At 51.2% G+C, this 115,343-nt stretch carries 98 protein-coding genes, 1 pseudogene and 1 riboswitch (1 of these 100 running past the window's edge); of the genes and pseudogenes, 26 read left to right on the plus strand and 73 right to left on the minus strand.

From position 1 onward, the window contains the following. Nucleotides 1–2,057: 2,057 nt before the first annotated feature. The 7 genes from QQK89_RS22595 to QQK89_RS22625 all read right to left on the minus strand — a co-directional run bounded on the left by QQK89_RS22595 (nucleotide 2,058) and on the right by QQK89_RS22625 (nucleotide 9,082). Nucleotides 2,058–3,554, minus strand: coding sequence for a DUF58 domain-containing protein (locus tag QQK89_RS22595; protein ID WP_284240948.1), 1,497 nt, complete (start codon nucleotides 3,552–3,554; stop codon nucleotides 2,058–2,060). Continuing rightward, the gene (locus tag QQK89_RS22600; RefSeq protein ID WP_284240949.1) at nucleotides 3,551–4,573 is read right to left on the minus strand and encodes an AAA family ATPase; all 1,023 of its coding nucleotides are present in this window, start codon (nucleotides 4,571–4,573) and stop codon (nucleotides 3,551–3,553) included. The genes QQK89_RS22595 and QQK89_RS22600 overlap by 4 nt, the downstream gene beginning before the upstream one ends. Nucleotides 4,574–4,661: 88 nt before the next feature. Next, entirely contained in the window at nucleotides 4,662–5,807 is a 1,146-nt protein-coding gene (locus QQK89_RS22605) for a polysaccharide deacetylase family protein (RefSeq protein ID WP_284240950.1), read from the minus strand. Between the two features lie 112 nt (nucleotides 5,808–5,919). Next, nucleotides 5,920–6,378 (minus strand): thioredoxin-dependent thiol peroxidase, encoded by a 459-nt coding sequence (gene bcp / locus QQK89_RS22610; RefSeq protein WP_284240951.1) that lies wholly within the window; start codon nucleotides 6,376–6,378, stop codon nucleotides 5,920–5,922. 20 nt (nucleotides 6,379–6,398) lie between these two features. Further along, nucleotides 6,399–7,190 (minus strand): ABC transporter permease, encoded by a 792-nt coding sequence (locus tag QQK89_RS22615; protein WP_284240952.1) that lies wholly within the window; start codon nucleotides 7,188–7,190, stop codon nucleotides 6,399–6,401. 6 nt (nucleotides 7,191–7,196) lie between these two features. Beyond that, complete coding sequence (locus QQK89_RS22620) at nucleotides 7,197–7,991, minus strand: ABC transporter permease (RefSeq protein ID WP_284240953.1); 795 nt, start codon at nucleotides 7,989–7,991, stop codon at nucleotides 7,197–7,199. Continuing rightward, complete coding sequence (locus QQK89_RS22625) at nucleotides 7,988–9,082, minus strand: ABC transporter ATP-binding protein (RefSeq protein WP_284240954.1); 1,095 nt, start codon at nucleotides 9,080–9,082, stop codon at nucleotides 7,988–7,990. The genes QQK89_RS22620 and QQK89_RS22625 overlap by 4 nt, the downstream gene beginning before the upstream one ends. A 255-nt stretch (nucleotides 9,083–9,337) precedes the next feature. On the opposite strand from QQK89_RS22625, the gene QQK89_RS22630 reads away from it, so the two are divergent. Both QQK89_RS22630 and QQK89_RS22635 read left to right on the plus strand, forming a co-directional pair. Then, nucleotides 9,338–10,387, plus strand: a complete 1,050-nt coding sequence (locus QQK89_RS22630) for an LCP family protein (protein WP_284240955.1) — start codon at nucleotides 9,338–9,340, stop codon at nucleotides 10,385–10,387. Nucleotides 10,388–10,895: 508 nt separating this feature from the next. Next, entirely contained in the window at nucleotides 10,896–12,200 is a 1,305-nt protein-coding gene (locus tag QQK89_RS22635) for a glutamate-1-semialdehyde 2,1-aminomutase (protein WP_284240956.1), read from the plus strand. 174 nt (nucleotides 12,201–12,374) lie between these two features. Here the strand turns inward: QQK89_RS22635 and QQK89_RS22640 are convergent, their stop codons facing one another. The 4 genes from QQK89_RS22640 to QQK89_RS22655 form a co-directional block, all read right to left on the minus strand. Beyond that, nucleotides 12,375–21,005, minus strand: a complete 8,631-nt coding sequence (locus QQK89_RS22640; protein WP_284240957.1) for a hemoblobin-interacting domain-containing protein — start codon at nucleotides 21,003–21,005, stop codon at nucleotides 12,375–12,377. A 159-nt stretch (nucleotides 21,006–21,164) separates the two neighbouring features. Beyond that, entirely contained in the window at nucleotides 21,165–22,946 is a 1,782-nt protein-coding gene (locus tag QQK89_RS22645) for an extracellular solute-binding protein (protein ID WP_284240958.1), read from the minus strand. Nucleotides 22,947–23,081: 135 nt separating this feature from the next. Further along, entirely contained in the window at nucleotides 23,082–23,960 is an 879-nt protein-coding gene (locus QQK89_RS22650) for a carbohydrate ABC transporter permease (RefSeq protein ID WP_284240959.1), read from the minus strand. An 18-nt stretch (nucleotides 23,961–23,978) separates the two neighbouring features. Next, a complete protein-coding gene (locus QQK89_RS22655) occupies nucleotides 23,979–24,944 on the minus strand; it encodes an ABC transporter permease (protein ID WP_434481745.1) in 966 nt (321 codons plus the stop codon). 161 nt (nucleotides 24,945–25,105) lie between these two features. Here QQK89_RS22655 and QQK89_RS22660 point away from each other — a divergent pair, with 161 nt between their 5' ends. Together QQK89_RS22660 and QQK89_RS22665 are read left to right on the plus strand one after the other, a co-directional pair. Then, nucleotides 25,106–26,830, plus strand: a complete 1,725-nt coding sequence (locus tag QQK89_RS22660) for a sensor histidine kinase (protein ID WP_284240960.1) — start codon at nucleotides 25,106–25,108, stop codon at nucleotides 26,828–26,830. Between the two features lie 12 nt (nucleotides 26,831–26,842). Next, complete coding sequence (locus QQK89_RS22665; RefSeq protein WP_284240961.1) at nucleotides 26,843–28,468, plus strand: response regulator transcription factor; 1,626 nt, start codon at nucleotides 26,843–26,845, stop codon at nucleotides 28,466–28,468. 64 nt (nucleotides 28,469–28,532) lie between these two features. Here QQK89_RS22665 and QQK89_RS22670 read toward each other — a convergent pair whose 3' ends face one another. After that, on the minus strand, nucleotides 28,533–29,339 hold the full coding sequence (locus QQK89_RS22670) for a phytanoyl-CoA dioxygenase family protein (RefSeq protein WP_284240962.1): 807 nt from the start codon (nucleotides 29,337–29,339) through the stop codon (nucleotides 28,533–28,535). A 120-nt stretch (nucleotides 29,340–29,459) separates the two neighbouring features. Between QQK89_RS22670 and QQK89_RS22675 the strand changes: the two genes are divergently transcribed. Beyond that, on the plus strand, nucleotides 29,460–30,257 hold the full coding sequence (locus QQK89_RS22675; RefSeq protein WP_284240963.1) for a helix-turn-helix transcriptional regulator: 798 nt from the start codon (nucleotides 29,460–29,462) through the stop codon (nucleotides 30,255–30,257). Between the two features lie 86 nt (nucleotides 30,258–30,343). On the opposite strand, the gene QQK89_RS22680 is transcribed toward QQK89_RS22675, so the two are convergent. From QQK89_RS22680 to QQK89_RS22705, 6 genes are all read right to left on the minus strand, one after another. Continuing rightward, a complete protein-coding gene (locus QQK89_RS22680) occupies nucleotides 30,344–31,201 on the minus strand; it encodes an inositol monophosphatase family protein (RefSeq protein ID WP_284240964.1) in 858 nt (285 codons plus the stop codon). A gap of 149 nt (nucleotides 31,202–31,350) precedes the next feature. Further along, nucleotides 31,351–32,172 carry a sulfite exporter TauE/SafE family protein gene (locus QQK89_RS22685; RefSeq protein ID WP_284241199.1) on the minus strand — a complete coding sequence of 274 codons (822 nt, stop codon included), beginning with the start codon at nucleotides 32,170–32,172 and terminating at the stop codon, nucleotides 31,351–31,353. Nucleotides 32,173–32,255: 83 nt separating this feature from the next. Then, nucleotides 32,256–33,272 carry a UV DNA damage repair endonuclease UvsE gene (gene uvsE / locus QQK89_RS22690; RefSeq protein ID WP_284240965.1) on the minus strand — a complete coding sequence of 339 codons (1,017 nt, stop codon included), beginning with the start codon at nucleotides 33,270–33,272 and terminating at the stop codon, nucleotides 32,256–32,258. A 6-nt stretch (nucleotides 33,273–33,278) separates the two neighbouring features. Continuing rightward, complete coding sequence (locus tag QQK89_RS22695; protein WP_167278765.1) at nucleotides 33,279–33,596, minus strand: hypothetical protein; 318 nt, start codon at nucleotides 33,594–33,596, stop codon at nucleotides 33,279–33,281. Nucleotides 33,597–33,638: 42 nt separating this feature from the next. After that, nucleotides 33,639–34,763, minus strand: coding sequence for a D-alanine--D-alanine ligase (locus QQK89_RS22700; protein WP_284240966.1), 1,125 nt, complete (start codon nucleotides 34,761–34,763; stop codon nucleotides 33,639–33,641). Between the two features lie 24 nt (nucleotides 34,764–34,787). Further along, nucleotides 34,788–36,158 carry an amidase domain-containing protein gene (locus QQK89_RS22705; protein ID WP_349816740.1) on the minus strand — a complete coding sequence of 457 codons (1,371 nt, stop codon included), beginning with the start codon at nucleotides 36,156–36,158 and terminating at the stop codon, nucleotides 34,788–34,790. Nucleotides 36,159–36,326: 168 nt separating this feature from the next. Here QQK89_RS22705 and acnA point away from each other — a divergent pair, with 168 nt between their 5' ends. Further along, complete coding sequence (acnA, locus tag QQK89_RS22710) at nucleotides 36,327–39,026, plus strand: aconitate hydratase AcnA (protein WP_284240967.1); 2,700 nt, start codon at nucleotides 36,327–36,329, stop codon at nucleotides 39,024–39,026. Nucleotides 39,027–39,419: 393 nt separating this feature from the next. On the opposite strand, the gene QQK89_RS22715 is transcribed toward acnA, so the two are convergent. Next, nucleotides 39,420–40,160 (minus strand): IclR family transcriptional regulator, encoded by a 741-nt coding sequence (locus QQK89_RS22715; protein WP_284240968.1) that lies wholly within the window; start codon nucleotides 40,158–40,160, stop codon nucleotides 39,420–39,422. A 230-nt stretch (nucleotides 40,161–40,390) separates the two neighbouring features. Here QQK89_RS22715 and QQK89_RS22720 point away from each other — a divergent pair, with 230 nt between their 5' ends. Beyond that, entirely contained in the window at nucleotides 40,391–41,485 is a 1,095-nt protein-coding gene (locus QQK89_RS22720; RefSeq protein ID WP_284240969.1) for an alpha/beta hydrolase, read from the plus strand. Between the two features lie 71 nt (nucleotides 41,486–41,556). On the opposite strand, the gene folE is transcribed toward QQK89_RS22720, so the two are convergent. The 7 genes from folE to QQK89_RS22755 form a co-directional block, all read right to left on the minus strand. Beyond that, nucleotides 41,557–42,147, minus strand: a complete 591-nt coding sequence (gene folE, locus QQK89_RS22725; protein ID WP_284240970.1) for a GTP cyclohydrolase I FolE — start codon at nucleotides 42,145–42,147, stop codon at nucleotides 41,557–41,559. A 38-nt stretch (nucleotides 42,148–42,185) separates the two neighbouring features. Beyond that, nucleotides 42,186–42,401 (minus strand): YneF family protein, encoded by a 216-nt coding sequence (locus QQK89_RS22730; RefSeq protein ID WP_284240971.1) that lies wholly within the window; start codon nucleotides 42,399–42,401, stop codon nucleotides 42,186–42,188. A gap of 104 nt (nucleotides 42,402–42,505) precedes the next feature. Next, on the minus strand, nucleotides 42,506–43,690 hold the full coding sequence (gene queG, locus QQK89_RS22735; RefSeq protein WP_434481746.1) for a tRNA epoxyqueuosine(34) reductase QueG: 1,185 nt from the start codon (nucleotides 43,688–43,690) through the stop codon (nucleotides 42,506–42,508). A gap of 35 nt (nucleotides 43,691–43,725) precedes the next feature. Beyond that, nucleotides 43,726–44,160 carry a ribonuclease HI gene (gene rnhA, locus QQK89_RS22740; RefSeq protein ID WP_284240973.1) on the minus strand — a complete coding sequence of 145 codons (435 nt, stop codon included), beginning with the start codon at nucleotides 44,158–44,160 and terminating at the stop codon, nucleotides 43,726–43,728. A 63-nt stretch (nucleotides 44,161–44,223) separates the two neighbouring features. After that, a complete protein-coding gene (gene lepB / locus QQK89_RS22745; protein WP_284240974.1) occupies nucleotides 44,224–44,808 on the minus strand; it encodes a signal peptidase I in 585 nt (194 codons plus the stop codon). Nucleotides 44,809–44,814: 6 nt separating this feature from the next. Then, nucleotides 44,815–45,372: a DUF402 domain-containing protein gene (locus QQK89_RS22750; RefSeq protein WP_284240975.1), complete on the minus strand. Its 558-nt coding sequence runs from the start codon at nucleotides 45,370–45,372 to the stop codon at nucleotides 44,815–44,817. A 159-nt stretch (nucleotides 45,373–45,531) separates the two neighbouring features. Next, entirely contained in the window at nucleotides 45,532–45,954 is a 423-nt protein-coding gene (locus tag QQK89_RS22755) for a GNAT family N-acetyltransferase (RefSeq protein ID WP_284240976.1), read from the minus strand. A 356-nt stretch (nucleotides 45,955–46,310) separates the two neighbouring features. Between QQK89_RS22755 and QQK89_RS22760 the strand changes: the two genes are divergently transcribed. Both QQK89_RS22760 and QQK89_RS22765 read left to right on the plus strand, forming a co-directional pair. Further along, nucleotides 46,311–46,922, plus strand: coding sequence for a superoxide dismutase (locus QQK89_RS22760; RefSeq protein ID WP_284240977.1), 612 nt, complete (start codon nucleotides 46,311–46,313; stop codon nucleotides 46,920–46,922). Between the two features lie 168 nt (nucleotides 46,923–47,090). Beyond that, on the plus strand, nucleotides 47,091–48,002 hold the full coding sequence (locus tag QQK89_RS22765) for a hypothetical protein (protein ID WP_284240978.1): 912 nt from the start codon (nucleotides 47,091–47,093) through the stop codon (nucleotides 48,000–48,002). Nucleotides 48,003–48,568: 566 nt separating this feature from the next. On the opposite strand, the gene QQK89_RS22770 is transcribed toward QQK89_RS22765, so the two are convergent. The 7 genes from QQK89_RS22770 to isdC form a co-directional block, all read right to left on the minus strand. Beyond that, nucleotides 48,569–49,717, minus strand: coding sequence for a S1C family serine protease (locus QQK89_RS22770; protein WP_284240979.1), 1,149 nt, complete (start codon nucleotides 49,715–49,717; stop codon nucleotides 48,569–48,571). 11 nt (nucleotides 49,718–49,728) lie between these two features. Beyond that, nucleotides 49,729–50,973, minus strand: coding sequence for an FxLYD domain-containing protein (locus QQK89_RS22775; protein ID WP_284240980.1), 1,245 nt, complete (start codon nucleotides 50,971–50,973; stop codon nucleotides 49,729–49,731). 165 nt (nucleotides 50,974–51,138) lie between these two features. Next, nucleotides 51,139–51,912: an ABC transporter ATP-binding protein gene (locus tag QQK89_RS22780; protein ID WP_284240981.1), complete on the minus strand. Its 774-nt coding sequence runs from the start codon at nucleotides 51,910–51,912 to the stop codon at nucleotides 51,139–51,141. Beyond that, entirely contained in the window at nucleotides 51,902–52,882 is a 981-nt protein-coding gene (locus tag QQK89_RS22785) for a FecCD family ABC transporter permease (RefSeq protein WP_284240982.1), read from the minus strand. Before QQK89_RS22785 ends, QQK89_RS22780 begins: the two co-directional genes overlap by 11 nt. A gap of 4 nt (nucleotides 52,883–52,886) precedes the next feature. Beyond that, nucleotides 52,887–53,825 carry a heme ABC transporter substrate-binding protein IsdE gene (gene isdE, locus QQK89_RS22790; RefSeq protein ID WP_284240983.1) on the minus strand — a complete coding sequence of 313 codons (939 nt, stop codon included), beginning with the start codon at nucleotides 53,823–53,825 and terminating at the stop codon, nucleotides 52,887–52,889. Between the two features lie 80 nt (nucleotides 53,826–53,905). Continuing rightward, nucleotides 53,906–56,635, minus strand: a complete 2,730-nt coding sequence (locus QQK89_RS22795; protein WP_284240984.1) for an S-layer homology domain-containing protein — start codon at nucleotides 56,633–56,635, stop codon at nucleotides 53,906–53,908. 30 nt (nucleotides 56,636–56,665) lie between these two features. Further along, on the minus strand, nucleotides 56,666–57,688 hold the full coding sequence (gene isdC / locus QQK89_RS22800; RefSeq protein WP_284240985.1) for a heme uptake protein IsdC: 1,023 nt from the start codon (nucleotides 57,686–57,688) through the stop codon (nucleotides 56,666–56,668). A gap of 508 nt (nucleotides 57,689–58,196) precedes the next feature. On the opposite strand from isdC, the gene QQK89_RS22805 reads away from it, so the two are divergent. Genes QQK89_RS22805 through isdG form a run of 3 tightly spaced genes read left to right on the plus strand, consistent with a single transcriptional unit; the run spans nucleotide 58,197 to nucleotide 61,284 of the window. After that, nucleotides 58,197–59,132, plus strand: a complete 936-nt coding sequence (locus QQK89_RS22805; RefSeq protein WP_284240986.1) for an ABC transporter substrate-binding protein — start codon at nucleotides 58,197–58,199, stop codon at nucleotides 59,130–59,132. An 11-nt stretch (nucleotides 59,133–59,143) separates the two neighbouring features. After that, nucleotides 59,144–60,142 carry a FecCD family ABC transporter permease gene (locus QQK89_RS22810; RefSeq protein ID WP_284240987.1) on the plus strand — a complete coding sequence of 333 codons (999 nt, stop codon included), beginning with the start codon at nucleotides 59,144–59,146 and terminating at the stop codon, nucleotides 60,140–60,142. Next, nucleotides 60,139–61,284, plus strand: coding sequence for a heme oxygenase (gene isdG / locus QQK89_RS22815; protein WP_284240988.1), 1,146 nt, complete (start codon nucleotides 60,139–60,141; stop codon nucleotides 61,282–61,284). Before QQK89_RS22810 ends, isdG begins: the two co-directional genes overlap by 4 nt. A gap of 119 nt (nucleotides 61,285–61,403) precedes the next feature. Here the strand turns inward: isdG and galU are convergent, their stop codons facing one another. From galU to QQK89_RS22830, 3 genes are read right to left on the minus strand one after another with little or no spacing between them, the layout of a single operon-like run. After that, nucleotides 61,404–62,285 carry a UTP--glucose-1-phosphate uridylyltransferase GalU gene (galU, locus tag QQK89_RS22820; protein ID WP_284240989.1) on the minus strand — a complete coding sequence of 294 codons (882 nt, stop codon included), beginning with the start codon at nucleotides 62,283–62,285 and terminating at the stop codon, nucleotides 61,404–61,406. Between the two features lie 5 nt (nucleotides 62,286–62,290). Then, a complete protein-coding gene (locus QQK89_RS22825) occupies nucleotides 62,291–63,682 on the minus strand; it encodes a sensor histidine kinase (RefSeq protein WP_284240990.1) in 1,392 nt (463 codons plus the stop codon). Beyond that, nucleotides 63,679–64,353 (minus strand): response regulator transcription factor, encoded by a 675-nt coding sequence (locus QQK89_RS22830; RefSeq protein WP_284240991.1) that lies wholly within the window; start codon nucleotides 64,351–64,353, stop codon nucleotides 63,679–63,681. Before QQK89_RS22830 ends, QQK89_RS22825 begins: the two co-directional genes overlap by 4 nt. Nucleotides 64,354–64,506: 153 nt before the next feature. Here QQK89_RS22830 and trxB point away from each other — a divergent pair, with 153 nt between their 5' ends. Then, nucleotides 64,507–65,448: a thioredoxin-disulfide reductase gene (gene trxB / locus QQK89_RS22835; protein ID WP_284240992.1), complete on the plus strand. Its 942-nt coding sequence runs from the start codon at nucleotides 64,507–64,509 to the stop codon at nucleotides 65,446–65,448. A gap of 68 nt (nucleotides 65,449–65,516) precedes the next feature. Here the strand turns inward: trxB and dgoD are convergent, their stop codons facing one another. The 5 genes from dgoD to QQK89_RS22860 all read right to left on the minus strand — a co-directional run bounded on the left by dgoD (nucleotide 65,517) and on the right by QQK89_RS22860 (nucleotide 71,283). Next, nucleotides 65,517–66,650, minus strand: coding sequence for a galactonate dehydratase (gene dgoD / locus QQK89_RS22840; protein WP_284240993.1), 1,134 nt, complete (start codon nucleotides 66,648–66,650; stop codon nucleotides 65,517–65,519). Nucleotides 66,651–66,671: 21 nt separating this feature from the next. Continuing rightward, the gene (locus QQK89_RS22845) at nucleotides 66,672–67,442 is read right to left on the minus strand and encodes an SDR family NAD(P)-dependent oxidoreductase (RefSeq protein ID WP_284240994.1); all 771 of its coding nucleotides are present in this window, start codon (nucleotides 67,440–67,442) and stop codon (nucleotides 66,672–66,674) included. A 9-nt stretch (nucleotides 67,443–67,451) separates the two neighbouring features. Continuing rightward, entirely contained in the window at nucleotides 67,452–68,783 is a 1,332-nt protein-coding gene (locus tag QQK89_RS22850; protein WP_284240995.1) for a carbohydrate ABC transporter permease, read from the minus strand. 42 nt (nucleotides 68,784–68,825) lie between these two features. Continuing rightward, on the minus strand, nucleotides 68,826–69,734 hold the full coding sequence (locus QQK89_RS22855) for a carbohydrate ABC transporter permease (protein WP_284240996.1): 909 nt from the start codon (nucleotides 69,732–69,734) through the stop codon (nucleotides 68,826–68,828). Nucleotides 69,735–69,822: 88 nt separating this feature from the next. Beyond that, complete coding sequence (locus tag QQK89_RS22860; RefSeq protein WP_284240997.1) at nucleotides 69,823–71,283, minus strand: extracellular solute-binding protein; 1,461 nt, start codon at nucleotides 71,281–71,283, stop codon at nucleotides 69,823–69,825. Between the two features lie 216 nt (nucleotides 71,284–71,499). Here QQK89_RS22860 and QQK89_RS22865 point away from each other — a divergent pair, with 216 nt between their 5' ends. Continuing rightward, complete coding sequence (locus QQK89_RS22865; protein WP_284240998.1) at nucleotides 71,500–73,278, plus strand: cache domain-containing sensor histidine kinase; 1,779 nt, start codon at nucleotides 71,500–71,502, stop codon at nucleotides 73,276–73,278. A gap of 13 nt (nucleotides 73,279–73,291) precedes the next feature. Next, nucleotides 73,292–74,884, plus strand: coding sequence for a response regulator (locus tag QQK89_RS22870; protein WP_284240999.1), 1,593 nt, complete (start codon nucleotides 73,292–73,294; stop codon nucleotides 74,882–74,884). On the opposite strand, the gene QQK89_RS22875 is transcribed toward QQK89_RS22870, so the two are convergent. After that, entirely contained in the window at nucleotides 74,872–75,339 is a 468-nt protein-coding gene (locus tag QQK89_RS22875) for a hypothetical protein (RefSeq protein WP_284241000.1), read from the minus strand. The two genes, QQK89_RS22870 and QQK89_RS22875, sit on opposite strands and share 13 nt — an antisense overlap. 234 nt (nucleotides 75,340–75,573) lie before the next feature. Here QQK89_RS22875 and QQK89_RS22880 point away from each other — a divergent pair, with 234 nt between their 5' ends. Then, entirely contained in the window at nucleotides 75,574–76,008 is a 435-nt protein-coding gene (locus QQK89_RS22880) for a Dps family protein (RefSeq protein ID WP_284241001.1), read from the plus strand. An 81-nt stretch (nucleotides 76,009–76,089) separates the two neighbouring features. Here QQK89_RS22880 and QQK89_RS22885 read toward each other — a convergent pair whose 3' ends face one another. The 5 genes from QQK89_RS22885 to QQK89_RS22905 all read right to left on the minus strand — a co-directional run bounded on the left by QQK89_RS22885 (nucleotide 76,090) and on the right by QQK89_RS22905 (nucleotide 82,837). Beyond that, nucleotides 76,090–77,595: an MDR family MFS transporter gene (locus QQK89_RS22885; protein ID WP_284241002.1), complete on the minus strand. Its 1,506-nt coding sequence runs from the start codon at nucleotides 77,593–77,595 to the stop codon at nucleotides 76,090–76,092. A gap of 129 nt (nucleotides 77,596–77,724) precedes the next feature. Beyond that, nucleotides 77,725–78,354, minus strand: a complete 630-nt coding sequence (locus QQK89_RS22890; RefSeq protein WP_284241003.1) for a fumarylacetoacetate hydrolase family protein — start codon at nucleotides 78,352–78,354, stop codon at nucleotides 77,725–77,727. A 30-nt stretch (nucleotides 78,355–78,384) separates the two neighbouring features. Further along, a complete protein-coding gene (locus tag QQK89_RS22895; protein ID WP_284241004.1) occupies nucleotides 78,385–80,319 on the minus strand; it encodes an ABC-F family ATP-binding cassette domain-containing protein in 1,935 nt (644 codons plus the stop codon). Nucleotides 80,320–80,597: 278 nt separating this feature from the next. Continuing rightward, nucleotides 80,598–81,983, minus strand: a complete 1,386-nt coding sequence (gene fumC, locus QQK89_RS22900; RefSeq protein WP_284241005.1) for a class II fumarate hydratase — start codon at nucleotides 81,981–81,983, stop codon at nucleotides 80,598–80,600. Between the two features lie 185 nt (nucleotides 81,984–82,168). Further along, complete coding sequence (locus tag QQK89_RS22905) at nucleotides 82,169–82,837, minus strand: bifunctional 2-keto-4-hydroxyglutarate aldolase/2-keto-3-deoxy-6-phosphogluconate aldolase (protein ID WP_284241006.1); 669 nt, start codon at nucleotides 82,835–82,837, stop codon at nucleotides 82,169–82,171. A gap of 182 nt (nucleotides 82,838–83,019) precedes the next feature. Here QQK89_RS22905 and QQK89_RS22910 point away from each other — a divergent pair, with 182 nt between their 5' ends. Next, nucleotides 83,020–83,241 carry a DUF2642 domain-containing protein gene (locus tag QQK89_RS22910; RefSeq protein WP_284241007.1) on the plus strand — a complete coding sequence of 74 codons (222 nt, stop codon included), beginning with the start codon at nucleotides 83,020–83,022 and terminating at the stop codon, nucleotides 83,239–83,241. A gap of 67 nt (nucleotides 83,242–83,308) precedes the next feature. Here QQK89_RS22910 and QQK89_RS22915 read toward each other — a convergent pair whose 3' ends face one another. The 4 genes from QQK89_RS22915 to QQK89_RS22930 form a co-directional block, all read right to left on the minus strand. Further along, on the minus strand, nucleotides 83,309–83,617 hold the full coding sequence (locus QQK89_RS22915; protein ID WP_284241008.1) for a Dabb family protein: 309 nt from the start codon (nucleotides 83,615–83,617) through the stop codon (nucleotides 83,309–83,311). A gap of 58 nt (nucleotides 83,618–83,675) precedes the next feature. Beyond that, nucleotides 83,676–84,605 carry a TauD/TfdA dioxygenase family protein gene (locus tag QQK89_RS22920; protein WP_284241201.1) on the minus strand — a complete coding sequence of 310 codons (930 nt, stop codon included), beginning with the start codon at nucleotides 84,603–84,605 and terminating at the stop codon, nucleotides 83,676–83,678. A gap of 28 nt (nucleotides 84,606–84,633) precedes the next feature. Then, the gene (locus tag QQK89_RS22925; RefSeq protein ID WP_284241009.1) at nucleotides 84,634–85,665 is read right to left on the minus strand and encodes an aliphatic sulfonate ABC transporter substrate-binding protein; all 1,032 of its coding nucleotides are present in this window, start codon (nucleotides 85,663–85,665) and stop codon (nucleotides 84,634–84,636) included. A gap of 264 nt (nucleotides 85,666–85,929) precedes the next feature. Beyond that, nucleotides 85,930–86,520, minus strand: a complete 591-nt coding sequence (locus tag QQK89_RS22930; RefSeq protein WP_284241010.1) for a TetR/AcrR family transcriptional regulator — start codon at nucleotides 86,518–86,520, stop codon at nucleotides 85,930–85,932. A 114-nt stretch (nucleotides 86,521–86,634) separates the two neighbouring features. On the opposite strand from QQK89_RS22930, the gene QQK89_RS22935 reads away from it, so the two are divergent. Further along, the gene (locus QQK89_RS22935; RefSeq protein WP_284241011.1) at nucleotides 86,635–87,450 is read left to right on the plus strand and encodes a 3'-5' exonuclease; all 816 of its coding nucleotides are present in this window, start codon (nucleotides 86,635–86,637) and stop codon (nucleotides 87,448–87,450) included. Here QQK89_RS22935 and QQK89_RS22940 read toward each other — a convergent pair. After that, nucleotides 87,438–88,178 (minus strand): ABC transporter permease, encoded by a 741-nt coding sequence (locus QQK89_RS22940; protein ID WP_284241202.1) that lies wholly within the window; start codon nucleotides 88,176–88,178, stop codon nucleotides 87,438–87,440. The genes QQK89_RS22935 and QQK89_RS22940 overlap by 13 nt on opposite strands. A gap of 454 nt (nucleotides 88,179–88,632) precedes the next feature. Beyond that, on the minus strand, nucleotides 88,633–89,409 hold the full coding sequence (locus QQK89_RS22945) for an ABC transporter ATP-binding protein (RefSeq protein ID WP_284241012.1): 777 nt from the start codon (nucleotides 89,407–89,409) through the stop codon (nucleotides 88,633–88,635). A 317-nt stretch (nucleotides 89,410–89,726) separates the two neighbouring features. On the opposite strand from QQK89_RS22945, the gene QQK89_RS22950 reads away from it, so the two are divergent. Continuing rightward, nucleotides 89,727–90,605 (plus strand): DMT family transporter, encoded by an 879-nt coding sequence (locus tag QQK89_RS22950; RefSeq protein ID WP_284241013.1) that lies wholly within the window; start codon nucleotides 89,727–89,729, stop codon nucleotides 90,603–90,605. A gap of 177 nt (nucleotides 90,606–90,782) precedes the next feature. Here the strand turns inward: QQK89_RS22950 and hisA are convergent, their stop codons facing one another. Beyond that, nucleotides 90,783–91,541 (minus strand): phosphoribosylformimino-5-aminoimidazole carboxamide ribotide isomerase, encoded by a 759-nt coding sequence (hisA, locus tag QQK89_RS22955; protein ID WP_284241014.1) that lies wholly within the window; start codon nucleotides 91,539–91,541, stop codon nucleotides 90,783–90,785. Nucleotides 91,542–91,693: 152 nt separating this feature from the next. Here hisA and QQK89_RS22960 point away from each other — a divergent pair, with 152 nt between their 5' ends. Beyond that, a complete protein-coding gene (locus QQK89_RS22960; protein WP_284241015.1) occupies nucleotides 91,694–92,470 on the plus strand; it encodes an exodeoxyribonuclease III in 777 nt (258 codons plus the stop codon). Here the strand turns inward: QQK89_RS22960 and QQK89_RS22965 are convergent. Continuing rightward, on the minus strand, nucleotides 92,467–94,080 hold the full coding sequence (locus QQK89_RS22965; RefSeq protein ID WP_284241016.1) for an ABC transporter substrate-binding protein: 1,614 nt from the start codon (nucleotides 94,078–94,080) through the stop codon (nucleotides 92,467–92,469). The two genes, QQK89_RS22960 and QQK89_RS22965, sit on opposite strands and share 4 nt — an antisense overlap. Nucleotides 94,081–94,131: 51 nt before the next feature. Beyond that, on the minus strand, nucleotides 94,132–95,013 hold the full coding sequence (locus QQK89_RS22970; protein ID WP_284241017.1) for an AraC family transcriptional regulator: 882 nt from the start codon (nucleotides 95,011–95,013) through the stop codon (nucleotides 94,132–94,134). Nucleotides 95,014–95,225: 212 nt separating this feature from the next. Between QQK89_RS22970 and QQK89_RS22975 the strand changes: the two genes are divergently transcribed. Next, nucleotides 95,226–96,833: a glycoside hydrolase family 43 protein gene (locus QQK89_RS22975; RefSeq protein ID WP_284241018.1), complete on the plus strand. Its 1,608-nt coding sequence runs from the start codon at nucleotides 95,226–95,228 to the stop codon at nucleotides 96,831–96,833. A gap of 236 nt (nucleotides 96,834–97,069) precedes the next feature. Here QQK89_RS22975 and QQK89_RS22980 read toward each other — a convergent pair whose 3' ends face one another. After that, nucleotides 97,070–97,879 carry a hypothetical protein gene (locus QQK89_RS22980; RefSeq protein ID WP_284241019.1) on the minus strand — a complete coding sequence of 270 codons (810 nt, stop codon included), beginning with the start codon at nucleotides 97,877–97,879 and terminating at the stop codon, nucleotides 97,070–97,072. 235 nt (nucleotides 97,880–98,114) lie between these two features. Between QQK89_RS22980 and QQK89_RS22985 the strand changes: the two genes are divergently transcribed. Next, nucleotides 98,115–98,744 carry a LysE family translocator gene (locus QQK89_RS22985; protein ID WP_284241020.1) on the plus strand — a complete coding sequence of 210 codons (630 nt, stop codon included), beginning with the start codon at nucleotides 98,115–98,117 and terminating at the stop codon, nucleotides 98,742–98,744. Nucleotides 98,745–98,825: 81 nt separating this feature from the next. Here QQK89_RS22985 and QQK89_RS22990 read toward each other — a convergent pair whose 3' ends face one another. From QQK89_RS22990 to QQK89_RS23000, 3 genes are all read right to left on the minus strand, one after another. Next, nucleotides 98,826–99,248: a VOC family protein gene (locus tag QQK89_RS22990; protein WP_284241021.1), complete on the minus strand. Its 423-nt coding sequence runs from the start codon at nucleotides 99,246–99,248 to the stop codon at nucleotides 98,826–98,828. Between the two features lie 252 nt (nucleotides 99,249–99,500). After that, nucleotides 99,501–99,932, minus strand: a complete 432-nt coding sequence (locus QQK89_RS22995; protein ID WP_284241022.1) for a DUF402 domain-containing protein — start codon at nucleotides 99,930–99,932, stop codon at nucleotides 99,501–99,503. Nucleotides 99,933–99,972: 40 nt separating this feature from the next. Further along, complete coding sequence (locus tag QQK89_RS23000) at nucleotides 99,973–100,362, minus strand: hypothetical protein (protein ID WP_284241023.1); 390 nt, start codon at nucleotides 100,360–100,362, stop codon at nucleotides 99,973–99,975. Between the two features lie 154 nt (nucleotides 100,363–100,516). On the opposite strand from QQK89_RS23000, the pseudogene QQK89_RS23005 reads away from it, so the two are divergent. Next, nucleotides 100,517–100,666 (plus strand): annotated as a pseudogene (locus QQK89_RS23005) (serine/threonine protein kinase); the annotation flags it as partial. A gap of 131 nt (nucleotides 100,667–100,797) precedes the next feature. On the opposite strand, the gene QQK89_RS23010 reads toward QQK89_RS23005, so the two are convergent. The 4 genes from QQK89_RS23010 to QQK89_RS23025 all read right to left on the minus strand — a co-directional run bounded on the left by QQK89_RS23010 (nucleotide 100,798) and on the right by QQK89_RS23025 (nucleotide 103,816). Then, nucleotides 100,798–101,688 carry a hypothetical protein gene (locus tag QQK89_RS23010; protein ID WP_284241024.1) on the minus strand — a complete coding sequence of 297 codons (891 nt, stop codon included), beginning with the start codon at nucleotides 101,686–101,688 and terminating at the stop codon, nucleotides 100,798–100,800. Further along, nucleotides 101,681–102,235, minus strand: coding sequence for a GNAT family N-acetyltransferase (locus QQK89_RS23015; RefSeq protein WP_284241025.1), 555 nt, complete (start codon nucleotides 102,233–102,235; stop codon nucleotides 101,681–101,683). Before QQK89_RS23015 ends, QQK89_RS23010 begins: the two co-directional genes overlap by 8 nt. A 96-nt stretch (nucleotides 102,236–102,331) precedes the next feature. Continuing rightward, a complete protein-coding gene (locus QQK89_RS23020) occupies nucleotides 102,332–103,318 on the minus strand; it encodes an NAD(P)-dependent alcohol dehydrogenase (RefSeq protein ID WP_284241026.1) in 987 nt (328 codons plus the stop codon). Nucleotides 103,319–103,351: 33 nt separating this feature from the next. Continuing rightward, nucleotides 103,352–103,816: a hypothetical protein gene (locus tag QQK89_RS23025; RefSeq protein ID WP_284241027.1), complete on the minus strand. Its 465-nt coding sequence runs from the start codon at nucleotides 103,814–103,816 to the stop codon at nucleotides 103,352–103,354. Between the two features lie 149 nt (nucleotides 103,817–103,965). Beyond that, a riboswitch (TPP riboswitch) is annotated at nucleotides 103,966–104,069 on the plus strand. A 306-nt stretch (nucleotides 104,070–104,375) separates the two neighbouring features. Between QQK89_RS23025 and thiC the strand changes: the two genes are divergently transcribed. Continuing rightward, nucleotides 104,376–106,139, plus strand: a complete 1,764-nt coding sequence (gene thiC / locus QQK89_RS23030; protein WP_284241028.1) for a phosphomethylpyrimidine synthase ThiC — start codon at nucleotides 104,376–104,378, stop codon at nucleotides 106,137–106,139. Between the two features lie 78 nt (nucleotides 106,140–106,217). On the opposite strand, the gene QQK89_RS23035 is transcribed toward thiC, so the two are convergent. From QQK89_RS23035 to QQK89_RS23065, 7 genes are all read right to left on the minus strand, one after another. Continuing rightward, the gene (locus QQK89_RS23035) at nucleotides 106,218–107,096 is read right to left on the minus strand and encodes a carbohydrate ABC transporter permease (protein WP_284241029.1); all 879 of its coding nucleotides are present in this window, start codon (nucleotides 107,094–107,096) and stop codon (nucleotides 106,218–106,220) included. 51 nt (nucleotides 107,097–107,147) lie between these two features. Beyond that, nucleotides 107,148–108,029 (minus strand): carbohydrate ABC transporter permease, encoded by an 882-nt coding sequence (locus QQK89_RS23040; RefSeq protein ID WP_284241030.1) that lies wholly within the window; start codon nucleotides 108,027–108,029, stop codon nucleotides 107,148–107,150. 94 nt (nucleotides 108,030–108,123) lie between these two features. Beyond that, the gene (locus tag QQK89_RS23045; protein WP_434481747.1) at nucleotides 108,124–109,473 is read right to left on the minus strand and encodes an extracellular solute-binding protein; all 1,350 of its coding nucleotides are present in this window, start codon (nucleotides 109,471–109,473) and stop codon (nucleotides 108,124–108,126) included. 102 nt (nucleotides 109,474–109,575) lie between these two features. Continuing rightward, the gene (locus QQK89_RS23050; protein WP_284241031.1) at nucleotides 109,576–110,364 is read right to left on the minus strand and encodes a response regulator transcription factor; all 789 of its coding nucleotides are present in this window, start codon (nucleotides 110,362–110,364) and stop codon (nucleotides 109,576–109,578) included. Beyond that, nucleotides 110,361–112,142: a sensor histidine kinase gene (locus QQK89_RS23055; protein WP_284241032.1), complete on the minus strand. Its 1,782-nt coding sequence runs from the start codon at nucleotides 112,140–112,142 to the stop codon at nucleotides 110,361–110,363. The genes QQK89_RS23050 and QQK89_RS23055 overlap by 4 nt, the downstream gene beginning before the upstream one ends. A gap of 37 nt (nucleotides 112,143–112,179) precedes the next feature. Further along, nucleotides 112,180–112,512 carry a carboxymuconolactone decarboxylase family protein gene (locus QQK89_RS23060; protein ID WP_284241033.1) on the minus strand — a complete coding sequence of 111 codons (333 nt, stop codon included), beginning with the start codon at nucleotides 112,510–112,512 and terminating at the stop codon, nucleotides 112,180–112,182. Then, nucleotides 112,505–112,915: a tautomerase family protein gene (locus tag QQK89_RS23065; protein ID WP_284241035.1), complete on the minus strand. Its 411-nt coding sequence runs from the start codon at nucleotides 112,913–112,915 to the stop codon at nucleotides 112,505–112,507. The genes QQK89_RS23060 and QQK89_RS23065 overlap by 8 nt, the downstream gene beginning before the upstream one ends. 111 nt (nucleotides 112,916–113,026) lie before the next feature. On the opposite strand from QQK89_RS23065, the gene QQK89_RS23070 reads away from it, so the two are divergent. Then, the gene (locus tag QQK89_RS23070; protein WP_284241037.1) at nucleotides 113,027–113,917 is read left to right on the plus strand and encodes a LysR family transcriptional regulator; all 891 of its coding nucleotides are present in this window, start codon (nucleotides 113,027–113,029) and stop codon (nucleotides 113,915–113,917) included. Nucleotides 113,918–113,920: 3 nt separating this feature from the next. Beyond that, on the plus strand, nucleotides 113,921–114,319 hold the full coding sequence (locus QQK89_RS23075) for a GNAT family N-acetyltransferase (RefSeq protein WP_284241038.1): 399 nt from the start codon (nucleotides 113,921–113,923) through the stop codon (nucleotides 114,317–114,319). A gap of 72 nt (nucleotides 114,320–114,391) precedes the next feature. Here QQK89_RS23075 and QQK89_RS23080 read toward each other — a convergent pair whose 3' ends face one another. Both QQK89_RS23080 and QQK89_RS23085 read right to left on the minus strand, forming a co-directional pair. Beyond that, nucleotides 114,392–114,994: a response regulator transcription factor gene (locus QQK89_RS23080; protein WP_284241039.1), complete on the minus strand. Its 603-nt coding sequence runs from the start codon at nucleotides 114,992–114,994 to the stop codon at nucleotides 114,392–114,394. Between the two features lies 1 nt (nucleotide 114,995). Beyond that, on the minus strand, nucleotides 114,996–115,343 hold the end of the coding sequence (locus QQK89_RS23085) for a sensor histidine kinase (protein ID WP_284241040.1). 816 nt of this gene lie beyond the right edge of the window; only the last 348 of its 1,164 coding nucleotides appear in the window; its start codon lies beyond the right edge, outside the window; its stop codon occupies nucleotides 114,996–114,998.

Below are 115,343 nucleotides of genomic sequence, written 5' to 3' on the forward strand. Positions count from 1 at the left end.
CCGCCAACCGAGATCGGAGTCCGTCTCGTGGGCTCGGAGATGTGTATAAGAGACAGCCATCGGCGGCGCTTCGCGCCGCCTGGGCGAGGGCTTCCGCCCCTCGCCGCACATCCGAGGCGGCGCGCTCCGCTGCCGCCTCAAACCGCACCAGCATGCCGCCCGTTCCGGCGGCGGCCTGCGCTGGCGCAGAACCATCGGCGATTTCCCCCGCCGATGAATCCCCTCCAGCCGCCGCTATGCCGGCGTCTGCATCCAAAGGCCCCAAGCCGCCGGAGAACCCCGGCGTCGGATCAAACGGCACCCAGCCTACGCCGGTGAAATACACCTCTACCCATGCATGCGCATCTTTTGCGCGCACGTTGTAGAGGGTCCCGGCTCCGCTTGCTTCCGCCTCACCCGCCGTTGATACCGGCGAGCCGGAGACAAACCCTTTCACCCATCGCGCCGGAATGCCTTCCTCGCGGAGAAGCACAACCATCGCGCTCGAGAAATGCACGCAATAACCGCGCATCTGCTCAAACAGGAAGTCGTCGACAAAGTCGGCGCCTTTTGGCGGGACCGAACTGTCCAGCGAATAGGCATAGCTGTTTTTCAAATATTGCTCAACGGCTTTCACCTGGTCGTACCGGGTAGTAAGGCCAGCTCCAGCAATCTTGTCCGCCAGCGTCTTCACCCTATCCGGCACGGAGTCCGGAAGCTGCAAATAGTCCGAGAGATCCGGCTCGTCCGCAGCTTGATTAAACGCCGCCGTCTCTCCGTCAACCGCCACACGATCAGATGCCCGAAGGACCGAAGCATCCGTAACCGGCAGCGTGCTCTCGATCGTATACCGCTCCACCTTGGCATCCTTATCCGCCGCATACAGCGAATCCGCCAGTTCATCCTCAATGTAGGTGCTTAACTGCCGGTTAGGATCAATCGCCGACAAGCTGAACACATGACCCGCATTCCCGGCGAAAAACAGCGGCAGTCCTTGCGAAGAGGAAGGCTTCTTCATCACAACGGTCTGTTTGATCGCCTGGCTCTGCGTTCCCGTGCTGGCCGTCACTTCGGACGTCATCTTATCATCGTGTTCTACCGGATGAAGCACTTTGCCGCTCCAGCCGCTGTTCCAGCCCCGCCCGTCATAGACGGATTTGGACTCCCCCCGCCAATAAGTCTGAACCGGCGAAAAACCGTTAAACACGACCGTATCGTCCGGCGTAAGCGAAGCCCCCAGCTCGTTGTCGTTAAATCCGTAGCCTGTAAAAGAACGGCCTTGCGAAGCAGCGCCAACGGCCGCCTGCATCGCTGCCGAATAATCGGCCTTGTTCAGCTCCACCATCGCCTGCTCGATCCGGTTTGCGGCATTTACCGTCCAGGCAGAAGGTTCCGTTTGCCTTGGTTGTCCGCTGGACAACAGCATGCCGATCCCCACGCAGAGAAGGACAAGAAACTCGCCAGCCGCCAGCCATTTCGGATGAAGCTGACGGCCCGATTCACTTGTACCGCCATGTAACCGTCTTACCCTTGCAATCGTTACGACGGAAGCCAGCAGTAAACCTTCCGCTGTTGTGCGCAGCAGTCCGTTAAACACGTCAATGCCTACCCATGTGTGAAGGATCAGCAGATAAGAGACGGTAATAGCCGTTAGTCCCAACGCTACCTGCCTGAGCCACACAAGCGCCTGCAGCGCGGGAGCCAACATCGCCCATCCGACGAACAGTAGCAGCGTCCGCAGCTCGCTCGTCATCGTCCACAGGCCATAGACGAATAAATCCTTAATATCTCCGGCGAGTTCGCCAGGATAATGGACCAGCCATTGCAACGCGCTCTCGTCATCCCCTTTAAATAGAAGCATGATGGTTATGAGGCATAACAGGCCATTCATCAACAGCGACATATACCAGGCCGGACGAAAAAGCCCCGTCAACATTACGCAGCCTACAACCGTAAGCAAAGGACCGATCTGGTAAATATCCGCCCATTCTTTATAATGGAGCCACGGCAGCATCCATTCCGCCAATAACCCAAACAACAGCGCGGTGGTCAGAGCGCGGAACCCTACAGTGCCCGTCTCAAGATTGGACATTCGCATGCTGGCCGCCTCCTTCCACCGTTTCTGGCAGACGGTTCATCCGTTCCGGATAAGCAAGCCAGTGTACAAGCAGGCCCGTTTCCTCCAGCAGCCTCTGCTGCTCCCGCATGGCATACGTCAGAACGGCTTGTCTCGTTACGATATGCAGAGAAACCCGGCAATTCTGATCTTTCGCGTAAGCCGCAAGCTGAATCCAGCTTTGGCCGCTTTTCCAATCCGCCGTATAGACATGAACGGTTCCGCCGGCTTTCAGACCGCCCAGTTCCGTCCGAAGATGGTCGATCGCCACGGCCGTCTTCCGAAGCTGCAGCTTTGCAAGTTGTTCCAACAACGTTGCCTGCCGGGTTAAGCCGTCTCGCTTACGCTCTTCTTGGTTACCCTTGCGTACCTTTCCTTCCCGCTTCCCGCCAGTTGTTCCCGTAATAAGCCGGACATCGCAGCCCTCCGCTGCCGCAAGCTCCATCCCTCTCGCCATCCAGGCAAGCGTAGCGTCAAACAACCTTCCGTCCCGGTTGTAAGCGGTAGCGTGCGTATCGGCAATCATGATCACTTCTGCCGGCTGCTCCAGCAAATGTTGCTTCGTGAACATGCCGCGCCCTTTGGCCGCAGCCCGCCATTCCAGATGCCGCATCGAGTCTCCGTCCCGGTACGGTCTGCTCTCCGGTCCAAGACCGGACTGCCGCAGCCTTCCTGCCGATCTGTCGCTGATTTCTCCTTGGTCACTGATATAAGCGGCCGAAGAATCGCCGGACACTTGCTCCGCCACCGCGCCATATAATTGGCCAGCTTCGCGCCTCATCTCTTCGGGAAGGGCGGGAACCGCAAGCAGCGTGCCCGGGCAAGACAATTTTTTCCGGAATGCCGTGAGCCCAAGCCAATCGCCAACGGTCACGGTGACGTGATCAAATTGATGTTCTCCGCGTCTTACCGCAAGAACGGAATAATGGAGCTCTACCTCCCTCTTGATTAAAGGCATGGCAATATAACGATAATCGATTCCCTTTTTCTCAGCCGAACTCGTATTGGTCATAGCGTCTTGTACAGCCAGCCATACAAACGGCACGCCGATCGTACGCCTCACCGTCAGGCGTACAACCGCCTCATCGCCGTCTTTGACTTTGAGCTTGGGAATGATTCTGTCCGCCGTAAGACCAGCCGCCCCAAGCAGCGGCATCCCAATCGATAACACCGGCAGCAAGCTGAGCACAATGAGCATAAAAGTCTCAACGGCCCCGCCTCGCGTAATCACGCCGGCAAGACTCATTCCCCAGCCGAGCGTAATGATGATCCATGCTCCCCATCGCGTGCCGTAACCCAATGGCCGGGCAGACTGCTCCGGTAAATCCGCCTTTTGCCCGTCCGTCTTCGTTTTGCTTGGTTTCGTTGTTGTCGCACCGCCATCTGCCGAGAGTTGCGGCAAATTCCCTTTCGCCGCTTCCGTCACGACAACGTTCGAATCATTCCGCTGCGCCGTCATTTGTGCCTCCCCGCTCCTTGCTGAGGAGCAATCGAGACAGGCATAGGAGTATTTCTAAGAATGCGGTGGAGCGCTTCAAACGCTTGTCTCCCCCCGGCGCTTACACCGTTCAACCGATGAGCCAGCACAACCTCCCCGGTCGCAAACAGATCATCCGGCAGCACATAACGCCTGCCCTCCACATAGGCACGGGCTTGCGAAGCTCTCAGCCAATCGCGTCCCGCCCGCGGGCTTAACCCAAGCTCAAGCTCGGGCGCGCGCCTTGTCGCATCCGTTACTTTCGCCATGTATTCCAGCAGTCCGGGATGAACATGCGCCTGACGTACTTCGCGCTGCATCCGCAGCCATTCCTCCAGCATGAGGACCGGACGCAGCTGATGCGGCTCCAGCCTCGACCCGGACGCATATTGCTCGAGCATTTTGGCTTCATTCTCGACGGACGGATACCCGATCGACAACCTCATCATGAACCGGTCCATTTGCGCTTCCGGCAATATATTGGTTCCTTCGTAACTTAGCGGGTTTTGCGTCGCAATAAGGACAAACGGCTCCGGTAGCTTGCGGGTCTCCCCTTCCACGCTGATCCGCCGTTCCTCCATCGCCTCCAGCAAAGCAGACTGCGTGCGGGGAGAAGTCCGGTTAATCTCGTCCGCAAGGACAATATTGGCCATAATCGGCCCCGGACGGTAGACGAATTCGCTGATCCGGCTATCCCAGACCGCACCCCCGATGACATCCGCGGGAAGCATGTCCGAAGTGAACTGGATTCGTTTGAACTCCCCGCCAAGCACGCGCGCAAAAGCGCCGGCGAGCATCGTTTTCCCCACGCCCGGCACGTCCTCCAGCAGCACATGGCCGCCAGCCAGCATTGCCGTCAGCAGCTGGACAACCGTTTCTCTTTTCCCTAGCAGAACGTGATCTATTCTATGAATAAGCCGTTGCAGCAGCACCTGCGGCGTTTCCGGCCAAGCTTGCGCTTCCGCTTTTTCCTGCATTCCGTCAAATTTAGGCACGAGCATTCTCTCATCGACCTCCTGAAAAATAGCATCTCTATCTTTCAGTATCGCCACGCGCCTCTCTATTTAGACCTGCTAGATGGAAGAGAACTCAAGAGAGTTCAATCCAAATCTCCCTCTTATCTTTCGTTGCCGTCATCTTCTGAATGGCATAATGAAACCTCTGAAGCGTATCTCTCACCGGTACCATAATCCGACTTGGGAGAGAGGTTCCGCTGCCGCCAACCTCGGAAGCCGTCCAGCTTATGCTCTCGTTATTCACCATCGCTTCGACGATGCCTCCTGCCATGTCGAGACGGATGATCCCATGAAGCCCCATGATCAATTGCCGCAGCGGAACGACCGTTGTGCCGGCTTCCATCTTATATTCCAGCGGTTCAAACTTAATCTCTTCCCCGGCCGCATGAACAATTAGACTTTGCGTATTAGGGGGAGGAATTGCCGCGCTAGTCCTCGTGCGGTTCATATATTGGACGACCGTCTGCGTTTCAGCTGCCGTCACCTTGGGACGTTTCCATTTCATTGACGGAGCAAGCCTGAACTGGATCGGCTCCACTTGATCGGTCAACACGGCGAATTGATACCCTTTCTTTTTGAAAAAAGCAATCACCTCCGGCAGCGCCTTCACGGACTCGCCATGAATAGAGCTGTCATGCATCAGCACCACCGTTTTGTTAAATAACGTAGAGTGTTCAACAGTGTTTATAATCTCTTTCTCGGGAACGCCAACCCGCGTCGAATCGCCGCTATCCACATTCCAATCGTTTATGATATAACCGGCCTTGGCCATCGCGTCGAAATAGCCTTGATCGAAGTTGCCAAACGTCCCTCCCGGCGCGCGTAGCAGATTCGTCCTTACGCCCGTTGCCTGATAGATAGCCTCGTCGGTGTCCATGACCTGCTTGGCAAAATTCGCGAAACTCCCGTACAGCTCCGCGTACACATGATTATAGGTATGATTGCCGATTGCATGGCCTTCCTGCACCACTTGTTTGGCTATGCCCGGATACTGCTTCACTTCCTTGCCCAGCATAAAAAAGGTCGCCTTTACGCCTTCCTTCTTCAGAATCGCCAGCACCTCTTTGGTCTTCTCGCTTGGCCCGTCATCAAACGTCAAATAGACGACAGGCTTGCTAGAAGCCGTCGCCGCTTTCACATGCTTATTCTCTTGATTAACCCCTAGCAACAAGCACGATAGCATAATGAAGCATAATCCCGTCTGCACCAGCAAGCGCATCCCATCTGCCACCCTTCTCTACTCTCGTAATGAATCTTGATAGAGTATATGAGCGGCGAATCTAGCAAATGCCAAAAAAAGCGGGTCCCGTCAATCGGGACCCGCTCCTCTATTAAAGTTTGGCAGCCTCTTCCGCGACTTGCTGGACATGGCCTTTGATCTTTATGCCGCGCCACTCGCGGACCAGCTTGCCTTTTTCATCGATGAGAAAGGTCGAGCGGACAACGCCCATGTATTCGCGGCCGTATAATTTCTTGAGTTGCCAGACGCCGTACTTCTCGCATACCTTATGCTTCTCATCCGACAGGAGCAGGAACGGCAGGTTTTGCTTGCCGATAAACTTCTCATGCGCAAGAACCGGGTCCGGGCTAATGCCCAGCACAACCGTATTGCTGTCCACCATCGCCGGATAAGCATCGCGGAAATCGCATGCCTGCTGCGTGCAGGTTGGCGTATTGTCCTTCGGATAAAAGTACAAAACAACCTTTTTCCCCCGGTAATCGCTCAGCTTAACGGTCTCGCCGCTTGATGCCGGCAGCTTGAAATCCGGCGCTTTTTTGCCTACTTCCATAACGCTTTACCCTCCTACCGCTACGAACCCGCGCCGCGGTACCGCTTTACGCCATAATTCCAGAGCATAAGGCCAAGCGTAAACACGACAATGCCCATAACCGGCGTGAACCAAGCCAGCTGGGAAATGTCATCGGCCTTTTTCTCCAAGAAATAAGAAGCCGGAATTACGCCGACAAAAGCAAACGGCAGCAGCCAGGTTAAGATGAAACGTATCGTTTTATTATAAATGTTGACCGGATAACGGCCATAGTTCTGAACGTTATAAATAAGCGGCACGATGCCCGTTGGCGCATCCGAGAAGAAGGAAATCGCCGACAGCGCCGTGTAGATGCCGCCGTAGACAAGAACAGCGCCTAACACGAACACCAGCATGATCAGCACATAATACCAATGGAAAGCCATGCCTAGATCATTCCAGCAAACGGCCATAATGATCGCCCCAACGACCGAACCGATGAGCGAAGGAGGATCCACGTTCTCAAGCAGTACTTGGAACAAATTATGAGCTGGCCGAGTCAGTATCCGGTCCATCTCGCCTTTGACAATATAACGCTCGCTGAAGTTCCACATCCCGAAGAAGGTCGTGAAGATCCCGTACGGAATCATGAAGAAGCCGTATACGAATATCACTTCCGATTCCGACCAGCCGCCAAGCGAAGGCGTATGCTGGAACACCACGAGAATAAAGATCAGGTTGGTAGCCTGGAACATCAAGTCCGACAGCACCTCGACCCAGAAGTCCGCACGGTAGGTCAGACGGGTTTTCGCATAGTTTTTAATATATTCCCAGAATAACGTTGCATATAACATGACCAATCAACCTCCTTGCACGAACAGCCGCTTGCGGGCCGCACGCCAAGTAAACAAAATAGGCACAAGCAAAATAACGAACCACAACACCTGCAGACCAAGAACGCCCCATGCCTGGTCCAACGGTGTCCGTCCGGTAAATACGGCGCTAGGCAAATACGTAATGGCCTGGAAGGGCAGCCACTCCATAATCCCCTTCAGCCAGCCCGGGAAAAAGGCGATCGGAATAAGCACGCCGGAGAACAAGTCCACCAGCACGCGTTTCATCCGCATCATGCCTTCGTTATTTTCGACGAAAAAGGCCGCAAGCCCCGTCAGGATGTTCAACTGTGAATTAATAAACAAGCTGAACAGCAGCATGATGAAATAAATGACCCACACGACCGGGTCTTTGGGCAGCTTCACCGGAAACAGCAGGCAGACGATGACAAGGCCAGGTCCCATAAAGAGAATAAGGCGGAACAAGCCTTCGCCAAGTCCTTGCATCATTTTGACAAGCAGATACGAATACGGCCGGATCAATTGCATCGCGATGCTGCCGTCCCGGATATCATTGGCGATCTCGCGGTCCAGGTTATTGAAATAAAACGCGCGGGCCATCCAGGATACCGCAATATAAGTCGTCATCTGCGCGAGCGTAAAGCCCTGAAGCGTCTCGGCCGAGCCAAAGATCGCTTTCCACAGGAAATAATAAGCGCCAATGTTAATGGCATAAATGACGATGCCGCTGTAATAGTTGACGCGGTAAGCGAGCATCGTCAGAAACCGGATTCGGATAAAATCTACATACGCGCTTTTCATCGGAGAGAAGTCTCCTTCTCCTTCTCGGGCTCTGGCTGTGCTTCGGCTTCCTGCTTCGGTGATTCAACATCCATCAATGACGCTGCGGCGGAGACCGATGCCGAACCTGAACGGTAAATTTCGCGGACGATATCGTCCGTGTTCGTCTCGAGAATTTTGATATCTTGAATATCCGCTCCACTAACTACCTTGCCTAAGGCATCAGAGACGTTAATCGTATGAGGCAGCCACATCGAAGCGCCTTGCTCGTTCATCGTCCAAGTTACGGCGAGACCCGAAGTCAGTCCCTGAAGTTTCTCAAGCGGCGTCTGAGAACCGAATTGGAACTGAATCTCGCGTCCTTTGCTCCAGCGGTTTTTCAGTTCTTCCAATCCTCCGTCATAAATAATCCGGCCGTCGTCCAGCATGATAACGCGCGAACACAACGCTTCAATATCTTGCAGGTCATGCGTGGTGAGCAGGATGGTTGTACCTTCCTCGCGGTTCAGGTCTTTCAGAAACTCGCGGATTTCCGTTTTGACCACGATGTCCAGACCAATCGTTGGCTCGTCCAGGAACAGGATCGACGGATTATGCAGCAGCGAAGCAACAAGCTCGCAGCGCATCCGTTGGCCGAGACTAAGCTTGCGGACCGGACGGTTCAGGAGTTCGCCAAGATCAAGGCGTTCCACCAGGTTGTCCAATCTTTTGCGAAAATCTTGCTCGGACACGCGATATACTTTGCGCAGCAACTGGAAAGACTCAATAACACCGATATCCCACCACAGTTGGGAACGTTGGCCAAATACGACTCCAATCTCGCCGACAAATTTCTCGCGGTCTTTATATGGCACATAGCCATTGACCTTCAGTTGTCCCGATGTTGGAACCAGAATGCCCGTAAGCATCTTGATAGTTGTTGATTTACCGGCACCGTTCTCGCCGATATAACCGCAAATCTCGCCTTGCGGAATTTGGAACGAAATATCTTTTACCGCTGTGACCTCGTTGTATTCTCTTTTAAACAGGTCTTTCAGCGCGCCGGATAAGCCTTCTCTGTTCTTTTGTACTTTGAACTGCTTTCGCAGATCTTTGACATCAATCGCCAGCATTAGGTCGAATATGCTCCTCTCTGTTACAAACGGTCGACATTTCCCGGGGAATTATGAGTTTTTTCCAAGGAAAACGATAAAACTTGCGTCTATCTAGCGTTCCGATTTATAATTTTATGATATGTAATATTACAATAGTTAAGGATTTGCGTAAATGGCAGGCATCATCGGCTCGGGAACGATGAATCGCCTGTCTGATTTGGTTTTACACCATTTCTACAAGGAACAGTTGCTGAAAGGAGCACTATTACAGTTATGGCTACACCTAAAAAGAAAAGAAAACCATGGAAATGGGTACTCAGCGGTTTTCTCGTGGTTATAGTTCTTGCCATCGGCGCCTTAGCTTATTGGGGCACAGGCGTATATAATTCGTTAGATAAGTTTAGTAAAGACAAAGAGGATTCTCGGTTTGGCCAATTCGATGATAACACTACAGTAGAGGCTCCGCCGGAATGGCAAGGCAAAGAACGCGTTAATATTTTGCTCCTTGGCGGCGACGCCCGCGGTCTGGAGGAGAACCAGGTACCGCGTTCCGACTCCATAATGATCGCGTCATTTGACCCGGTTACGAAAAAAGCCCATCTGTTCTCCGTATTGCGCGACACCTACATTGATATTGAAGGCCATGGCAGAGGCCGGATCAACACCGCTATTACGCTTGGCGGACCGCAGCTGGCCATGAAGACCGTCGGCGACCTGCTTGGTCTCGACATTCAATATTATGTGTATACGGATTTCGAAGGATTCAAAGCATTGGTTGATTCGATCGGCGGCGTGTACTTCGATGTCGAGAAGGACATGCATTACACCGATAATGCCGATAAGAACAAATACGATATCGATCTGAAAAAAGGCTACCAGCTGCTCGACGGCGACAAAGCGCTGCAATATGTCCGCTTCCGCCACGATGCAATGAGCGACTTCACCCGTACGGAACGTCAGCGCGATTTCATGAACGCTGTGGCGAGCAAGCTCAAATCCGGATGGAACATCGTACAGATGCAGAAAATTCTGGACAGCGTATCGCCATACATCGAGACAAACCTGCAGGTTACCGATATGCTGAAGCTAGGCCAGCTGGGCGTTAAATCCCACTTGGCGGGCACGCAGCAGGTCCCTCCAATGGATCTGATCGCCGAAGAAAGAGTTGGCGGCGCGTCCGTCCTTGGCGTCAGCGATCTGGATGCTCTGAAAGCTTCCGTCCAGGAGGCTTTGTCGAAGGACGATACCGAAGCTACGCCGTCCCCTTCGCCAGGTACCGAAGGAAGCACGGATACAACGACAAATAATAGCAGTACACAATAGGGATATATATAGATAGAGAAATTAAGAATACGCAGACCAAAAGGACCTCCTCTTTCGCCACTTGGCGGAATTGGAGGTCTTTTTTACGCCGCCGGACAGTAGAGTCTGTATGCCTGTGCGGACGGTGTATTCGTCTTATTGTTGCTTTCCGCTTACGTTGCGCAGAATACATCATAAACGAGCATTCGAGCCTCTTTTCTCGTATATCCTGCACGGATTACAGCATATTGTTACTAAAATGTTCATTTCGATTCGTTGTGCAGGAATAAGCTGCATTTTGTGCAAGGCATCACCTCAACCTCGCCCAATTGGGGCTTTTATGCTGCATTCCTTGCAACGAGGCTTATAGCTGCTTTTGTATGGACGTCCGCTCCAGGCGTCATGCCCGGCATACGACTTTGCTTTTTGCTCGGACTGCGCGATAATGGAGAGGTCTATTTCTCTTCATTCAGGCCGCGTGCGGATGTATTCGGCTTACATAACACAATGAAATACGGAGGATTTATCTATGCAACGCAAACGTTCAGAGGCGCTTTACGAGGAAGCGCTGCAGCATATTGTCGGGGGCGTCAACAGCCCTTCCCGCTCTTACAAAGCGGTAGGCGGCGGTGCGCCGGTATTTATGAAACGCGCGGAAGGCGCCTACTTCTACGATGTCGACGACAATCGTTACATCGATTACTTGGCGGCTTACGGCCCGATTATTACGGGACATGCCCATCCGCATATTACCGAAGCGATCGTCCGCGCAGCTCAGAATGGCACGCTGTACGGCACGCCTACCGAGCTCGAAATTCAGATGGCCCGCATGCTGAAGGAAGCTATTCCTTCTCTTGATAAAGTCCGCTTCGTTAACTCCGGCACCGAAGCCGTCATGACGACGATCCGCGTAGCCCGCGCATTCACGAAACGAAACAAGATCATCAAATTCGCCGGCTGCTACCACGGCCATTCCGATCTGGTTCTTGTTGCGGCTGGCTCCGGTCCTTCTACGCTTGGCATTCCGGATAGTGCCGGCATTCCGACCAGCATCGCCCAAGAAGTCATCACCGTTCCATTCAACGACCTGGATGCTTTGAAGGAAGCGCTGGAGCGTTGGGGCGACGATTCGGCTGCCGTTATGGTGGAACCGATTGTTGGCAACTTCGGTATGGTTATGCCAAAGCCCGGATTCCTCGAAGGTGTCTGCAAATTGACACGCGAAGCAGGAGCCCTCGTTATTTATGATGAGGTTATTACGGCGTTCCGTTTCCACTATGGCACAACGCAAACGTTTAACGTTTTCCCGGATTTCAAAGCCATTGAGCCGGATCTTACCGCGCTTGGCAAAATCATCGGCGGCGGTCTGCCGATTGGCGCGTACGGCGGCCGCAAAGAAATTATGGAGCAGGTTGCTCCGCTTGGCCCGGCTTATCAGGCGGGTACGATGGCGGGCAATCCCGCTTCCATCTCGGCTGGCATCGCTTGCCTTGAGGTGCTGCAGGAAGCCGGTGTGTATGATCGCATGAACGATCTTGCAACTACATTGGCAGACGGTCTGCGGACATCGGCAGCCAAACATGGCGTTCCGCTTACGATTAACCAAATCCGCGGTTCGTTCTCCACCCATTTCTGCGACCATCCGGTAACGAACTATGATGAAGCGCAGGATACGGACGGCGAAATGTTCGGCCGCTTCTTCAAGCTCATGCTGGAGCAAGGCATTAACCTTGCCCCTTCCAAATATGAAGCGTGGTTCCTGACCATCGCGCATACCAAAGAAGACATCGCCGCTACCCTCGCAGCAGCTGAGCATGCCTTCTCGAAACTATAATATTTAAAGAGCCATCCCATTCTTAGATAATGGGATGGCTCTTTTCGTATTTGCGCTTGCCACACTCCTATGATTCTCATCAATCCCATCTGTACTCTCTCTACCGTGCCGTCTCCTATCCGCAAACAAGCAATAAGCCCCCGCAAATTGCGGGGGCTCATCTCTTGCAACTTATTAGCTGTTATAAATCTCGATTTCGTATAACGAAGGACCATATGGAGCAAAGCCCTTCTCTGTTACATAGATTCGTACATATTGACCTTGCACAGGAGTATCCAGATTAATGATCTGCTTCAATCCGTCTCCGCTAAGCGATTGTCCCGAGACGGTATGGACTGTCGTCCAGTTAGCGTTATCGGTCAGATCAGCACCAGGCTGAGCTACTTGAATTTCGAACGATTTCCCGTAAGCCCCTTCCCAGTTCAGAGCGAGTTTGTTGAAGGTTTCTACGGCACCAAGATCCACATAAATCCACTCCGGATGGTTATCGTTGTTAGTCGTCCAATTTGCTCCCCATCTGGAGCCTTGATCTCCGTCAGTAGCTTCAGCGGCATAAAATACATCTTGCTCCGATGAAGCAACGGCTGTCTTGCCAAGAGCAAGATTCACATCAGCCGCGATCACTTGCGTTACTTCATTGTCCGCATAACCGCTCGCCGATACCGTAACCGCGTAACTGCCTGCTGCTGTAAATACGCCTCCGTTCAGCGTGATCTTACCTGCTGCAACAATGTATTTATCTGCTGCAAGTGCAACATCATTGACTTTCACAGCGGTAACCGCAGCTTCCCAAGCAGCATCGCTAGTAAAGCCCAACTCAATGCTGTTTCCTACTTTATTGCTAGTAGAATCACCTGTTAATGCCGGTCCAAGAGGAAGAATCGGATCAGGACTGGACGGCGTACCGTATACTTCAATCTCCCATAACGAGTAGCCCCATTGCGTGCCTCTGGCTGTAGCGTTAATTCGCACATGGCGTGCTTCTTCGCCATGCAGCGTAATGTTGTCTATGCCGCCATTGCCGGAAGGCTCGGTGAAGACTGTCGTCCAATCGTCATCACCAGGAGAGTCCACTGATGAAACTTGAACCGTATACGTCTTGCCGTAAGCCCCTTCCCAGCTCAGCGTCATGCTCTCCAGCTTGTAAAGCTTCTTCAGATCAAGCGAGATCCACTCCGGATCCGAAGCAGCTGATTCCCATCTTGTATTCGACTTGCCGTCAATCGCGTTAGCGGCAGGCTGATTGTTGGAAGAAGCGGTTGCCGTACTTCCAAGCGCGATGTTCTTCGCGTTGGTCTTCACTTCTTGCGATACTTCCGCTGCCGCATAGCCATTAGCCAGAATGGCGATCGAATACGTCTTGATCGATGGGAACAGAGAGGCGTCAAGCGTAATTTTGCCTGCCGCAACCGTGTATTTGCCCGCATTCACGGCTGCCCCGTCAACCGTAATGCCCGTAATGGCGTTACTCCACGCGGCATTATCCGTAAAGGTCAGTTCAATAGGATTGGTCAGCTTATTATCCGTCGAATCTGCAGTCACCGTTGGCGGTGATACCTTCTCGCGGACGGCTACTTCATCAATATGAATCGTATGCTCGCCGGTTGGGGTCGTGATGTCTCCGCTAATCACGTTGCCAAGCAAGTATTTCACCGTCAGCGTCATATCGGCGGTTGGCTTCAATACTTTCGTGTAGACCGTAGAAGAATCGCCCGTAAGATTGAACAGCACCTGCTGATTGCCGCTATACCCGGTCAGCTCGACCAGAATCGGACGGTTAACGGTCGACCAGGCTTTAAAGCTCAGCTCATACGTTTTGCCGGCTTTCAGCTTGATGCCGGATTGCATGAATTGCGTGGACCATGTATACGGAACGCTCCATTGAGGATCCAAACCGCCGTTATAGTTGATTTGGATTGCAGCCTTCTCGTCCTCTACCGAAATCGAAGAGTAGTCGTCGGCTCCTTTCCATGATTCCCAGTTAGCCGTACCGTTCGTAAAGCTGCCGTTCAATACGAGATTGCCATCGCCTGAGAAAACTTGCTGCGTCAAGACAGCATCGCCATACCCAGTCGCGGCTACCTTCACTGGGTAGTTGCCGTCAACGGAGAAGACATCCGAATGAAGCGTTAATGTCCCTGCTGTGACGGTGTATTGCGTTGCGTTCAGAGCTGCACCATTTACGGACACCGACGTAATAGCGCCTCTCCAGGTTGCGTCATCCGCAAAAGGAATCATGATCTCTTGGCCAGCAAGGTTATCCGTACTGTCCGCTACCATTGTTGGAGGACGCTTCACCGGCGCATTTTCCACCTCAAGCACCACGTTGTCGATCCAGACGGTACCCACTGCTCCACCCGGCGTTTTGCCGAGCATGATCTTCAGCGCAAGCAATTCGTCGGCCGTAGGACGAACCGTAAACTTCATATGCGCCCAATCCGTACCAATCGCCTGCACGCCGGAATCAAATCTGCGGGCGTACGATGCGTTTTCCAAGGTCGCCTGCAGGTCGCGTGCGACGGAAGCTTTTACGTCAAACTCCAGCGTGTAGGTTAAGCCCTTCTTGAAGCTCATGCCGCCTTGAATCAGCATGTTGCTGTACGGCTGATTGCCCAGGCTTGTAATAGTAAGCTTTGCGGCTCCATCTTCCGTGGAGAACTGTGCACCCCCGCCATCTTGCGTATTCTGCTCCCAATTCAGAAGGCCGGCGAAGAAATCGCCGTTCTTCAGCGGGAACAGATCAACGCCCGTGAAGTCGAAGTTGTTATTCGTCGTGCGAATTAGGGAGACGTTGTCGATCGCAACATCCGAGTCATTACCGCCTAGTCCAAAGACAAGCTGGCCTTCCTCATCCGTTACGCCAACCGGCATCGTAAACGCGAACTCCTGACTGCCCATTGCCGTGCCGATTGTAAAATCTTTCGAAGCATAGACCGTATGGCCGTCTTTGCTTACGAATGAAACCTTAATGGAACGTTCCGCTTCCCCGGAAGCCTTGAAGTTCAGCTTATAAGAGTCGTTCTGAAGCAGATTGATGCCCTTCTGCGTAAGCGTAACGTCCGAAGGACTGTCTCCGCCGTTTGCGATAGCTGCTTCAAGCTGTCTTGCATTCGGGTCAACCGAAGCAAAAGCATCTGCGTCGCCCGAAGTTTCAAAGTTCCAGAAAGTCATGCGATCCATCGTTCCAAGATCAAAATTGCCGTTATAGACATGTTGTCCGTTGCCAAGCGGCGCTTTCGCTCCGTCTTGCTCCGATACCGCATCAACTTCTTCGATCTTAATATTGCCGATCCATACCGTGTTGGTATTGAGACCAAGATTAAGCTCCAGACGCGCGGCAAGATCGGTGTCGTTATTCATCAGGAAGCGGTATTCATAATGCTTCAGATTGGTTGTCAGCGCGGCATCAAAGTTATCCGAATATGCGCCCCAGCCGTTATCCGCATCGCCGCCGACCTTCAGACTGATGTTTCTTGCTGCCGCTGCTTTGGCATCAAAGCTGATTTTGTAAGCATGGCCTTTCGTAATGGTTGCATACTGAATCAATTGCAGAGCATAATTCTGGTTGCCCCCGCTAGTAATTGATACTTTGGCGAACTTATCGTCTCCGATCGTATCCACGATCGCGGAACCCGCTCCGCCAAAGTCCGGCGTATGCAGGAAGTTCCAATAGTTCGCGTTAAGCGCCTGCGTGGAATCCGTAATATCGGTCAAGCCATGCTCGAAGCCTTGATCAACAATCGCTTTCGCGTTAGCCGGAATTTCGTCCTTCGAATCCGGCTCTACCGGCGTGCGGTAAGGACGGCCCGTCAGTTCGTAGGCACGAACATAGTCCACTTCCATCTTCGCTGGCAGATCGCTGTCGGCCGGAAGACGATTGCCGTCAAATTGGCCGCCAACGGCTAGGTTCAGAATAATATAGAACGGTTTGTCAAACGGCGCGGGATAAGCGTATTTATCCGGCTGATCGGCGCCCCAGCTGTTCCAGTTGTTAACCGTCTGATAGAGATTGCCGTCCACATACCAGCGGATCTCGCCCGGCTCCCACTCTACCGAGTAGGTATGATAGCCGGAGATGGATTCGCCTTCAGGGAAGGTGTAAGCCGCACCCGTTGCTTTATTGTTCGGAGCGTTCTTGCCGTAATGGATCGTTCCGCCGACTTCATGCGGCAGACGGCCTCTCGCTTCCATAATATCAAGTTCGCCGGATGCAGCCCATCCGCCGTATTCGCTGTCGGCAGGCATCATCCAGAAGGCTGGCCAAATGCCGGATCCTTCGGGAAGCTTCATGCGTGCTTCGAATTTGCCGTAAGCCTTCGTAAACGTATTGCTGGTCCAGAGACGTCCCGAAGTATACGGCTTGCCGTTAAACGTCTCTTTTTTCGCGGTAATAACGAGGTTGCCGGTTGTCGGATCAACGGCAATATTTTGCTTGCGGTAATATTGCTGCTCGTTATTGCCCCAGTCCGCAACGCCGTATTCGGAGCCATTGCCTTCCTGGTAGCCCCACTTCGTCAAATCGACGCCGTTTGTATCCGGATTAACGGCATCGCCGTTAAACTCGTCGGACCAGACCAAGCTCCACAATTGCTGGGTTTCCACCGTTTGCGTCACTTGCCCAAGCTCATAACCGGAAGCTTGAATAACAATGACATGATCGCCAGCTACCGCAAAGACGCCGGACTTGATGGTAACGCTGTTTGCCGTAATCGTATAATCATCCGCAGCAATAGCCGTGCCATCTACGGTAATGGAATGAATCGCATTGCTCCAGCTTGGCTGGGAGGCAAAGGTAAGCATTATATCTTTGCCGAGGCTGTTGTCTGACACATCCGGCGTCAGCACCGGAGCTGCCGGAAGACGAATATCATTCTGAGTGGGTGCGATCTCTCCAATCGCTTCCATCGCGCCTTTTTCTTCAAAGCGGACATTGTCGATGAAAATATCGTGTGCATCCATCGCCGCTCCGTAATAACCAAGCAAATACTTCAAGCCTACTGCATCTTCCCTAGGCATCGTGAATTCAAAGGAATAACTCTTTGTTGTTGTGCCCAGCGTTACTTCCTCAGCCATATACTTCGTGTACGTGCTGTTCTCCGCTATGACTCCAATCTTCTTGGCTACAGTCGCCCTCGCGTCAAACTTCACAATATAGGTTTTGTCCTTCTGCAATTGAAGGGGTTGCTGCAACAGCATGACATCCCAAGGATTCGCGCCTACATTCTCAACGGTAACTTTGGCTCTTCCGTTGTTGAAGTCATAGGAGGCTTTCGAGGTTCCGTCATACACGCCTTGCACATGCTGGGACCAGTTCGCGTTCCCATCCGTGAAATAGCCGTTTTGGAGCAAGAACGCTTTCTCGCGAGCGCCCTTCAGCTCCACGCGCACATTATCCACGTATACGTCATGCGCCCCAGCCGGATTCGTTGCTTGCTTACCGAGCAATACCTTGAAGGAAGCAGCCGTATCAGCGGTAACCGGCAGTTCATAAGTGAATGTCTGGTAATCGCCAGTCAAGTGCACCGTATGCGTGAGCAGACGATCCGTAGCATTATCGATAACAATATCCGCATCGCGATCAACAGAGGATTTGAGATCTACCGATACCAAATAGGTTTTGTCTCTATAGAGATTGAAGTTATTTTGCATCAGCATAACATCCCAGGCATAATTGCCGACGCTGCTTACATTCACCTTCATGCTTCCGGCATCTTCGGTATAACCGGTCACATGATCCCATCCGTCATAAAAACCTTGCACATGCAGATTCCACGATGCCTTGCCGTTGGAGAAATCGCCGTTCTTGAGCGGGAACTGATCGCTTAATGGCAGATCATTGTTCGCGCGCAATAAGGCAACATCGTCGATCGCAACATCCGCATCGCTGCCGCCCAGCATAAAGACAAGAATCGCATTGCTATCCGCTGCTGTGCCCGTATTAAAGTTCACGGTCTGTTCTGCAGAAGCAGTCGTCAGGTTCACCGCGATTGGCTCCACAAGGTTAGTGCCGTCTTGCTTCTGAATCCCTACCTTGATCGTACGATCCGAAGCCGCGCTTGCTTTAAACTTTAGTTGATAATCGTTGTTCGGAACAATCTTGATGCCCTTCTGGAGCAAAGTAATAGAGGATGCATTTGCACCGCCGTTGCTAATATTGGCTGTAAATTCCCGGTCCTCCGGATCAACGGAAGCCGTTGCCGCAGCGCCGTCAGCCGTGTTGAAATGCCAGTAAGTAAGACGGTCGAGTCTGCCAAGATCAAAAGTGCCGTTGTAGACAAAATTTCCGTTAAGCGGCTCTTTTGCGTCATCTTCTTTGTATGGATCTTCCTGCGAGTCCGGCTCCACTTCTTCGAGCTTCACATTGCCGATCCAGACAGGATTCAGGTTGAGGCCGATATTAAACTCTAGCCGTGCCAGAACGTCCGTATCCGCCGGCATCTGGAATGTCATGCTGTAGGATTGAATCTGATCCGTTAAACTTGCGGACAAGACGTCGGAATAAGTCGCCCAGCCGCGGTCGGCGCCGCCGCCGATCTTAGCCGTCATCGTCCGGTTTTCCGTCGATTTGGCGTCAAATGACAGCTTGTAATATCTGCCTTTGCCCACCGTTACGTTCTGAATAAGCTGAACGGAATAGTCTTGCGATCCGCCATTCGTAATGGTTGCTTTCGCATAAGTCGCGCTGCCAATCGTATCGGTACTTATCGAGCCTTGACCGAAATAAGTAGGGACATGCACGAAGTTCCATTTTTCGGGATCTAACGTATCCGTCTCCGTTGCTACTGTCTTGAAGCCATTCGTGTAGTTCACGTCATGCACGTAATTGCCGTTAATAGCCGGTTTGTGATTAGCTGGCAAAGCTTCCTTCTCTACCAGCGGTTCTTTCAAGTCTGCAGTAGAGTATCCGCCTTTCTTGTCATACACGCGGACATAGTCGACTTCCATCTTGCGGTCATTATTGTCAAGCGGCATATTGCCGCCGTCGAAGTTGCCGCCAACCGCTAGATTCAGAATCATGTAGAAAGGCTTGTCAAAAGGCGCCGGATAAGCGTATTTCGCCGGCTGGTCAATTCCCCAGCTGTTCCAGTTGTTTTGCGTTTGATAGACAACTCCGTCTACCAGCCAGCGGATTTCGCCCGGCTCCCATTCAACGGCATAGACATGCTCGCCGCTAAAATCCGTTCCGCTTGGGAAGTTGTATTTGTTACCGGTATAGCGGTTGCCCGGAGCGGTTTTGCCGTAATGGATCGTTCCGGAAACTTCGCCCGGCAGTCTGCCGACCGCTTCCATAATATCAAGCTCACCCGAAGACGCCCATGTTCCGTACTCGCTTGTTGCCGGCATCATCCAGAAGGCTGGCCAGAAGCCTTGGCCTTTAGGCAGCTTCAACTTCGCTTCGAATTTGCCATAAGCTTTGGTGAACGTATTTTGCGTGAAAATACGGCCCGAAGTATAAGGAACATCATTACCGTTTGCTTCTTTTTTCGCCGTAATAACCAGCTTGCCGTCTTCAACCTTCACGTTGTCTGCTTCATAGCTCTGCTGTTCATTGTTGCCCCACTTCGTGAGGCCGTATTGCGAACCCGTCCCAAGCTGATAACTCCACTTATCCAGGTTTACGCCGTTGGTATCCAGATTGTCGCCTGTGCCGTCAAACTCGTCGCTCCATACAAGATCCCATTGATCCGGAGTTGGAGTTGGCGTAGGAGTTGGTGTCGTTCCCCCGCTACCGCTGCTTGTTCCGCCAACTTGCCCTTTGCCTTTATCCAGCTTCTTACCATTTAGAGTAGAACCGTCCGTTTGGTTGTTCAGATGGTCGATATCCGAATTATTCGTCTCCAGTACCGTATCGGAATGGAGCTCCATCGTTCCGACCTCCGAGCCGTCAACAACGACGCGGACCGGACCTTCCTTCTTATCAACTACGATAGTTGGCGTCTGAACATTGTTCAGGTGAATACTATGCACACCGCCGCCGCTGATAAAGATGGTTCCTTTTACTTCCGTATTTTTCAGCGTAAAATCACCTTCGCCAATCCCAGCGGTCAAGTAAAGATTCCCGCCGATTGCCGAATTCTCGATCGTTACGCCGTCAAGGTTCACCAGCCCGTTGCCCGCCAGCTTTTGATCCTTGTACGTCTGCGCTTTCACGTAAACTTCGCCTGCTAGACGGCTTAATAGAACAACCGCTTCCGCACGAGTAATAGATTTAAGCGGCTGAACCGTCCCGTCCGGGAAGCCCTTCAAATAACCACCGCTTACCAATTGGCCCAGCGGCTCTGCCGCAAATGCGCCAACTTGCGCTTTATCATTAAACGCTCCAAGCGGATCAGAGCCTGTTGCTGCCGGCAATCTGAATAGTCCTGCAGCAATTTTGGCCGCCTCTTGTCTTGTAGTTGCCGCATTTGGTTTAAAGGTTCCATCCGGATAACCGTTAATAAAACCAGCTTGCTTACCGATCGCAATCGGTTCAGCATACCAAGCGCCGGACCCAACGTCCGAGAAGCTGTTCTCGCCTTTTGCCGTAAATCCAAACAAACTATTAATTAATTTCGTAAACTCTGCGCGCGTAATGCCTTGCTCCGGCTTAAACGTTCCGTCCGGGTAGCTGTTAACGAGGCCCTTGGATGTCCAATCCGTTACCTGCTGCGAAGCCCAATGCCCCGCAACATCCGGCGCCGTAGCACTTGTGGCTGCCGCTGTCGTACCCGAAGCCGCAAATACGGCTGACGGTACGTAACTTACGGCGATAACGACCGACATCACTAACGACAATAACCTTTTTGTTCTTTTTCTAGCCAACACTGTTTTCCCCTCTCAAGAAAGATGACCAGGGTGACTGTTCTAGTTGTAAACGTTTTCAGAATATTGAAAAAATGATAACCGGCATAAGAAAAGGAACGCCTGGCGTAAATATGGCGTTCCTTTTCCTGTTGCTAGCTAAGGCTTATTACTTAAAGAAGATTATTTCGAAGCCGATGCGTACCAATCGTTAACTTCCTTCGTTACTTGGTCGCCGCCGGATTTCTTCCAGTTCTCAACCATGGTATCAAACGAATCAATCGGTGCTTGACCGTAGATGATTTTGGAATACGATTCGTTAACCAATTTGTTCAGCAATTCGTTTTTGGACTTCATCGTTTCCGTCAGAGGACCTTGGAAGTAGTTCTTCATGCGAATATCTTTTTGATCCATAACGATCTTCATCGCTTCCAGGTTTTCCTGCTTACGTACGGCTTTTGTCTGCTCTTCGTATGGCGTTGTTGGAGCTTCGCCGTTATACAGCTTGATCATAGTGTCCGCATACAGAGCCGGTTGACGAGCGCCTTCAAATGTCAGCGAGTAGTAGATTGGCTCTACGAGATGCGTGCGGTCCGCATAGTTCGGGAACAGGTCCGGATATTTTTGCGGATCCTTCGTGATCGTGCCGTCCGGCAATTTAGCCCAGTCGTAACCTTCTGCGAAGCCGTTCTCGAACTCGCTGCCTTTTTGCGGGTTCGCCCAGTTATCGAAGAAGAAGTTGTAGTAACGAAGCAGCGCTTCAGGATGAGCCGCTTTTTTGTTAATCAGCATCCAGCCGTTAACGGACGGGTTGCCGCTTTGGGAACCGATTTTACCGTCTGGACCAGCAGGGATCGGGTAAGCTTTGTATTTCGCGCCGGGAACGTTGTTGATCAGATCGCCAAACGGCCAGTCCGGCAGCCAGTTACGGCCAACGATTGCGCCTGCTTGACCTTTCGTGAAGAACTCGGAACCGGAAGTGTCGTCCTTCAGACCGGAGTCTTTCGAGATCCAGCCTTTATCCATCCAGGTTTTCAACGTGCTGAGAGCTTGCTTGGCAGCCGGATCCACGGAGCCGAATGCCAGCGTGCCGTCAGCCGCTTTGTTCCATTGGCCCGGCATTGTGCCGTAAGCGCCGAACAGCCAGCTTACGTCCGTCATCCAGTTCAGGAAGCCGTTTTTGAAGCCGAGAGCCATGCCAAATGTGTCGTTTTTGCCGTTGCCGTCCGGATCTTTATTGGTGAATGCATCCATGATGGCTTCAAGGTCGGCAACCGTTTTAGGAGCTTGAAGGCCGAGTTTATCCATCCAATCCTGACGAAGCCACAGAACCATATCGTCGTTGTATGCGTAGTCGAGAACCGGAAGCGCCATTTTCTCGCCGTCGCGCGTTACCGGAAGGAAAGTATCCGGGTTCAGCGCCGCCGCTTTTTTGTACTCGTCGCCGGCATACTTGTCGAACAGCTCGTTGACCGACATGAATTGACCGGAGTCAATCAGCATGTTAACGGTTTCCATATCGCCGCGGTACGTAATAACGTCAGGCATTTTCTCGCCGGAGGAAAGCATCAGGCGAAGCTTTGTTTTGTAAGCGTCGTTTGTATCCGTTACAACCCAGTCGTATTTCACGTCGATGCCAAGGTTGTCTTTCATATACTTTTGCAAAACGTTGTTTTCCATCGTTTCGCCCGTTTTGAAGAAGTAGTTCGTGCCTACGCCTTTAACCGTTGTCAGAGTGATCGGCTCTACGTATTTCTTGCCGTCCCAGCCCGTCTCGTCCGCACCGCTTCCCGCGTTGTCCGTACCAGCATTGTTTGTTGCTGCCGCATTGCCGGAGTTCGTTGCCGCAGGGTCGTTAGATGGCTTATTACCGTTATTATTGTTGTTTGATCCGCATGCCGCAAGGCTTGCCGCAAGTACGCCAGTCAACGAAACGAGCATCAGCTTTTTCATTGAATTATGCATTTTTTTCCCCCCGTAAAATGATTATTATAGCATGAGAGCGCTTTATTTACTCTCAATTAATACTATAGTCTTGGTTATTACTGATAGAAATACCATAATTTTGAGTAACATGCCATTTTGTTATCTTCTTAATTTCTACTCTTTTACCGCGCCAAGGACAATCCCTTTGACGAAAAACCGCTGCAGGAACGGATACACAACCAGAACCGGAAGCATCCCGATAAAGATTTGAGCCGCTTTCACCGTACGCTGGGAAATGTTCTTCAACTCGTTGACGTCCGGGTTCAGCTTGCTGAAGTCCTGCTGTACGATAATCGTCTGCAAGAAGGTTGCGAGCGGATAGTTGCGGTAGTCGTTAATGTAGAGCAAAGCGTCAAACCATGCATTCCAGTTGCCTACGATCGTAAAGAGCGACATGGTTGCAATCGCCGGCATAGCCAGAGGCAGATAAACCCGGAACAGAATCGAGAAATGTCCCGCTCCGTCGATAAAGGCTGCTTCCTCCAGCTCCTTGGGCGTGGCGCGGAAGAAGTTCATCAGGAGAATCATGTTGAATACGGCAACGGAGCCCGGAAGAACAAGCGCCCAAATCGTATTCATCATATGAAGATTGCGGATGACGATATAAAGAGGCACTATACCGCCGCTGAACCACATCGTAAATACGAAATACCAAGCGTATCGCGAGCGGGCCTTAAAAACGGTCGTATCCTTCGACAGCGCATAGCCGCCCAGCGTAATGACCGCCAGCGTAATGGACGCGCCAAGCGCCGTACGCCCGATCGAGATCCAGAACGCCCGGAGGAAGTTCGGATTGTTCATTGTTTTCGTATACGATTCGGTATTGAAATCCACCGGCCACATGCCGACCAGATGCGCATTCGCGGGAGCACTGGCACTAAAGCTGATCGCGAGTATATGAATGATAGGTATAATACACAACAGGCCTGCTAGGGCCAGGATTAAATAGTTGAATACCGAGAAAACCCGATAACCGAATGTCTTTTGATACATGCGCGCAGGTACCCCTTTCTAGAAGATTTTATAATCCGCGTATTTTTGAGCGAGCTTGTAACCGACGATGATGAGCACGAAACCGATGAGCGATTTGAATATGCCAACGGCCGTGGCCAAGCTGTACTGCCCGTTCAAGATACCCGTACGGTAAACGAACGTGTCTATAATGTCGCCTTTGCTATAGACAAGCGGATTATACAAGTTGAAGATCTGGTCAAAGCCCGCGTTCAGAATATTGCCGAGAGCCAGCGTTCCCACTACGATTACGATCGGCAGGAGCGATGGAATCGTTACATGCCAGGTTTGCTTCCAGCGAGTCGCGCCGTCTACTTCCGCCGCTTCGTAGAGTGACGGATTCACCCCCGCCAACGCCGCGAGGTACACGATTGTGCCGTAACCGAACTGCTGCCAGACATCGCTAAGCACAACGACAAACCGGAACCAATTCCCGTCGCCCAGGAACAGAATCGACTCCTTCACGCCAAACCAGTTATGCAGCACCGTGTTGATAATCCCGTCCGACGCAAGCATGTCATTCAGAATCCCGCCCAGGAATACCCACGAGATGAAGTAAGGCAGATACACCAGCGTCTGCACCGTGCGCTTGAAAGGGTTAAAGTTCACTTCGTTCAGCAAAAGCGCAAACACGAACGGCACGATAATGCCGCATATAATTTTCAATCCGGCGATCAGCGCCGTGTTCGTAATAACCTGCTTAATGTCCGGATAATCGAACATAAATTTGAAATGCTCAAGCCCTACCCACTTGGAATGGAAAATGCCATCGTACGGTTTGTAGTCTTGAAAAGCGATAACCAATCCTCCGAGAGGCACGTACACGAATATGAATTGCAGGATTACCGCCGGAAGCAGCATGATATGAAGCGGCCAGGTCCTCTTCAGAAATCCTCTCGATTTTGATTTGTCGGTCTCTTGTCGCAAGACCTCATTGCCGGCTATCGCCTTTGTCGTTGTCCCCATCCCCATTGTCCTTTCCGCTATTCTATTTGTCGATTGACAGAGTTTCATCATGATGTATAGTAAGTATAGCAATCGGGGAATCGCCAAGTCTGCGCCAATGATTTTAGAACGATACCCGGATTTTTTGTTTTCATCCACTTTGCTGCGGGGAGACCGACCACATGTCGCTGCGATTGAATACGTTTACAAAAATAGTCGGCATCATCGTTTTGCTGCTCATTCCGATTATCGCCCTCTACTGGTTTTCGAATAAGACAAGCATGGACGTCGTGATGAACGAAGTGGAAATTTCCATGCACAAGGACTTGTCCTACTTCGCGGCCCAGACCGATAAAACGGCGGAACAGCTGGCGAAAAGCGGCCTTATGATAACAGAAGACATTAACGTCCGTACCCTCGAGTTTTTGGAGATAGCCACCCTATACGAACAAACGGATCAGAAGATTCGCATTGCCGACAAGCTTCGGCTCATTAATGCCTCCTCCGATTGGGATACAACGATCAGCATCTATGCGCCGGCCACCAACACCTTCGTTTCAACCGACTTCCATCTGGAATACGATAAAGATCTCGTAGCCAAAAACTATTCAAAGGTCTGGAAATATACCGAGAACGTTGCCCCTTATTATCAGAACAATCCAAGGTTTGTAAGGTTTCTAAGCGAGCCCTATGACAGCTCCGCCTCTAACGCGGGAGTTATCGTTGAAGTCAGCTTCGGGGCAGACGAATTAGTGAAAGCGCTCGATCGCTTCAAGGCGGGCAGCAAGGGAGATGTCTTCTTCAGCTCGCCGGACCGGAAGATTCTTGCGGTTAACGGCTCCGATACCGAACTGCAGAAGAAGCTGCTTGCCAAGGTGAATTTGGAAAAGCTGTCGGAATCGCAGTATACCCGCATTAAGCTTGAAGGCATCGAGTATACCGTCAACAGCGTGTACATGCCGGAGCTTGGCTGGTATGTTTTTGACTACTTGCCCATTGACGACGTTGTCCGGCCGATTACGGCAAACAGCAATCTCTTTTATATCTGCATCATCTTTCTCCTCATCGGCAGCACGATAGCGGCTTACATTCTGTACACGAACGTACAGGTTCCGATCCGGGAGCTGATCCGCGGCGTGAAAAAGCTGAAAAAAGGCGAATATCCAAAGCTGAAGGTGTTCCATCCAAACAGCGAGTTCCACTTCCTGCTCGTCAGCTTTAACGATATGGCCGTCCAGATCGAGCAGCTGATCCAGAACGTCTACCTCGAGCAGATCCGGTCGAGGGATGCCAATCTGAAGCAATTGCAATCGCAGATTAATCCGCATTTTCTCTATAACTGCTTCTCTCTTATCCGCAGTCTTACGAGACTTGGAGAGAAAGAGTCCGTCATGGAGCTGGCGCTGCATCTTAGCCGGTATTACAGGTATACAACGAGGTCCGAGAGACAACTCGCCTACCTGCGCGAGGAGGTAGAGCTGGTGAAAAGTTATCTGGCGATCCAGGCGATGAACGTCCAGGATATGACCTACGTCATTACGATCCCGGGAGCGATGGAAGAGCTTGAGATTCCTCGGTTAATCCTGCAGCCTATCGTCGAGAATGCCGTGCTGCACGGCCTTGAACCAATCGGCGGCGGCGAAGTGCAAATCATAGGCTCGCAAAATGACCGGTACAATATCATCACCGTAACCGATAATGGGGTTGGCGTTACCGAAGAGCAGCTAGCCCAGCTGAAGCTGCAAATGTCGATGCCGCCTACGGAAGACAAAGGCTGCGCTTTGTGGAATACGCGCCAGCGGATGCTGCTGCAGTATGGTCAGGAAGCCGGCGTTCGTCTTATTCGCGGCGATGACGGCGGGCTTACCGTAGAGCTCTATTGGCCAAATGATAGAGATTCATTATAGGAGGGAAATACCATGCGCCAACTACTCATTGTTGATGACCAATCGATTCTCGCCGACGATCTGGCAGACATGTTGCCTTGGGAAGAAGCCGGCATCGATATTGTCCATAAAGCTTATTCCGGCCCTGAAGCCATTGAACTTATGCATGAACATGCGATCGACGTTGTTATTACCGATATCCGGATGCCGGGCATGACCGGACTTGAGCTCATTCAGGAAATCAAGCAGAATTGGAAACATACGAAATGCATTCTCTTGTCCGGCTACTCCGATTTCGAGTATACCAAGCAGGCGCTTAAGCTGAAGTCCAGCGATTATTTGCTGAAGCCGGCATCCGACGACGAGCTGATGACCTCGGTCCGCCGCGCGATTAAGGAGCTTGAGCAGGAGTGGCTGGAGATCAGCTCCATGCAACGCGCCATGTACTCCCTGCGCGAGCAGCTGCCCAAGCTGAGAGAGTATTTGCTTCTAGATATAATAAGCGGCAAGCAGTCGCTGTCTCCGCAGCGCTTGTCCAAGAAGCTCGCAACCTATTCGGTTCCCTTCCAGGAAAACGACGATGTCCACGTCATGCTGCTTCGGATCGATGATGAGGATAAGCTGTATGATGACGGCGAGAGCGAAGCGTTAATCGATTACGCGCTCGCCAATATTGCGGAGGAAGTATTCGGGGATCAACTGGATATGTGGCATGGCAAAGATGTGAACGGGTTTATCGTGTGCCTCTTGAAAGCCACAGCAGGTTCGACCATAGCGAGTGATCTGGACGGCTGGATCGAGAGCCATGCCTTCCAGCTGCAGCATGTGGTGAAGTCCTATCTCAAGGTTGGCATCTCTATTCTGACGAGCAAGCGAGGCACCTTCCCGCAAGACGTAAGTCCTCTCTACCAGACTTCCATCACGAACTTCCGCCAGTTCGTCGGCAATGAACGGGAGATCTTCGTATCGCTGGCGAAGGAGCCGACACGCGGCACGCCGCAGCTGCTCGGGGAGTTGTACCGGCCTCCTTCCGTGCTGCAAATGCTGGAGTTAGGACAATGGGATGCCGCAAGCGACAAGCTTGAAGCGATTTTCCGGGAAATCGAAGAGGAATGGAACGGCTCCCAGGAGCATGTGCTCGAGGCCTACTTCTCTATCGCGGCTACGCTTGCGGCGATTGCCCATAAGAACAAAAAATGGCTGTCGGACATGATCGGCGAAGACTATCACGCATTTGCGAACGGCCGTCCGATCAACTCCGCCCAAGAGCTGCGGACTTGGACATCAAGGGCTATCGCTTCCTATCGGAATTCCGTACACTCAGAGGATAAGGATTCCCGCTCCGGCATTATCCGCAAAGTGCAGGAATTCATCCATAGCCACCTGGAGCAAGCTTCGCTTCATTCCATCTCGGCGCATGTTTATCTGAACCCTTCCTACCTGTCGAAGATCTACAAGACCGAAACAGGCGAAGGCATCAGCGAATACCTGCTGCGCGCCAGAATGGAGAAATCCGCTGAGCTGCTCACCCAAACCGAAGAAAAGATTTACGAAATCTCGGTTATGCTCGGCTACCAGAAGCCAAGTTATTTCATCCAGCTGTTCAAGAAACATTTTGGCATCACGCCGCAGGAGTACCGGAATAAGGTGACTAACTGATAGAGAGCTGTCCCCAAAGGGACAGCTCCTTTTTCGTAGCGGGTCGATCCTATAAGCGATTAATCTACCGATGGATTAGCAAAGATTTGAGAGGCACCATCGACTCTTCCGGAACGTAATACTTGAATTTGTTGTCGCTAATCTGTCCAAGCAGCTGGCGCCGGAGCGGCCCCGCTCCTTGCAGCAGTTCCTCCGACGCCGAATGATAGTCGATTGGACGCACCCAGAGCGGGCTGTAGCCAAGGAACAACTGTCTTCTAGTGAACGCGGAGCGATTAGGAGAGCCGGCATGCCACAGGTTCTGGGCAAAGACGAACACGTCGCCCGGCTTTCCGCACACTTGAACCTCGCCGTCAAGCTGTTGTCGCACATCCTTGTTATTAGGATTGTACGGCAGCTTGTGACTGCCCGGAATCACTTTCGTATTGCCGCGATTCGGCTCCGACATATCGCTTAGAATATAACAAACCTTAATATAATAGGTTGCCGTCAAGTCGTTAATGACAGGAAACTTCGGATGAGGACCGTCTTGATGCCAATCGATAAAGCTGCTCGTGGCGGTTTCCAGCTCGTTTGGATTCGGTTGTCTGATCGTAAGGTGAGAGATGTGAAGCTGAATGTTATAGCCAAGCAAATTAACGATTAATGGAAGAATGGCAGGCTGATCAATTAACTCTGCTATCTCGGCATGTCGTTCTACGCTGTTATAAATATTATGCGAAAGCGCTTCCGGTTCCGTCAAAACAATGTCGTCTATGGCGGCATTCAGACGGTTCACCTCATCCTGAGACAAAATACCCGGTATAATCAAATACCCTTGTTCGTGAAATTGCTCCATTAATTTCGGTAATTCCAAATGAGCTGTTGTCATCTTCCATACCTCCTACTTGTATTTCATTTAATTATATTTGTCTATCTGAATTGTTATAATGTAAGAGAAATCGATTTTACTTGTATATAATTTCACTCCAAGGAAAGGTGTTGTCGTCCAATGAATGAAGGTCGGCTTCGTGAGCCCGATCTGCAATACCACGTCTACGTGAAGGATACGCCCCAATTTCAGAAAACGCATGATACGTATGATCATTGGGCGATGTTTATCGTCGAGGATGGCGGTTTCGATTACAGAATGGGCAGCCAAAGCGGAAAAGCCGTCAAAGACGACATCGTACTATGCCCTCCTGATCTAACCTTCTACAGGCGAACAGACGGATTATCCTTTCATCTCATGGGTTTCCAATGGCTCAGTTGCCAAGAAGCCCCTCCGGATGCAGCGAATTTCCCGGAAATCGGCAAATTTCGGCTGTTGAACAACAAACGATTACAATCTACCCTCTCCCAATTTCGCGAAGCCCAGTACTTGCAAGCCGGCGTAGGTCATGCCTACAAGAAGCATCTTCTTAAAGATTTGCTTTATTTGCTTCAAATTGAACAAACCAAACAGCCTGCGAAATCATTGTTCAGCGAGAATCCCACTCTTCAGAAAGCCTTGCATCTGCTTCAGCAGCAAGCAGAATTCGGCTTATCCCTGAAGTCGGTTTCAGCGGAGCTTGGTCTTACCCAAGTACAGCTGACAAGACTGTTTGCACGCGAATTCCATATAACCCCTGGAGCTTACGCGGCTAATCTTAGAATGGACAAGGTGAAACAGCTTCTTGTTCACTCCACGCTTACCCTTGCCCAAATCTCCGAACATTGCGGATTTACCGACGAGCATCATTTGAGCAAAAGCTTCAAAAAGCTGTGCGGCGTGAATCCTTCTTCGTACAGAAAAACGCACAACGTATAAGAAGCATTAATGGTTCTGGCTACAAACGAAAAAAATAGCGGTGCACTTGGCACCGCTATTTTTTGAGATTTTCGGTTTGTATCAAACTATTTCACGGCTTCCGCTGACGCAAGCGCATCAAGGAAAGGCTGATGCATCTTGCCATTGGAAGCAACGACATTACGTACGCTAAGATTGTAAGTCTTGCCTTCGGTGTCCGTTACGGTACCGCCGGATTCCTGCACGAGCAGCGCCCCTGCCGCCAAATCCCAGCTGTTCAAGCCAATCTCCCAGAAGCCGCTTAACCGTCCGGCTGCCACATACGCCATATGCAAAGCTGCCGATCCGCCCGAACGAATGTTGCGAACCTGCGGCGCCATGGCCTGCAGCCCCTTCATGTTAAGAGGCAGCGCATAACCGGCATCTGCCGGGAACCCCGTCGCAATAAGGCTTGTTTTCAGCGTATCTTCGCCCGATACTTGCATCCGTTTGCCATGAACGTAAGCCCCTTTGCCTTTCTCGGCAATAAACAGCTCATCGCGCATAGGGTCGTAAACGACGCCAAGAATAACTTCGCCTTTATGGGCAAGCGCAATCGATACGACAAAAAACGGGAAGCCGTGCACAAAGTTAGTCGTGCCGTCAATCGGATCAACAATCCACAAATATTCCGCGTCGCTTACTTCTTCCAGCGCGCGGGCCGACGCTTCAGGTCCCGGTTCAACGCCTTCTTCGCCAAGGAAGGAATGATGGGGAAAATGCGTCAGCACTAGACGTCTAATCAACGTCTCCGATCCTTTGTCCACTTCCGTTACCAGATCATGAGCAGAATATTTTATATCAAGCTTTTCATAGTTTCCTAGCTTGGTCTTAATCCATTCTCCCGCTTTAGCCGCGCAATTGATCGCCACGGCGGCGAAGCTTTTGCCTCCGACGACGGTGCCCTGCTGATCACTTACAGTCACAGTCCATCACTCTACTCTCGTTATAATTTATAAAATGCTTTATTAATTGTATGTTTGTTTCTTATACGAATGACATCGCATACAAGTTTCGTACAAGTCGCAACAGGCAAAATATACACGTTCTATATTCTAAAAATATTACCGCAGTGTTAAAGCTCCGTCAAACCTTCGTAGATTAATTGCCCAGCGAGCAATAATAGAGTAATTCGGAGCAGCCAGAGCAGTCCTTTTCCGCTCATCCGCCCGGCGATCATCGCTCCCACCTTCCCGCCAATCCACGCGCCCGGCACAAGCGCAAGCACGATCCAATAATTGATCTCCCCAAGCCAGCCGTGCATCGCGCTCCCCAGAATCGAGGACAGAAATATAACAAACATCGAAGTAGCCGTTGCGGTATGCGGCGGAAAACGGAACAGCAGCACCATAAGCGGAACGAACAAGGAACCGCCTCCGATCCCGAACAATCCGGATATGAGGCCCACAGCAAATCCAATGGCTAGTGCGGGAACAATGGCATAACCGTACGTTTGCTCATGCCCTTTGGCATCAACGACGGTACGCTCTATCGGCCATTTCCGGTTGATTGGCTTCAGGTAATCCCGCGCCACAAGCAGTCCGGCCATGAGCAGCATAAACACGCCAAAGGACAGCGAGAATGCTCCGCCTTGAAGCTTGCCCGTCAGCGCCGATCCCAGCATGGCGGCAGGACCGCTCGTTATGAAGAACAACCAACCGCTCTTGAAGTCAACCAGCTTTTTCTTGGCGTAACTTAACGTAGAAGCAAGCGCCGTTACAATGAGCATCGTTAATGAGCTGCCCACAGCCGTAGCATGGCTAATCTCGCCGCCCGTCAGCTGGGGTCCCAGCAGCATAAGCACGGGCACGATAATAATCCCCCCGCCCAGGCCGACAATACTGCCGAACATGGCTGCCACTACGCCAAGCAACGCCAGAAGAATCCATTCCAACACGTTGATCACCGCTTTCTCTTCTTGATGCCGTTAACCTATGTATTTGCACAAAATAACACCGCCAAAATTGACGGTGTTATCGATCATGGCTCAATCTCTATTGTACTGCCGTCAAGAAACCGTATGCCGTTTCCAGATGCGGCTATTTCCTTAATATCCTCCATCAGCTTAAGCAGGGAGGCATCCTTCTGCTTCGCCTCAAGCATGCAGTCGATCCGCGGCGTTGCGGACGCAACACTGCGCAGAAATTGCAGCAGAGGCTCCGGCTCCAAGTAATCCGCATGCCCCCGGGGATCGGATAAGCTTTTTGGACTTGAAGCGTGAATTTTCGGCGGAAGCTCTCCCGCTTCAAGGCCCAGTCGTTGTTCCTCGATGCTCCAGGTCCGGGCAATCCGCGGCCATAAGCCCGCCGATAGCTCGTCCATCGTTATATCCCCGCTATTAACGGCATGATGATGAATATCGAGGACCATCGGTACGCCTACCGCCTCGGCAGCGGCCAAGGTTTCTCTTACGTCGAACGTTTTATCGTCGTTCTCCAGCGTAACCCGTTGCTTATGCCGTTCCGACAAGGCGCCGAATTGCTGGACGAACCGCTCGGCGGACAACTTTTTATCCCCGTAAGCTCCGCCCATATGGATATTGCATTTCGAAGTTTCCGGAAGCTCCATTGCTTCAAGCATGCGGATATGGTATTCAAGATCCCGCTCCGAATTCACCAGAACATCAGGCCGGTTCGTGCTGAACACGCAGAAATGATCGGGATGAAACGACGTTCTCATACCTGTCTTTTTCGCAAAGTCGCCAATCTCTTTCATCGCGGGCTTTAGGGCGGGGAACGGATCCCAATCCGCCAGCTCGTTATGCGTAGAGAGAGGAATCAGCTTGGACGAGAAACGGTACATGTGGATGTCATGGGCATTCGCATGCTTCATGACCCGAAGCGTGCTCCGCAGATTCTCTTCTGCGATGCGCTCAATCTTCCGCAATCCGGCTTCCCTGTCATTCAGCTTGCTAAAGTTCGCAAAGGTCATCGTCCGGGATGGCGAAGCGTTCTCTAGAATCATACTCATGGCGACAAAACCGAATCGGACGATCATAATGAATTATACCCTCTCTCCGAAAAACATCTCGTAAGCGAGAGCCGTCTGGATGCGCGCCTCCTCTTCATTCAGCTTGCGCACCAGTTCCATCTCCACTTCCGTCACTTCCTCGCCTTGGAAATTAATTTCCGCAATGGAGGCGAGTACGCGAACGATTGCAATCGCTTCGTTATTAGGCGTATAAGCGATTACTTTCTGGCCGGTCGGGAAGACGCGGAACCCGCTCTTCACCATTTTGCCCCTACCGTATTCAAGCAATTCATACAACTCTTGCTCCGATTTGAATTTGCACACGGAATTGAACTCTGTTGCGAATCCCATCTGTATCCCTCTATTCTTTATTAGTCCGACTTAACCGTTACGTTAATTACCGCCGCTACTTCCGTAATCTATGGTCTGTTTGTCGGCATAACGCTTAAACGCAAGTTCGATTAGCTTATCCAGCAAATCCTTATAAGGCAGTCCCGACTCCTTCCACATAAGCGGGTACATGCTGATCGGCGTAAAGCCCGGCATCGTGTTTATCTCGTTGATGAACAGTTGCCCGTCTGTCTTCCGAAGGAAAAAATCAACCCGCGACAGCCCCGCCGCGTCAATCGCCAGAAAAGCGCGCAGCGCCATGTCTTTCACTGCCTCAGCTGTCTTGTTCGGGATATTGGCCGGAATGTGAATCGTAGACTTTCCGTCCACGTATTTGGCCTTGTAGTCGTAGAACTCATTGGACGGCACGATCTCCCCCGGCACGGAAACCTTCGGGTCCTCGTTGCCAAGCACGCTTATTTCGATCTCTCTGGCGTCCACGAATTCCTCTACGATAACCTTGCGGTCGAACCGGAACGCAAAATCGACTGCGGCGATCAGGTCTTCGCGGTTTTTCGCTTTGGTTATGCCGACGCTTGATCCCAGGTTAGCCGGTTTGACAAAACACGGATACCCTAGCGCTACTTCGCATTCCATAATAAAAAAGGAGGCGTCCTTCTCCCACTGCGCCCGGTTGAAATAACGGAAGACGCATTGCGGCAGACCCTCGTAGGCGAACACTTTTTTCATCGTTATCTTGTCCATCCCGACAGCGGAGGCCAAAACGCCCGCCCCTACGTAAGGGATGTCCGCGATTTCTAGCAGTCCTTGAATGGTGCCGTCTTCGCCAAACGTGCCATGAAGCAGCGGAAAGACGACATCAATCGGCTGCCCCCCTCCCGCGCTGCTCCCGGACAAACAGTCCAATAGCGGAGCAAGAGGATGAACCGGCACGGGAGGCACAGGAGCCCCGTCAACCGGATCGAGCCGAAGCTCATCCAGCCCGGCAGGCTGACCGCCAAGCACCGGCCCGACTCTCCATTCGCCAAGCCTGGTAATATAAAACGGCGTTATTTCATATTTTGCGTAATCGAGCTCCCCCATCACCGCAAATGCCGTCTGCAGCGATACGTCATGCTCCCCCGACTTCCCTCCGTAAATCAACCCTAAGTGTACTTTCTTCCCCATAGGTATCCTCCGGTATGAGTAATTTTAGAAGTGGTCCGCAATATGAAAAAAACGGTAGTTCGTCTGCTCCGTCCATGCGTAGGAATCGCGGTAATCCCAGAAGCGGTGTCTGCTTGGCACCGTATTGGCGTTCACCAGCGGCATCCCTGCCGCATCGAAAGCCGTTATGATCGTGCTGTGCTGGTACCGGTTATCTCCGTTCCAATCGTACGTTATAACGTCGCCAAGCTGCAGCTCCTCCACCGATTGGACAACGGTAGCATGAAGGCCGGAATTGCGTTTGGCCGACAAATAATTGGTGAGCGCATTGGACACAGCCCAGCTGTAGCTCCACCATTCTTTGCCGCCGTTACGGCCTTTGTACCACCAGCCGCTTTCTCTTTTACCAGTATAGTTCATAGGCGCGTGGCCTGCAAAGAGACACTGGGAAATATAGTTAGTGCAGTTCACCTCGAACTCTTCATACGCCGGATTCCCTTCATTCCACCACCGGTCCGCATAAGCGGCCGCAAGCTCGCGCCGGTACGGGATTCCTTTTACCCGCTGTTTCAATTGCGGGAATTGATCGAGATTGAGAAACGGCGTTGAACGGTATACGGATGCTTCACGGAATTGATTGGCGATTTCTTCTTCGAGCAATCCATTGTATTCGTTCGCCCCAAACCTTGGCCTACGTTCGGCAATAACCGGTTCGATCCGGAATATGCGCCAGACGCCACCGGATAAAGCTAGCCATAATCGCTCGTATTCGGTTCTTTCCTCTAAATAATAAAGACCCGATTGCTCCATTTGTCTTTTGACGTGAAGCTTCACCAGAACAGACACTTCGGAGGAGGACTCATTCACCTTAACCAGTTCCGCTTTCGTCTCGCCGCGCGCCGGCAGCACGCCGCGGTAGAGGTCTCTTTCCCGCAGCCGTTCCAGCCGGTAACGCAGCCGGAGGCAGTGGTCCTTGTCATCTATATAATCTTCCATCGCCGCATAATGCTGATCTGTCTCCGCCTTATTGTACAAATTCACGTATTTGGATATGACCGACTTCCATTCGCTTGCCGTTTCTCTGCTCTTAACGCCGGACTGTTCGGCGGAACGGAGCAAAGAAGACAGCTTCAGCGTTGCTTGCTTGGAGGCGGTATGACCCGCAGACGGCTGGGCAGACTTTGTAGGTGCGGATTGGACGGACCGTTCGCCATGCCCCGTCAGGTTGCCCCGCTGCTGCTCATGCCGTGCATGATTGTCAGTAGGAGCTTCGAACATAACACGATGAGTTTCTGCCTCATCCGGCTTGCGTGTTGACTCGGACGGCCGGCTAACGCGGACTGCCGCCGGCTGGAGCACCAAAGCTTTGTTTGGCTTATTGGCACGACTCCCTGTTCGGTCTGATCGCGTGGACATGGCTACCCCTCCCATTCCTGTATTTGCTGGTTCATTATATGAGCAATTGTAAGATTTCATGTAACAATCGCCCAGGCGCTTGGGAACACTACCTGTGGGCAACTCGGATGTAACGGAACTTTTTACTTAAAACCAAAGTCAACGAAGTTATTTTCAGGAGGTAACAACATGACGAACAACCCTTTTGTCGAGCGCAGCACGTTGGATGCTGCCGGCAAAACCTATGTGTATTACCCGATCGCGGGGATGGAGAAGCAAGGGCTGGGCCCAATCTCAAAGCTTCCTTTCTCCATTAAAGTACTGCTTGAGGCCGCTGTCCGACAATTCGACGGACGGGCGATCACGGAGGAGCATGTCAAGCAGATCGCGGCTTGGGCGAACGGCCGGATAGATAAGGAAATTCCTTTTATTCCAGCGCGGATTGTTCTGCAGGATTTCACCGGCGTACCGGTTGTCGTCGATTTGGCGGCGATGCGGGATACCGTGCAGAAGGCAGGCGGCGATCCCAAGAAGATCAATCCGCTCGTGCCGGTAGACCTCGTTATTGACCACTCCGTCATGATCGATTCCTTCGGCAACGCGGATGCCTTCGAATACAACATCAAACTCGAATTCAAGCGCAACGAAGAGCGTTATCGCTTCCTTCGCTGGGCGCAGACCGCCTTCGATAACTTCCGGGCCGTGCCTCCCGATACCGGGATCGTTCATCAGGTCAATCTGGAGTATTTGGCATCCGTTGCGGCTACGAAAAAGATCGGCGACGACTTGGTTGTATTCCCGGACTCGCTTGTTGGTACCGACTCTCATACAACGATGATCAACGGTCTAGGCGTTGTTGGCTGGGGCGTAGGCGGCATTGAAGCTGAGGCCGGCATGCTGGGGCAGCCGCTTTATTTTGTTATGCCGGAAGTCATTGGTTTCAAGTTGACCGGCAGCCTTGCCGAAGGTTCCACGGCGACCGACCTTGCTCTTACCGTTACGCAGATGCTCCGCAAAAAAGGCGTAGTGGGCAAGTTTGTCGAGTTTTACGGCTCGGGCCTGTCGAATATCAGTCTGCCGGACCGCGCGACCGTTGCGAATATGGCGCCGGAATATGGCGCGACGATTGGCTATTTCCCGGTGGATGAGGAGACGCTTCGCTTCATGCGGGATACGGGCCGGGAGGAAGAGCAAATAGAACTGGTCCGCGCTTATTATCAGGCGCAAGACATGTTCCGAACGGATGAGACGCCGGATCCGGTGTTTACGGACACGCTCGAGCTCGATTTGTCCAAGGTTGTTCCATCGCTTGCTGGACCGAAACGCCCGCAAGACCGCGTCGAGCTCACGCATTTGAAGGAAGCTTTCAACGATATTATCAACTTGCCCGTTGAAAAAGGCGGCTATGGCTTAAGCGAGGAAAATAAAAACCAGCGGGTGAAGGTTCACCATAACGACGGCCGCGAGAGCGAAATGGCTACGGGTGCCGTGGTGATCGCCGCCATTACAAGCTGCACGAACACGTCCAACCCAGGCGTTATGCTTGGCGCGGGACTTGTAGCGAAGAAAGCGGTCGCTCTTGGCTTGAAAGTGCCTGCTTACGTGAAGACTTCCCTGACTCCGGGCTCGCTCGTCGTAACGGACTACTTCAACAAAGCCGGATTAACGGAATCGCTTGAAGCGCTTGGCTTCCATCTGACCGGCTACGGCTGCGGCACCTGTATCGGCAACTCCGGTCCGCTGCCAGACGAAGTGAGCAAGGCCATTGCCGATAACGACATGACCGTAGCTGCCGTACTGTCCGGCAACCGGAACTTTGAAGGCCGCATCCACGCGCAGATTAGAGCGAACTATCTGGCGTCGCCGCCGCTCGTTGTCGCTTACGCGCTTGCCGGAACGGTAAATATTGATTTGTCGAAGGATCCGATCGGCAAGGGCTCGGACGGCAAAGAGGTATATTTGAAAGACATCTGGCCAACGAACCAAGAGGTGCAGGAGGCTATCAAGACGGCTCTGCGTCCGGAAATGTTCCGCGAGAAATACGCCAACGTCTTCACGCAGAACGAGCGCTGGAACGCGCTCGAAGTGCCGAAGGGCGAAAGTTATGAATGGGATCCCGGTTCCACCTATATTCAGAACCCGCCTTTCTTCCAAAATCTCGGAGCGGATATCGGCGACATCGGGAATATCCCTTCGGCACGGGTACTGGCCCTGCTCGGCGATTCGGTCACTACGGACCATATCTCCCCTGCGGGTAACATCAAGTTGGACAGCCCGGCCGGCAGATATTTGACCGACCATCACGTTGACCGGGTCGACTTCAACTCTTACGGCTCCCGCCGCGGCAACCATGAAGTCATGATGCGAGGTACCTTCGCGAACATTCGGATCCGCAATCAGGTGGCGCCGGGAACCGAAGGCGGGGTTACCACTTATCTGCCAATGAATGAAGTGATGTCTATTTACGACGCATCGATGAAGTACCAGGAGGACGGGACCAACCTCGTTGTTATCGCAGGCAAAGAATACGGTACCGGCAGCTCTCGCGACTGGGCGGCAAAAGGGACGTTCCTGCTTGGCGTCAAAGCGGTTATCGCCGAAAGCTTCGAGCGGATTCACCGCTCCAATCTGGTGGGCATGGGCGTGCTGCCGCTGCAGTTCCTGGATGGACAAAGCTGGAAGTCCATTGGTCTAACCGGCCGCGAGACCTTTGATATAACAGGCTTGTCCAATGACATATTGCCAGGACAAGCGGTCCACGTCAAAGCAACCGGCGAAGACGGCAAAGTAACCGAATTCGACGTCAACGTACGCCTCGACTCCATGGTCGACGTCGATTACTACCGCAACGGAGGTATCCTCCAAACCGTCCTCCGCCAAATCATGTAAGTAGCTAATGTTCAAAAAAAGCGACTGTGCCAAGTAATTCAGCACAGTCGCTTTTCTGTTCCCTCTACAAAGGTTAATGGCAAACGAAGCATTTGAATGATTCTGGAGAAACGTAGTGGTCGCTTTTGTAAGAGAATTTCCACCTTAATCACATCTAATCAAAGAAATTCTCGAGCAATCGCGATCGGAAGAACATTCAATGCGGAGTTTGCCACTTTAACCTGATCATCATTCAATGCGGAGTTTGCCACTTTAACCTGATCATCATTCAATGCGGAGTTTGCCACTTAACCTGATCATCATTCAATGCGGAGTTTGCCACTTTAACCTGATCATCATTCAATGCGGAGTTTGCTACTTTAATCCGTACGTATGCGGAGTTTGCCATTAACCTTACTTTATCATGGTTCCCATGCGTTTCGCGGACTCGATCAGAACCGACGAATACTCGCGCATGGTCTCCATCGTCAGGCGGCTGGACGGTCCGGATACGGATAACGCCGCGGACACCTGGCCGTGTCTGAAGATGGGCGCAGCTAATGCCGCAACGCCAGGTTCGCGTTCTTCAAAGCTAGTCGCGTAGCCCTGCTGCGCAATTTCCTCTAATTGCTGTTTATATTGATCTAGGTCGATCGCGAGTAGCCAAGCAGGGTCGCCAAAAATCTGCTCTTGCACAAAACGGTCCGAATAAGCGATCAGCACTTTGCTTGACGCACCGGCATACAGCGGTAGCCTTGCGCCAACCGGCGCAACCCGACGCACCGGCTGATTGCTCTGGACCGCCTGGATCCGCACGCGCTCCGAGCCGTCGCGTACATAGATGCTAACCGTTTCCCCTAACCGGTCGCGCAAACGCTCCATCTCAGGCTGCCAGATGACGGACTGATCATCCGAACGGGATAGATGCGCGGATAACTCCCACATCCGCATCCCGAGATGATACCGCTCGGATGAGGGATCCCGCTCTACAAAACCCCGATCCTCCAGCGTGGCAAGCATGCGGTGGACGGTGCTTTTATGCAGGCCAACCTTCTCTGCGATCTCGGACATTGCCAGATTCGACCCCTCCGTGAAACAGAGCAAAATATCCAGCGCCCGCTCAACCGCCCGTACATTTGATTTGCCTTCTTCCATCCGGTCCGCCCTCCCTATTCCGCTCCCATTTGGTTTCGCACAATGAAACATATTATCACCCAGTATACCTTAATTAAACGAGAATGGTAAAGAAAAGATCTTTCATTACAGCCTGATTACAAATGATTAACATTACGTCGACATCAATTGACAGGCTTACCCTACGGGTCTACGATTAAAGTACTAGACGTGTAGAAGCGCTTACATAGTTTGTGGGGAGGGACAATGCGATGAGTACTACGATAATGACACCAATGCCGCTGGAAACCGGCTTTCCTCAAACGCTGCAGCCATTTCCGCTGGATGGCGGATTGCAGCAGCATCGGCCTAGGATAAAGACACGCAAACATTTCTTGATCGCACTGGCCGCTTCATTCACCGCTCTATGTTTGCTGCTTGTGGCTGTGTTTTACGGATACGTTGCCTGGATGTTGACCTATCCCTATGTAGCGCCGCTTACTTCGAACCCAAAGGCCGCTGCCGGCCTCGATTATGAAGATATTTTATTCCCTAGCGCAAGCGGTAAAACAACCGTAAGCGGCTGGTATGTACCCGCTTCGGATCATGATTCCGATACCGCTCTTGCAAGCTCTACCGCAGCGTCGGAGAGAACGGTCATCTTCAGCCACGGATACGGTGCGAACCGCGAAGAAAGCTGGGTGCCGATGTATGATCTCACCAAGCTGCTTCACGGGCTTCACTATAATGTAGTGCTTTTCGACTACGGCTACGCTTCCGAGAAATATAAAGCTCCGGCTACCGCAGGCATCGAAGAATCGCAGCAACTGCTTGCCGCTATCAACTTCGCCAAGTCGCGCGGGGCCGAAGAAATTGTCGTCTGGGGCTTCTCGATGGGAGCCGGCACGGCGCTCCAAGCTGCTTTGCAGACAAAAGATATCGATGCGATGATTCTCGACAGTACCTTCTTGGCAACGGCGGATACGATGTTCCACAACGTGACGCAAATATTGCCGCTTCCGAAGTTCCCGTCCAAGCAGCTAATTGAGCTGATGCTGCCGACATGGTCGGGCACGCACTTGAAGCAGGTACCGGTCAATCAAATATTAGCCAATTCCTTGGACATACCGGTGTACATGATGCACGGCACAAACGATGCCAAAGCACCTTACCAGCTAGCCGAACAAATTGCGGCGAAGCAGAGCAATCCGCTCTCCCGTTCCTGGATTGTCCCCGGCGGCCAGCATGAGATGCTCTTCCGGGCTTCTCCGACGGAATACATTCAGCGCGCGGCCTTATTCCTCGGGCAAGTTGATCAACAGTTCCAAGCCGAACACGAAGAACAAGCAGCAGCCTCCAAAGCTTAAGCATACCGCACTTATACCGATACAACAAAAGCCACTGCATAGCGCAGTGGCTTTTTCATTCGTATAGGACTCTATTGCTTGAGCAAGGACAGGAACTCCGAACGGAGCGCACTGTCGGAGAATACGCCGCGGACGGCAGACGTAACCGTCTTGCTGCCCGGCTTCTTCACGCCGCGTGCGCACATGCACAGATGCTCGCCTTCAACGACAACCATGACGCCTTGAGGCTTCAGCACTTCCTGCATAATGTCGGCGATTTGCGTCGTAATCCGCTCCTGCACCTGCAGTCTTCTCGTTATCGATTCGACCAGTCTCGCAAGTTTGCTAAGACCGGCGATTTTGCCGCTTGGAATATATCCGATATGGGCCTTCCCGAAAAATGGAGCCATATGATGCTCGCATTGGCTATAGTAAACAATGTCCTTTACGATGACAAGCTCTTCATGCTGCTCATCAAACGTAACGCCAAGTACTTCCCGCGGATCAGCTTCATAACCTGCAAAAATCTCTTCGTACATCCGGGTAACGCGAGCCGGCGTCTCAAGTAACCCTTCTCTTTCCACATCTTCGCCAACCAGCTTCAAAATTTCCTTCACGTGAAATTCTATCTGCTCCCGGTTGCGCGATACCGCCGTATTGACGTAGTCTTTCATTCCCGCCATGCGATTCACCTCTTCCGGCTACTACCAACCAACTGCGCTTATTTTCGTGGCATTTTTTGATTTTTCATCATTTGCTGTGCACGATTCATTTGCTGTTTGTTCAAGTTGTAGCCCATTTGTTTAGCCATTTTTTGAATCATTTCAGGGTCGTTTTGCATCTTCTCCAGCTGTTTGCGCAGGTAGAATACCCCGATGAAGAAACCGCCTGCAACCCCTACGATTAAAGTTACAATCGGAATAATGATGTTCCACATAATATAACCCAGCCCTTTCTATTAAACCAGCCTATTGTCTATAATGACCCCTATGATAGCATGTAAAGCGGGCATTCGCAAACGTCCCGCGGAAGTAATTTTTCCTAGCTTTCACGCGGGATCGAAGCTCCTTCTTCGGGTCTGTTCATGTCCGCCTCAAGGCTGGCAATCGCCCGCTCCAAATAGGCTTTTGCTTCCCCATCGGGTTCGCTTGGCAAGGCTTCCTTCAAAGCTTCCATCGCTTCGTCTCCGCCGATCCATCCAAGCGCCCAAGCGGCCGTTCCGCGCAATACCGGACGGGTATCGTCCTTCAGCACGCCAATCAAGTCCGGAACGGCGCTTTTGTCTTTGAAATTGCCAAGGCCGATAACCGCGTTTCGCTGAATCGGTTTCTTGCCGCGCCATGCGGAAGAAGTATGGCCGTAGCGGTCTTTGAATTCCCGGTTGCCGATCGTGAGGAGCGGCACGAGCAACGGCTTGACCAATTCCGGATCCGGCTGAAGCTCCGGCTGATGGGTCCAGTTCTTGCCCCGGTTCACCGGACAGACCGTCTGGCAAGTATCGCAGCCATATAGCCGGTTGCCGATCTTGCGCATATACTCGTCCGAGATAAATCCTTTGGTTTGCGTTATGAAAGAAATGCACTTATTGGAATCCAGCTGTCCCGGACCAACAAGCGCATCCGTCGGACAGGCATCGATGCATTTCGTGCATTCCCCGCAGCCCTCCGTAACCGGCGTATCCGGCTCAAACGGGATATTCGTAATCATCTCGCCAAGATATATCCATGAACCGAGATCCTCGCTTAAGATCGAGCAGTTCTTCGCGCTCCATCCAATTCCGGCCCGCTCGGCAACCGCCCTGTCGGACAAAGCTCCCGTATCGACCATGCTCTCGAATCGTGCTTCCGGTACCCGTTCCTGGAGCCATGCCTCAAGCTTCGCCATTCTGTCCCGCAACACCTTATGATAATCCTCGCCCCAAGCGGAGCGCGACAAAATACCGCGTCTTGCTCCCGGCTCCGACTTGGGGGGATTAGACAATTTAGCAGGATAAGCGACCGCAATTGCTATTATGGATTGCGGATTATCGAACAACAAAGCCGGATTTGTCCGTTTGTCCAAATCCGGCTCTTCGAAACCCGACTCGCGGCCAAGCTCGCGATGCCGGACCAGCCTTGTTCTCAGCTCCGTGAACGGATCAGCGGAAGCAAAGCCAATCTTATCGATGCCAAGGCCCCGCGCCGCTTCCCGCAATTCTTCTTTTAATCGTGCCCAGCGGCTGTCCATTAGCATCTAAGCTCCCTTCCACTGTGTATCCAAAGCTATAATCGTTTAATCGCTTCGCGGGCAAGCTCGTCGCAGCGGTTGTTCCACTCGTTGTCGCTATGCCCTTTCACCTTGATATATTCCACCTGATGACGCTTCATCAGATCCCATAACGTTTTCCACAAATCTTGATTCTCAACCGGCTCATTCTTGCTGTTCTTCCAGCCATTGCGCAGCCAGCCGTGAATCCAGCCTTTCTGAAAACAATTGACGACATAAGCAGAATCGCTATAAACTTTTGCCTTGCATGGCTCCTTCAGAAGGCTCAAAGCTTCAATAACAGCTTGAATCTCCATCCGGTTGTTGGTCGAGTGCTTCTCGCCTCCGGAAAGTTCTTTCCGATGAACGCCGTAAAACAAAACGGCCCCCCAGCCGCCTGGCCCGGGGTTCCCGGAGCAAGCCCCGTCCGTATAGATCGTTACTTCTTTCATCTACGGTCCTCCTAATAAGAATGACTTCGTATGTATCTGCTTATAGAAATACGAATGGAGGATTTATAACGCTTTTGCCTGCTTCAGAGGCCATAAAATAAAATCCGCTCTCCCGTGTATCATAGACCTCGGAACGGTACCGAATATTCGGCTGTCCTTGCTCGCTCTCGCGTGGCGGTTATCTCCCATTACGAAGTATTGCCCCTTCGGAACGATTACAGGCATAAAGTCCAGATCCTCGATCTCGACGTTTGTATATTTCTCAGTTACTTTAACTCCGTTACGGTAGAGCTCTTTATTGTAGATTTCAATGCGGTCCCCTGCAACGCCAACAACCCGCTTCACGAGAAAATCCTTGTCACCGCCATAAGCGGACGGATCCTCGAGAATGACGACATCCCCAAGCTTTGGATTCCCGATCAGGTAAGCAGCCTTGTTCACGAACAGCCACTCCTTGTCCAGAAGCGTAGGCTCCATGGAATGTCCCTCAACCGTAGACAGATTAAATACGAACAGATGAAGCACCATCACGATCAGAAAAGAAATCGTAATCGTTTTTACCCATTCCAGCAATTCTCTGACCCATCGCGACTTCGCCTTGGCGCCTTGCCTGGCAGAATCCTTAATTTCCGAAGGGGAAACACTCATCTAAGCTTAGCCCTCACTTTCCCCGCAAGCGCTATGCCAGTCTGCATAGTAGCCTTGGACAATCTCGTCATGGAAAGGAACCGCTCCCTCGTCCATTCGTTTGAGCAGGGCTGCGAGTCCTTGCTGAACCTTGTCCTCCACCATTTGCGGATAATGGTACGCCAGCTTGTGCATCTGGTACTCGTCCTGATCTACCACGTAACGGTTGCCTTCGGTCGTGCGGATCACATCCAGGTCGTAATCGATATAAGTAAGCACATCCCCCTGCATATAAGGAGGAGACGCAATATTGCAATAATAACGAATGCCGCTGTCTTCAAGAAGCGCTACGACATTAAACCATTCGCCAGGAATAAAGAAGGATACCGCAGGTACCCGGCTAATCCATTGCTTGCCGTCGGATTCCACTATAGGCGTCTGACGATTTATGAGCACAATGATGTTGTTATCCCTGTGCACAGGGGCAAGCCGGTCCATCGGCACAAGGTAATTGCGCTGCCAGGTTCGGTGAATATGACCGTCGTGTTTAAAGCTTTTGATAACGCAATGCCGATAAATGTCCATGACGCCTCTCCTTACTTATTGTGAAACGAGCCTGAGGTAGCCTCAATCGTAGTTCCAAACAATAGTCCTTTTAAATAGAAAAGCATATCTGACCGCCAAAAGCAATGGCGATGCAGATATGCCCTGCACATAATGGCTAATTGATCGGCGGAAAGCCGCTTAGCCTGCTACAATACTTAATTTTTGAAATGAACGGAAAAAGTCGTTCGAAGCATATCCCATCGCTTCGTATAACGGCAATACCGGTTCATTATGCTCGTCGGCGGTAATTAATATTTTGGAAACGTTGCGCTGCTCGAAGCGCTGCCTCAAAGCTTCTATAAGTGCCTTACCAATTCCTTGGCGCCGATAATCTGTATGAACAGCGATACGATAGTAATAACCTTTGTTATTATCGATTGTGCCGATGATCATACCAACAATTTCGGACTCTTCGACAGCGACAAGTACAAGCTCACTGTCCCATGACAATTGACGCGCAAAAGCTTCCATCGTTTGTTCGTAACACTCTTCAGACAATACATCCTCGAGGAGTGTAGTAACCGGTCTGTAGTCAGACAACTGGAAGGAACGAACGTTCATTAATTATACACCTTCTATACCTTGTCATAGTGCTGCATTTATATATTTTACGACATTTTCAAACGAAATCCTGCCTTTCTCTTAAAAAAAACTTAAAAATTTTAAAGAAATTTGCGAAATTACGTTGAAAACGCTTTATTTTAAGCGCTTACATGGACTTTTTTATCATTTACGTGAATTAGGGCCTGTTTTCTACCGTTTTTGCATATTTTTGAGCTTTCCGTGATATTCTACTTCTCGTATGTCATTGTCCGCTAACGGTCGACTTTTGCAACATTAATGTTGATTTATGCACTCGGATAAGGGATAATATGAGAAGAGTTTTACATAACCTAATTTATGGGAGGCTGTTAATTATGGCTCATCAATTACCTGCATTGCCTTATGCTAAAGACGCTCTTGAACCTCATATCGACGCGCTGACAATGGAAATCCACCACGGCCGTCACCACAACGCTTATGTAACAAACCTGAACGCTGCTCTTGAACAAGCTCCTGAGCTGCAAGAGAAATCCCTGGAAGAACTGCTGGCTAACAACCTGGCAATCGTTCCGGACGCAATCAAAACAGCTGTCCGCAACAACGGCGGCGGCCATGCTAACCACTCCCTGTTCTGGGAAGTTATCGGTCCTAACGGCGGCGGCGCTCCAACTGGCGCACTGGCTGCGGCAATCGACAGCGAACTGGGCGGTTTCGACGCGTTCAAAGCTGAATTCGCAAAAGCAGCTACAACTCGCTTCGGCAGCGGCTGGGCTTGGCTCTCCGTTAAAGACGGCAAGCTGAAAGTATCGAGCCTGCCTAACCAAGACAGCCCGATCTTCGAAGGCGAAACGCCTATCCTTGGTCTGGACGTTTGGGAGCATGCTTACTACCTGAACTACCAAAACAAACGCCCTGACTACATTGCAGCGTTCTGGAACGTTGTGAACTGGGCTGAAGTTAGCAAACGTTACGAAGCAGCTGTTTAATAGGCAGTTGTTTGACAAACAAGGCTGTCCCTTTTGGGGCAGCCTTGTTTTATTTTTGTTAAGTGCCGCTTGAGTAATTCTGCTTCGTGCACACGGATAGGCATCCGCCGCATAAGATGGATGAGGATGAATGCCTAATCTGTCATACGAAGGAGTCTGACACAGCGCATGAGTAGCTATACTTATAAGTATATCGAAGGGAAAGGCAACAACTCCGTTGTAAGCAATTGCGGATGTGGCGGTACACGCATGTTAATGCCTGGACCTCCTCCTCCGCCACCGGGACCGGGACCAGGACCAGGACCAGGGCCAGGGCCTGGACCGGGACCAGGACCAGGACCAGGGCCAGGGCCTGGACCGGGACCGGGGCCATTCCCGCCAGGGCCGGGGCCATTCCCGCCAGGGCCGGGGCCGTTCCCGCCAGGGCCGGGGCCATTCCCGCCAGGGCCAGGGCCGTTCCCGCCAGGGCCGGGGCCGTTCCCGCCAGGGCCGGGGCCATTCCCGCCAGGGCCGGGGCCGTTCCCGCCAGGGCCGGGGCCATTCCCGCCAGGGCCGGGGCCATTCCCGCCAGGGCCGGGGCCGTTCCCGCCAGGGCCGGGGCCGTTCCCGCCAGGGCCGGGGCCGTTCCCGCCAGGGCCGGGGCCGTTCCCGCCAGGGCCAGGGCCATTCCCGCCATTTCCTCCGCAGCCCGGACCGGCCTATGTAACAGTTGTCATTAACGGAGGACGTTTCTTCCCGAACGTAACAAATGTTTACCGGGTACCGTTCCGTCCAGGCATGAGCATTCGTGGCGCTCTTGCCGCAACCGGCGTCGTACGCTTCTCGTTTAACGGACAGATCGCTTCTGTCAGCGGCATTCCAATCGGCGGACCTATTCAATCCATTCTTCGCTTGAATGGCCGCGTCATTCCGCAAACCCTGCTAACGTTCCCCGTACAGCGGTTTGACACTGTCGCAATCGATCTAACGTTCAATATAACCGGACGCTCGGAAGAAGATGAATTGTCGCAAGAGCTCACCGATATCGCCCACCTCAACGTTGCCGAGCATTTTGCCACCTACGACCCGGAAGACTTATAAAGACCATAAAGCTGTAAGGCTGTGACCAGCCTTACAGCTTTATTTTTTGGGGTTCTTCTCCCCATTAGCGTGAAGCGGAGCAGTGCGCTGTACAAAATACAGCATATCGGACCAAAAAGGGGCGAGGTCTCCGATATAATGCACGGAATACAGCATATTATCGATTCAGCACCAAAAAATAGCTATAAATGGGTAAAATCCTGCATGCTGTACAGGATATTACGGATTTCTGGCTACATGGCCCCAATATGATGTATTCCGTGCAACGTAGCGAGTCCACGTTCTGAAGGTAACCATATAGTTACTTGGCTCGGATGCTCCATTATGGTGTTATTTGTGCAACGTACGCGAGTCCACGTTCTGAAGGCAACTAAATAGTTACTTTGCTCGGATGCTCCGTAGGATGCTATACACGCAACGTACGCGAGTCCACGTTCTGAAGCTAACTATACAGTTACTTTGGCTCGGATGCTCCAATATGATGCACTGCGCGCAACATATAAGCATACGCACCTCAACAAAAGTCCACAACAAAGAGGCCACGGTTCCCCCGCGGCCTCTTTGTCTTATCCAGCTTTCTTGTCTTTCTCTTCCTCTTGCTTGATCGCTTTGCCCTTGCCGCTGATCAGCTTCAACTGGTCGTTCTCGTAACCAACATCATAAGTCACCTGATACTTGCTAAGGCGATATTCCCCGTCCAAGCGTTCATCAACCGAAATGATCGCCGTGACGGTTGCTTCATCATCGCTTTCTTTGGTGACGTGGAGATTATCGATAACTACGTTTCGGGTCATCAGATACCCCTCGCGGAACGCCTCGTAGCTTGTGCCAAGCTTCCAGTTGCCGCCTAGGAGCGAATAAGCATAAACGTAATCAGCATTATTCAAGCTGTCGTAGAAGTGGGTTACCAGATACTCCGCGTATTCGGTAATGGACGCATCCTTTTTCACGGCGCCGTCTTCTTCTTCGGGCTTCCATTCCGGCAACGTCTTCATCGGATGTTCCGACCATGCTTCAGCCATATCGATTACGTTTACGATCGGAATGCTGAAGCCGATGGAGCTCTGCTCAATCCCGGCGGAGTTGATTCCGAGCACCTCGCCGGTCTTCTTATCGACAAGCGGTCCGCCGCTATTGCCCGGAGCGATAGGAGCGGAAATTTGGTACAGATCGTTATACGTGTACGGCTTGATCTCAAAGCTTCTGCCTACCCCGCTAACAATGCCGGTTGTAACGGTATTCTGAAAACCAAGCGGGCTGCCGATCGCAATCACTTCGTCGCCAATCTCCGCCTTCTCCTTGCGAACCATCGCTAGCGGTTCTACGCCGGCAAGCCCCGCCACGCGGACAACGGCTACATCCGTCTCCGTGCTGATGCCAATAACATCCCCTTCAAGCTCCCGCGCATCGGCTGTTTTTACCGTGACCTTGCTGGCCCCCGCGACCACATGCGCATTTGTTATAAGATCGCCTTTATCGTTATATAAGAAGCCCGAACCTTGCGTGCCGTCGTCGGTTTCAATCATAACGACCAGCTTTTGCGTGGCATAAATAATATCCTTTAATGATTTAGGCGCGCCTGCGTTAGCGTCAGCGAGCAACGGCAATCCGCTTAAGTGCTTCGGTACCTCGGCATGAATGTAAGCGGCGGTACCAACCCCCGCGCATAATACGGCCACCGAAGCGATGAGACTAATCCATGTTTCTTTTTTCATGATTTATTCCCCTAATCCAAATACCAAGTCATATGATCGATAGCAACTGTAGCATTCTCATCCTGCACGTGATGTACAACAAAGGTGAATTTGAACGTCTCGCCCGCTTCGATATAAGAAGGGGTTGCATCCACCTTGCCGGTTGTGATGACATTGCCCTTCGAATCGTGAACCGTATATTCAATCGACACCGAATAGATCGGCCGGGTTGCTGCGTTTAAGAGTTCTCCCGTTACGTTAAAATCGCCAAAAATATCAAGCTGCGCATCGATATGCTTCACTTTGACCGCTGCCGTCTGATTGATCAGATCCTCTTCCGCCGCCTTTTGCATCGCTTGCTCGATCCGCTGCTGCTCTGCTTCCTCGAAATTTTTCTTCTCTTCCACGATCCGATCGTACAACTTAGCCAGCTTATCATTATCCGGGGCGTAGATCAGCCCTTTTTGCGCGGCTGTAATGGCAGCCGAGAAGTTTTTCTTCTTTCTCATTTCCTCCGCTTCGCCATAACTGATATCCGCGATTTTCGCTTCAATCTTCAGGCGCAGCTCAAGCGCTTCATCGCCGGACAACCCTTTTACCTGGTTATATTCGCTTGCCAGATCATCGATGTTGTCCATGCTGTTGAACTCGGAAGAAACTTGCAGTACCGTAACTTTCGTCGACATATCTTCAACCTGATCCCGTACCGTGCCAAAAATCGGCTCTTCCCGTCCGCGGAGCTTCGACTTCACCTGCTCCAGTTGAACGGCTGCTTCCGCTAAATCCTGATCATCAAGGCGCTGCTGAATTTCCGTCAGCGTACGGCCCAGCGACAACGCTTCTTCTACAATCTTTAAGTCCGCCTGCACCGGCTTAAAATCCGGACGAGCATCCGCCGCCTTGTTCAGCTCCCGGAATGCTTCTTCGTATTTGCCCGCCATTGCCACCTTTCTGGCAGTATCCTGCCATTCCAGCACGCGGTTATTTAATCTTGCTTCATATAAATAATAGGACAGCAGCGCTGCTGCAATACTAATGAATAGTACGACGGGGATAAGTCCGGTGATTAACTTTCTTCGGCCAGTCTGCCTGACGGGCAGCTGCGAAGGTTCTAATGCTGTGCTTGCCTGATCTTTTGCTACATCCCATTCTTCCAATGCTGCTGCCTGACCTTGATGCAACTGTTGCTGCGAAGGCTCTAGCAGCCTGCCGCATCTGCTGCAGTATACGGCATCCGCATCATGCTCCCTAACGCAATGATGGCAATACAATTTCATTCTCCTCCAACATGAGAGTGTTCTCTTTATATCTCTTATCTATTCTATATGAAAAAATAAATGATCTCCATTTTTCATTTCCGGAAAATAAAAAAAGTTTCTCCAAGCATATCCAATAAAAAAAGCCAAACCCTGATTCTACAGGGTCCAGCTTATTTATATCCATTATTTAACGCCAATCGGCACCATGTACATACCCGTTCGTTCATCCCGGTGAATGGCAACTTCGATCCCGTAGATGTCCTTCATCGTATGCTCCGTCACGACAAACTCGGGAGGTCCTTGCAGCAGCAGCTTCCCTTCCTTCATGACGAGCAAATAGTCGCTATAACGAATCGCCTGGTTCAGATCATGCAGCACCATTACAATGGTCAGCTCATGCTCGGCGTTCAGCTTGCGGATCAGCTCCAGCAGCTCATACTGATAGAACATGTCCAGGAAGGTCGTTGGTTCGTCGAGAAAAAGAATCGGCGTCCGCTGCGCCAGCGCCATCGCAATCCAAACGCGTTGCCGTTCTCCGCCCGACATCTCGGTCAAACGCGACTTCCGCTTACTTGTCAAGTTGGTCAACTCCAGCGCCCATTCGATCGCAGCGTCGTCCTCTTCCCCGCCCGGCATCCACATGCTCCGGTGAGGAAGCCGGCCGAATGCAACCAGCTTCTCCACCGTAATATCCGACGGCGCTTCGTTCTGCTGGTGCACAACCGCCAGCTTGCGGGCAAGCTCGCGCGGCTTGTACGCCGCAATCGCTTTGCCATCCAGCACCGCTTCGCCGCTTTGCGGCAAGCAATGCCGCGACAGAACGCCAAGCAACGTCGATTTGCCGCTGCCGTTTGGGCCGATGATCGTTGTTATTTTTCCAGGCTCGATCGAAGCCGTAACCTCTTGAAGCGTGTTTGCCTTATCGTTATAAGCGAACGTTACCCGATTAAGCTCCAAACTCGCGTCCCCCCTTTCTCAGCATAAAGACGAGGAATGGTCCACCGATCACGGTCATAATAATCGAAGCCGGAATTTCGGTAGGCGCCAGAATCGTTCGGCCAATCGTATCCGCGGATAAAATAAGCAGCGCGCCGGCCAGCGCCGAGAACGGAATGAGCGCTTTATGGTCGGAACCGATCAGCAGCTTCGAGATATGCGGAATTAAGAGTCCAACGAACAGGATCAGCCCGCCAACCGCCGTAGCAACCGATGCCAATAATACCGCAATGATGGAGATGACAATACGCGCTCGAGCCACGTTCAGCCCAAGGCTTCCCGCTGTCTTATCCTGAAGCGACAGCATATTGCACCAGGGGATCACGAGCAGCGATAGCAGCAGTCCAATAGAGCCGTACAGCCCCAGCACCTGCACATCCGTCCAAGTCTTCATCGTAAAAATCGAGCTAATCGCCTGGTTCACCGACGTCACCGCATAACTGCCCCGGTAATTGAAGGACTGTCCAAGCCCCGTGAAGGTTGCGTTAATCGCAACGCCCACGAGCAACGTTCTCATTGGATTAAGCCCGGATTTCCAGGACAACGAATAAACAAGAAGGAACGCGAGAATACCGCCTGCAATCGAGAACACCGGCATCCAGAAAAACATCGCCGGAAAAATCGTCACCATGAGCACCGACACAAAGCCGGCACCGGAGGAAATGCCGATTACCCCCGCATCCGCTAGCGGATTGCGCATAACGGCTTGAAGAAGCGTGCCGGAGACGGCAAGCGCCGCGCCGCTTAGCATCGAGACGATAATACGCGGCAGACGCAAATCGCGGACCACCGCCACTTCCTCGTTATTTCCGTTGACCAATCCGTTAACTAGTTCCATAAATCCAACCTTGATGCTGCCCGTTGTCATCGACCAGACGGTAACGCCAAGCAGCAGCAGTACAACAACGACAAAGCTGATTGTTTTTCTCATCCCGTTACGCAGCATCCTTCTCTTCCGGATACAACATCGGAACAAGCGACTTCAGCGCTTCGGCTGCGGCCAGATTGGCCGTTGTGCCAAACAGCTCTTCCGGAAGATCGTAAACCCGTCCGTTGTTCACCGCGTTAAAATGTTTCCAGATGTCGTTCTTCTTGAACTCTTCGTCAAACATCTTGATGACTTCTTCCGGCATCCCGTGGGCAGCGCGCAAAATAATATCCGGATTGGACTGCTGCAAATATTCGGTGTTGGAAGCCAAATATTCTACCTTCGCCCCGCTCGCGATATTCACCCCGCCAGCCAGCTGCACCAGATTGCCGATATAGGATTTCTCCGTCGCCACCAAATAACTGCCCGGCACGCCAAGCAAAATAAGCACGGTAGGTTTCGTTTTCCCTTCCGTCAGCTTGCTGATTTCCGCGATCTGTTCATCGATCTTGCCCACGACTTGAGTAGCTTGCTTGGTGCGGTCATACTTCTGCCCCAACGATTGTATAGCGTCCTCCATGCTCGCAAGACTCGTCAGATCCAGGAAAGTAGCATCGATCTTGGCCGCATCAAAAGCCGGCTCCAGATCGACCTTCAGCGTCGTAACGGATAGGACCTCCGTTGGCCGGAGCGACTTCACAAGCTCCATATCCGGACTCATCGGATTGCCTACTTCTTTGACAGCCTTGTAGCGTTCCGGCAAAGTTTTGACGCTTGTCGGGATGCCGACAAGCTCCAGCTCCAGCGCATCCATAATTTGCGTAATCGCTACCGTGGTAGACACGATACGCTGCTCTGCCGGAGCCGCTTCCGTTGCAGCCGGCTTGTTAGCGTTCGCCGCCTCTGAAGCTTCAGGCTCCCGTGAAGCGTTGCCGCCGGAGGAACAAGCGGCAAGGGCAATGATACATAAGGTGAAGACCAGCGTTTTCGCCAATCTGGCAATCATCTCTTCTCTCTCCTCTCCGAACAAACAAACATGGCAAAGGACGTCCGGCTTAAGCGGACATCCTCATGCTCATGCGTATGTTATTTCGTTACTTGCTTCTCTGCTGCTTGCGCCGCCGCGAAATCGAGCGCGCGGAGGATCAGCGTCAAAGCTTCAGCGCGGGTTGCATTAGCAGTCGGGTCAAACTGGTTATTGCCTTTGCCTTGCAGAAGGCAGTATTTCACTGCCGTAGCTACGGCAGCTTTTGCGTATTCCGGTACGTTGTTTGCATCCGCAAAGTTCAGCGATGTTGCCGGCTCAAGCGGCAATCCAAGCGCTTTTACGACCATAACGGCAATCTCGGTACGCAAAATCTGCTGCGTTGGACGGAACGAATCATCGGCATAACCGCTGATGATTCCCGCTGCCGCCGCTTGCTCGATGAACGGCTTCGCCCATGCCGGAATCGAAGACAAGTCGCTGAAATTAACCGTAGCACCGCCTTCCGGTGCTTGAAGCTTCAGCGCGCGGCTGATCATGGCCGTGAACTCAGCGCGGTTAATAACGCCGTTAGGTTTGAACGAACCATCGCTATAGCCGTTTACGATACCAAGCTCTACGGCGCGTTTGATGGACTCGCCAGCCCAGTGGTTGGTTACGTCTTTGAAGGATACGGAAGGCAGCTCCGTTTCCGGATCAGGGTCTGGTTCTCCCGATGGAGGCGATGGATGGGATCCAGTCCAGCTCGGTTCCGTATAAGCGCCATAGCTGCCAAACTTAATTTGAACGTTATACTCTCCGTGATAATTCATGGCATCCCAGTCGATTTTGACCCAGCCGTTTAACGGTTGGGACAAGTCGCTAACCGTAAATGTCACGTCTCGCGTGTTTTTCTCCGAATTGGTTTGGCCTTGCGGCGTTACGCCGTTTACCTTGAAGCCTGTAATTTCTTTGCTTTGCGTTAAACGTAGAGTAACGGTATACACATCGTTACTTGCTACAAGAGTAGCCGGATGTACCGTGTAACCGTCCATGACGGATGTTTCGGCCGTGCCATCTTTCAGAATCGTGAAGTTCAAGCTGTACGTGCCGTTTGGAATCTTAGGTTCAACTGGAGCAGTACCGCCGCCTGCCGCGTTTGCAACAGCCGTTGTAAGAGCGCTAATTTGCGTTTGAAGCTCCGCTTCGCGGGAAAGCAAATGATCCACCGCGGTAGCCGCAGCGATCGCTTGCGTCAGCTGAGTGCTTTTGTTTGCGATGGCGTTAGCTTCAACAAGCTTCGCCTTCAACGCCGCTCGCGTTTCAGCCTTCGCATCCTGATTGATCATGATATACATTGGATGATTGCCTTGCTGTGGGCCAGCCTGATACGTGATTTTACCCACAATCGGATCGATGAAGCTTGCAATCGCATAATCGTAGACATGGCCGATAACCGCATTTTCCGCATTCGTAATCGATGACACCTCAATAGGCGTAACCCCGTCGATTACGAGCTGCAGGTTGATACCAGAGTGCAATACGCTTACGCGCAGATACTTTTGACCATTAAGCTCATAGGTCTTAGAATCGTAGTAATTTCCTCCGACTCTATTATCGAATGGCGCAGTTTTGTCTGCGAAGTTCACGTAATTCAGCGTAACGGCAGTAGGCTGTACCGCTTCTCTAGCAATAGCCGTTGTAAGGGAGTTAAGCCCAGCTTGAAGCTCCGCTTCGCGGGAAAGCAATTGATCAACCGCGGTAGCGGCAGCGATCGCTTGCGTCAGCTGAGTGCTTTTGTTTGCGATGGCGTTAGCTTCAGTGAGCTTTGCTTTTAACGCCGTTCTAGTTGCAGCCTTCGCATCCTGATTGATGATGATATACATTGGATGATTGCCTTGCTGTGGTCCTGCCTGATACGTGATTTTACCTACAATCGGATCGATGAAGCTTGCAATTGCATAATCGTAGACGTGACCGATAACCGCGTTTTCCGCGTTCGTAATCGATGACACCTCAATAGGCGTAACCCCGTCGATTACGAGCTGCAGGTTGATACCAGAGTGCAATACGCTTACGCGCAAATACTTTTGACCGTTAAGTTCATAGGTCTTTGCGTCATAATAATTGGTTCCGACTGTTTCATCATAAGGTACATTTGTATCCGTCAATTTCACGTAGTTCAAAGTAACGGCAGTAGGCTCTACCGCTTCTCTAGCAACAGCCGTTGTAAGGGAGTTAAGCCCAGCTTGAAGCTCCGCTTCGCGGGAAAGCAAATGATCAACCGCGGTAGCGGCAGCGATCGCTTGAGTCAGCTGAGTGCTTTTGTTTGCGATGGCGTTAGCTTCAGTGAGCTTCGCTTTTAACGCCGTTCTAGTTGCAGCCTTCGCATCCTGATTGATGATGATATACATTGGATGATTGCCTTGCTGCGGGCCAGCCTGATACGTGATTTTACCTACAATCGGATCGATGAAGCTTGCAATCGCATAATCGTAGACGTGGCCGATCACCGCATTTTCCGCATTCGTAATCGACGACACCTCAATAGGCGTAACCCCGTCGATTACGAGCTGCAAGTTGATACCAGAGTGCAATACGCTTACGCGCAAATACTTTTGACCGTTAAGTTCATACGTTTTTGCGTCGTAATAATTGGTTCCGACTGTTTCATCATAAGATACATTTGTGTCTGTCAATTTCACGTAATTCAGCGTAACATCCGCAAGCTGCACCTCTTCGGCTGCATGAACAGCAGGTGCAAAACCTGAAAACAAAGCTAGAAATAACGCGATAATGATCATGATGGAAATCTTTTGTTTTATCTTCGTTTGCAAAACATTCTCGAACATTTCCGACAACCTCTCCCTATGTAAATTCATTTATCGTTTGGCTTGGCGTTTGCGCCTCTGAATAAAAGCCATAGCTGCCCCTGCAAGGATAAAAGCTCCAAGGATATAGATCCCTTTCAGATCCCGCTTGTTACCCGATGCCAAGGACGGTTCTTGTTCAGACGGCGGTGCCATTACAGCCGCAGCATCTTCTTCGCCCGCAGTCGCCGAGACTTCTCCGGAGTTCGCCGTCATGTTAGCCGAAGCATCCAACTCGGTGTCTCCCTCCGGTTCAACAGATGCCGAAGGATCCGGTGGTTCCGTAGACGCTTCTTGACCTGTCGCAGCCATGCTCTCTGATGCTGACCCGTCATCTTCCTGGGGAGTAACTGTGCCTGTAGGCTCTGTAGCACCGGTACTAACTTTACCGCTGCCCGTTGCCGTTTCGGCAGAACCTTTGGAGACGTTCTCCTGCTTGGATGGCTTAGGCGTTGCTGCCGGGGAAGACGAAGGTTCCTCCTTCGAATCGTCAACCGGCTTTTCCGTGCTTGCGGGTTTCTCCTCGCTTGGCTTTTCTGCAGGCTTTACTGCAGGCTTCTCTGCCGCCTTAATCAGCTTGAAGCTGTTCGTATCGAATGAAAATCGGATTGTATACTTATGGTCGTATCCGATATCCTCTACGATGACGTGTATCTTGGCCGAAATCGGCTTTGCGAGATCCTCTGCCCTGAACTCAACCGTTCGTTTATCCGCAGTCTCATCCGAGCTCACGACCTTAACAGCCGTATAAGAGGATCCGCCAGCAGTGGGAACGCTGAACTCCTTTACCCATTTGCTATGGTTAATCGTCATGCGGACGACCATTGCCCCGTCTCCCGCAACGGTAACCGTAGCCGGCTTTTCCCAGTAATCGTTAGCGATCGAAGCGGAATCATCTTCCGCCCTCAGCACGAGGTAATCGGCTGAATAGGTTCCCGCCTCCTGAGAAGAAGCAGATGTATACGCCGGAAAACAAGTCAGGATAACGGCTAATACAATAATCCATGCACCCATTAACCTCAGTTTTGTAGTCATAAATCCTCCAAATAAATTACACTTAATTCCATTAATTCTTTAAGAAATCGTAACAATAAATGTTCAGCAAGCTTTAAGCAATCACTTAGTGATTATCATTCTCAATAAAGATCAAAAAAAATTAACTCTAGCCATTCCCCTCCTTACAAACTTTAATTATTAATCAAAATACAACGTGAACACATGAAAAATGCAAGGTTTTAGGGCATATACAAATACGATACGCGTAATTCCTGCCCATCTCCTAACGTGATTCCCCATCGTCCTTCCGCTCATTTTACGAGCTCACCGAAAAAACTAACACAGTTTAATTGAGAACGTCAACCATAAATATGCAATTTTATCTGTTCTACTATCATTTATTTTTTAATTTTTATCATCAAAAATTTTTATCTAAAAAATTCCTGAAAAACTATTGACGTTTCTAGTGAGAATGAATATCATTATTGTCAAACTGAGAATCGTTCTTGATTACTTGGCCATATTTATTACATAAGGGAGGTCAATCATGCGTAATCGCTTATCGCTCTTAGCAGCCATATTGGCCATCGTTATAAGCTGTTGCGCTTGCGGCAATACGTCAACAACCGCCGAATCGGGCAACACGTTCTCGATTCAGGACTTTACGGGAAGAGAGCTGAGCTTTGGCCATGCTCCGCAGCGGATCGTGGCGCTTGGCAACGGGGAAGCGGACATTATTTACGCGTTAGGCGGCAATCTGGTTGGTCGTCCTACCTCGGAGCTGCCTGAAAGCTTGGCAGGACTGCAGAACGTGAAGCAGATCGGAACGGCGCATGAAGTGGATCTGGAGCAGATTACGCTGCTGCGCCCTGACGTGGTGCTCGGCAACAACCCGATGAATACGAAGGATATCCCCACGATCGAAGGCATCGGTTCGAAAATGCTGCTGACCAGCGCTAATTCTGTGCAGGAAATTACACAGCAAATCGTTTTATTCGGCAAACTTCTTCAGAAGGATGACCGCGCAAGCGAGCTGGTTGAGCAAATTAATAGCCAGCTAGCGGAGTACAAATCTGCGGTTGCCTCAAACAGCCCTAAAGTGCTGCTCGTCTACGGGGCTCCGGGTACTTTTATGGCCGCCCTTCCTTCTTCGCTTGGCGGCAACATTCTTGAACTTGCGGGAGGCGTTAATATTGCGGCAGACTACCCGCGCCTGCAAAGTTATCCGCAATACGCGCAGCTTAGCAATGAACGAATCGTTCAGGCCAATCCGCAATATATTTTTATCATGACGCACGGAGATGCAGAGCAGGTGAAGGACAGCTTCCTGAAGGAAATGTCGGACAATGCGGCTTGGAATAACGTTGATGCCGTCAAGCAAGGCCATGTCGAGATCCTTCCCAATGACCTGTTCGGTACCAATCCGGGAACCAGAGTCATGGAAGCTTTGACACTGATGCGGGACCAATTGTCCGCAAACTGAAAGGGAAATCCATGAATATCGAGCAACGCACCAAACGCAGAAAACTCGTTCTACTCCTCGCGCCGGTTGCCGTTCTTGCAAGCGTGCTTCTTGGCCTCATTGCCGGCTCCGTGCCGGTTGCTCTTGAAGACATTTGGCATGCCTTAACGGCAAGAGGAGATTCACCGCAAGACACGATCGTATTTGATCTCAGACTCCCCCGCGTTCTGATCGGACTATTGACCGGTGCCTGCCTCGCGGCTTCGGGCGCTATCCTGCAAGGGGTCATGCGCAATCCGCTTGCGGATCCCGGCGTGATTGGCGTCTCGTCGGGCGCCGGGCTTGCTGCCGTCATTACTATGGTGCTGCTCCCGCAGTTCAGCTATCTTTTGCCGGCAGCTGCTTTTCTGGGAGCATTCGTATCATCGGTCATTATTTATTCGCTCTCTTGGGATAAAGGAGCATCACCGGGCAAAATCGTACTCGCCGGCATTGCCTTGAACGCGCTCATTGGCGCCGTCATGAATGGCGTTATGGTTATGTACAGCGACCGTATTCAAGCCGTATTGCCTTGGTTGTCCGGCGGACTTAATGGCAGAAGCTGGCATCATCTTTCCTTTATGCTGCCTTATGCGCTTGTTGGCCTTGTCTTATCTTTCCTAGCGATCAAGCCCGTTAACCTGCTCATGCTTGGAGATGATTCCGCGAAGCTTCTTGGCCAAAAGGTGGAGCTCCAGCGGCTCTTGCTTATCTTGCTTGCTTCCTTGCTTGCCGGAACGGCGGTAAGCGTCGCCGGGCTGGTTGGTTTCGTCGGACTAATCGTCCCGCATACGATAAGGCTGCTTATTGGGGACGATTACCGCTATCTGATGCCGGCTTCCATTCTGGGCGGTGCCGCGCTGGTCGCCTTGGCCGATACGGCCGCCCGCACCGTGCTCGATCCCGTCGAGCTGCCCGTCGGCATTCTGCTCGCTTGCCTTGGAGCACCGTTTTTCTTATATCTGCTTAGGAAAAGGAGCAATTGGCGATGACAGCAGCAGAAACGACAGGATTAACGCTCGAGCGGGGTATGTTCAAGCTTACGGACGTTAATGCCATCATCCCGAAAGGCCAAATAACAGCCATTGTTGGACCTAACGGCTCCGGCAAATCGACTCTTTTATCTCTGATTACCGGACTATCTTCGCCTGATGCAGGATCCATCACGATCTTAGGCAAAGCTGCGGAGCATTACTCCAGAGCGGAATTTGCCCGCACGGTATCCATGCTTCCGCAGTCCAAAGAGTTCATGCCAAACGTAACGGTCCGGGAATTAATCGAATACGGACGGTCTCCCCACCGCTCCATGTTCTCGCAACGGCTGTCCAATGAAGATCAGGAAGTTATTGAATGGGCTATGCGTCTGATGAGAATCAGAAGGCATGAAGACCGCATGTTCCATACCTTGTCCGGAGGGGAACAGCAGAAAGCGCGCATCGCGATGGCTCTGGCACAGCGGACCGGGCTTCTGCTGCTCGATGAACCAACGACTTACCTCGATATTGCCCATCAACTGGAAGTACTCGAGGCGCTGGTCAACCTCAATCGTCAGCAGCAAACCACCATAGTCATGGTGCTCCATGATTTGCAACAGGCAGCCGCTTATTGCGATCATTTGATCGCGATGAAAGACGGCGAGATTCATTCTGCCGGAGAGCCTCAGGCGGTATTAACGAATAGTTTCATGAGAGAAGTGTATGAACTGGAGGCAAAGGTCAGCTTCGACGGCCATTACCCCATTATTATTCCGGTTCGCAAACATAACGAGGAGGAACAAACGATGATTATTGTAACGAACACGTCGCAAATCGTAAAAGGCAGCGGAGATAAGCTGGTGGAGCGATTTGACCGGATTGGCAAGGTAGAACGGATGGAAGGCTTCCTCGGCTTGGAAGTATTATGGACGCAGAATTTGAAGGAATACGACGAGGTTGCGGTAGTTACGCGCTGGACTTCGAAGGAAGCGTTCCAGGCATGGACCAAAAGCGAAGCGTTCCGCGAATCCCACAAGCACCGTAATATTCCGGACTACATTTTGGACAACAAAATCACGTTCCAGGAAGTAAAAATCAAACGTAATCCGATTACGGAGCCGGAATCGGAAGAAGCGTTGGACGAAACAGCGGCGCAATAGAGCGGCCGTAACTCAAAGGCACGCACGCTGGGCTTAAACTAGTTCCAACAATAATAAAAACGCTGCTGTAAAGGGATTCCCCCTTCACAGCAGCGTTTTTTACTATTCCGTGCTATTCCTCAGCCAAGCCGCTCGCGCAAATATTTGCGGACTTCCTCGCTTAGATCTTCCCGCTCCAAAGCGAAATCGATCGTTGCCTTCACAAATCCAAGCTTGTCGCCCACGTCATGGCGCTTGCCTGTAAATCGGTGCGCCAGAATCGGCGACATGTGATTCAGCCGCTGCAAGCTGTCGGTCAGCTGGATTTCCCCCGCTTTGCCCGGCTTTGCATGCTCCAATAGTTCGAAGATCGCCTGGTCCAGCACGTACCGTCCGACCACCGCCCAATTCGAAGGCGCTTGCCCCGGCGCCGGCTTTTCGATCAAATCCAAAATCCGGTTATGCGACTGGTCCTTATCGTCAAACGCGGCGATCCCGTATTTATGCGTCTGGTCCCATGGCACTTCCATCAACGCCACCACGGAAGAACCGGTCTCTTCATATTGTCGGATCATCTGCTGCAGGCATGGCGGTTCGGAGCGCAGGATGTCATCGCCGAGCAGCACGGCAAACGGCTCATTGCCGATAAAACGCCGCGCGCAAAGAACGGCATGGCCAAGACCAAGCGGCTCCTTCTGGCGTACATAATAAATATCGGCTAAATGCGAGATATCCCGGACAATGGCAAGCATCTCTTCGTTGCCGCGTTCCTCGAGTTCTTTCTCGAGCTCGTAAGATTTGTCGAAATGGTCTTCGATCGCCCGTTTATGCCGTCCGCTGACGATCACGATGCTGTCGATCCCGGACTGTACCGCCTCTTCGACGATATATTGAATAGCCGGCTTATCGATAATCGGCAGCATTTCCTTTGGCTGAGCTTTGGTTGCGGGAAGGAAACGCGTACCTAGTCCCCCCGCGGGAATAATCGCTTTGCGTACCTGTTGTCTGGACTGATTTAACATGGCCGTCACCCTTTCGAATGGTCAGGTTCAGGATTCAGCGGCAGACGGACGACAAATACCGCCCCCTGCTCCGCGTCCTCGATTTCGATCGTTCCGCTATGAATGTCGATGATTTTCTTGACAATGGATAAGCCTAAGCCGCTTCCGCCTTGCGTACGGTCCCTTGAAGGATCCACCTTATAAAACCGTTCAAATACCCGCTCCCGCTCTTCCTCCGGGATACCGCTGCCCGAGTCGGCGATCCGAACGATGGCGAACCCTTCCTGCTCCGACAGCTGGAAAGAGATTTTGCCTTCCTCGGGCGTGAATTTGATGCTGTTGGCCAGCAAGTTGATCCATACCTGATTAAGCTGATCCTCGTCCGCTTTAATAACCGTTTCCTCCATTAATAATTCCACGGTCAGCCTTTTGGCCAGCCAAGTTGGTTCGGAGGATAAAACAACGTCACGCAGCTGCCTGTCCAGCCGGTACGCTACCGGCTCATAGGGATGATGCTCGGAATCAAGCGAAGCCAGCTTGAGCAGGTTTTCGCTTAAGCGGGATAACCGGCTACTCTCCTGTTTAATAATACCAACATAACGATTCCGGTCGCCTGCCGTCAAATCTTCGCTGCGGAGCGCCTCGGCAAAACCGCCGATCGAAGTGAGCGGCGACTGGATTTCATGCGATACGTTCGATACAAAATCCCGGCGCATCGTCTCAAGCTGCGATAAGCTATGCGCCATCTTGTTAATGCTGTCCGCCAGCTCTCCAAGCTCGTTCTTATGCGAGGTCGGCAGCTCGACGCTGAAGTCGCCTTTTGCTATTCGGGTTGTGGCGGCCGTCATCATTTTGAGCGGCTTCACCAAGTACCGGGCAGCGAACAGAATCAAGACGCAGCCAACGACAAGCAAAGTGATCAGAATCGTAAACGTATTCCGCTGGAAGCTGCGCACCTGACGGACATGGTCCGGCGTAATAAACACGGCCCATTCCGTGTTGCCGAATTGAGCCAAACGTCCGTATGCCGGAGGCGAAGGAGGTCCGCTCTCATGCTCCTCCGCGTACTTTACCCGTTCGGTCCGGCCGCCAAACACGTTCTCGACCGTCTTGTAAGTCAAATGATTCACAATCGCCCGGCTTGTCCGGCCGACTTGAATAACAAGACCGTTCCGGTTAACCGCAACGATGGACATCTCTTGAAGACTCGAGACCTGCTCGAGGAACATGGGGAGCGAACGCGGCGAAGAATCATTGTACAGCTTCTCAAGCCGCGTAATCATCATTTCCTCCATGCCGTTCTGCCCTTGGAGATCCCGGCGGAACAGCTGGTTAGCCGTATAATAGGCAATGCTAATACTTACTAATACGATGACCAGAAATGTCACCGCTATTCGCACGTACAAGCTGCGGATCATGCCCGCTCCTCCAGCCGGTAGCCAAGACCCCGAATCGTTACAATGCGGAAGCCAAAGTCCTCTTCCGGAAACCGTTCGCGAAGACGCTTAATATGCACGTCGACGGTACGCTCGTCCCCTTCGTAGTTCATCCCCCACAGTTGCTCGATGAGATGCTCTCTGGTGAACGTTTTCCCCGGGTAGCTTGCTAACTTGAACAAGAGCTCAAATTCCTTCGGCGGCAGCAAAATCTTCTCCCCGTTTGCTACCAGTTGGAAATCCGACCGGTTCATCGAAAGTCCGCCCAGCTCCACCACCTGCGACGAAGCGATGCGGTAACGCTTAAGCAGCGCCTTCACCCGCACGATCAGCTCCGGCGGATCAAACGGCTTCACAACATAATCATCGGCGCCAAGCTCGAAACCTTTTACCTTATGGGCCGTTTCCCCTTTGGCCGTCAGCATCAGAAGAGGCATGTCGAACGATTCGCGCAAAGCCGAGCATAACGCCCAGCCGTCCATCTTGGGCATCATCACGTCTATAACCGCGAGATCCGGCTTCACCGCCTCCAGACGATTCAAAGCATCTTCGCCGTTTACCGCTTCAATAACTTCGTAACCTTCTCTCCGCAAAAACAAGCTAACCAGCTCGCGTATATTCGGATCGTCATCAACGACGAGTATTTTGGGCATTTGGGAACACCTCCTGTACACTATCTTTCTACAATAATACATCTAGATGAAAATAAGATGAACTGTATTGACAAAGTTTACAGATTGTAATAATTTTAAACTAGAAATTGCGACATAATCAAACATCATATAGATGAAGTGGAGGCAATCACTATGTACAAAACAATCATTATCGGTACCGGCCCTGCCGGATTAACAGCGGCGATCTACCTGGCGCGCGCGAATATGGAACCTCTCGTTATTGAAGGCTGGCAGCCGGGCGGTCAGCTTACGACTACGACGGAAATCGAGAACTTCCCGGGTTTCCCTGAAGGCATTCTCGGCAGCGAACTGATGTCCAACATGCGCAAGCAAGCGCAACGTTTCGGCGCATCGTTCCGCAACGGCTCGGTTAAGAGCGTTGACTTCAGCAAACGTCCTTATACGCTTGACGTAGAAGGCATCGGCGAGATTCAAGCCGAAACGGTTATTATCTCGACAGGCGCATCCGCGAAATACCTCGGCATCCCTGGCGAGCAAGAAAATATCGGCCGCGGCGTCAGCACTTGCGCGACTTGCGACGGCTTCTTCTTCCGCAACAAAAAGCTCATCATCGTGGGCGGCGGCGACTCCGCAATGGAAGAAGCGGTGTTCCTGACGCGTTTTGCATCCGAAGTAACGGTTGTGAACCGTCGCGACGAGCTCCGCGCTTCGAAGATCATGCAGGACCGCGCGCGCGCGAACGAAAAAATCAGCTGGAACCTGAACAAAACTCCGCTTGAGGTCGTTCCTGGCGAGATGGGCCTGAAAGGTCTGAAAGTACGCAATAATGCTACTGGCGAAGAAGAATTCGTAGAAGCGGACGGCGTGTTTATCACGATTGGCCATACGCCTAACACGAAATTCCTCGGCGGCCAAATCACTACCGACGAGCAAGGCTACATTATCGTGAAGCCGGGCACTTCGGAGACTAACATTCCTGGCGTATTTGCTTGCGGCGACGTACAAGACCGCAACTATCGCCAAGCGATCACGGCTGCGGGCAGCGGCTGTATGGCAGCTTTGGACGCGGAGCGCTTCATTGAAGCACACGCGCACGACGTGGCACACGTGTAAGAGTAGTATAACAAGTTAAAAGGCACAACCTCGCTAATTTGGATTAGCGGGTTGTGCCTTTTTTTATTTTACCATTCCGCGAACGAACCGTCGTCATACGCAAGCCGCGGCGTATCCCAATCTCCTCCAAAGCTTCGCTCGATGAGCGCTTCTTCATTGATTTCGATGCCAAGTCCCGGGCCTTCGGGAATGGCGACATGGCCGCCTGCCACTTCAAACGGCTTCTGCAAGTATCCTTCGCCAAGATCCCACTTCTCCGCCATGGACGGATGCTCCTGGATGAGGAAGTTTGGCGTACAGGCATCCAGCTGCAAGCAAGCCGCGAGCGAGATCGGGCCAAGCGGATTATGAGGCGCTATGGACGCGTAGTAGGTTTCCGCCATAGCAGCGATTTTGCGGCCTTCGAAGATGCCGCCGGCATGGCACAGGTCGGGCTGCACGATCGCCACCGCGCCTTTCTCCAGTGCCTCGCGGAAGCCCCAACGCGTGAACAAACGCTCGCCGGTTGCAATCGGAATACTCGTCGACTCCGCAACGCGCAGCAGCTGGTCCACATTTTCCGGCAAGCATGGCTCCTCGATAAACATCGGATAATAAGGCTCCAGCGCCACAGCCAACCGGATCGCCATCGCCGGGCTGACTCGCCCGTGGAAGTCGATGGCGATATCGACTCCGCTGCCTACCGCTTCGCGGGCTGCCGCGAACTTATTCACTTGGCTCTCCACGAAAGCGAGCGAGTCAATGTTGCGAACCGGTGCGTCTACGCCGGTCTTGATCGCGTCAAAGCCCGCCGCCACTCTCAGCTTGGCATTTGCGGCAAATTCCTCCGGCGTTGCGCCTCCGCAGTGGCAATACATGCGGATCTTGTCGCGGACGCGTCCTCCCAGCATTTCATAAACAGGCATATTGTAGAACTTGCCTTTAATATCCCAAAGCGCTTGCTCGATGCCGCTTATCGCGCTGACGAGCACCGGTCCGCCGCGGTAGAACGTGCCTCGGTACATGATTTGCCAGTGATGCTCGATACGCAGCGGATCTTCGCCAATCAGATAGCGCTTCAGCTCTTCGATGGCTGTCGCGACGGTTAAGGCACGGCCTTCTACAATAGGTTCGCCCCACCCGACAATCCCTTCGTCGGTCTCAATCTTCAGGAACAACCAGCGAGGTTTGACATGGTAGAGCTTCATATCCGTTATTTTCACGATTAGAATCTCCTTTTTTCGTTATTTCCCTTTATCCGCCCATACCGGGAGAAGCGCGCCGCCATCCATGTATAGCGTTGTACCCGTCATATAACCGGCGCTATCGGAAGCGAGGAACACAGCGGCTGCCCCTACCTCTTCAGGCGTGCAGAACCGCGCCATCGGTATGCGGGATGAAATATTCGCAATAGCCTTCTCCATGCGTTCGTCGCCATCCATCCTGCTGTTCCTCGTGTAACCCGGAGCAATTCCCACAACCCGAATGCCATGAGGGGCAAGATCGAGCGCCATATTTTTCGCTAACTTGTTCACGCCGGCCTTGGCTGCCGCATACACCGTCGAGTTCGACCAGCAGCCTTCCGCGTGATTCGAGCTGATATGAATAATAGCGCCGCGTATCCCCTGTTTGACCATCAGACGGGCCGCATGCTGGGAGCAGAAATACAAACCGCGCAAATCCGTATTGATAACCTCTTCGAACAGCTCAGGAGTCGTCTCCAGAAACGGCTGCATCCGCGTAATGCCGGAGTTGTTCACGAGCACGTCGAGCCGGCCGAACCGGCTCTCCACCTGCTCCATCAGCGAAGCGATCTGGTCCAGATCGGCGACATTCGCCTGAACCGCTTCCGCCTTTACGCCATAGGACAGCAGCTGCCGGACGACTTCCTCCGCCTGCTCGGCGCTTTTGTTGTAATTGACGCATACGTTGTACCCGGCTTTGGCGAATTCATGCGCAATGCCTTTGCCAATCCCTCGGCCGGATCCCGTAACAAGCGCTACTTTACGTTCCAAGGCAATCTCCTACCCTTTCAATCCCGTGAAAGAAACGCCTTTCTCAATCAGTTTCTGACAGGACGTAATGATGAGCATAAGCGGTATCGTGGCGATAACGAGACTGGACATAATGACGTTCGACCCTAAACTTCGCCGCTGCTGGAAGTCGTTAAGCGCAACCGTGAAGGTCCAGACATTTTGCGTGCGCGCAACGACAAGCGGCCACAGAAATTCGTTCCATACCGCGATAAACGTCATGACGGCAACAACGGTGAAGATTGGCGCGGACATCGGCACAACAATGCGGTAGAAGATCTTCATCTCGCTAGCGCCGTCAATCCGGCCCGCCTGCAGAAGCTCGCTCGGCAGCTGTTCGAAAAATCCTTTGAACAAGAAAATAACGATCCCCCATGCGGTATGCGGCAATATAATCCCCCACAGGGTGTTGACCAAATGCAGCTTATCCATCGTCAAATACAGCGGCACGAGTATCGCAATTTCGGGAATCATAATCGTCGCTACGAAAAACAACGTCAACCAGCCGCTTGTTTTGCTGCGCAATAGATGCGCAAGCGCGTAACCTGCCGTCCCCCCGATAATGAGCTGAAGAATAATGGTTATGCCGGTAACCAGAACGCTATTCAGCAAGAAATGCGGGAAGCCGTACGATACCGTACCCGACTTGCTGTCCACGCCGCCCGTCATTTCCCATAACACGATGTAGTTGTCGAAGAGGCGTTTCCAATCGCTAATTTCATCAATCGTTTGCACCTTGCCCTTAACCACTTTGGACTCGGACAGCCATTTCAAAGCGTTAGCCGCCTGCTGCGGCAGCTCTGGGCGAATCGTCGTTTCGCCGCTATATTTGTCGCCTTCGCCTAAAAATGTGAAAGCCGTATACTTGTTGTCGCGAATCTTCTGCAGCTTATTTTTCATCGTGGCATGGGTTGCGATCATCGTTGGGACAATCTCGGAGCGTCCTACCGTAAACTTGTAGGAAGGCATCGACGCTTTGTAGACGACTTCGCCGTCCTTCACGCCTGTTACCTTCATCGCGCCAACAGCTTCATTCTGCATGCGTTTCCAGGTGAACCAGATCGCTTCCATCGCATCAAGCTCATAATCTTCTTTCTTCAGATCATCCGTACCGTCATAATTCAGCGTCACGTTGACGGTCTTTGGTACTTCCGGCAACCATGTTGGCGGAAACTTATAGATGGTAATGTTGTCTTTCATCGATGAGCTGACCATCCAGAACAACGGTACGATGGATGCCAGAATAAAAAAGGCAGCCACCGAATAAGAGACGATTTTGACCGATAATGAACCTTTCTCCTTAATACGTCCGCGTCCAGCCATGAGATGCTCCTTCCTGCTTGCATATTGAAGGCAACCGAACCGTCAATCCTTGTTCGTTAATTTGATTTGCAAATAAGTAATGAAGGCGATAATGACAAACATGACGAACGAGATCGAGCCGGCCACCCCAAAGCGGAATTCCTTGAAGGAGCTGTTGAAGACAAGCATCGACAGCGTCCGCGTGCTGCTCGCCGGGCCGCCGCCCGTCATAATGTACATCGGGTCGAACGTTAAGAATACGCCGCATATGAACGATATAAATTGAATGCCGATAACGAATTTGAGGCTCGGGAACACGATCGAGCGCATCCGGCGCCATGGACCGGCACCGTCGATTTTGGCCGCTTCGATATTTTCGCTTGGAATGCCCTGCAGCGCGGAATAGTAGATGAGCATCCCCATCCCGGTCGCGAATACGCCTGGCAGCACGATGGACCACTTGGCCATGGCCGGGTCATTCAACCAGCCATACGGGCCTAGTCCGATGAAATGAAGCAGATAGTTCAATAAACCGTAATCCGGATTATAAAGCCACTTCCACAGCAGGTAACCGGCAACCGCCGGAACCGCGGTAGGCAGTAAATACAAGGACCTTAATGTCTTGCTCGCAAACTTAATCTCATTGAGCAGCACCGCCTGAACGATCGGCACCCAGAACGTGAGTATGAAATAGATAAAGAAGAACGCAAACGTATTGCGAAAAGCATTCCAGAACTCGCTCGAATCGATGAGATACTTATAGTTATCCAGCCAGACGAATTTGCCCGGCGGGTTGATGACTTTGTAATCGAAAAAGCTCATATACACCGCCTGAATTAGCGGGTAGTACTTGAACAATACAAAACATAGGATTGCGGGAGTGAGGAAAGTTATCGCTGTCCACGAAATCTTAAACCGGGGTTTAACCCGTGCATGCAACTGAGGTTTAGGGCCTTGGGTGGCTGCTTTCAACGGTTTGACGCCTCCTCTCCAAATGGCAGGCGGAGCAGCTCACGGCGTGAACATGCCCGCTTATCGGCTCCGCCTTCATTCGAGATTACTATTTCTTCACGGATGCGTTATACGCATCAACCACTTCTTTTTGCGCCGCATCCTGTGCTTCCTGGAGAAGCTGCTTCGGATCGGATTTCTCGTCCGTCAGCGCCTTTTGAACCGCTTTGACCACATATGGAGTCAGACGTTCCTTCAGGAAATATTCCAGATGCGTGTCGGATGCCGCTTTGTTCACGGCCGCCACAAGCTCAGGCGAAATGTCTTTCGCGAATTGAGAAGGATCCACATCGGTGCGAACGGACAGCAGGTTCGGGAAGATGCCGTTTTCTTGCTGGAATTGGAGGTACTTCTCGGCTACTTCTTTGGAGTTAATATAGGTGATGTATTTCCAAGCCGCGTCTTGTTTTTCTTTGGTCGTCTTCGGATTGATGATCCAATAAGCGCCGCCGATTTGACCCGGACCTTTGCCGCTTGGACCTACCGGGTAAGGAGCAAAACCAACGTCGTTCAAGTCCATCCCTTGCGCAACATAATCGCCAAACCCGCCGGAAGCAGCATTGGACATCGCCGCGCGGCCTTGGAAAATATCGTTCATGTTGTCCTGGTAGCTTTGGAGCACGTTGTTTTGCACGATTTTGTTCGTCCACTTCAGATCTTTATAGAATTGCAGCGCCGTTACGGAAGGCTCTTCCGTAAAAGCCAATTGAACGGTGCCGTCCGGATTGACATGCGTTAGGTCGCCGCCTGCCTGCCAGACGTAATATTCAAACCACCAGTCCGCCCATTCCATGCCAAGCAGCGTAATCCCGTATTGCTTCTTAGCCGGATCGGACAGCTTTTTGCCGAATTCAACGAGCTGATCCCAGTTCGCCGGAGGCGTATCGCGGTCGAGCCCTGCTTCTTCGAACATTTTTTTGTTCCAGAACAAGCCGGTTACATACATATCATGAGGAACGCCATAGACTTTACCGTCAATCGTGCCCGCTTCCATCGAGGAAGGGATAAATTTATCTTTGTCCGCGTAGCTGTCCCAGTAAGGCGTCAGATCAAGCGCAAGACCTTGGCCCACCCAGTCCGCGATAATCGGGAAGTGAGCCGAATGGTAAGCATCCGGACCGTTGCCGCCCGCCATCGCCGTTACGAATACTTCGCGGTCATTGGTGCCTTGCGGCATTAATTCGTGTTTGACTTTAATATTGGGGTTCGCCGCTTCGAAATCGGCATAAACTTCTTCTTTGATGGATTTCATCGTGTCATCCGGATTCGGCTGATCCCATACCGTAATCTCGACCGTTCCGCCGCTTGATGTCGTGTTGTCCGCCGTTGCTTCCGCATTGTCGGTCCCGGCGTTGTTTGTCGCCGCATTCGTGCTTGAAGAGTCATTCGTAGGATCAGATACGTTTGTCGTGTTGTTGCCATTACCCCCACTGCATGCGGACACCAATAGCATTAAGACAAGAACAATTGTCAAACTTGACCAAGTTCCGAACTGCCGCCTGTTCTTCAAAGGAATGCCCTCCTCGAATGGATATCGGATTTACAAGTCCAGTATAGGCTTAAAATGGTAGCGCTTTCTATGTAAAATCTTAACCTCCTATTAGGAATATTTTAAGCATAAACCCGGATCATTGTCCTCCTAGAAAAAGGAAAACGACCCGCGTTATCGAATAACTGCAGTAAGCGGTTACAAAAACGGATATTTTCATTCTGGGGAGGGGAGAATATGCAGTTCCGCAATAAAATGATTCTCTCCTTCTTCATCGTCGTCAGCCTAACGGCGATCATTATGGGCTACTCCTATAACCGGATGATGAGCCGCGAGCTCGAAGCATCCACGCTGCAAAGCCTTGAGAAGATGACTACGCAAACGGTCGACACGCTTGATCTCCATTTCAAGACGATCTCCAGCATTGGCTACAGCTATTTCAGCGACACCTCCCTGCAGAAGTTTTTGGATGGGCCCGCCGATACGGATAACGAGCAATATTACCGCAACCGTCTAATCTCCCAAAAAGTACAAAATCCTCTTATATCGTTCATTGCCATCACCCGCTTGGACGGCCAGCAAATGTCCAGCTACTATTATTACAATCAGAATGTCAAAGCCCTGCTGGATAAAGAACAAGCGGCCCTGTTCGACAAAGCATCGGAGATGGACGGCTTCCCCTTCTGGACGGTTTCCCATACGACAATCAGCACGACCGTTACGCCGGTCCAATCGGTAAGCTATATTCAGCTGCTCAAGCGCATTACGATGAATGAACAGCATCCGATCGGCTATATCAAGATTGATATAGCCCCCGGCGTGCTGGACAACATTTTTCCTAAACCTCAAAAAAGCGACGCCAGCAAATATTACATCGCAGACCGATCCGGCCGGATTATTTTTACGGAAAACAAAGAGGAGATCGGCATGTCCATTGCCGGCAGTCCTTTGTTTACGGCTTACAAGCAAGCGCCACAATCAAATGAGTACGTCAACTTCCGGTACGAGAACCGGGATAAAACGTACATAGGTTTCTATGAAAGGCTTAACGCCGGCGACTGGATCATGATCGGCAGCGTTCCGATGGATCAGGTGCTGGAGAAGGTCACCTCCTTCCGCCATACGCTTATCTTCATTGCCATGATCAGCTTTGTAATTGCCATGTTGCTTGCATCCCTCATCGCCGCTGGCGTCACAAGGCCGCTCAAAGAGCTGAACAAAAAGATGAAGCAAGTAGAGATGGGCGATTTCCGGGCTGCGATTGAAGTAAAAGGCAAAGACGAATTGTCTACGATTCAGCATAGTTTCAATAAAATGACTGCCGAAATTAGCTCGCTGATTTCCAAAGTATACGAAACCGAGCTGCTTAAAAAAGAGGCGGAGATTAAAGCGCTGCAAACGCAAATCAACCCTCATTTCCTCTACAATACGCTAAGCACAATCGACAGCATTTCATCGATCGACGGGGATGAACGGGTTTCTTTTATCTGTATCGCCCTCGGCAACATGCTTCGCTACAACTTGAATGGCGGCAGCCTGGCTACCGTTCAGGAAGAAATTACGCATCTTCATCAATATTTGTCCATCTACCAGATTCGGTTCTCCAAGCTGTTCACTTACGAGATTGAGGTTGAGCCCGGCCTTGAGGACATCATCGTACCGAAGTTCCTCATCCAGCCTTTGGTTGAGAATGCCATCATTCACGGTCTGGAGCAAAAAGTCGGCAATAAGACGGTTCTCGTCCGCTTAAGCAACTTGGATGAATCCACTTTGAAAATCGTCATTGAAGATAACGGAGTTGGCATGGATCCTGCCATGATCGAGCTTTTTCACCGTAAATTAAGCAACTCGAACGATATCGTGTCCCGGCAATCCTCGCCTCGAACCATGATCGGATTAGCGAACGTATTCAAACGCATTCAAATGTATTACGACAACGACCCGCGGGTGGAAATCTATAGTCAGCCGGGTGCAGGCACAAGGATTTATTTCGAGCTGCCGAAGCGAACGGCATAAGGGGATGGATCGGTTGAAGGTACTTATTGTGGAAGACGAACCGCTCTTGCGCGAAGGGCTAATTCGCAAGATCGATTGGAATAGGCTTAGCCTTACGCTGGCCGGGGAAGCCGGCGACGGATTTGAAGCGATGTTCCAGCTGGTGAGCTGCCAGCCCGATATTATCCTCACCGATGTGAGAATGCCAGGCATGGACGGACTTCAGTTCATTAATCAGGCCCGGGTCGTTTGCCCGAATGCGAAATTCGTCATCATTAGCGGATTCAATGAATTCGAATATGTTCGCGAAGCGCTGCTGAATCATGTCAAAGACTATTTGCTGAAGCCGATCGACAAGGAAAAGCTGCACGTGCTTCTTGCCGGTTTAGTGGAGGAGCTGCAGATGGAGAGGCAACAGGAGGAAGAGCGTTCCAAGCTGCATGCGCTGGACAAAATGATCCGCCAGAGCCATTTGCAGCCGCTGGATTTCCAGCTTACGCATCTTATTTCGGAGCAGGATTCGCCGATGGACGGACTCCCCTTGGAATTCGTTCGAAGCAACTCGTTCGCTTCCGTTTCCGTACGGATCGTCTACCGCATCGAGACTTCCCGCTTCAAGGAGAACGAGGAGCCCCTCGCCCGGTTCGCCGTCCAGAACAGTATTGAGAACGCGCTTGCCGCGCTCCCCGTCGAAGCGATTGCGTTCAAACACGCTTACCACTCCGAGGAGATTGTCGTGTTCCTCGCCTCCAGAACGAGTCCCCTCGATCCGGGAACCATTGTCGACACGTTAACGCAGACGGTCAAATGGATCGGCCAGCATCTAGGACTCATCGTATCCATTGGGGTGGGCGGCGCAAAAAAAGAACTGACGCAGCTTAGGCTCTCTAGCCTTGAAGCAAGGAAAGCGCTGCAAAACAGACTGCTGTTCGGCGGCGGCCATGTCTATACGGATGTGGCGAACCATTCGCCTTCGGCAGCCGTGTTTCCGCTCCTTCAACAAGCAGAACGCAGTTTAACGGCTTTGCTTGCGGATGGGCAACACCGCGAATTCCTCGATTATGCCACGCAGCTGTTCCATACGCTTGCCGAGTCGCCGGACGCGAGGTATGACCACATGGAATATCTGTATACCGAGATCGTTCATATCCTCCGGAAACATGCGGCCAAGACGGCTATCGAGCTGCCGAACTGGAATCTCGGCACGCCAATCGCAAGTCTTGAGAACTTTACGGACTGGCGAGATATCATGCAAGTTATCAAGCAGCAGCTCGAGCGGCTAAGCCATGTTCTTAATGGCGGCTCCGAGCGCTCTTGCGACGATATTATCGAAAGCGTGCAACAGTATGTGCAGCAGCATTACGAAGAAGAATTGTCTCTGCAATGGGTTAGCGATACGTACTACATCCATCCCAATTATTTCTCGAAGCGGTTCAAGCATATCGTTGGCAGCAGCTACAACGATTATGTAACGCGGGTGCGCATCGAACGGTCGAAGGAGCTGCTCAAGACGACGACGCTAAAGATCGCGCGCATCTCGGAGCTCGTCGGATACGAAGACCAGAGCTATTTCTGCAACGTGTTTAAGAAAGTAACGGGCGTTAGTCCTTCTGCTTACCGGGTTTGATTGAATCGATAGCGGATTAGCGTAATGACGGATTGAATGAAGAGCATGAGCAGTATGCCGCTTAGGAACGAGTAAAAGTTGATGTATATCGTGTTGGTGTACTGATTCAGCCAGCCAAACTCATCAATGAGGCCATCAATCTGATCATGGATCCTTTGCGCTTTATCCACCTGAAGCAGGATCGACACCGCGAGCAAAACAAGCAGGATAATGGAGATCCTGGCCCTATTGTGGTGCATGAGATACCGCTCTCTATGCACGATTAAAGCTATACCGGCCAATAGCAACAAATACATCGGCAGCTCGATGAACCAAAGGATAACCGCAGGATTACCGTTGCCCGAGATGGCTTTGTCCGGCAGCATCTCAATCGTGAACAGATCAACGAGAAAGATAAGGACAATATTAATAAGGAACACCGCTAGCGTTGCAATTCTTAATGATTTTGTGTTCAAACCGTCGCACCTCCCCCAACAAGAGCTATTTATAATCTCTATTCGCCACAGACATCTAGTTTACCGCTTTTCCAACACGTTCAATCACTTCCCGCCTATTTACCCGCCAGCGGCCAATCTCAAACTACTGCTGCAGCCCCGGCCTGGCTGCAGCAGGCTTTTTGCCTGCTATTCGCACGCATGCGAAGCCTTTCCTTCGCGCACACTATCGCGTAGGAAAGGAATGAGGAACCGATGACTCAAACAAACGACGTTCTCAATAAACAAATTGCGAACTGGAGCATTCTCTACATCAAATTGCATAATTACCATTGGTATGTAAAAGGAACGCAGTTTTTCACTTTGCATGTGAAATTTCAGGAGTTCTACGAGGAAGCGGCGCTCCATGTCGACGAGCTTGCCGAGCGGCTGCTTGCGTTAAAAGGCGCCCCCGTCGCTACGATGGCGGAGTATCTTAACATCGCGAGCATCAAGGAAGCGTCCGGCAACGAATCGGCTCATCAAATGGTCGAGGTTCTGATCGCCGATTTCTCAACCGTCATCGGCGAACTGAAAGAAGGCATGGAAATTGCGCAAGGCGCTGGCGACGAGACAACCGCCGACATGCTGCTGGCGATTCATACCACTCTCGAGAAACACGTGTGGATGTTGACCGCCTTTAATGCTTAATCTCTCAAGCACAAACACCCCCGCTTAAGCCAACCGTTTGGCCTTTAGCAGGGGTGTTTTCATGTCATCTATTATGCTAGCCTATGCGGCCGCGTCAACTTCATTCTCCTCGCGCTTCGTGAGCACTTCCTTCTTCAAGAACCAGGTAATTACGAAGGATACGATGGCAAATCCGAGAGCAATTACAAAGATGTGGTCAAAAGAATTCGCAAATACCGTCTGAATCTTCAGCACGAGATCGGATGGCAAGCCGGTTGGAATGCCGCCCGTTTTAATCGAATCGACGGTCGCCGGATCCATTCCGCTCGATAAGCCATTAATGCCGTCTTTGATGCTCTTGGCAAGAACGCTGCCGAATACGCTGAGACCAACCGTAGCTCCAAGCGATTGGAACAGTTGAACCGTACCTAGCGCTACCCCGCTATGTTCCTTCTGTACCGACTCCTGCACGATCAGATTATCTCCGCCAAACAACGCCCCGATGCCTAATCCCATTACGAAGAAGGCAATAATAACAAACAGAGGAGTTGTGCCTACGGCAAGCTGCGTGAGCATAAAGATCCCTACTAGCGGCAATACAAAGCAAGTAATAAACAAGTTACGGTAAGCTACCCGGGTAATCAGGAACCCGTTAACGATACTGGACGGAATAGCTCCGGCCATAAACGCGAACATCAGATAACCGGCCTGCGTTGGCGTTAGTCCCATTACGTTTTGCGCGAAAAACGGGAACGTTGCGATACCGCCCATCAGTCCCAGCATTAACGTAAAGACGAGAAGCGACAATACAACGACATTTCGGTTGCGGAACAAGTGGAGCGGAATGATAGGCTCCTTAGCTCTGGACTCGATCCTTATAAACAATACGATTAGCAAAGCGGATAACGCGAGCAGGCCAATAATAAGCGGGGACGACCAGCTTAATCCTTGATTATCAATTAATACAGGTGCGATCAGGAAGGACAGCAATGCCGCAACAAGCGTGCCCGCACCGGCCCAGTCAATGGTATGCTTCTCTTCTCCTCTGGACTCGTGTAGTCCTTTGAACAAGAAGGCAACCGCAATGACAGCTACAGGAATATTAATCAGGAACAACCAATGCCAATTCAGATTGCCGACAAAATAACCGCCGATGGTTGGGCCAATCAGCTGCGGCAATATCATAAGCGGACCAATGAGACTTTGCACTTTCGCGCGTTGTTCAAGCGGGAACGACTCCCCAATAATAACAAGCGCAATCGGCATCAACCCGCCGGCGCCGATCCCTTGAATACCTCGGCCAATAAGCAGCTGGGCCATGGAATCAGCGGAGCCGCACACGATGGAACCTAGACAGAACAGGGCCATGCAGCTCATATATATTTTTTTCCTGCCAAACACGTCCGCAAGTCTGCCTAGAATAGGCATGGCTACCGTCATCGCCAGCATATATACGCCGGCTACCCAGCCGTACAGGGATAACCCGTGCAATTCTCGAATAATGGTCGGCATCGCCGTTGAGACCACAGTCTCATCCATTTCGGCAAATATAAGACCAAGCAGCAGCCCGATCAGAATAAGCGTCTTGCTATTTTCTTTCGCTTTCACATTAACACCTCTCTATTTCGTTCATCTGTGAACATCATAACCGGCGAATTTAAACTTAATTTAAACTTCAGAGGCAAAAAAAGACTGTCGACGTTACGTCGGCAGCCTAAATTCAAACTTACTATGAGATTAAACCAATTTCACCGTGCAGCTTGCTGCTCGTTCACCGTTCCACAATGCCTCAAGCACATCGCCGTCATGCAGCGCCGCTACGCCTGCAGGCGTACCGGTAAAGATGATGTCGCCGGCGCCAAGTCCGTAACGCGAGTCTATATGGCGCACCAACTCGGAAATGCTAAACAACATATCCCGCGAGTTGCCAAGCTGCGCTTGCTCGCCATTGCGAATCAGGGCAAAATCAAAAGCTTTCAGCCCTTCCTCGCCAGGATAAGCCATCCACTCGCCAATTGGCGCGGAAGCCTTGAAGCCTTTGGCATCAAGCCAAGGCTGGCCTTTGGCCTTCAGCTTGCTTTGCACGTCGCGCAGCGTCAGGTCAAGCCCAAGTGCCAAGCCATCGATAATCTCATCCGGCGACATACCCGGTTCCAGCGGTCGAGCGATACGAAGCACCAGCTCCAGCTCGAAATGCACTTCCCCGCGTCCGCCCGGAATTTCCACTGCGTTACCGTTCATCGGGACTACCGCATGAGAAGGTTTCGTGAAGACTAGCGGCTCCTCCGGTACCTCGTTGCCAAGTTCAAGCGCATGCAGCCGGTAATTCCGGCCGATGCAATAAATGTTGCGAATATCGTTTGCCATGTGTAGTCCTCCTTTGAGCATTAGCTTATCCTATTTTTTCTGCGCCGCGATCTTCTCGGCCAGTTCATTTAATTCCGCCCAACGGTCCATTAGCTCCTCGAGCTTTGTCTCCAATTGCTGCTGCTCATCAACTAATTGCTGCAATAGAGCAGAATCGCTGCCGGCGTTATTCATCTTCTCCGTAACGGCAGCCAGCTGCGCTTCCGCTTTCTCGATCCAGCCGTCAATCTGCTCGTAATCCTTCTGATCCTTGTAAGACATGCGCAAACGTTCCACTGCCGCTGGAGAATCCGCTGCCGGCTTCACGGCCGCCTGAGCAGGCTTGCCGTTTCCGGTAGCAGTTCCTGCCGAATTCGAAGCGACGCCAAACTTCTCAACGTACTCCTGGTATTCGGTGTAGTTGCCGACATGCTGCGTGATCACGCCGTTGCCTTCAAACGCTAAGATTTTGTCTACCGTACGGTCAAGGAAATACCGATCATGGGAGACTACAAAAACAACGCCAGGGAAGTCGTCGAGATAGTCCTCGAGCACCGATAGTGTCGCGATGTCCAGATCATTAGTAGGCTCGTCGAGCAGCAGCACGTTTGGCGCATTCATCAAGACGCGCAGCAATTGAAGACGCCGCTTCTCGCCGCCGGACAACTTGCCGATAATCGACCACTGCATTGCAGGCGGGAACAGAAACCGCTCCAGCATTTGGCCCGCGGAGATCGTGGTGCCGTCAGCCGTCTTCACCTGCTCCGCCCCTTCGCGAATATACTCAATGACGCGAAGCGATTCGTCCATCTCTTCATGCTCCTGAGAGAACCAGCCCAGCTTAACCGTTAGGCCACGCTCGATCTTGCCTTCGTCTGGCTGCAGCTTGTCCGCAATCAGCTTCAGCAAAGTAGATTTGCCTTCGCCGTTTCGGCCAACGATGCCGACGCGGTCTTCCGGCACGGCGATATAGCTGAAATCGCGGATCAGCGTGCGGTCGCCGAACTTTTTGCCAACCGACTCGATTTCTACGATCTTTTTGCCCAATCGCGTTGATGCAACAGATACGTCCATCTTGCCGCCCGCTTGTTTAGGCGCTTGCGCCTTGAGAGTTTCGAACCGATCAATCCGTGCTTTCTGCTTGGTCGTCCGGGCTTTCGCTCCGCGCCGAATCCAGGCCAGCTCATTGCGCAGCAGATTCTGGCGCTTGTCCTCGGAGGCGGCTTCCCGCTCCTCGCGCTCCACCTTCAGCTCAAGGAAGCGGCTGTAGTTCGCCTGATAGAAAAACGCGCGGCCTTTATCCAGCTCAATAACGCGGTTGCTCACCCGGTCTAGGAAGTAACGATCATGGGTAATCATAAGCAAAGCGCCTTTGCGCTTCTGCAGCATGCTTTCCAGCCATGCGACGGACTCGTTATCAATATGGTTGGTAGGCTCGTCCAGGATAAGAATATCCGAAGGCTGGAGCAGCGCCGCGGCCATCGCCACGCGCTTCCGCTGTCCGCCTGAGAATGTCTCCACCTTATCATTGAAGTTCTGAATGCCAAGCCGGCCAAGCGCCGTCTTTGCTTCGCTTTCCAGCGTCCATGCGTCAAACTCGTCCATCTTCTGATTCGCTTTGATCAGCCGCTCCTGCAGCGACTCGTCGCTTGGCTTCAGCTCAAGCGCTTCCAGGGCCGCCGCGTATTCGCGCACGGCACGAAGCTGAGGCGAATCGCCGCCAAGCACATGCTCGAGCGCCGTCTCGCCGGGCGCGAAGGCCGGGTCCTGCGCGAGCATCCGGACAACGACGCGGTTGCCAATCGAGACGCTGCCGGAATCGGCAGGCTCAAATCCTGCGATGACCTTCAGGAACGTCGACTTCCCCGTTCCGTTTACGCCGATAATGCCAATCTTATCGCCGTCTTCGACGCCAAAGGTCACGTCCTCGAACAGCATTTTCTCGCCATAGCTTTTTGTTATATGTTCAACCGATAATAAATGCATAAGAAGGTACCCTACTTTACATCCAAAAGTGCACCTGCCCGCTTGCGGCAGCTGCCATCCGTATCATACCATATTCCGCCGTCTGCTGGCACCAAGGGCGCAATGCCTGAGCAACAAGTATGCTCACCGGTTTCGCCTCATGCTGACAATGGCCCAATCAGCTCATTTCGCCAACTTTGCTCTCCTCTTAACGATGCCGCGCATCGTTAGGACCAACTAACTGCCGACGGTCCGCACAAAAAAACAAGCCCCGGGAACCCCCGGGGCCTCTTCATCTATTAATGTTTGCCAACCATTGCTTCCGGCTTCACGTATTCGTCGAACTGTTCCGAAGTGAGGAGACCGCTTGCGATCGCGGATTCTTTCAGCGTCAGTCCTTGTTTGTGCGCGTTTTTCGCGATTGCCGCCGCGTTCTCGTAACCGATGTACGGGTTCAGCGCCGTTACGAGCATAAGCGATTGCTCGAGGTTGCGCTTGATTACCGCTTCGTTTGGCTCGATGCCGATCGCACAGTTGTCGTTGAACGAAATCATGCCGTCCGCCATCAGAGCAACGGATTGCAGGAAGTTGTAGATAATAACCGGCTTGAACACGTTAAGCTCGAAGTTGCCTTGGCTTGCCGCAAAACCGATTGTCGCGTCGTTGCCGAATACTTGGCAAGCTGCCATCGTCAACGCTTCGCTTTGCGTAGGGTTAACTTTACCCGGCATGATCGAGCTGCCCGGCTCGTTCTCCGGAATCGTAATCTCGCCAATGCCGCAACGAGGACCGCTTGCGAGCCAACGCACGTCGTTGGCGATCTTCATCAAATCCGCCGCGAGCGCTTTGACCGCGCCATGCGCGTACACGATTTGGTCATGGCTTGTCAGCGAGTGGAATTTATTTGGAGCCGTAATGAACGTTTTGCCAGTGAGAGCCGTTACTTCTTCCGCTACTTTCACCGCAAAGTCCGGATGAGCGTTAAGGCCTGTACCAACCGCCGTACCGCCAAGCGCCAGTTCGCGCATCGTGTCAATGCTTTGAATCAGCATCGCGCGCGTTTTCTCGAGCATCGCATGCCAGCCGCTGATTTCTTGGCCTAGCGTAATTGGCGTAGCATCCTGCAGATGCGTTCTGCCGATTTTCACGATGTTATCGAACTTCTCCATTTTTTCAACGAATGTACCCGCAAGCACATCGATTGCCGGGATCAGCTTATCCTCTACATCAATAACGCCAGCGATGTGAAGAGCTGCAGGGAACGTATCGTTCGAGCTTTGGGAACGGTTTACGTCGTCGTTCGGGTGAATGCGGGCTTCGCTGCCGCGTTCGGCAAGCAGCTGGTTCGCGCGGTGAGCAACCACTTCGTTCACGTTCATGTTCGTTTGCGTGCCGCTGCCTGTCTGCCATACGACAAGAGGGAAATGCTCGTCCCACTTTCCAGCCACAATCTCGTCAACCGCTTCGCCGATTACGCCGGCTTTCTCCGCCTCGAGCTTGCCCAGCTTCAGGTTTGCGTTAGCCGCAGCTTTCTTGATAATTGCCATCGCGTATACGACTTGAATCGGCATTTTCTCGCCGCTGATTTTGAAGTTCTGAAGGCTGCGCTGGGTTTGAGCTCCCCACATTCTGTCCGCAGCTACTTTGATCTCGCCCATTGTATCTTTCTCAATCCGGTATTCCATGCTCTTAAACGGCCTCCTTCATGTTTACATGCACATAGTACTACTTTATACAAAATCACCCGGTCATTTCAATACGATTACCGTTTCATATCCATGCCGGGGCGGCATAATTCCTTGCCTGGCACGCACAAAACGCCCTGTGCAAGGGAATTCTCCTTCTCCCCCACACAGGACGCTTCTTAAACTTACAGGCCTTTCGCCGCGCGATAGGCTTCCATATATGCGTTTGCTTTTTGCTCGATCAGCGAGAAGTCGCCCGTTGCCACCGCATCCTTCGTCAGGTCGGAACCGATTCCCACGGCCACCGCGCCAGCTTTGATCCAATCCTTCAGATTGGAGAGCGATACGCCGCCCGTCGGCATAATGTTCGCTTGCGGAAGCGGACCTTTGATCGACGGAATAATGCTTGGCGAGAACAAGTTGCCAGGGAACAGCTTCACTACGTCAACGCCCAGCTCAAGCGCGCTTTGAATTTCATGAATCGTCATCGTTCCCGGCATAACCGGAATCGCGTAACGGTTGCAAAGCTTAATCGTATCCGGGTTAAAAGCAGGCGCTACCACAAATTCCGCACCAGCCATAATTGCCGCGCGAGCCGTCTCCGGATCAAGAACCGTACCTACGCCAATGATTGCGAAGTTGTCCGAATCAGGAGATACCGAGCTCGAATACTCTTTCGCCAGCTGCTCGATCGCGCGAAGCGCAAACGGCACTGTCATCGTAATTTCGATCGCTTTAATTCCGCCTTTAATGGCATGGCGCGCCATCTCGGCGACTTCCTCCGGCGAATCCGCGCGCAGAACCGCAACGACACCCGCCTCCGTTAATTGCCCAAGAACTTTCAGCTTCTTCATGAATAATGACCTCCCATAGTCATAAGCGAATTAAACTTTAAAAGATTGAACATTCCCGCTCCATTATAGGCCTATATTTGACATTCGGACAACCCTAGCAAAAAACTGGTTCCGTTTTTACTTGTAAGCGGATACTTATAATATACATAGTCAATCCTTCCAATTAGAAAGGAATGATTCTAATGACAACGCCATCCGTCTCGCATCTCATTACGCCCGGATCAACCCTCTATTCCCTGATGACCCGTCACAAGGGCCAGCTAATGACCGTATCGACCGCCGCCGGCGAAGTACAGGGTTATCTAACGGCTTTTGATCCTACTTACCTCACCTTGACGACCGATTTGAATCAGACTAAATACGTGCTTGTCATGAACATCGCGTCGTTTTCTTTTGATGCATAAATCCATCGCAAAAAGAGGGTATCTCCCGCCGGCCAATCGGCTACTTGGGAGATACCCTCCTATTGTTTTACACTTCGGTATAATCAATCTCGAGAAAGGCTTCTACTTCCTTCTCCCAACGCTCCGCTACGAAAGCGGCGTGCAGCGGATGAGCATTATAAGCCTCATAAGCCGCTTGGCCCGCAAACTCCATCGAAAATCCGAATTTGTAGTCGTTTTTCGGACTAACTTGACGGAATACCCGGAACTGCTGAACAACCGGTATAGAACTAAGAATAGCTTTGCCGTCCTCCAGAAACTTGCTTTCAAGCTCTGAACCATCGGCATGTTTTAACGTAAAAATAACGGAATGCTGAATCCATGTTGCTGCAGGCAAGTGCTTCCTCTCCTTTTTAGAACGCTATGATCAGGTAAGGCCTGCCCTAAGTATATAATTAATAGGGACGATCGCCAATAATCGAAATCCGTTCAGCAACGCGGCGGTTCGGATAATAATCGGATGAAGCATAATGCTGGGTTGCCCGGTTATCCCACAGGGCGATGGAGTTTTTCTCCCAACGGAAGCGTACTTGATACTCCGGAATTTCCGCTTGGCGGAACAGATACTGGAGCAACTTCTCTCCTTCTTCCTCATCTAATCCAACGACTCGCGTCGTAAATACTGCATTAACGAACAACGTCTTGCGCCCCGTCTCCGGATGCGTGCGTACGATTGGATGCTCGGCTGCAGGGAATTCCGCTTGCTTCTGAGCGAGCAGCTCAGGCGGCATATTACGGCCAAATGTCGGCGTAAAATCATGAATAGCCGTCAAACCGTCAATTCGGCTCTTCACCTCTTCAGGCAGGTTATCGTAAGCGGCGCCCATGTCCGCCCAGAGCGTATCTCCGCCTTGCGGCGGAACTTCGGACAAGCGGAGCACAGCGCCAAGGGATGGCTCAAGACGCCAGCTAACATCCGAATGCCAGTTATTCTCCTGTCCCTTCATGTTGGCATCCTTCTCGAACCGGGTAATTTCAGCCGCCGCGCCTTTTGGCAGGAACGGATGATTCTCCAGCTCTCCCCATTGCTTAGCGAAGTTCAGTTGTTGCTCGCTCGTAATGTCCTGGTTGCGGAAAAATAACGCCTTCCACTCCAGCAAGGCACGGTGCAGCTCGGCCTTTACCTCGGGAGATACTTGCTCGCGGAGGTCTACGCCTTCAATCTCCGCCCCGATAACCGGTCCAAGCGGCTTTAGCGTAAACAAGGTATAGGTGCGGTCTTCTAGTCCTTCCGCCAGCCGCTGCAAGTAACGCGGTCCTCCTTGAATCGTGCGTTTCGCAAAAAGATCGAATTGGCGAGATGTGTCTACCGTTAATTGAGTCATCATAATCGCTCCTTCTAATTTAAATGGTTTATTGGGACAGCTTCTCAAGATAACTAGTTACAACGTGATCCTGGAAGCTAATCTTATTCTTAATGAAGCCGTTGCCGAGCAAGAGCTCCGCCGACTTCTGCTGGGCATCCAACTCTTCTTGGGTATAAGCGCGAAGGCTTGGGGCAGAGCTGGCAAGCAGGGCTTTCACCACGCCTGCATCGATCTTTTTGAGGTCGGAGTAAATCTTCACCGCTTCGTCGGTATTGGCGTTCTGCCAATCGATCGCTTGCTTGTATACCTTCAGGAACGCCGTTACAAGCTCCGGATTACTCTTCGCAAAATCCGTTCTGGCAATAGCCGATACCGGTGCTGCAATCCCCTCATTCGAACCCGCAATAACCGTCGCTTTGCCCGATGCCGTTTCCTTCGTCGTATAAGGATCCCAAGTTACCCACGCGTCTACCTTGCCGGTCTCAAAGGCTGGCAGCGCATCCTCCGGCTGCAGGGCAATAAGATTCACGTCCTTATCGCTTAGCCCGTATTTCTCCAGCACCTTCAGCAGGAATACATGTGCCGTTGTGCCTTTGGCCACCGCAACCGACTTGCCTTTCAAATCTTCAACCTTCGCGATGCCTTTGTCTTTTGGGGTAATAATCGAATTCGACAGCTTGCCGTCGCTTAGAAGGGCAATCACTTCGAACGGAAGGTTGGCCGATAACCCAGAGATCGTAGCGCCATCCCCCAGGAAGGACAGATCTACGCGCTTGGATGCCAGCGACTCGAGCAGCGGCGGACCGCTCTGGAATTCGCTCCATTTGACATCGGCGTTTACCGTCTTGAATTCTTCCTCGAGCCAGCCCTTTTCCCTAGCTAGCAGGAGAGGCGTTAAACCGCCGTTAATCGCAACGTTGACCGTCACATGCGGTCTCTCTGCCGCACCTTCGTTAGCTGCTGCATCGGAACCTTTCGCCCCCTTCGACTCCTTGCCGCCGCAGCCGGCCATCACCGCAACTAGCGTGATGACCGATATTGCCGTGATCGTGAGCGTTCGCAACTTGCTTCTTTTCATAAGTTCCATCTCCCCGTTTAAATTTCTAGTTAACACACCAACTTAATCGGAATTAGAGAATAAAAAAAGATCCGACCCATAACCTCCCCCGTGACCAGGCGGAACGTTATGCGATCGAATCTCCGGTAGACCAGTCGATTCTTTTATCTCTTCATTCAACAAACTGATAAATCAATCAATTTGTCATTTGGTGATTCTGATATTATCAGCTGCGATTTTTGCTGTCAACCATTATTTTCCGATTATTCCAACCTGTATAGTTAACTATCTAATTACAAGCCGCAACATCCTATCGACAGCCTGATCGGAAGGTTCGCCGAAGCCGCGGTAACCCCAAATGGACGTGCCTTGAAACAACGACAGCAATAACGTTGCAAGTTCAATGGAGTCGCCTTCAACGATCGTACCCTCCGCTTGCCCATCGCTAATAATATCCGCGAGCAGATCCCGGTTGTATAGCGCTTTGTCAAGAATGACAGCTTTCTCCTCCGCGCTTAATACTTCGGTCGCCTGCGCTTGCAGCACAACCCAAAAGTGCGTGGAAGTCCTGCCTTTGATTAAATATTGCGAGATGAGCCATCTCAGCTTATCCACGGTTGTTCCTTGCAATCCGCGCGCTTCCAAGAGCAGCTCCGTATATCTTTCTTGCGAAGATACGACAAGGGTAAGCAATATTTGCTCTTTGGATTCAAAAAAATTATAAACATGGCCGTAACTCAAGCCCGCTTCTGCCGCGATATCGGATATTTTCGCAACCGCCACGCCGCGCACGGCAAACACCGTGGCAGCTGCCGACAAGATCTGATTACGGCGCAATTCCCTCTGTTCTTGATCCTTGATGACGTTTCTAGCCATGCTCTCTGCTCCTTTTGTCATGAGCCTCTCATAAGGTTCTCATGCGTGCATTCCTGTTTCTTTCTCATTTCTGTTAGAATGGATAAGCATGAGTTATTAATCGGGGGTAAATAAATGAATTATATTATTCTGGACATCGAATTCAACGGACGCAAGTTCGCAAGCGACCTTCCGATGGAAGTTATCGAGATTGGCGCTGTACGGCTGAACGAGAGCCTGCAGCAAACCGATATTTTTTCATCCTTAATCAAACCGGTCTACTTCTCCAAGCTGAATTCCTTTATTAAGAAAAAGACGGGGATTCCGCAAGAAGACATTGATATAGCTCCGCGATTCCCGCGCGTGATCAGCGAGTTCATCGAGTGGCTGAACCGGGGCGGCGAGCCGTTCATGCTCTTTACCTGGGGCGGCGAAGATTTGAAACGAATCGTCTACGATACGCGGATGCACAAGATGGACGATGCTTTCTGGCTGTCCATTGACTATTTCGATCTTCTTAAAGGTTATCTGCGCCATAAAAATTTGACGAATGACGTCAGCGTAGAAAACGCATTAGCCGATCTAAATCTGGTCTCCGAAGGCAATGCCCACCGGGCGCTGGACGATGCCATCATGACGGCGGACGTATTCCGCTCGGTGTTCGAGCACCTTGATTTGGATACTTACAAGCAGAAGTACAAGGATCTCTATACGAACGCCAAGGAACGCCGGATGGTCAAAAATGCCGTTCGCGCCATGCGCACGCAGAAAGCTGCTCCTACCTGGGAACTGCTGGTGAGCAAACATCTCGAAGGAAAAATTGCCTTAACCGACCCGCGCAAGGAAGCGGAGCTGAAGGAATATTTCGAAGCGGAAGCCGCCAAGCTGCCGCCGCGAACAACTCCGCTCGAGACTCCTCCGCAGAGCGAGGCGGACAATCAACCCTTGTAGCTGTCGCGCCATTTGAGCAAGCGACGCTCCAGCACGCGCACGAGCGAGTCGGTCAGCTTGCCGACGGCAGCAAAGAGGATAATACCGATAAACACCACCTCGGTGCGCATGAACGACCGGGCATCCTGGATCAAATAACCGATGCCCCGTTCGGCGCCCATCAATTCTGCCACGACCAATACGAGCCACGCGATACTGATCGAGAGGCGAAGTCCAAGCAACACGTTAGGCATCGCGGCCGGAAGGACAAGCCGCCACATCTGGTTCACCCGTTTGAACTCCAATACCCTTGCCACGTCAAACAGCTTCGAGTCCACATTCCTCACGCCAAGAAACGTATTCACGTACAGCGGGAAAAACGCGCCTAACGCAATGAGCAATATTTTCGACGTCTCCCCAAATCCGAACCACAAAATAAACAGCGGCGTAATCGCAAGCAGCGGTACCGTACGAATCATCTGAACCGTTGGATCGACGATCTCCTCTACTCGGTTGAACATGCCCACCGCCAGACCAAACAGCAGTCCCAGGCTGCCCCCAAGCAGAAAACCCAGCAATGCCCGAAGCACACTAATCTCCAGATGGCGGAATAGCTCGCCCGAGACAATCATATTGTAAAACTCTCTCGCAATGGACGAAGGAGCCGGGAACAGCATCGGATCCACGATCCCCGTGCCGCTGACATATTGCCAGCCTCCCAAGATGATCAGAGGCAGCAGGCTGCCCATCAGCAGTTTCCTGCCTTTGAAGTCTCCTTTTGCCCTGGCTGCATGAACGGCAGCCGTTGGTTTAGCCACAGGAGGATTAGCGACTCCCGTTAAAGCTTCCGTCGTTGGATTGGACATGTTTATCTTCCTTTCTTCGCTCCGGTTAATGCTCCGGTTGTTCGGCCGATTGTTCCTTGCGGTTTGTTGCTTAGCTGCGGATATTTTATTGAGTGACTTTTGGGGTATCTCAACGCTGCGGTTGATTTCGGCCGATTGTTCCTTGCGGTTAGTTTCTTGATTAAATGGTTATCGGTTGAAACAAACGCGCAAAAGTCACACTCAACCGAAACAACCTCCGCTGGTCGCCATCAAAATCACTCAATAAACCACCTCCGCTTACCGGTTCAAACACGCAAAGTCTCAACTCATACCGAACAACCTCCGCTGACCGAAAAACCCTTCTGGCCGACGGCCTTTAGATGGTGTAATTGGTAGATCCGTTTTCTGGTTCCTCGTGTTCTAAGGCGCGAAGGATTAGGGTGCGGAGATCCTGGAAAGCCGAACCCGTTCTTTTGCGAGGGAACGGCAGGTCGATTGGGACAATAGATTTGATCCGGCCGGGACGGGCGTCCAGCACGATGACCCGGTGAGACAAGAAGACGGCTTCGTCGATATCATGGGTGACGAACAGCATCGTCGTGCGGTTATCCCGCCAAATATCAAGCAACGCCTCTTGCATATGGCTGCGGGTGAAAGCATCAAGCGCGCCAAACGGCTCGTCGAGCAAGAGTACCTTCGGGTTGCGAAGCAACGCTCTGGCAATAGCCACCCTTTGGGACATGCCTCCGGATAGCTGCTTCGGATACGCTTGTTCGAAGCCTTGCAGCTTAACGAGCTTGATCAATTCGTTTACTTTTTGACGGACGTCGGGATTCCGGAGGGAAAGATCGGCCGCAATGTTCCGCTCCACCGTAAGCCAAGGGAATAACCGATGCTCTTGAAAAATAAATCCCTTTTCCTGCGAAGGTTTCTTTACCAGCTCCCCTTCCAGGAGAACGCGGCCTTCAATATCGACATCCAGCCCCGCTACAATCTTGAGCAGCGTGCTTTTCCCGCAGCCGCTGGGCCCAATAATCGAGACAATCTCCCCTTGGTTCACGGTCAGCTTCAGCCGGTCCAGCACGGGAACCGCTTCGTTAGAACTATGGAACGTTTTGCTCACATCAACAATCTCCAATAATGCCGTTGACATCTCCGGCACCTCCATTCAACTTTTTCTCATTGGAATAGTAGGAATTAAGACATAAAAAAAGATCCAATGGAGCCTGACAAGGCAGTCCATTGAATCTCTGGTTCGTCCAGTCGATTCGATCTTGGTATGACAGACTGACATTTCCGTCAATCCGTATCTGTTGTTACTGATCATAGCGAGAAAGGAAAGGACTGTCAATTGTTTTTTGAGCATGCATTTCAGAAAACCAACAGTTACAAATTGCTAGAGCAACCCGGCTGTAGTAGTATTACATGTTGGGTTTCATTCTATCTTATTGCATGGGAGAAGTATCATTCATGAATCGCGCATCCAAGTCATTCTCCGCCTACGAGCTCCTCTACATCGTTGGCATTGTGGCCATCTCGTTCTCATCCATCTTCATCAAATGGTCAAACGCCGAATCCTCGGTTATCGGCATGTACCGCCTCTATCTTACGATCCTGATCATGCTGCCGCTCGCTTGGAAATACAAGCAAGAGCTGTTGTATCATACGCCGCGCCAGCTCCTGCTGCTGCTCGGCTCCGGTGTTATGCTGGCCTTGCACTTTCTGCTCTGGATGTCTTCGTTGAAGTACACCACGGTCGCAAGTTCGACCATCTTTCTCGCGCTTGAGCCGGTGCTTGTCATGCTTGGCTCCTACTTGATCTTCAAGACCAAAGCGAACAAAATCATGCTGCTTGGCATGGGCATTGCCATGGTCGGCACGGTAATTATCGGTTCTAGCGATCTTGCCTTGTCACAAGAAGCCCTATATGGCGATGTCTTGTCCATTCTCGGCACCATTGCGGTTGCCGTCCACATGCTCATCGGCAAACAGCTGCGGAGCAACACAAGCGCGTTTGCTTATAATTTCATCGTGTTTTTTATCGCCGCAACCACGCTCGCGATCTATAACCTCATTCAAGGCTATAAGTTCACGGGCTACAGCTCGCATGAGTGGGGCATCTTCCTGCTGCTCGCTATCGTGCCAACATTGTTTGGCCATTACTTGTTTAACTGGCTGCTCAAGTACATGAATGCAACCGCCGTTTCCATGTCCGTACTCGGCGAGCCGGTTATCGCGTCGCTCTTGGCGTGGGCGCTGCTTAAGGAAGCGCTCACCGGCTGGCAGCTTGGCGCTGGCATCGTGATCCTCTTCGGTGTGTGGCTGTTTATGCGCCACGGCAAAGAGTAGTGTCGAACTAACTCTGCCATATTCGGAACGCAAAAAATGTATCTCCTTCCGCTGCTGTTGCCTTCCCTTTGCCTGAACGATGTTTACAAGGTCGCAAAGGGAAGACAAAGGCAGGCGCTACGCTCTCCAGGAGATACATTTTCCACTTATCCTCTATTAGGCAAATAGCAACGACACTTAACCGCGGGAGCAGTAAGCCACAACCTTATCGTAGGAGAGGTTGCCGCCAAAGATGTCGAGCGCGCTGCCGATTGTAATATCGAGCTTGCCATCCGTCAGACGGCGGAACAACTCGAGATCCTCGAGTGAACGCGCGCCGCCGGCGTACGTCGTTGGGATCGTTACCCAGTCCGCTAGCTGCTTCACCAGGCTTTCGAGAATGCCCGTCCGTTTCCCCTCTACATCAACCGCATGTACAAGAAACTCGCTGCAGTACGATTCCAGCTCACGCAAGTTTGCTTCGTTCACTTGGAAGGTACTGAACGTCCGCCACTGGTTCGTTACGACATACCAGCTGGCGTCTTTTTGCTTGCAGCTAAGGTCAATAACAAGCTTGTCTTTGCCCACTTCGGAGACAATCCGGTTCAGGTTATCCCAATTCAGCTCGCCGTCGCGGAAAATATACGACGTTACAATCACCTGCGATGCGCCAGCTTCGAGGTATTGGGCCGCATTGTCCGCCGTAATTCCTCCGCCAATCTGCAGGCCGGCCGGATATTCGCGCAAAGCGGATAACGCCGCCTCTTCATTGCCTCCGCCCAGCATAATGACATGGCCGCCTGTCAGCTTGTCCCGTTTGAACATGGATGCATAATAGGCCGAATCATGCTCGGACACAAAATTTTCAACGACGCGATTCGGATTGGCATCAAGCGTCTCGCCAACGATTTGCTTCACTTTCCCGCTATGCAGGTCGATACACGGTCTGAATTTCATGGGATCTCCTCTTTCTCATCATCATAAGTCCCTTTATTGTAGCAGAATCATTCGCGGGACGTATGCCGAGCAGCCAAATTTTTAACGACTTCGTGCGCGATTTCCTGTGTTACACTAGTAGAATAGCGTCATAGAAAAGGAGATTTACGTACATGAAGTTTGTATCGTGGAATGTGAACGGCCTTCGGGCTTGCGTGAATAAAGGATTTATGAACTATTTCAACGAGATGGATGCCGACTTCTTCTGTCTGCAGGAGACCAAGTTGCAAGAAGGACAAATCCATATGGAGCTTGGCGAGCACTATCATCAATTCTGGCATTATGCGGAGAAAAAAGGGTACTCCGGCACGGCTATTTTTACGAAGCATAAACCTCTTTCGGTAAGTCGGGGCCTGGGAGAAGAAGACGAAGACAACGAAGGACGCGTCATCACGCTCGAATACGAAGATTTCTATCTGATTACGGTATATACCCCAAATGCTAGACGCGATCTATCGAGGCTGGATTTCCGGCTCGCTTGGGAAGAGATGTTTAGAAGTTACCTTACGAAGCTCGGCGAGCAGAAGCCCGTTATCGTATGCGGAGACTTGAACGTTGCCCATCAGGAGATCGATCTCAAAAATGCCAAGTCGAACCGCGGCAACTCCGGCTTCACCGACGAAGAACGGGAGAAAATGACCCGCCTCTTGGATGCCGGATTCGTCGATTCGTTCCGCTACTTGTATCCAGACCGGACGGATGCCTATAGCTGGTGGTCCTTTATGCCAAAAATCAGGGAACGGAATATCGGCTGGCGCATCGACTATTTCCTCGCATCCGCAAGTCTTGCGCCTTCGATCGTGGAGGCCGGGATTGATTCCCTTGTGCTCGGAAGCGATCATTGTCCGGTCGTATTAACGCTGGATATGACAAAAGGACAGGAAGCCTAAGGCTTTCTGTCCCAACGTTCCACTCCTATGAACATGCCGTAATCTTTTGGCGTAACGCCGGTTAATTGATGGCTCACAACGCCAAGAGGACGCGTCGCGTAGATGGACAACATCGGCACTTCTTCCGCTATGATCTGCTGCAACCTGCTATAGGACTGCTTAATGGTTGCTTCCTCCGTCTCGGATTTGAGCGATGACAGCAGCTTGTCCACTTCGGGATTGTGGTAACCGTTCGGGTTACCCTCCTGCAAAAAGTAAGCCACGTCCGGCAGCGGATTTACGAGCGACATCGAGACGGTCATGATGCCAAGATCATAGTTGTGGTCAGCAATCTTATCAATCAAGGAAGCCAGATCGACCATCTCGATATGAGCCTTGATGCCAACGGCATTCAATTGATCCGCAACGAGGCGAACGGCCTGCTCCAATGTGTTATCGCCAGACAAGACGGATAACGTCAACTCCTTATCGGATGGCCAGCCTGACTCTGCGAGCAGGCTTTTTGCTTTGCCTGGATCATAGTTCGCCTGCTTAACCGATGGATCCAAATAAGGACTATAACTGGTGAAAAAGCCGTCCACCGGCTCTCCCGCTCCCTGAAGCAAATCGTTCACAATCATTTCCCGGTTGATGGCGTAAGAGATCGCTTGTCTCTGTCTCGCCTCCGGAAATACCTGTTCATTGATGTACATGAATTGCGTCGTAACGGAAGGTTCATCCGTCGTTGTCACGTCACCGAGCGATCTGATCTTACTGTAATCTTGGGCCGGAATAACCCCGAAGGAAGGAATATTGAGATCCACGTCCCCGCTTTCAAGCTGGCTTGCCAGCTCCTCGCCCCGCAGAACTTTGAAGTTTATCCGGTTGATTTTTGGCGTTCCTTTGAAAAAATCCGGGTTTGCCTTCATCTGCACAACCTGATTGTCCTCATAGTTATCCAAATGGTACGGACCGCTGATCACGGCAGATTTTTGCACAAAATCACCGTTCTTAATCTGTTCTAAAGGTTCATTCTCCAGCGCTTTCTTCGGAAGCGTCAGCAAGTTCCGTCCTATCGTATCCTGCATGATCGTCAAGGTTGTGGGCGCTTTGGTCTTAATCGTCAACGTCTGGGCATCCACCTTCTGAACGCCCGCAATGTCCGTCACCCCGCTTGGCAGGTAGCCATTCGAATCGGTTCCTTCGATGATGGCAAACATATACGCATAAGAAGATGCAATAGCCTTATTCGCCATTAACTTCAGGGTGAACATAACATCGTCTGCCGTAACCGGACTGCCGTCGCTCCATGTCGCTCCCGCATTCAGCTTAATCGTAAACACTCTGTGATCTGTCGTTGTTATTGAATCCGCCAGCATAGGCTTAAACGTCAAATTATCATCGAGTTCAACTAGCGGCAAATACATTAAACCTGAAATATAGGAAGACACTTGCCCAACGGGCGACAATGGCGTTAATTCGTTAGGGGAATACGTTACTCCGATCGTAACCGTCTTGGCAGAGGTTGCTGTACTTGTCGACAGATCCGCCTTGCCGCAAGCTGCCATAGTGATCAACAAACCTGCAAGAAGCGTTAGCCATATACTGCGTATACGATTGCGGGCAAGCATAGCTGCATTCCTCCTCTATTAAACCAGTCCCCTTAGTGTAACATTTTCCAACTATTCGTGGAATCGAGCCCGGAATAGGCTTGGCGACTCTCCCGTCCATCGTTTGAACTGCCTGCTGAAGTGGGCGATATTGTTGTAACCAAGTCTTGTGGAAATGTCCTCAACGGTGAGCTCGGGATCCATCAGGAGCAGCTTTGCTTTTTTCAACATCATCGTGGATAAATATTGCCGGGGCGAAACGCCAAAAGCTCTTGTAAACATCCGGTTCACCGAAGAGGTGCTGTAACCAACCGCAGCGGCTGCCGACGCAATAGTATCTTTGTCATCGGAATCGGAATGGTTCCCGACTTGATCGACGGCCTGCTCCAGCATGACAGCAACCTGCGAGGCAATCTCGGAGCTTTTTAGGCCTGCCGGATCTTTATTCAGCTTGGACAAGGTGCCGCTTAGTACGGCAAACAGCTCAAATAACGCCGAGAGAATATGCATGCGGGCTTCCGTTTGCAGGGCTGCCTCATGCGCGGCCGTTAGCTCAATCAGCTTGTCGAGAACGGGACGGATCGCTATCGTTAGATCGCTGTCCGACGGGTAGAAGCATCTCGGGCTGCGGCCGAGCAATTCCCGAAAGGAAGGTTCGTCCACGTCAAAATGAAGGCAATAGTAGGTCATTCCCTCTTCTTCGGATACCTGGCTTTTGTGGTGCTCGCCTGGCTGCAGAAGAAACAGGTCTCCCGGCAGTTGCTTATAGCTTGTCCGCTCCACGGTAAACTCCTGAGTGCCCGCTAGGACGAGATTGATCTCGAAGATCGGATGCTTGTGGAGGGGATAACTCCAGTCCCGGTCCACGGTTCTTAGATGCGCGCCAAACACGCGAAAGGTAGAGTCCATGTCGGGCAGCATATACTCCCTTTTTCGACCCTCTTTTTGCTCCATTTCATACTCCTCCCTTCGTTATTTCCCGAATTGCTCGATTTGGGTAAATAGTGTCCTGCTATGGATATGGGATACCGGCCAAACCCCTGATAATATGTAGCTATTATATCACATCAACTAGAAGGGGCGGACGAAAGAGATGGATAACTTCTTTCTATTCTCAGCCTTTTCAAGCTTATTTCCTGAACGGATGAGAGGAGAATTTTGTCGATATGGCTACTATTGTTAATCCGATTTTGCCCGGCTTTAATCCGGATCCTTGCATTTGCCGCGTAGGCGAAGATTATTATATTGCGGTGTCCACCTTCGAGTGGTTCCCGGGCGTTGGGATTTACCATTCCAAAGATCTGAAGAACTGGCGGCTTGCTTCCCGTCCGCTGAACCGTCTTAGCCAATTGAACATGATGGGCAACCCGGATTCCGGCGGAGTTTGGGCACCCCAACTATCCTATAGCGATAACCAGTTTTGGCTGATTTACACCGACGTGAAAGTTGTTGAAGGCCAATGGAAAGATTGCCATAACTACCTGGTGACCTGCGATACGATTGACGGCGAATGGTCCGAACCGATCCATATGAACAGCTCCGGCTTTGACCCTTCCCTGTTCCATGACGATGACGGCAAAAAATATTTCGTTAATATGATGTGGGATCAGCGTATCGGCAACCATCCGTTCTACGGCATTGTTTTGCAGGAATACGATGCGGCTGAGAAGCGTCTCGTCGGCAAAGCGGATGTCATCTTCAAAGGAACCGACATTAAGCTGACCGAAGCTCCGCATTTGTACAAAATCAACGGCTACTATTACCTGCTGACGGCTGAAGGCGGCACGAAATACGATCATCAGGCAACGATTGCCCGTTCGAAAAACTTGCGCGGACCGTATGAAGTGCATCCGGACAATCCGCTCATCTCTTCGCATGCCCATCCGCGGATTGCGCTGCAAAAAGCGGGACATGCTTCGATCGTTCAGACCCATACCGACGAGTGGTTCCTTGTTCATCTCGTTGGTCGCCCTCTATCGCGTGAAGGGCAGCCTTTGCTTGATCCGCGCGGCTATTGTCCGCTTGGACGCGAAACGGCGATTCAACGTCTCGAGTGGAATAACGACTGGCCGTACGTAGTTGGCGGCAACAAACCGTCGCTGACGATTGAAGGACCAAATATCGAGGAAGTGGCATGGGAACCGGACTTCCCGGAGAAGGACAACTTCGATTCCGAGACGCTTAATCCGCATTTCCAGACGCTTCGTATTCCGCTTGGCGAGAACATCGTATCTTTGAAGGACCGTCCGGGCCATCTGCGTATTTACGGCAAAGAGTCGTTAACGTCGAAGTTCACGCAAGCCTTCGTTGCGCGCCGCTGGCAGCATTTCAACTTTATCGCGGAGACAAAGGTTGCGTTTAATCCGACGTCGTTCCAGCAATCCGCTGGTCTGGTGAACTACTACAATACGCAGAACTGGACCTCCTGCCAGATCACTTGGCATGAAGACAAGGGTCGCATTCTAGAGCTGGTTGCATGCGATAACTTCTCGTTCTCGCAGCCGCTGCAAGGCTTCGAAGTTGTTATTCCGGATAGCGTGGAATATGTGCATATTCGCGTTGACGTTACGGAGTTGACGTACCGCTACTCGTATTCGCTAGACGGCGACAATTGGACGGCGCTGCCGGTAACATTCGAGTCGCATAAGCTGTCGGATGATTACATCCAAGGCGGCGGCTTCTTCACCGGCGCATTTGTTGGCATGCAATGCCAGGATACTTCGGGCAGAAGCTTGTATGCGGACTTTGACTATTTTGGTTACAAAGACAACTAGGCTGGAGGAAATAGACAACAGGGCTCGTCATGGCGGGAAAAGTTCTCCTTCCGGTTTCGGTTATCCGTGTGAAATTTGAATGTACTCGTTTAACGAGATTTCACACGGATAAAGGAAAACGCTAACGCTCCTACAGGAGAAACTTTTCCCTCTATTCCTCGCACGTTGTCTTATTTTTTGGGGGACCGTTAACGACAGAAAGGAACCCGGCTAGTTGGGTTCCTTCCTGTCGTTTGTTATTCGAACATTTCGGTTGTCTCTCTCAAACTGTAGGTTAATGATCGGATATCTGTCTGCTCGAAGAACACCTTGAAGAGTAAACGTGCGTCTTCAAAATGAAGGACCTCGTTTGACTTTATGATGATATTGCCGCCGCTGTATTTTATTCTGCGTTTGATTTTAATAAGTGCATGGCGTCCAATTACAAAATGTCGGAAGCCTGACTCAGACCCTTCTCGCCATTCAATTGTCATCTCTTTCGAAGATCCGGCGCACTGTATGTAACAAAAATCATTCAAGGATACTGTGCAAAAAGAACTTGTTGAATGATTCATCTGCTTCAGGAACTTTTCAACAAAAGCAAAATCAACCGCTTCCTCTTCTACTAAATGGTTATCAACTTGACCTTGGAATTGCATAGTTGTTTTGTTCTGAGCTTCAGGAAATATAATTTCTCCGTCTTCGCCGCTCACATCAAAAAAACCAACTTTGTGTTCAATAGCCAAATTACGCATGATACCATAAGCTTCCTCTGCTACAGAGTAAGAAAAAGCCGCGTAAATCACGGCAGATCCCAACGAATAATCGGTCAACCGATCTTCAGTTTCAGGTTCCTCTATGACATCCGTTACTTCAACAGCCGCATTCATATTTGGAAAGTGTTCTAACAACTCTCTGTACAAACATTGTAATGCCTCCGAGCAAACCAAAGGATCATCATAATCGTGATTCTCCGGCCACTGCGCTTGTTGTTCAAACCAATCCATAAATGCATGCCTTTCTCTCGGTGCGCTAGATGGTTCAAAAACCATCAAATCATAACTCATTTAAATCCTCCCGGCATTCAATCAGAGATTGCTTTTATCTATTTCGTTGTTGTTTAAAAGTATATCTCTCAGCCTTCTTCCTGTAACTAACAATCACCCTGCTTTTTTCTGCGTTAATATAGAAATATGGATTTGGGCAATTTTTTCAATGAAAATCAAATTACTAATTCCACCTTTACGAGCCTCCAGCAAAATGATAACATTGGAAAAATATCTCAAGGTCGGGAGGGAGAAGATGGTAAGCACGGGATCTTTAATCGCTTTTGGCGCGGTATCGCTAGGGATGGTCTGTAGTCCGGGTCCCAACATGATTTACTTGATATCCCGTTCCATTACGCAAGGGCGCAAAGCGGGGATTGTATCTCTGGGTGGGGTTGTTCTCGGATTCTTGGTTTACCTCATTGCGACGTTATTAGGTTTGACCGCGGTGTTTCATCTGGTTCCCCTCCTTTATACAACCATAAAGTGGGCTGGTGCGGCTTATCTGCTATGGCTGGCATGGAAATCCATAAAGCCGGGATCCCCATCTATTCTCAAACCGCAGACGCTTTCCGTGGAAGGGCCAAGAAAATTGTTTTTTATGGGCTTTATGACCAATCTGTTAAATCCAAAAATCGCAGTCTTATACATATCCCTGCTTCCTCAGTTCCAAGTTCCTGAGCAAGGGAATATGCTCCTGCAAGGCGCAACGCTGGGACTGGTTCAAATCACGATTAGTTTAACCGTGAATCTCCTTATCGTGCTTGCTGCCAGCAAGATTGCAACTTGGTTTGGCGAACGGCCAACTTGGATGAAGGTGCAGCGATGGATAATGTCTGGCGTCTTAACGGGACTTGCCGTTAAATTAGCGGCTGAACGACGTTAATAAACGCCATACAGCAAAAAAGAAGTACATCGCACACAAGCGATGTACTTCTTTTCGTTTCTGACCGGTAATGCTATACCACTATTGAGCTGCTTGTGTTGAAACCTGCCACGTCACTCCGAATCTATCTACTACTTGTCCGTATAGAGGACTCCAGAACGTTTGGTGCAAAGAGATAATCACTTTCCCGCCATCTTGTAATTTGCCGAATACTTCTCGCGTTGTTTCAACATCGCTAATAAAAATAGACAAGGTGGTCTGATCGCCAATCTGATAAGGCAGACCTGTAAATGTATCCGAAATCATCAAGTCTGTCGCCCCAACTTTGAGGTGTGCGTGCACGATTCGATTTTTTTCTTCATCCGATAGATTTGCATTTTCTTCAGGCATGTCGCCGAATCTTTGAACGATTAGAGCTTTCGTATGAAAAGCATGTTCATAGAACGCAACAGCTTCCTGTCCATCTCCATTTAAAATTAAATAAGGGTTGATACCTACGATCACAAGTAACACCTCTTTTTTAATAGTTTTGATCTACCGTCATTATTCCCTACTAAATATCTGTTTATAAGATATAACGGTTGCTATTTTATTAGAGTTGTTCCAGCTCACTTCAGCGTCTACAGCTTCACCAATAAATCTTAAGTTAACCGAATTCACATCTTTTGCAGCAATAATTCTTTCTGTTCTTCCGCTAGCTTTAGCAAAACAAACTCGTCCCGCTTAATTAATTCATGAAGCATCGCGAATTCTTTTCTACTGATTCTTATCTATGATTCCATCCGTAAGAGCTGTTTCTAGCTCGTCTACGTCCTTATTTATAATTGCACCGGACGGTAAAACGATTAAGTCTAAGAATAAATCGTCCATCCACGGCACGTTATTGTCGCTGATGCCATTTTGAAGACATATGTCTATGTACCATTGAACGATATTGCCATTCGAATCAAACATCGTTGTTACCGAATGATTCCGATTGGATGGGAATTGTTGAAGCCACAGATAACCATCGTCCCCGATGCAAATTTTTTCTCCGTTATATTCAACGTAGAGCGGATCCGACACTTTAACAATCTTGATGAGGGTCACGTAACCATCGAAATTCTCCGATGCAATAAAAGACTGCGCATATTCTCTAATTAGAACACGTTGCCAATCTGAACGATCTCCGAATTTTCTTTTAAGCATTGGCAGCCCTCCATTACTTATCTCAGAGCTAACTCATCCACTATCTCTTATCGCCCAACAGCCAATCGTTATACCATTCCCTGCCGGAAGCCCAGTCTTTAGAAGCTGGATCCTCTTTCAGAATGTCAGCGCAAGCGAGCGCCATAATATATTCCTGCAATCCGTTGTCATTACTGCCAGCGAATTTGTGAAGCAAATATTCTAAAGACTTCTCGCCATGCGAAACGATGTAGTTGTAATCGTCCCTACTCTCTTCAGCCTGAATATAGGCATATGGACTTGAGGAGAACTTAACATGAGAATCCTTCGGATTAACAATAAGGTGGAGTTTCTTATCAATGGTATGCTCAAAGGACTTATCTTTTGAACCAATCAAACAAGCAACCAGTAACACGGCAAGACAAATAACGATGACGTTTCTCTTTTCCATAACGATCTCCTAGTATGGGCTATGCTAAGCTGCCGGATTCAAATAACTTCCTATTGTACGCTTCCACTACCTGGAAAGTTGCGGGTGAATGATTCGAAGGAATGGCCCATATGTTGTGTTAAAAGAGGCAACACCGAGCGGCGGAGGTGTGGAGGTGTCAAACGATCCCGTTACGATCACGCTTGATGATGTAACCTTCCAATTACAAGAAGAGCATGACTTTGAATGGGTGAAGCAATGGGGAAAGGTATTTATCGTATTTGATCAACAAGATTCGGGGAACATCAGCTTTGGTGTAGAGCAGGCAATAAAGCTAAAATGATTTTCTTCAATGTAAACACCTCGTTTTAGGATACTATAGGTTTTCCAAAATAAGGGTTTTATTATGTATACAAAAAAAGAAGCAGCTGCCATCATCAAGCTGCTTCTCTTCTTTTAAAATTCACCAGAACGAGTCACTTTTATCATTTGGTAATAGCCAGCTACGTGATCTTCTGATCCATTCATGATCCTTTTATAAACCTTAGCAGGTGGATAAATTTCAGTGTCTTCACCATCAAACTTTAAGGCAATGGCATCCTCAAATTGGTCGCTTAAGCCCCAATTTCCTCCTAAGTTTGCTCTAATAATTTCACCAAGATACCCGCCCCACATCTTACTGATTTGAGTGATTTGCTCTTCTGACGGACCTCGGCGGAAAATCTTCTTCCACCCTCGAGGGATACTTAGATGATAACGTTCCAATATAGCATCCAGCTCGGTTAAGCTGGCTTCCGAATAATCCAGTTCAACTCCTAGGCCCGACGCCACTTCTACAGCATCTTCAGCATAAGCCAACATTATTCCCGTTATCGCATACTCTTGTTTCTCGTCATCCTCTTCGTCCTCTTCCTGTTCCTCTTCCTGGTACCTAGTCTTTTGCTCCCGAAGCAACTCTAGTCGTTCCTCCAGCAACCCAGGCTTAATCTCCATATCCAATAACCCAAACTCTTGTATATCGTATATACCGGGGGCATCAAATTCTAATATGTTTAACCGTTCTCCGGAAGGTGCTAACTTATTCACGATTCTAACCGGCAGGTTTATGACTTCTAAATCCGACTTTCCATCCGGTTGATAAATTGCATACTTGTCCAGTCCTTGAATGGTCAATTTCTGGTCACCCGATAAGGACCATTCGAACGTTTCGATGGACGAAATGCCCCAATTCGAAAACTCGAACCAGCCCGTACCGTCTTCTGCAAAAAACACTACTTCATCGCTTGCGGCTCCTGGTCCATACATCTCATCGACAGACCAAGCTCCAACTAATGCTGACTTATCCATTCTCTCTACCTTCCCATTCCTCGCGCAAAATCCCCATCCGAATGGAATCGTAATACTCACCCTGATGCAACCGCACTTTGCGAATTCTCGCTTCCATCATCATGCCCAGCTTCTCGGCGCAGCGGATCATTCGTTTGTTGCCTGACCAAGTGGTGAGGCCAACTCGAACGAGCGGCATCGCTTCGAACAGATAGTCAATCCATAGGGTCAACGCCTCCGTCCCGTATCCGCCGCTCCAATGGGCTGGACTGTATATCGTAATGCCCAGCTCCAGCCAAAGCGACGGCTTGTCCTCCCAATAGTAGACAACTGTCCCAATGATCTCTCCTTCTGTTTCTATGATGACCATAGATGGTACTTCATCCGCAGAAAACCGGGTATTTAATTGTGCTTTATACGAATCGAAATCCATTTGTACTAATGGAAAATAAGGCGCGTCCCATTGTTTCCACTCGGGATTCTCTTCTCCGTATTTCAATTGCCAAAGAGAATATAAATCTTCTTCCTGGACGGATCTAAGGGTTGTTCTCTTACCGTTTATTCTCATGCTGATTCCTCCCTCCATCCTCTGTTTTAAGTATACGTTATAAGCCGGTGACAAGGGAGGCAAAAACCGTTATAACGCTTTTGTCCTAATTTTCGTTTAACTTTTTATCCGCACGACGATCTTCCCTTTAAATTTCCCTTCGCCAAAATACCGAATAGCTTCCGCGGCGTCATCCAATCCATATAACCGATCAATAACCGGGGCAACATGACCCGCTTCTACAAGCTCCTTCCAAACCTGTTGATCCTCGTGATTAGGTTTATGAACCAGAATGGTCATCCTTTTGCGTTCAAGTCTACGGATTACTGGTGCTGCGAGCAGAGTCTGCACAAGACGCGGCATGGTACCGCCAATCATAACGTAGGTACCGCCTTTTTTTAACGCGCGTTTTATCTTGAATACGGAACGGGTACCAACTACATCAAGAATGAGGTCGTATTGCCTCCCTCTTGCGGTGAAATCCTCTTGTCTATAATCCAGCACATGATCGGCCCCAAGAATCCGTAGCATCTCGAGCTTGCTTGCATCATCCACCGCCGTTACCTCTGCACCAAACAACTTGGCATATTGGAGCGCGAAGGTGCCCACTCCTCCGCCTGCCCCGTTGAGGAGAACCTTATGGCCATGCTGTAAATTTCCGTTATTGCGCAGTCCCTGCAAGGCAAGAACGGCTGCTTGGGGAATCGCAGCGGCTTGCTCGAAGTTTGTCTTTCCAGGCTTAAGCGTCAGTGCTTTCTCATGGGCGCATACGTACTCAGCAAATCCGCCCCAGCTGCAGCCGGACAGATCTCCGAATACTTCGTCGCCGGGCTGAAAGCGCGTGGCTGCCGAACCAGTTGCAATGACAACTCCCGCAACATCCGCGCCAAGAATCGGAAACCGCGGCGTGCGAAAGCCTCCAATGCGGGTGATGTAGGGCTTGCCTCGAAGCAAATCCCAATCCCAGGAATTAACCGAAGCCGCATGCACCTCGATGAGCACTTCATGATCTTTCGGCTTTGGAACATCCACTTCCGTTATTTGCATAACCTCAGGCGTGCCATAAGCTTCATAGATTAACGCCTTCATCTTGCGAGCTTCCATGGCCATCCTCCCTACAAGTTACAGCTTCTCTATCTATAGCCACCTAAAAAAGATATTATTATCGACTTTCACGTTGTTCCTCATCGCCCACTCCGCGAGATCGGCGAATCCCCGATCCTCCTCGTCCGCATAACGGAAGCAATTACGAACAGGCACAACACTCGCACCGTAGGGTTTAATGCCGATAATCGGATGAACGGAATCCCGTCTGAGCATGATGACCTCAATCTCCCGCGCGGTTATCGTGCGGCCATTAATCAGGATTGCATCCTCCTGCAGACAAAGAGCAATTGGCTTCTTGGCCGCACGGTATATGGACCATAACAATCCGGCAGCGCATAAGCAGAACAACGCGATAGCCACTGCTTGCACGGCCGTACTTTCTTCACTCCCCCGCATCTCGGCAATTACAAAAAGCAAGCAAAACCCCGTTATCGCGAAGATACTCTTAACTCCCGAAGGAGTTCTAACCATGTGCTTGAATGGCTGATTGTCCACTTTCGCCAACCTCCCCTGATCAAGTACGAGATTGTATATAACTATTCAATAAACGGCCAAATCATCCTGCCTATCCGCCATAAAACGAAAGTTCCCCCCTCGAACGGCTGCTTGACAGCCTCCTATTTGGAGTGTAGTCTTTTGACAAGGAATTCCACTAGGGGCGCCCGCAAGGGCTGAGATAAAGCTTAGCTTTGGTCCCTTTGAACCTGATCTGGGTTATGCCAGCGTAGGAAAGTGGTCTTGTGCGCGTCAGCCATATGCGAGAGAAACGGGTGCCATTGTCATTCGCCTGTTTCGGTTTGCAAGGATTTCGACACCTCAAGCCGCTCCCGACGGGGCGGCTTTTTTTGTTGCCGGCGATTGTCCGGCCGCATAGAAAGCTGCCTTAGCGGAGCGGCCTGAGATTGGGGGTTTTGCCCTGCCGGGGTAAGCTCTGCCTATTCGTCGTATCTAATTAAATGCTGAAGCTATGCCGCGCACAGTCTCATTTCCCCTATACAATGGCCTCCTAGCGGACATTCCGAACCTATCGAATGTACTCAAGGAGGTTTTTTTGATGCCGATTTTATCGACGCCGCTGCCGGGCAGCCGCAAAACGTATGTGAATGGATCAAGAGAAGATATTCGGGTACCCATGCGCGAGATCGCATTATCCGACAGCCGGGGAAAAGACGGACAGCCGCAGCCAAACGAACCAGTGCGGGTGTATGACTCAAGCGGCCCGTACACGGACGAGTCCTACGAGGCCGATGTACGCAAAGGACTGCCGGGCCTGCGCGGCGGGTGGATCAGCGATCGCAGCGACGCGGAAGCATACGACGGCCGGATCATTAAACCGGAAGATAACGGATTTACGGACGAGGAACGGGCCAGCAAGAATGGCGCGGAAATGTTCCCCGGCCTTAAACACCGCCCTCTGCGGGCAAAGCCGGGAAGAAACGTCACGCAGCTTCACTACGCCCGCAAAGGCATCGTTACTCCGGAAATGGAGTTTATTGCGATTCGCGAAGGGGTTGATCCGGAGCTGGTCCGTTCGGAGGTAGCCCGCGGACGCGCGGTTATACCGGCTAATATCAATCATCCCGAACTCGAGCCGATGATTATCGGGAGCCGTTTCCATGTGAAGATTAACGCCAACATCGGCAATTCGGCCGTTGCTTCCTCCATCGAAGAGGAAGTCGAGAAGATGACGTGGGCAACCCGCTGGGGAACGGATACGATTATGGACCTGTCCACGGGCAAAAACATCCATACGACGCGCGAATGGATTATTCGGAGCTCCCCCGTTCCCGTTGGCACGGTGCCGATCTACCAGGCGCTTGAAAAAGTGAACGGAAAAGCGGAAGATCTGAGCTGGGAAGTGTTCCGCGATACGTTAATCGAACAAGCTGAACAAGGCGTCGATTATTTCACTATTCACGCCGGCGTGCTGCTGCGCTATATCCCGCTTACCGCCAAACGCGTTACCGGTATCGTATCCCGGGGCGGCTCCATCATGGCTGCTTGGTGTCTCGCTCACCATAAGGAAAACTTCCTCTACGCCCACTTTGAAGAAATATGCGAGATTATGAAAGCCTACGACGTGGCGTTTTCGCTTGGAGACGGCCTTCGTCCGGGCTCCATTGCAGACGCTAACGACGAAGCTCAATTCGCGGAACTAAGAACGCTTGGAGAACTGACGGAAATCGCTTGGAAGCATGATGTCCAGGTTATGATCGAAGGCCCGGGCCACGTTCCCATGCATCTGATCAAAGAAAACGTCGATCTCCAAATGGAGATCTGCAAGGAAGCGCCCTTTTATACCTTAGGGCCGCTGACCACGGACATCGCACCGGGCTACGACCATATTACATCGGCGATAGGAGCAGCGATGATCGGTTGGTTCGGAACGGCCATGTTATGCTATGTAACGCCCAAAGAGCATCTGGGTCTTCCGAATAAAGAAGACGTTAAAGACGGCGTCATCGCCTACAAAATAGCGGCGCATACCGCCGACCTTGCCAAAGGGCATCCCATGGCGAAACTCCGGGACGATGCCCTATCGAAGGCAAGATTCGAATTCCGCTGGCGCGATCAGTTCCATTTGTCCCTTGATCCTGAACGGGCAATCGCCTACCATGACGAGACATTGCCCGCCGAAGCGGCGAAAACAGCGCACTTCTGCTCGATGTGCGGACCAAAGTTCTGCAGCATGCGGATTACTCAGGATATCCGGGAATATGCGGAAGCACGCGGACTGAATAACGAAGCGGCTGTTGAAGCCGGAATGAAGGAACAGGCCGATTCGTTCAAATTGTCCGGAAGCAAGCTATACGGTTGATTCCATAACAGAGAAAAGAATAAGGCTGTCCCCCGTCATTAGATGACGATGGGACAGCCCCGTTTTGAACATTTTAATTTAACCTTTAACCGAACCGGCTGCAATGCCTTCTACGATCCGGTCGCTGAGGAACAGGAACGTAAGGAGAATCGGCAGGATGCTGATCATGAGCGTCGCGCCAATTGCGCCCCAGTCCGTCGTATACTGGCCGATGAAGTTTTGCACGCCAACCGTAAGCGTCTTGAACTTATCGGAGCTGATAAACGTATTGACGAAGATAAACTCGTTCCAGTTGTAGATCATGTTGATGATGCCCGTTGTTGCCAGAACGGAGCTGGTCATCGGGAATACAATGCTGAAAAACACGCGATGAATGCTCGCCCCGTCAATAACCGCCGCCTCTTCGACTTCCTTCGGAAGCGCGATGTAGAAGCCGAGCAGAATCATGATCGTGATTGGCATATTAAATGCCACGTACGACAGAATCAGGGACAACGGGTTATCGATCAGATGAACCTTGTTGAACATGCTGAAGAGCGGAATGAGCGTCGAATGAACAGGAATCATCATCGCGACCATAAACAAACCAAGGACCAGCGAGCTGAGTTTCCATTTCATCCGGGTAATCGCAAACGTCACGAGGCTGCCGAACACGATGGTAACGGCCGTTGCGGCAACCGTAATCCAAACGCTGTTCAGGAAATACGTATCGATATTGCCCGCGTTCCACACTTTGGAGTAATTCTCCCAATGCGGAGGCGATGGCAAAGCAAACGGCGATAGATTGAACACTTCCTGGTTGTTTTTCAAAGAGAAAAATAAGAGCCAAATAAGCGGATAAACTTGAAAGATAGCAACGGCGACGAGAACGAGGTACAATGCCGCGTAGCCGACCTTCATTCCTATTCTCGAACCGGATTTCGCTTCTCCGCCTAGTTTCATTGTTGTGGATGACATGAAGCGTACCCTCCTGTTTCGTGGTGATTCTTATCTTGCGAGCAGCAATGCTTAGGAATACTGGATCGTGTCTTTGCTAGCCGTTGCCTTGCGGATGATCCAGGTTGCTACAAGACAGATGATGAGCAGGAAGAAACCAACCGCGCTGCCGTAACCGAAGTCATACGCTTTGAACGCTTTGTGGTACATGTACGACGCCATCACTTCGCTGGAACCGTTAGGACCGCCATCGGTCATGACATAGATCAGATCGAAATATTTCAGGGAACCAACCACCGCAAGAACAATCGTTACTTTCACGACTTCCATCACAAGCGGGAATTTGATTTTGTAAGCAATTTGGAACGAACTCGCTCCGTCAATCTTCGCCGCTTCTTCAAGGGAAGACGGGATGTTCTTCAGTGCCGCGTAATAAATCAGAATATAGAAGCCCGCGTATTGCCACAGAATCGGAATAAACAATGCGAACAAGACAAGATCCGTCTCTGCAAGCCAAGCGGGAGGATTTGCAACGCCAAGGGATTCCAGCAAGGTATTCATAATGCCGTTAGTAGGATGATAGATTTTGAGCCACAGCTGCGCGATCGCTACCGAGGACAGCAGCATCGGGATTAAGTAAATTTTGCGGAACAGGTTTGCGCCTTTAAGTTTGGCCGCGAGCACCATCGCCACGACGAGATAAATAATAAGGCTAAGCATTGAAAATACCGCCAGCAGCAATGAATGACCTGCGCTGCTCCAGAAAGCATGATCTTTAATCAACGCTGCGTAGTTGTCGAGTCCAACCCACTTCATGGCGCCGATGCCGTTCCATTCATTTAAGCCGTAGTAGCCGGTCAGAACGATTGGAATATAGACGACTGCCAGAATGAGCAACAGCGACGGCAAGACATACAACGCAATAACTTTTTTGTTCGATAACACTTTATCCAAGGTGGCCGGGCTCCTTTCTGTCCGATAAGGAGAGCAGCCTACCCAGCCGTAATGCCTTTGCCGGATAGGCCATCCTTATCTCTTGATGTCTGAATTAGTTGCCTTTCACAATGGCCGCGTCTTGCTCGGAAGCGAATTTCTCCGGATTAACCGCTTTGCCAAAGAGCGATTGGATCATATTCAGATGAGTCTCAGCCGCGTTAGCAGGCAATTGAACGTCTGCGAACAAGGTAATGCTGCTTGCTTTGTTTAGTTCGTTGAACAGGTCGATGTACAGTTGCGGCAATTGCAACGTGGACGTATCGATCTTCGTAGCCGGGATGACACCAGCGCCGGTTACGGATTGCTCGCCCCACTTCGTTACGAAGTATTGAACGAATGCTTTTGCTTCTTCTTTCACTTTCGAGTTTTCCGCTACGAACAAGCCTACGCCTGGACCGCCAACCCAGCTGTCCGCGTTGCCTTTGCCGCCTTCGACCGTCGGGAATTTGAAGAATCCAACGCTGTCGCGGAACGATTGCGGAATATCTTCATTTGTTGTGAAGTTAGGCAGGTCCCAAGTACCCATCAGATACATAGCCGCATTGCCATTTGTGAATTCGGATTTCGCTTCTTCGTTCGACAGGCCGTTAAAGCCTTTCACAAACGCGTTCGCGTCAACAAGCGATTGCACTTCGGATGCCGCTTGCTGAAGGCCCGGATCCGTGAATTTCGCCGTGCCTTTGATTGCGTTGGCTACTGTTTCTTGACCTGCGATACGGTCAGCCAGGTACATATACCAGAGCGAACCTGTCCAGCGGTCTTTGTTGCCAAGCGCGATTGGAGCCACGCCGTTATCGGACAACGTTTTCACGACTTGCTTGAATTGCTCGTAAGTAGTTGGAACTTCAAGATTGTACTTCTTGAATATCTCTTTGTTGTAGTAGATCGGAGCGATGTTGAACTCCAGCGGAAGCGCGTATGTCTTGCCTTCGATCGCATAAGCTTCCGTTGTGCCCGCTACGAATTTGCCGTTCAGCTCGCCGCTTAGCAGATCGTCAACCGGCGTGAACAGATTGCCGTCTACATAAGGCTTCAGGAAGCCCGCCGCCCAAGTTACGCCCACATCAGGGAGTTGATTGGAAGCCGAGAGTACCTTCAGTTTGTTTTTGTATTGCTCGTTATCCAGTACTTCTTGCTTGATTGTCACGTTAGGATGTTCATTCTGGTAGTCGGTAATGATCTGATTCACGATTTTGTTCTGTCCCGCGGATACGCCTTCCGGCCACAGATGCATGAAGTTGATCGTTACCTTCTTGTCGGAACCGCTTTCAGAGGAGGCCCCGTTAGAAGCCGTATTACCGCTATTTGTGCTGCTGCCGCTATTGTTGTTGCCGCATGCTGCTGTTACAACGGCCAGACAGAGAATAAGTGCCATGGTCATCGACTTGGATTTTTTGAACACGTTTACAACCCCTTTTTGACTGATGTGTTTGTGTTGCTGACTAAATTGTAACAGCGCTTTCACAGCAGCATAAGGTATTGGGAGTTGGGAAAAATACTACTTTTATTGGATCGTTTCTTCCGCATGCACGGCACCCTTTCGGTATTGTCCGGGGCTGACTCCCTCGTGCGACCGGAACACTTTGACGAAATATTTCGCCGTCTGGTAGCCTGCTTTCTCTGCAATTTCATTGATGGACAAGCGGGTATTCGTCAGCAGCTCCTTCGCTCTTTGCACCCGTCGTCTCGTTAAATAATCGCTGAAGGTCATGCCGGCCTGCTCTTTGAACAACACGCTGAAATAACTCGCGTTCATATGCAGATGATCGGCAATATCCCGCATCGTAATCGGCTCTTGCAGATGCTCGTCGAGATATAGAATCGCCTCTTTCACCTGTGCGCTATATTGGCTCTCCTGCTCGGAAGTTTCCAGCAGCTTCGTATCAACAAGCCGCTCCATCCGCTCGATCCGGTTCATCTCTTCTTCTTTGCGGAAGGCGAGCTCCACGGCTTCAACGAGCTTGGTTTTGTCCAGCGGCTTAAGCAAATAATCAATAACGCCAAATTGCAAAGCCTTATGGGCATAATCGAATTGAGGATGCCCGGAGATGACGATCACGACCGGAGGATGCGTCCTTGCTCTAAGCTTCTCCACCAGCTCCAGCCCGTTAATCTCGGGCATGCGGATATCGGTAATGACGAGATTCGCTTCGTTCCCATCCAACCATTCCAGCGCCTCCACGGCACTGGATGACGTTGTAATCCGGTACCGGCCGGCGGACCAGGACTCCAACACTTTGCGTACCCCTTCTCTCGTTCTTGGTTCATCGTCTACGATCAGTATCGTTTTCATTCTCCCTCGCCCCCATATTCAATCGGTATTTCAAAGGACATCTTTGTGCCCATGCCGGGCTCGCTCTGAATCTGTAAGCCTTCGGTCTCTTCCCCGTAATACAGCCTTAGTCTTCGGTCTACGTTGGAAATGCCTACGCCTGTCCCTTTGGCATCATGGACATGCCCCTGCTTCATTGCCGCATACAGCGACTGTACCTTATCGAGCGTCATGCCCGGACCGTTATCGATAACGGATATTCGCATATAGCCCGGCCGCTCTGTCTCCTCCATCAGGATTACGACTGAGCCTTGTCCGATCCGCTGCTCTACGCCATGCGAGATGGCATTCTCAATAAGCGGCTGGATCAATAGCTTCGGAATCGGAACACCGCGGAAGGTTTCGCTGCCTTCAATCTGCCACTTCAGCCGGTCGATCAGACGCATCTCCATAATTTGCAGATAACGCTGCGCATGCTCCAGCTCATCGGCCACCGTCACCCATTCATCGGAGTCGGCCCGGTTAATGACATAGCGGAACAATCCGGACATCGCAACTACAATCTGTGCAAGTTCTTCCTCATCCTTGTCCTCCAGCGCCCAATAAAGTGCCTCAAGCGTGTTGAACAGGAAATGCGGATTAATCTGCGCCTGGAGTGCCTTCAGCTCTGTACGGCTCTGGATGATCTCCTTCTCGTATACCACTTCGATCAGTTCATTCAAGTAAGCGACCATCTGGTTGTACGTATTGTTAAGCTCGTTAATCTCCAAGGTTGAAGAGCTGGCCGGAAGAGGTTTCAGCGAGCCGTATTTGGCGCCTCTCATTGCCTTGATCAGTTTAAGGATGGGACTTGTAATCATCGTCGACAGGATAAAAGTCAGGATAAGGAATAGTAGTCCGCCAACCAAGACCGACACTTCGATAGCGGTCCGCAGCACCGATAAGCCTTCAGCGGCATATTCAGCCGGTGTTAGAATCAGGACGCGCCAACCTGCCGCATCGAGCTGTTTTTGAATCGGAATATACGATTTGCCGTGCATCTTGATCGTCTTCCGGTCGGTCTGTTGAAGTACGTCCTGCGGAATATCCGCCGAGAAATTCGATGCGATAATTTGGCCGGAACCGTCAATCAGCCCCATTTCCTCTTTGCCGTCCGAGGAGGTATTCGAATCAATTAGCTCAAAATATTTTTTGTCAATTCGGACCAATAAATACCCGGCATTCGAAAAGGATTGGTCAATCAGACGGACCCTGCGGATGGCGGTAATCTGATTGGGAGCTTTCGGATCAATCCCGAACCATACCAGCTGTCCGGCCGCCCGGTCGGCTTCGCGGATCCACTCGTTAGGCACGCGGTTGTACAGACTGATGTCCGTCAGCGGAAACAACACCCGGAACCCGTTCGAATACAATTCGATAGACTGCACCCCGCTTACGTACGCCTGCTGCTTCCTTATTTCATGCTGCAGCACCTGCCGTTCCTCGAAGGTTAGCATTGTTCCGCCCGCTTCCTTCGCCATCAGATTCTGAATCGAGGCATTGGTAGCCACCTGCATTGTAAACGTATCCATTTGATGCAGCAGCACATCCATTTTGCCCGTCGCCTGAACCGCTGTCTGCTGAATATGCTTCTCGGCATTGTTGCGCAACAGCTCGGAGACTTGCCCATACGTAAAAAAACCAACCGAAACAAGTACCAGCAGCATAACAAGCATGAATCCAAGCAATATTTGATTGCGCAGCGTGTTCATTCGGTTAAACTGGAACAACTCGTACACCCCCGCCTCATATCTGTCCATTACTATACACAATCTGACTAAAAAAAAGAAAGCCCCTTCATTTGGGGCTTCTCTGATCGGGAGATAGGTTATTCAGCCGCTCTAATGCGGATGCGGCCTTAGGCCATCCGGCATAAAAGGCCAGATGCGTAATGACTTCCGTCAGTTCCTCCCTGGTGAGGCCGTTCTCCTGCGCCAACCGCAAGTGGTACGGAAGCTGCTCCGTCTGCCCGCTTGCTACCAGTGCTGCTACGGTAATCAAGCTTCGTTCGCGTAGCGACAACTCCTCTCTTCGCCATAAATCTCCGAACAACACCTCTTCGGAATAACGGGCAAAAGCCGTATCGCCATACGTTTCTTTAATGCGAGAAGTATCGATCGATTTATGCATGTCTGGATTCCCCCTTCGCCTGCTCCAGCATTTGGGCAATCCCGCCGCCGAAGGTCCAGTCCTCGAATTCCGTGCCAACCAGTACAACAAAGATATCCTCCGCCCTTACTCCGCACGCAGGCAAGAGCTCGGCAAGTCTGGCATAAAAGCCCCTTTTCTGCTCTTCCGTCCGGCCGGACTTCAAGGTAATTTGAATATAGAGCAGCCGATCTGTCCGGGATCCGTCAAGATAAGCCGGGTCGTAATAAAACTCGCTTTGTTTGTGGCCATGGAACACCTGGAAATAATCATCCTCCGGCACGCGGAAAAACTCGGTCAACGCCTGATGAATGGCTCGGCTAATCGAAGGCAGCTCCTCTTGTTTATATTGATCTTCCCTATAGCTGATTCGGATAAACGGCATCTGTCATCACTCCTTGATTAAGATGCTTTTATTGTATATCCGCATGCTTGATCTATATAATTGAATTAACTAAACAAGTTGTTCGATAATATCAATGGAGATGACAATCGTATGGATATGAAGGAGTTAACCGCCTTTCAAACTATCTTGAAAGAAGGCAGCTTCGCCAAAGCCGCAGCTAAGCTGAACTATGCGCAGTCTACGATTACGAACCAGATTCAAAGACTCGAGAAGGAGCTTGGATTCCAGTTGTTTCACCGGGGATGGGAAGCGAAGCTTACGCCAGCGGGTGAGTTATATGCCGCGGAGGTCGAACAGTTAATAGCCCATTGGCATTATGCGGCCGAGCGGGCAAAGGCGATTTCGCAGGAAGATGCGGGTACTCTCCGCGTAGGTTTTCTGGAGATGTTGGGGCAACAGGTGATGCCGCAGGTCATGCGGCGGTTCCATGAATCCAAACCCGGCGTAACCTGCCAGTTTGTCGTCGGAAATACGGATCAGCTGTCCGCCGCGCTTCGCCAAGGGGAGCTTGATTTTGCCGTCTGCGGCGAACCAGTTGAACTCTCTGACTTTCGGTTTGAGCCTTTGTACAAGGAGAGCATCGAATTCATTACGTCTGAGGATCATCCTCTTCAGCTTCAAGATGGTGACGTCCCGTTCAAAAGCTTGCTGCAATACCCGCTGTTCGTTGGAGGACCTACCTGCCTTTATTACTTGTATCTCTGGAAGTATTTGGCTAGATATGAGACAATGCCGTTACTGCATTCCGTTACTCAAATCTCAGCTATTCCGGCTTTTATCAGGGAGACTCCTTATGTCGGAGCTGTTCTCGGCTCAACCGCCTTGCCCCCGAGTATTAAGCCCATTGCAGTTGATTGGGATCACCCGGCTATTCCGGTTGGCGTGTTGACACTCCGAGACAACGCCTACCCAAGAGCTGCCCGCGAACGGTTTGTGGAATTGACCAAGGAAATCATCTATCCTTCTAGCGAGGTGTATTGAATCATGTCCATCGAGTACCGTATTCAAACTGCCGTAACCGCGGAGCAAGTGGCAAATGTCTTTCGAAGCTCCGGCATTAGACGTCCCGTGGATGATCTGCCCCGCATTCAGAAAATGATCGACAACGCGGATTTGATCCTCTCGGCTTGGGACGGCGAAGAGCTGGTCGGCATCGCCAGGGCCGTCACGGACTTCTCCTATTGCTGCTATCTGTCGGATTTGGCCGTAAGCCAAACCCATCAGCGGATGGGAATCGGCAAGGAGCTTGTGAACAGGCTGCAAGAGCATATTGGCGAAGAGGTCGCATTGCTTCTGTTGTCCGCTCCTTCGGCCATGGATTACTACCCGCAGATCGGCTTTGCCAAAGCCGAGAATGCTTTTCTCATTAAGCGGGCTCGTTAACTGCCAACAACATAATCACGAAAAAGAGCAACGACCTGCAATTGTGCAGGTCATTGCTCTTTATATTCGGTCTTAATCCAGCCAACCGTTTTTCTCCGCGATTCCAATCGCATCGATCCGGTTCTTGGCATCCAGCTTCTGAATCGCTTCAGACAAATAATTGCGCACCGTTCCCGCGGACAAAAACAGCTGGGAAGCAATATCGCCTGCGGGCAATCCTTCCCTTGCTAGGCGGAGCACTTCCCGTTCCCGCTCTGTGAGCGGATTCTCTGCTTCCCAGAATGACAGGGCTAGATCCGGGCTTACCGCCCGCTTCCCGGCGTTAACGTTCCGAAGGGCAGCAGACAGCTCATCAATCGGGGAATCCTTGAGCAGGAATCCTTTCACGCCCGCTTTCATCGCACGCTGGAAGTAACCCGCCCGCGAGAACGTGGTCAGAATAACGACGAGACAAGGATGCTTATCCGCCCAAAGCTTCTCCGCTACGTCAAGTCCCGTCATCTTCGGCATCTCGATGTCCATCACGCAAATATCCGGCTTCAGGCTGCGGATCATCTCGAGCGCCTCTTCTCCGTCTTCCGCTTGCCCAACAACTTCAATATCTTCTTCCAAATCCAGAAGGGCGCTTAACGCGCCGCGTAACATACCTTGATCTTCGGCTACCAGCACTCTCATGTTAGTTTGTTTCCCCCTTCTTCGATGACGAGCGTACTCTTGGCACGATAATCGTTAAGATGCTGCCGTTTCCTCTAGAGGATTGAAAATCAAGCTTGCCATCCACCAGATTCAATCGTTCCTGCATGCCCCGAAGCCCGTTGTGGGCGGGACCTTTATCGGCTTTCTCGCAGCCGACTCCATTATCGCGGATGACCAGCCTGTATTGGTCGGGCGTCATCGCCCAGTCAATGACGCATTGCCTTGCTTCGCTATGCTTGACCACATTTGTTACCGCTTCGCGCAAACACATTCCAAGCATGTTATCCATGAGTGGACTCAAGGAGGCGAAAGCTGGCTCGCCTTGGAC

The sequence above is a fragment of the Paenibacillus glycanilyticus genome (genome assembly GCF_030161375.1).
In the GTDB taxonomy this organism is placed as follows: domain Bacteria; phylum Bacillota; class Bacilli; order Paenibacillales; family Paenibacillaceae; genus Pristimantibacillus; species Pristimantibacillus glycanilyticus_B.

What these genes read in the sequence shown, in the direction of transcription:
- QQK89_RS22985 (WP_284241020.1), top strand. Translation starts at nt 98,115, where the DNA reads ATGGTAAGCACGGGATCTTTAATCGCTTTTGGCGCGGTATCGCTAGGG.
- QQK89_RS22720 (WP_284240969.1), top strand. Translation starts at nt 40,391, where the DNA reads ATGAGTACTACGATAATGACACCAATGCCGCTGGAAACCGGCTTTCCT.
- thiC (WP_284241028.1), top strand. Translation starts at nt 104,376, where the DNA reads ATGCCGATTTTATCGACGCCGCTGCCGGGCAGCCGCAAAACGTATGTG.
- QQK89_RS22665 (WP_284240961.1), top strand. Translation starts at nt 26,843, where the DNA reads ATGCGCCAACTACTCATTGTTGATGACCAATCGATTCTCGCCGACGAT.
- QQK89_RS22830 (WP_284240991.1), bottom strand. Translation starts at nt 64,353, where the DNA reads ATGCCCAAAATACTCGTCGTTGATGACGATCCGAATATACGCGAGCTG.
- QQK89_RS22935 (WP_284241011.1), top strand. Translation starts at nt 86,635, where the DNA reads ATGAATTATATTATTCTGGACATCGAATTCAACGGACGCAAGTTCGCA.
- QQK89_RS22865 (WP_284240998.1), top strand. Translation starts at nt 71,500, where the DNA reads ATGCAGTTCCGCAATAAAATGATTCTCTCCTTCTTCATCGTCGTCAGC.
- isdG (WP_284240988.1), top strand. Translation starts at nt 60,139, where the DNA reads ATGACAGCAGCAGAAACGACAGGATTAACGCTCGAGCGGGGTATGTTC.
- galU (WP_284240989.1), bottom strand. Translation starts at nt 62,285, where the DNA reads ATGTTAAATCAGTCCAGACAACAGGTACGCAAAGCGATTATTCCCGCG.
- QQK89_RS22755 (WP_284240976.1), bottom strand. Translation starts at nt 45,954, where the DNA reads ATGAACGTTCGTTCCTTCCAGTTGTCTGACTACAGACCGGTTACTACA.
- QQK89_RS22730 (WP_284240971.1), bottom strand. Translation starts at nt 42,401, where the DNA reads ATGTGGAACATCATTATTCCGATTGTAACTTTAATCGTAGGGGTTGCA.
- QQK89_RS22920 (WP_284241201.1), bottom strand. Translation starts at nt 84,605, where the DNA reads ATGACTCAATTAACGGTAGACACATCTCGCCAATTCGATCTTTTTGCG.
- QQK89_RS22660 (WP_284240960.1), top strand. Translation starts at nt 25,106, where the DNA reads ATGTCGCTGCGATTGAATACGTTTACAAAAATAGTCGGCATCATCGTT.
- QQK89_RS22760 (WP_284240977.1), top strand. Translation starts at nt 46,311, where the DNA reads ATGGCTCATCAATTACCTGCATTGCCTTATGCTAAAGACGCTCTTGAA.
- QQK89_RS22785 (WP_284240982.1), bottom strand. Translation starts at nt 52,882, where the DNA reads ATGAGAAAAACAATCAGCTTTGTCGTTGTTGTACTGCTGCTGCTTGGC.
- QQK89_RS22995 (WP_284241022.1), bottom strand. Translation starts at nt 99,932, where the DNA reads ATGCTTAAAAGAAAATTCGGAGATCGTTCAGATTGGCAACGTGTTCTA.
- QQK89_RS23080 (WP_284241039.1), bottom strand. Translation starts at nt 114,994, where the DNA reads ATGAGAGTGCTGGTAGCCGAAGATCAAGGTATGTTACGCGGCGCGTTA.
- QQK89_RS22650 (WP_284240959.1), bottom strand. Translation starts at nt 23,960, where the DNA reads ATGTATCAAAAGACATTCGGTTATCGGGTTTTCTCGGTATTCAACTAT.
- QQK89_RS22675 (WP_284240963.1), top strand. Translation starts at nt 29,460, where the DNA reads ATGAATGAAGGTCGGCTTCGTGAGCCCGATCTGCAATACCACGTCTAC.
- QQK89_RS22770 (WP_284240979.1), bottom strand. Translation starts at nt 49,717, where the DNA reads ATGAAAAAAGAAACATGGATTAGTCTCATCGCTTCGGTGGCCGTATTA.
- QQK89_RS22630 (WP_284240955.1), top strand. Translation starts at nt 9,338, where the DNA reads ATGGCTACACCTAAAAAGAAAAGAAAACCATGGAAATGGGTACTCAGC.
- QQK89_RS23060 (WP_284241033.1), bottom strand. Translation starts at nt 112,512, where the DNA reads ATGCATAAATCGATCGATACTTCTCGCATTAAAGAAACGTATGGCGAT.
- QQK89_RS22705 (WP_349816740.1), bottom strand. Translation starts at nt 36,158, where the DNA reads ATGTCCACGCGATCAGACCGAACAGGGAGTCGTGCCAATAAGCCAAAC.
- QQK89_RS22805 (WP_284240986.1), top strand. Translation starts at nt 58,197, where the DNA reads ATGCGTAATCGCTTATCGCTCTTAGCAGCCATATTGGCCATCGTTATA.
- QQK89_RS22825 (WP_284240990.1), bottom strand. Translation starts at nt 63,682, where the DNA reads ATGATCCGCAGCTTGTACGTGCGAATAGCGGTGACATTTCTGGTCATC.
- QQK89_RS22765 (WP_284240978.1), top strand. Translation starts at nt 47,091, where the DNA reads ATGAGTAGCTATACTTATAAGTATATCGAAGGGAAAGGCAACAACTCC.
- QQK89_RS22850 (WP_284240995.1), bottom strand. Translation starts at nt 68,783, where the DNA reads ATGGCTGGACGCGGACGTATTAAGGAGAAAGGTTCATTATCGGTCAAA.
- acnA (WP_284240967.1), top strand. Translation starts at nt 36,327, where the DNA reads ATGACGAACAACCCTTTTGTCGAGCGCAGCACGTTGGATGCTGCCGGC.
- uvsE (WP_284240965.1), bottom strand. Translation starts at nt 33,272, where the DNA reads ATGATCGTCCGATTCGGTTTTGTCGCCATGAGTATGATTCTAGAGAAC.
- QQK89_RS23050 (WP_284241031.1), bottom strand. Translation starts at nt 110,364, where the DNA reads ATGAAAACGATACTGATCGTAGACGATGAACCAAGAACGAGAGAAGGG.
- QQK89_RS23065 (WP_284241035.1), bottom strand. Translation starts at nt 112,915, where the DNA reads ATGCCGTTTATCCGAATCAGCTATAGGGAAGATCAATATAAACAAGAG.
- hisA (WP_284241014.1), bottom strand. Translation starts at nt 91,541, where the DNA reads ATGAAATTCAGACCGTGTATCGACCTGCATAGCGGGAAAGTGAAGCAA.
- QQK89_RS22810 (WP_284240987.1), top strand. Translation starts at nt 59,144, where the DNA reads ATGAATATCGAGCAACGCACCAAACGCAGAAAACTCGTTCTACTCCTC.
- QQK89_RS23075 (WP_284241038.1), top strand. Translation starts at nt 113,921, where the DNA reads ATGTCCATCGAGTACCGTATTCAAACTGCCGTAACCGCGGAGCAAGTG.
- QQK89_RS22890 (WP_284241003.1), bottom strand. Translation starts at nt 78,354, where the DNA reads ATGGCAAACGATATTCGCAACATTTATTGCATCGGCCGGAATTACCGG.
- QQK89_RS22600 (WP_284240949.1), bottom strand. Translation starts at nt 4,573, where the DNA reads ATGCTCGTGCCTAAATTTGACGGAATGCAGGAAAAAGCGGAAGCGCAA.
- QQK89_RS23000 (WP_284241023.1), bottom strand. Translation starts at nt 100,362, where the DNA reads ATGGAAAAGAGAAACGTCATCGTTATTTGTCTTGCCGTGTTACTGGTT.
- QQK89_RS22910 (WP_284241007.1), top strand. Translation starts at nt 83,020, where the DNA reads ATGACAACGCCATCCGTCTCGCATCTCATTACGCCCGGATCAACCCTC.
- QQK89_RS22895 (WP_284241004.1), bottom strand. Translation starts at nt 80,319, where the DNA reads ATGCATTTATTATCGGTTGAACATATAACAAAAAGCTATGGCGAGAAA.
- QQK89_RS22795 (WP_284240984.1), bottom strand. Translation starts at nt 56,635, where the DNA reads ATGTTCGAGAATGTTTTGCAAACGAAGATAAAACAAAAGATTTCCATC.
- QQK89_RS22750 (WP_284240975.1), bottom strand. Translation starts at nt 45,372, where the DNA reads ATGGACATTTATCGGCATTGCGTTATCAAAAGCTTTAAACACGACGGT.
- QQK89_RS22905 (WP_284241006.1), bottom strand. Translation starts at nt 82,837, where the DNA reads ATGAAGAAGCTGAAAGTTCTTGGGCAATTAACGGAGGCGGGTGTCGTT.
- QQK89_RS23015 (WP_284241025.1), bottom strand. Translation starts at nt 102,235, where the DNA reads ATGAGAATAAACGGTAAGAGAACAACCCTTAGATCCGTCCAGGAAGAA.
- QQK89_RS22925 (WP_284241009.1), bottom strand. Translation starts at nt 85,665, where the DNA reads ATGAAAAGAAGCAAGTTGCGAACGCTCACGATCACGGCAATATCGGTC.
- QQK89_RS22695 (WP_167278765.1), bottom strand. Translation starts at nt 33,596, where the DNA reads ATGGGATTCGCAACAGAGTTCAATTCCGTGTGCAAATTCAAATCGGAG.
- QQK89_RS23010 (WP_284241024.1), bottom strand. Translation starts at nt 101,688, where the DNA reads ATGGATAAGTCAGCATTAGTTGGAGCTTGGTCTGTCGATGAGATGTAT.
- folE (WP_284240970.1), bottom strand. Translation starts at nt 42,147, where the DNA reads ATGGCGGGAATGAAAGACTACGTCAATACGGCGGTATCGCGCAACCGG.
- QQK89_RS23020 (WP_284241026.1), bottom strand. Translation starts at nt 103,318, where the DNA reads ATGGAAGCTCGCAAGATGAAGGCGTTAATCTATGAAGCTTATGGCACG.
- QQK89_RS23035 (WP_284241029.1), bottom strand. Translation starts at nt 107,096, where the DNA reads ATGTCATCCACAACAATGAAACTAGGCGGAGAAGCGAAATCCGGTTCG.
- QQK89_RS22930 (WP_284241010.1), bottom strand. Translation starts at nt 86,520, where the DNA reads ATGGCTAGAAACGTCATCAAGGATCAAGAACAGAGGGAATTGCGCCGT.
- isdE (WP_284240983.1), bottom strand. Translation starts at nt 53,825, where the DNA reads ATGATTGCCAGATTGGCGAAAACGCTGGTCTTCACCTTATGTATCATT.
- trxB (WP_284240992.1), top strand. Translation starts at nt 64,507, where the DNA reads ATGTACAAAACAATCATTATCGGTACCGGCCCTGCCGGATTAACAGCG.
- QQK89_RS22945 (WP_284241012.1), bottom strand. Translation starts at nt 89,409, where the DNA reads ATGTCAACGGCATTATTGGAGATTGTTGATGTGAGCAAAACGTTCCAT.
- fumC (WP_284241005.1), bottom strand. Translation starts at nt 81,983, where the DNA reads ATGGAATACCGGATTGAGAAAGATACAATGGGCGAGATCAAAGTAGCT.
- lepB (WP_284240974.1), bottom strand. Translation starts at nt 44,808, where the DNA reads ATGAGTGTTTCCCCTTCGGAAATTAAGGATTCTGCCAGGCAAGGCGCC.
- QQK89_RS23070 (WP_284241037.1), top strand. Translation starts at nt 113,027, where the DNA reads ATGGATATGAAGGAGTTAACCGCCTTTCAAACTATCTTGAAAGAAGGC.
- QQK89_RS22595 (WP_284240948.1), bottom strand. Translation starts at nt 3,554, where the DNA reads ATGACGGCGCAGCGGAATGATTCGAACGTTGTCGTGACGGAAGCGGCG.
- QQK89_RS22880 (WP_284241001.1), top strand. Translation starts at nt 75,574, where the DNA reads ATGACTCAAACAAACGACGTTCTCAATAAACAAATTGCGAACTGGAGC.
- QQK89_RS22700 (WP_284240966.1), bottom strand. Translation starts at nt 34,763, where the DNA reads ATGGGGAAGAAAGTACACTTAGGGTTGATTTACGGAGGGAAGTCGGGG.
- QQK89_RS22645 (WP_284240958.1), bottom strand. Translation starts at nt 22,946, where the DNA reads ATGCATAATTCAATGAAAAAGCTGATGCTCGTTTCGTTGACTGGCGTA.
- QQK89_RS22615 (WP_284240952.1), bottom strand. Translation starts at nt 7,190, where the DNA reads ATGTTATATGCAACGTTATTCTGGGAATATATTAAAAACTATGCGAAA.
- QQK89_RS22670 (WP_284240962.1), bottom strand. Translation starts at nt 29,339, where the DNA reads ATGACAACAGCTCATTTGGAATTACCGAAATTAATGGAGCAATTTCAC.
- QQK89_RS22975 (WP_284241018.1), top strand. Translation starts at nt 95,226, where the DNA reads ATGGCTACTATTGTTAATCCGATTTTGCCCGGCTTTAATCCGGATCCT.
- queG (WP_434481746.1), bottom strand. Translation starts at nt 43,690, where the DNA reads ATGGACAGCCGCTGGGCACGATTAAAAGAAGAATTGCGGGAAGCGGCG.
- QQK89_RS22970 (WP_284241017.1), bottom strand. Translation starts at nt 95,013, where the DNA reads ATGGAGCAAAAAGAGGGTCGAAAAAGGGAGTATATGCTGCCCGACATG.
- QQK89_RS22605 (WP_284240950.1), bottom strand. Translation starts at nt 5,807, where the DNA reads ATGCGCTTGCTGGTGCAGACGGGATTATGCTTCATTATGCTATCGTGC.
- QQK89_RS22965 (WP_284241016.1), bottom strand. Translation starts at nt 94,080, where the DNA reads ATGCTTGCCCGCAATCGTATACGCAGTATATGGCTAACGCTTCTTGCA.
- QQK89_RS22960 (WP_284241015.1), top strand. Translation starts at nt 91,694, where the DNA reads ATGAAGTTTGTATCGTGGAATGTGAACGGCCTTCGGGCTTGCGTGAAT.
- QQK89_RS22620 (WP_284240953.1), bottom strand. Translation starts at nt 7,991, where the DNA reads ATGAAAAGCGCGTATGTAGATTTTATCCGAATCCGGTTTCTGACGATG.
- isdC (WP_284240985.1), bottom strand. Translation starts at nt 57,688, where the DNA reads ATGACTACAAAACTGAGGTTAATGGGTGCATGGATTATTGTATTAGCC.
- QQK89_RS22775 (WP_284240980.1), bottom strand. Translation starts at nt 50,973, where the DNA reads ATGAAATTGTATTGCCATCATTGCGTTAGGGAGCATGATGCGGATGCC.
- QQK89_RS22635 (WP_284240956.1), top strand. Translation starts at nt 10,896, where the DNA reads ATGCAACGCAAACGTTCAGAGGCGCTTTACGAGGAAGCGCTGCAGCAT.
- QQK89_RS22950 (WP_284241013.1), top strand. Translation starts at nt 89,727, where the DNA reads ATGAATCGCGCATCCAAGTCATTCTCCGCCTACGAGCTCCTCTACATC.
- bcp (WP_284240951.1), bottom strand. Translation starts at nt 6,378, where the DNA reads ATGGAAGTAGGCAAAAAAGCGCCGGATTTCAAGCTGCCGGCATCAAGC.
- QQK89_RS22940 (WP_284241202.1), bottom strand. Translation starts at nt 88,178, where the DNA reads ATGGGCAGCCTGCTGCCTCTGATCATCTTGGGAGGCTGGCAATATGTC.
- QQK89_RS22655 (WP_434481745.1), bottom strand. Translation starts at nt 24,944, where the DNA reads ATGGGGACAACGACAAAGGCGATAGCCGGCAATGAGGTCTTGCGACAA.
- QQK89_RS22980 (WP_284241019.1), bottom strand. Translation starts at nt 97,879, where the DNA reads ATGAGTTATGATTTGATGGTTTTTGAACCATCTAGCGCACCGAGAGAA.
- rnhA (WP_284240973.1), bottom strand. Translation starts at nt 44,160, where the DNA reads ATGAAAGAAGTAACGATCTATACGGACGGGGCTTGCTCCGGGAACCCC.
- QQK89_RS23055 (WP_284241032.1), bottom strand. Translation starts at nt 112,142, where the DNA reads ATGGACAGATATGAGGCGGGGGTGTACGAGTTGTTCCAGTTTAACCGA.
- QQK89_RS22625 (WP_284240954.1), bottom strand. Translation starts at nt 9,082, where the DNA reads ATGCTGGCGATTGATGTCAAAGATCTGCGAAAGCAGTTCAAAGTACAA.
- QQK89_RS22715 (WP_284240968.1), bottom strand. Translation starts at nt 40,160, where the DNA reads ATGGAAGAAGGCAAATCAAATGTACGGGCGGTTGAGCGGGCGCTGGAT.